The organism is Streptomyces sp. RLA123 (genome assembly GCF_056270165.1).
In genome coordinates, this window is the sequence record NZ_JBWDOR010000003.1 from 802,521 (window position 1) to 915,156 (window position 112,636).

Consider the following 112,636-nt stretch of genomic DNA (forward strand, 5'->3'; position numbering starts at 1 on the left):
GGCCCGGCACACGCAACCGCTCGCCTGCCGTGGAGCGGTTCGGGGCCGCCGACGGGGAGTTCGCCGCGGTGGCCCGGGCCGACGTGAGGGGAGCAGCGCGCCGACGCGGCTCGTCACCCGTGCGCGACGTGTCGATATGCTGCCGCCCATGGTCAGGCTGGAGCGGCTCACGGCAGGTCACGCGGGCGCGCTGCTCGCGTTCGAGCGGGCGAACCGGGAGTGGTTCGCGCGGTCCGTGCCCGACCGGGGGGACGCGTATTTCGCCGGATTCGCCGCGCAGCACCGGGCGTTGCTGGCGGAGCAGGACGCGGGGACGTGCCACTTCCACGTCGTGCTCGACGAGCGGGGCGAACTGGTGGGCCGGGTCAATCTGGTGGACGTGGCGGACGGCGCCGCCGAACTCGGTTACCGGGTCGGGGAGAGCGCGGCGGGCCGCGGGGTGGCGACGGCGGCGGTCGCGGCGGTGTGCCGGCCGGCGGCCACCACGTACGGGTTGCGGACCCTGATCGCGGTGGCCGCGCTGGACAACCCCGCCTCGCGGGCGGTGCTGACGCGCAGCGGTTTCATCGCGGTGGCGGACGTGACCGTGAACGGCCGTCCCGCCACCCGCTACCGGCTGCCCCTCGCCGCTGTTTGACGGTACGTCAGTGCGCGATGCTGTCGATCAGTTCGCGCGCTCCCTGCCGCAGCAGCGCCACCGCGACCGAGGTGCCGAGCGTGGCGGGGTCCAGAGGGCCGGCCCATTCGTGTGCGTCCAGGACCGTCTTGCCGTCGGGTGAGAAGACCCGGGCGCGCAGGGAGAGGCGGCCGTCGCGTTCGGCGCGGGCATAGCCGGCGATGGGGCTGTTGCAGTGGCCTTGGAGGACGTGGAGGAACATCCGTTCCGCGGTGGTCTCGCGGTGGGTGGCGGGGTCGCCGAGGTCGCTGACGGCGTCGATGGTGGCGGAGTCGTCCTCGCGGCACTGAAGGGCCAGGACGCCGGCGCCGATGGGCGGGATCATCGTCTCGACCGGCAGGACCTCACTGATGACGTCGGTCCGGCCGATGCGTTCGAGCCCGGCGACGGCGAGCAGGAGGGCGTCGGCCGCGCCCTGCTCGAGCTTCTCCAGGCGGCGGTTGGCGTTGCCGCGCAGCGGTACGCAGGTCAACTGCGGGTGCGAGGCCGCGAGCTGCGCGACGCGCCGGACGGAGGAGGTGCCGATGCGGGTCCCGTCGGGGAGCGCGTCCAGGGCGAGGCCGCCGGGGTGCACGAGGGCGTCGCGGATGTCGTCGCGCTTGAGGAACGCGGCGAAGACGGTGCCGGCCGGCAGCGGGCGGTCGGCGGGGATGTCCTTGACACAGTGCACGGCGAGGTCGGCCCGGCCCTCCAGGAGGGCGGCGTCCACCTCCTTGGTGAACGCGCCCTTGCCGCCGAGCCGGGCGAGGTCGCCCATCCAGCGGTCGCCCGAGGTGGTGACGGGCACGACCTCGAAGGCGATGCCCGGATGGAGCGCGGTCAGTTCGGTGCGGACCCGCTCGACCTGGGCGAGGGCCATGGGCGAGGACCGGGAGACGATGCGGATGAGGTCGGGGACGGCCATGTGCCCACGGTACGGCGACGGACGCCGGCACGGGCAACCGGGGCGAAGCCGCCACCCACGGTGACGAATCCGGCTAAGGTGCGCGGGCTCCCAACGGCCCGGCCCGGACTGCCCGTCAGGGCGTGGCGCGCTCGCACAGGAGCCCTGCGAGGGCCGCGTGCAGCATGGTGCCGAGCGATTCGGCGAAGTTGACGCGGGCCTCGGCGAGGCAGGGGTCCCCGGTGGCCTCGACGACCGCGGGCGAGGGGTTGGCGAACGGCCACAGCCCCGCGGTCAGCACGACCGAGATCCGGGTCAGCTCCACGGCCGCGGGCTCCCCCAGGCCCGGCAGGCGGTCGCCCGCCATGCGGGCCAGCCGGGCCCGGTGCTCCGCCTCCCGCAGCTTGAACGCACGGACGGACCCGACCGAGACGTTGCGCTCCAGGACCGCGGCCAGGATGCTCCACAGCTCGCACAGCAGCGGCCGGCGGGCCAGCGAGCGGGCCCAGGCCCCGGCGAGCGCGCGGGACGCGACGGGCGGGCCTTCCGGTCCCGGCACGGGCGGCAGCTCGTCCTCCAGGGCGTCGAGCCACTCCTCGATCGAGCGGTCGAGGAGTTCGAGGAAGACCGCCTCGCGGGTCTCGAAGTAGCGCACGACATTGGACTTGGAGAGCCCGACGCGGCGGCTGAGCTCGCGCAGGCTGACCTCGGCAGCGGGCATCTCGCGGAGCAGCGTCGCGGCGGCGTCGAGGATCTCCTCGCGGCGCTGCTCGCGCTGTTCGGGGCGGCGGGCGCGCTGGAAGGCGGCGGTGTCCTGCTCCTGGCTCACGGTTCCGGTCCCCCATGCCTCGAGTGTGTCCGCCGTTACATCATAACGGACCACCGGATCCTTATTAACGGTCCAGTGGTCTGTTAACTTGGAGAGCATAAGAGCCCAGCGTCCCCTTATTTCGGGGACGGCTGGCACGGCCTGTCCCTCAGGAGAGAATTCCCATGACCGCCACCCCCTCCGTCGCCCCTGGTGTCACCTCCTTCGACCGGCTGTTCATCGGGGGCCGCTGGGTCGCCCCCGCCGGCGCGAGCACCATCGAGGTCCGCTCGCCGCACGACCGGCACCTGGTCGGCGTCGTCCCGGAGGCCGTTCCCGCCGACGTCGACCGGGCCGTGACCGCCGCCCGTGAGGCCTTCGACCACGGACCCTGGCCGCTGACGACACCCGCCGAGCGCCGCGCGGTGATCAGCCGCTTCAACGCGCTGCACACCGCCCGCGGCGAGGAGCTGGCCGCACTCGTCACCGCCGAGAACGGCTCGCCCCTGTGGTTCACCCACTGGCTGCACAACGGCGGGATCGCGGAGCAGACGGCCGCGTACCTGCGCGCCTCCGAGGGGTTCGGCTGGGAGGAGGAGCTGCCCTCCGCGGGCGCCGGCCGCACCCTTGTGCGGCGCGAGGCGGTCGGCGTCGTCGCCGCGGTCATCCCGTGGAACGCACCGCACCAGTCGGCGCTTGCGAAGGTCGTCCCGGCCCTGCTCGCGGGCTGCACGGTGATCCTCAAGGCCGCGCCCGAGACCGCGGTGGACGCCCTGGTGCTCGGCGAGCTGTTCACGGAGGCCGGGCTGCCCGAGGGCGTCCTGAGCATCCTGCCCGCGGGGCGCGAGACCAGCGCGTACCTGGTCGCGCACCCCGGTGTCGACAAGATCGCGTTCACCGGCTCCACCGCCGCCGGCCGCACGATCGCCTCCGTCGCGGGCGAGCAGCTCAAGCGCGTCAGCCTGGAGCTGGGCGGCAAGTCCGCGGCCGTCGTCCTGGAGGACGCCGATCCGGTCGCGGTGGCCGAGGGCCTGAAGTCCGCGGCGCTGGGCAACAACGGCGAGGCCTGCGTCGCCCACACCCGCATCCTCGCGCCGCGCTCGCGGTACGAGGAGGTCGTCGCGGCGGTGGCGTCGATGATGCAGGGCATCACCGTCGGCGACCCCTCCGACCCGGCCACCTACCTCGGCCCGATGGTCCGTGCCGACCAGCAGGCCCGCGTACGGTCCTACATCGACGTCGGGATCGCGGAGGGCGCCCGCCTGGTGACCGGCGGCCCGGACGTGCCGGAGGGCCTGGAGGGCGGCTACTACGTGCGGCCCACGCTCTTCGCGGACGTCGACAACTCCATGCGCATCGCCCAGGAGGAGATCTTCGGCCCCGTGCTGGTCGTCATCCCCTTCGAGGACGAGGACGACGCGGTGCGCATCGCCAACGACTCCCCGTACGGCCTGAGCGGCGGTGTGTGGACGGCGGACACCGAGCGCGGGCTCGCGGTGGCGCGGCGCATCCGCACCGGGACGTTCTCCGTCAACGGGGGCTTCGGCGGCTTCGACGGCCCCTTCGGCGGCTACAAGACCAGCGGCATCGGCCGCGAGTTCGGTGCCGCGGGCCTCGGCCAGTACGTCGAGCAGAAGACCATCAGCGCGGCGTGATCCCGGGCCCGAGGAACACCAGGGCGGCCGCCGTCAGGGCGGTGATGCCCGCAGGGACGGCCAGCCGCGGGTCGGTACGGAAGTCCGGGGCGTGGTTCGGGGGCAGTGCCGCCATCTTCTCGGCGGCGCTGCCCCCGGGGGTCCCGGCCCACTGGCGGGGGCCGGTGCAGCCGAACATCCAGTAGGCGGTCCGGATGCCGGGGGCGCCGTGCAGATGCGCCCCGGCGGGGCCGAACAGCGGGAAGTCCTCGGTGGCCGTCGACGCGGGCCAGAGCGCGACGCGCCCTTCGCCGAGGGCCTGTTCGTGGGCGCGGCGCACCGACTCCGCGGCCCCGGCGTCCGGGACGGTGGGCGGTGACTGCGCGAGCACCCGGACCGACGGTTCGCGCGGGCACCGCGAGGCCGCGCACTCGGCGGCGGCGATGCGCCGCACGGCGGCCTCCACGCGGTCGAGGGCGGCGTCGGTGAAGGCCCGCACCGAGACCTCCAGCGTGGCGCGGCCGGGGACGATGTTGCCCCGGACACCGGCGTGCAGGGAGCCGACGGTGAGCACGACCTGCTCGGCCGGGGCGGTCTCCCGCGACACCACGGTCTGCAGCCGCAGCACGATCGCCGCGGCGGCGACGACCGGGTCCACCGCCAGATGCGGGGCGGCCGCGTGCCCGCCCGAGCCGTGGACGACCACCTCCAGCAGGCGGCTGCCCGCCAGCACCGGCCCGTGCGCAGGGGCGTGGGCGACCATTCCGGCCGGCAGGGGCGCGGCATGCTGGGCGAGCACGGTGCCGGGAGTGGCGAACCGCTCGTACAGGCCGTCCTCCAGCAGGGCGCGGGCGCCGCTCAGGGTCTCCTCGGCGGGCTGGGCGACGACCATGAGCGTGCCCGACCAGTGATCGGCCGCTCCCGCCAGCAGGTGCGCCGTGCCCGTCAGACAGGCGAGGTGCAGGTCGTGACCGCAGGCGTGCATGACGCCGGCCCGCTCGCTGGCCCACGACAGGCCGGTGGTCTCCTGCACGGGCAGCGCGTCGAGTTCGGCGCGGAGCATGACCACGGGCCCGGGGCCGTTGCGCAGCAGGCCGGCCACACCGTGTCCGCCCAGGCCGCGGGCGGTCTCGTAGCCGGCGGCGGTCAGCCGGGCGGCGACGCGGGCCGCCGTGCGCTCCTCGGCGCCGGAGAGCTCGGGATGGCGGTGGAGGTCGAGATGGTCCTCGACGGCCGGGCGCAGGACGCCGGGCAGGCCGTCGAGGACCGCGGCGGGGGTGGGGGCGGTGGGATGCACGCCGGGCTCCTTGCGTACGGGGGAAGGGCGGGGGCGAAGAGGACCTGACAGCGAGGTGACAGCGGGACGTGGGCCGATCTGCCAGTGGGGTTGGTTAGAAATGACTCCGGTACAGCGCACGGGTGTTCGCTCGATCCGCCCGGGCCTGGGCCGCCGCTCCCGCCACGTTCACGTTGAGGAGGACCACCATGTCGCCGCAGCCGAAGTCCCTCGCGTCGCTTGCCGACGAGATCCTGGAGCTCGAGTCCGAGACCTTCGAGATCACCGACTACTCCGACGCCAGCGAGGTCATGCTGGGCTCGTCCACCAGCTGCAGCAGCACCAGCACTTGCAGCAGCACCACCAGCACCACCAGCTGCACGGCCTGACCCGGCCCTCGGCCCCCTGCCCGGCGGTTCGCGCCGCCGGACAGGGGGCTTCGCCGTGCCCGCCCCCGGCGATCAGGGGAACGGGTGCGGCACCCGGCGCAGTTCGGCGTCGGAGAGGTCGGTCTCCCGCAGCCCGGCGCGCCGGAAGGCCGAACGCAACCGGGGCATGTCCATCGCGCGTTGCCGGGACCAGCCGAAGTCGATCGGCAGCAGGCCGGGGACCAGCGTGCACACCGTCCGAAGGCCCATGCGCTCCTGTTCCGGTGTGGTCTGGTCGACGGCGATGACGTCGAAGCCCGCCCCGGCGAGCAGGTCCCGGCACAGCGCGAGGTCGTCGCGGAGGTCGCCGGTGCGCGGGCGCAGCCGTTCCCAGCCCGCGTGCAGTTCCCGCAACGGCCGTACGGCGGCCGGTTCGAGGTAGCTCGCCGCGTGCCCGGCCATCCCGGGCAGCCCGAACAGCGCAGCGTGGTCGGGCAGCCGCCGCACCAGGCCGAAGTCAGCGGCCATGGCGGCCAGTTCGTCCGGGCGTTCGCGGACCTGGCCGGGCAGGTGCGGGATGTAGGTGAGGATCTCGGCGACGGCGGACTCGACAGCCGTCTCGGGGTCGAAGGCGGCGCCCGCGGCGAACGCGAGGGTGCCGGGACCGCCGTCGCGGCGGACCGCGAGTCCGGTGGCGACCGGCACCGGCAGGTCGACGCGGTTGTCGAAGACGTGGACGTCGTAGCCCTGGAGAGCGGCCCGGTCGACCATGGCGCGGGTGGTGCCGCGGTCGAGCGAGCCGAGGTCGATCTCGGTCAGGGGCGCGTTGCCGTACCAGCCGAGCAGGAAGGCGTCGCGCTCGATGAGTTCGAGCAGGCCGAAGAGGACCGCCTCCTCCAGGCAGCTGCCGATGGCGCAGCCGTTGGAGCACTCGAAGACGAAGTTGTCGGCGGCCAGGCCCGCGCTGTAGTGCACCAGGCGGGCGGGGACGAGGACGGGGCGTTCGTCGCGCAGCGACCAGCCCTCCACCCAGGGGATCGGCCGGCCGGGGGCGAAGGGGCTGAGCAGGGGGTCGTCGCGGTAGGTCTGCGGCCCGTACACGCCGCAGTCGCGCGGGTCGAGGGCGCGGTCCCCGAGGCTGTCCCAGGCCGCGGTCAGCAGCGGCGCGCGGCGCCGGCGGTGGGTGCCCGCGTAGCGTTCCAGACCCTCCAGGAAGGCCAGGTCGCGGCTGGCCCGGAAGGAGTTGGCCTGGCCGCTCCAGGTGACGTCGGTCAGGCCCGCGTAGCCGCGCATGAAGACGCTGCCCGCGACCGGCGCGGTGGTCGGGGACTTCACGTCGGTCCAGGTGGCGGCGCCGAGCACGCCGCAGACCGGATTGGCGAGGGCCTGGGTGGGCAGCTCGTACGAGCGCGGGGAGCGGAGCCGGTAGGCGTCCGGCGCGGGCTTGGGGCGTGGGACGGTCCCCGTCCCCATCGGCGGGACCGCCGCCTCGTCGGACGGGGCGCAGTGCGGGCACAGCGGCTCGCGCAGCAGCGGCACGCCGGCGACCTGGAGCGTGGCCAGGTCGAGCCGGACGACGCGGGGCAGCGGTCCGTCGGCGCGGCGGGCGAGCGCGGCGGCGTACACGGACGCCACGGCGTCGACGACGTACTCCGGCAGCACCGGCCACCGCCCGGCCGCGCTCGCGGAGGTGCCGGTCTCCCAGGCCTCGCGCTCGGAGCGCGTGCGCAGGCGCTGCCAGCGCATCGCCAGGCACTGGCCGCAGGCGTCCTCGTCGGGGTCGGTGCCCCCGAACGGGCCGATGAGGACGGCGTCGTGGGCGAGCTGGACACGGGCGCCGGGGCGGCGGTCCGCGTGGGGGTCGCGGCCGGTGTTGAGGGTGTCGACGGCGCCGAGCGGCACCACGTCAGGGGCCGCGGGCAGGCGCGCGGCGAGGGCGTCCCGCAGGGCGCGGGCCGCGCTGTCGGTGGCTGTCGCGTGCACTTCGGGCGGCACGGCCGCGGGCGCGGCGGATTCGGCGGTCATCCCCGGTTGCTCCAGTGGAAGGTCCGGGCCGCGACGAGCGCGAACAGGGCCGCGAAGCCGACGAGTCCGGCGCAGGCGACGGCGAGGTCGGAGGCGCTTCCGTGGTGCGTCTGCGAGAGCACCCCCAGGATGCCGTCGTTGAAGTAGCGCAGCGGCAGGGCGAGCGCGACGTCCCGCAGCCAGCCGGGCATCAGGTCGCTGGGATAGAACGACCCGGACAGGAACGCCATCGGCACCATGATGCAGTTGGCGATCGCGGCGACGGCCTCCGGCGTGTTGGCCAGGCTGCCGACGACGAGCCCCAGCGCCATGAACGTGGTGATGCCGAGGACCAGTACCGGGATCACCAGCGGCCAGCCGGAGGCGAGCTTCAGCCCGAACAGCGGCAGCAGGGCGACGCCGATGAACAGGGCGGCCTGCACCAGCCCTACGCCGATGGCGATGGCGTAGCGGGAGGCCAGCACGGACGGCAGCGAGGTGGGCGTGCGCCAGATCAGCCGGAGGATGTCGTCGCGGCGCCAGTGCATCATCGTGAACGCCACGCCGAACATGGCGGCGTTGCCGACGCCCCAGGACAGCACGCCGGGCGCGATGTAGTTGATGTACGGGGGGCCGCCGTCCTCGACGGTCTGGCCCTTGAAGATCAGCCCGAACACGACGAGGAAGAGCAGCGGGAAGGCGAAGGTGAAGAAGACGGTGGTCTGGTCCCTGACGTAGGCGCGGTAGTTGGCCCTGGTCAGTGCTGTGTACGCGCTCACGGTCAGTGCTCCGATCCGGTCAGGGCGAGGTAGGCGTCCTCCAGGGTCGCGGTACGGGTCTGCACCGCGTCCGGGCCCGCGATCTCGTTCACGGCGACGATGACCGCTCCGGCCACGCGGGTCTCCATGACGACCTCGCCGCCCTCGACCTGGGCGCTGTCCACGCCCTCGATGGCGCGGGCGCGTTCGAGAGTGATGCGGTCGGCGGGGACCAGGACCCGTGTGGGGGCCTTGAGGGAGCGGACCAGGTTGGCGGGCGTGTCGAGCGCGATGACCTTGCCCGCCGACATGATCGCGACGCGGTCGCAGAGGGCCTCGGCCTCGTCCAGGTGGTGGGTGGTGTGGACGATGGTGCGTCCCTGGCGCCTCAGATCGCGCAGCACCTTCCACAGTGAGCGCCGTGCCTCGGGGTCGAGGGCGGCGGTGGGCTCGTCCAGCAGGATGAGTTCGGGGTCGTGGACGAGTGCGGTGGCGATGGCCAGCCGCTGGCGCTGGCCCCCGGAGAGGTTGTCGACGCGGGTGCGGGGCTGCGCCGACAGGCCCACCAGGTCCAGGGCGCGGACGGCGGCCTCGGGGCCGAGGCCGTAGAGGACGGCGACGGTCTCCAGGTGCTCCAGGGCGGTCAGCCGGGTGAAGAACGCCGAGGCCTGGGTCTGGACGCCGAGGCGGCGCAGGAGCGCGGTGTTGCGCGGCCACGGGGAGGAGCCGAGGACGGAGACGCTGCCGCTGTCGGCCCGGCGCAGTCCCTCGACCATCTCGATGAGGGTGGTCTTGCCCGCGCCGTTGGGCCCGAGGATGCCGAAGAACTCGCCGCGGCGCACGGTGAACGACACCCCGTCCACGGCCTGGACCGGGCCGTAGCGTTTGCGCACGTCGTCGATCACCACGGCCTCGGGGGCCGTGTCCACTGCCGTCATCTGCCGTTCCCTTGCTGTGTGGGGGTCGTCGCCGGACCGGTCGCGCGAGGCGCGCGGCGGGCCGGAGGGGGTGGTGCCGGGAGACGGCACGGCGTCCGGTGCCGTCCGCTCCCCGTCCTGGGGGGTGTGCTCGGTGCGCCTGGCACGGGCGGCCAGGCCGAGCCGCCGGAGCACGGCGGCGGCCACGAGGACAAGCACGGGGGCCGCGCCGGCGAGGGCACCGTACCGGTCGGCCAGCCACCAGCCGGCGGCGGCCAGGACGGCAGCGGCCGTCCCCGTGGTGAGGGCGCCGGCCAGCAGTCCGTACAGCGCGTAGGCCACCCGGGCCCGGCGCGGGTACGCGCGCGTGCCCGGACCGCGGCCGAACCGCCCGGCCACGGCCTGGCCGAGGAAGGTGCGGCTGCCGGCGGCCAGTTGGCCGATGCCGACGGCGTAGCCGAGCAGCTTGTAGCCGTCCAGCGGGGGCAGCGGGACGAGGTTGGCCAGTGCCACCGCGACGCCGAGCAGCAGCGTCCCGCCGAGGGCGTAGTGGACCGGGCCGTCGTCCGGCGCCCAGGCCCACAGCGGCCAGAACGGCAGCAGGAAGACGAGGTTCGCCGCGGGTCCGGCCGCCGCGGTGGCGATCTGGTGGCGGCGCCGGGCGAAGAACGCCACGTCCTGCACGAGGCAGTAGAGGTAGGTGACGGGCAGCCGCCAGCGCAGCCCGATCTCCGCGACGGTGCCGCCGTAGGCCCGGCCGACCAGTCCGTGCGCGAGCTCGTGCAGGGCCAGGCTCACCCACAGCACGACGCCGACGGCCATCAGCAGCACAGGGCGCTGGGCCAGTTGGGACACGTCGTGGACCAGGGTGCCCAGGCGCGCGGCCAGGTGGGCGAGCATGCCGAGGACCAGTACCAGCAGCGCGCCCAGGAAGACCGGGGTGCGGGCGAAGGCGGTACGCCGGTGCAGGGTCTCGATGAGCGCCCCGGCGTCGGAGGACATCCGCACATGGCCGTTGAGCAGGGTGGATCTGCCGTCCTGCACGCGCGGCGCGGGGGCCGGTGCGGCAGGCCCGGGGAGCGGGCCGCCGTCGAGCAGCCGGCGCGTCCCGAAGAGGCCGAGGAGTTGCTGCCAGCGGGCGTCGTCGAGGCGGGCGCCGAACTCGCGGGCGTAGGCGTCGCCGATGGCGCCGAGGGTCTGTTCGCCGTCGAGCCGGGACAGGACGAAGAACTCCTTGGGCCGCAGCTCGAACCGGCGGCCGCAGACCGGGTCCTTGAGGGGGTGGACGGGTGTCGTGCCGCGCAGCACGGACGGCCCGATCAGCAGGTCGGGCCGGCGGCGCGGCCGCAGCCCGAGCAGGCCGGGCGGTGCGGTCACCGCTCCCCCTCGGGCGCGCCGGTGCCCTCGCGCAGGGCGCGGGCCAGGACGTAGGCGAGGAACGCCTCGTCCCGGATGGTCACCGAGAGCCGGTTGTTGGTCATGTGCATGTACGGGGACATGAGCATCGCCAGGGCCCGGCCGGGCTCGGTGACCTCGAACTCCTCGTCGCCGCTCCAGGACCGGAAGACCAGCTCCTCGGCGACGGCCAGTTCCCGTACCCGGCCCGCCAGTTCGCGACAGTGTTGCGCCCAGCCGCGCAGGAAGCCGGGGAGTTCGTCGTCGGCCCCGGCGGCGACGGCGGCCCGGATCCCGGTGAACCGGCGGCCGAGTTCGGCGCCCATGTCGCCGAAGGCGCGGTCGTAGCCCTTGCGGGCGGTGAATTCGGTCCGGGAGAAGGCGCCGTCCCAGAAGGCGTGGTAGCGCTCCAGGAAGTGCGCCAGCTGCTCGTCGTCGTCCAGGAAGGAGGCCGACATGACCATCATCAGCTGCGCGGCGGTGCCCAGCAGGACGGTGCGCACGTGCAGGTTCATCGTGCGCAGGGCCTCGACGACCAGGTCACTGGAGCGCTGGAAGTGCCATTCGGCGAGCGCGACGCCGGCCGGGCCGCCGTACTTGCCGTACTCCGGCTCGTAGGGCTCGATGCTGACGGAGTTGTTGTCCCGCAGCAGCATGCGCCCGTCCGGGCCGACCAGCCGGTCGCGCTGCTCCTGCGGGTACTCCAGCTCGAACAGCTGGTTGTACAGGTCCGCGAGGAAGCCCGCCTTGACCTCGTACAGGGCCGGGCGGGTGGCGAGGAAGCCCCGCACGGCCCGCAGCGCGCGCTCGCCGACCTCGTCGGCGACGTCCGCCGAGGAGGGCTTCAGGCGCAGGCGGACGTGCGGCCCCTGGAGCCAGTAGTTGATGAAGAAGTGGCCTGACAGCAGCCCCTCGGAGTGGAGTTCGGCGACCAGCGGCCGGACGCAGTCCAGGAGCAGCGGCCGCGGGCTGGCCGCGTAGAAGACGTGCAGCGCCTTCCACTCGCCGGGAGCGGCGCCGGTGGGGGCGGTGCCTGCCTGCGCGGGTGAGGTCATGACCGCTCACCGTGTCCTTCCTCGTCGGGTGCGGGGTGTGCCGGTGCGGCGGGGAGGATCTCGACCGCGAGTTCGGCGACGTGCCGGCCGCGGCCGGTACGGACGTGGAGGTCGTCCTCGGCCGGCAGCATCTCCTCCAGGACGACCCGCCCGGCGCGCTCCTTGAGCAGTCCCTCCAGGGCGACCAGGCACAAGGGGCTGTCGAAGTCGACGTAGTGCGGTTTGGAGCCGCCGCCCGCCCAGCCGCCCGCGGCGCCTCGCGGGGCGTGCACGGTGGCGAAGGCCCGGACTGGGACGCCGTGTTCGCGCCGCCAGCGCTGCCAGGCCAGGAACCAGCCGGCGTCGTCCTGTCCGGCGGGCCGCACGGGCAGGGCGGCGGCGTCGGCGGTCCAGCTGCGCCGGCTCAGCACCACGGACCCGTGCCGTACGCGGGGCCGGGCGGTGACCCCGCCGGTGGCGGGAGCCTCGGGCACACCGGTCCACACGTCCAGAGCGGTCTTGGAGGTCGGGGAGAGCAGGAGCAGGGTGCGGGGGATCTCGGGGAGCACCATGGGCACCAGGTAGCCCAGGTAGAGCGGGATGACCTCCTTGCCCAGTCGCCGGGAGCGCACGACCAGGCGGTCCTGGGCGGCGTCGTGCTCCACGTACAGGTCGTCCAGGTGGAGGCGCTGCTCGGGCGGGGCGGAGCCGGTCTCACCGGGACACAGAATCTGATAGTCCGTCATGCGTCCGTGGAGGTTGAGGTTCGTGGTCGCCGAGCCCGCGGTGATCTCCGCGAAGACCGCGCCCTCCGGCTGCGCCGCGCGCAGGTCGGCGAGGAGCGCCGCCGACAGTCCCGGGTCGTCGCCCGCGGTGTCGAAGCAGTGGGTGAAGCGGGTGAAGGGGAAGCACAGGCCACCGTAGGAGCCGTTGAGGACGACGAGGGGGTCCTCCTCGCGGGCGGCCAGCTGGAGGAAGTGGCTCTGCGCGGCGAATCCCTCCGCGAGCGGTACCAGTTCACCGGCGACCTCCGCCACGAACCCCTCGTCCAGCCGCAGTTCCTCCGTATCCCGCGGCCGGTCCCGCCACAGTTCGCGCATACGTCGCACGAACGCGGCACGGGCCCGGTCGAGGGCGGTGATCTGCGGCAGCCCGAGCCAGTTCTCCTCCGGGGCGTGTCCCTCGGCGGGGTCGTGGGGGCCGCGCTGCGAGGTGAACAGCAGATACTGCTCGAAGAGGTCCTCGTGGAAGTCGTGGACGAGCCGCAGCAGGTCGTCGCAGCGGCCGCCGCTGCCGTAGCGGGCCAGGAAGAAGCCCTTGAACGTGAGCCGCTGCGCCAGGGACACGTCGAAGGCGGGGAGGATCCGCGCCAGCGACCGCAGGGGGCCGGCGGCCAGCTCCGTCCAGGTGTGCGCATCCGCGGCGACGGGTTCCGCGGCGGCCCGCGCGTCCTCGTAGAGCAGGGTCCGCGGCAGGGTCGTGCCGGAGGCGCCGAGGGACTCGACCAGCGCGGGCAGGTCGCGCCCCAGACCGGTCAGCAGCTCGCGGCGGCGGGCGAGCGGCGCCGTGGCGTAGGCGTCCACGGCGGCGGCCACGTCGTCCAGGCGCGCGGCGACCTCCAGCGCCCAGGGCCGGCCGACCTCGCGCAGCGCGGCCTGGAACGCCCGGACCGGGTCCGGGCTGTGCACATCGGGGTACAGGCCGTCGAGCTGCACCATGCCCAGTTGCAGCAGCGCCGACAGGTAGCGTTCCGCATCCTCCTGACTGGCGTCGCGCTCGGTGGTCAGCCAGGACGTGAGATCCCGGTGGCGCAGCCGGGGCCGCTCGCGCAGCAGGGTCAGCAGCCCTTCGAGCGCGCCGCTGCGGCGCAGGAAGAACAGCCGGTCGCGGGCGGCGTCGAAGCTGACCGGGGCGCTGTCGTCGCCCGCGGTCACCGAACGGCGGACGAAGCGCACCCGTTCGTCGTCCAGTTCCCAGCCCGAGGCCGGGCCGACGAGCAGGTCGCCGCGCCGTTCGGGGTCCGCGGCGACGGCCTCGGCGATGCGGCGCAGCACGACGACGTTGAGGCGGGCGTGCCCGGACCAGCTCTCGGCGACCTCGACGGCGCCCGCCGGGGCGGTGTCCGGCCGGAACGCGCCGAGCGCGACCCCGGTGAAGGTGCTGAAGGGGCTGGTCTTGCAGGCCGTGCGGTACAGGTACGCGAGCAGCGACCGCTCGATCTTGCGGCCGCGCTTGCCGGACGCGGACGCGTCGCCCCGGATGTACGCGTCGAGCTGCCCGTCGAGCGTGGGGGAGGCCAGCAGCAGGCCCAGGCGCAGCTGGTCCGTCCCGGCGAGGCCGCGCAGCGCGGCACGGCCGCGGCCGAACTCGTCGGCCAGCAACCCGGGTCCCCGGCCGTGCAGTTCGGCCAGCTTGTGGCGCTCGTGCAGCCAGGTGGCGAGATCGGGGCCGGCCGGGCCTTCGAGGCGGGCGGCGAGTTCGAGCGCGGCAGGCACGTCCTGCGGGAGCCGGTTGTTGAACACGGCGCGGCGCAGGCGCAGCACGTCCCTGCGCATGCCCTCGTCATCGTTGCCGTCGACGACCGCGGCGAGCGGGTCGCTGAGGCGTGCGCCGAGCTCACGCAGGCGGGCCTCCTCGGCGATGACCTCGTCGGCCCAGCCGCGGGCGGCGGGGCTGCGCAGCGCCTCGGCCGCCTCCACGGGCAGGCCGGCCAGACGCATCATGAAGCGCGGGGAGAGCGCCGTGGCGGGGCCGGCGGCGGGTGCGAGTCCCGGCGGGGTGAGGGAGGTGGTCACCGGTCCTCGTCCTCCTGGGTCGCCCGCGCGGGCGCGTACGCGAGGTCGTAGTGGAAGTCGGCCGGCCGGGGCCGCTCGTTGCCGACCAGCATGAGCAGCAGGGGCAGTTCACCCGTCCCGTCCAGTCCCAGTTCCTCGGCGAAGGCCACGCTGTCGAAGCCCAGCGCCACGCCGCACGCGGTGTCCGAGGCGGCCGCGGCGGTGTAGACGGCCTGCGCGGCCGCGCCGATGGCGGCGCTGACGAGCCGGTAGCCGCGCTCGCCGACGGCGTCGAGTACCTGGTGCGTGCGGATCGCGGGGACGATGACGGCGGCGGCCTGCTCCAGGTTGTAGTTGTTGAGGAAGTAGTGCGCCTGGAGGAAGGGCCCGGGAGCGCCCTGCTTGATCAGGCGCAGTTCGTCCGTGGCGGGGTCGAAGGCGTACGTGCCCTGGGGCACGCCCTCGACGTGGTTGACGAAGACGTACAGCGAGGCGAGCCGGGGTCCGCCGGGCGGGGTGGCGTCGGTGGTGAGTTCCGTCCCGGCGGCGGCGGCCCGCAGGGCGGCGGTGAGGTGGGCGGCCGACAGGGGCCGCAGGCCCGTGAACCGCCCGAAACTGCTGCGGCGGGAGCGCAGGGCCCGGCGGACGCTCAGGTCCATGGGCGCGGCGGGCGGCAGGGGCACGCGTTCGCCGCCGGAGGGCACCGCGGCGGCTGCTGCGCTCTCCAGCGCGCCGGGCGCGGGGCGCTGCGCCGCGTTCCGGGTGGTGGCGCGGTGCACCGTGCGCACGGTGTCGAAGGCGATGACACGGCGGGACCGTTCCTGCTCGGTGCGCTGGACACCGGAGGTGCGGGCGGCGGACGGGGCGGTGTCCCCGGCCGGGACGGCGCCCTCCCAGCGCAGCGGCACGACCGCGAAGACGCCCTCGTCGTCCGGGTCCGCGCCGAGCAGCCGGCCGAGGCGCGGCTCGTCGAACCACAGGACGGGGTCGATCCGCAGGCCCCTGGCCCGCGCCCACATGCTCCAGGTCTGGAGCAGCGCACCGAGGTCCATCGTCACCACGTGGTAGCCAAAGCTGTTGTACTTGAACGTGTTCTGCCAGAACTTGACGCCGAGGACGAGGAACTGGTCGGCGTCCCGGTGCAGTCGGGCGTCGCCGACCGCCGCCATGACCTCGCCGGTGACGTCCCCGGTGAGCAGCCGCTGCACGGCGTGGTGCTGCGGCGAGTAGTGGTGGACGCCCGGCGTCAGCGGGCCCGAGGCACCGGACACCCAGTGGACGCCCACGGGGTAGAGGCCGCCGCCCGAGGCCGTGCCGCGCGACCAGTTGGCCTGCGTGTACATCGGCAGCGTGCCCAGGTCGGTGTTGGCCTGCACGGCGAGGCGGCGGCCGACCAGCCCGTAGGAGTCACGGAGCATGCCGCCGAGCAGCGGCAGCGTGAAGGGGGCGTCGCCGTGCGGCCCGGTCAGGCCGCGGCCGACGCCGGCGTCCTCGGGGAAGTCCCCGTCGGGCAGCGGGAAGCGCTCGGCCCCGGGGTAGAACTTCTCCTTCCGGGGACGGTCCGCCCAGTCGGGGACGAAGTCGGCGGGCTCCATCGCGACCCGGCCGCGCCGCATCACCGCGGTCGCGTACTCATGGGTGTCCCCCATGTCCGTTCCTCTCTGTCTGCCGCGGCGTCCGCTGCGGTGGGTGGGCGGCTGGTTCACGGGAAGGGGTGCGGGGCGAGGTTGAGTTCCCCGTCCCGCAGGTCGTGGCCGGTGAGGCCGGCGGCGCGCGGGGCGGTGCGCAGCCGGGGCATGTGCAGCGCGCGCTGGCGGTGCCAGCCGAAGTCGATGGGGATCAGGCCGGGCACCAGGACGGCGGCCGTGTGCAGCCCGGCGTAGCGCTGCTCGGGCATCGTCTGATCCACCACGACGACGTCGAAGCCGTGCGCGGTGACGGCCTCCACGGCGGCGTCGAGGTCCTCGCGCAGATCGGCGGCGGGCGGGCGGCCCGTGCCGAGTCCGGCGACGGGGCGGAGCGGCTCCGCGGGCCCGTCCTCCCGGTCCAGCAGGAAGTCCGCGTACCGGGCCATGCCGGGCAGCCCGTACAGCAGTGGATGGTCGTGCAGGACGTGGACGGCACCGAAGTCGGCGGCCATCCCCTCCAGTCGCGCCTGCTCCCGCTTGGTGCGCCGTTGGAGCTTGACGGCGTCGGTGGCGATCTCCGCGAGTCCGGCGGCCAGCGCCGCCTCGGGGTCCCAGGAGGCTCCCGCGCCGAAGCACAAGGTGCCCGTGCCGCCGTCGACGCGCTGGGCGACGGCGGTGACGACCGGGACCGGGAAGGTGACGCGGGTGTCGAAGAACCGGGCCCGGTAGCCGTACATCGCCAGCCGGTCGACCATGTGCCGGGTCGCGGGCCGGGTGCTGGTGGCGGGGTCGATCTCGGGCAGCGGGAGGCCGGCGTACCAGGCGATGAGGAAGGCGTCGCGTTCGACGGCCTCCATGAGCCCGAAGAGGACGGCCTCCTCCAGCCTTCCGCCCGAGGCGCAGCCGTTGGAGCTCTCCTGGACGAATCGGTTCTCCAGTCCCCCGGGCGCGTGGTAGTACGCAAGGACCTCGGGGACGAGCAGCGGCCGCCGGTCGCGCAGCGAGTAGCCCCAGACCCAGGGGTGGGGCCGGTCCGGGTCGAAGGGCCGGACCTGGTCCTGGTGACGGTAGAAGGCGTCGGAGTACACGCCGCAGGTGCGGGGGTCCAGGGCGTCGTCGCCGAGTTCGGTCAGCGAGGCGACGACGGCGGTGCGCTTGCCGCGGGCGCGCATGCCGGCGAAGCGTTCCATGCCCTCCAGCAGTCCGACGCGGACACTGCGTCCGTAACTGCCCGTGTGGCCGCCCCAGTAGGACTCGCGCAGATAGCTTCCCGACCGCAGGGTGAAGGAGCCCACGGTGGAGGCGGTCGACGCCGAGGTGAGGTCCGGGGCGACGGAGGGGCCGAGCATGCCGGTGACCGGATTGACGAAGGCGGCCAGCGGAAGGTCGTAGTCGTCGATGTGCCGGCCGCGGAAGCCCGCCGGGTCCGCCTTGGGGACGCTGCCCACGGTGACGGTGGCCGCGTCGGCCGTGTCGGGGACCCGGCGGTCGCAGTGCGGGCACTCCGCGTCGGGGACGAGGACGGCCCGGTTGACCTGGAGGCTCTCCAGGTCCAGGAGATGGACGGCACCGAACGGCCCCCGCTCGGGGGCGCGTTCGCGGGCGGCCGCGGCGAGGGCGGCGACGGCGTCGACGGCGAAGGCGGTGGTGAAGGGCCACTTCCCCGCCGCCCTGGTGCCGGAGCCCAGTTCAAGGGCGTCGCGCAGGGTGCCGGGCCGTACGGCCTGCCAGCGGCGGGCCAGGCAACGCGGGCACGGCGAGTGCGCCGCCCGCCGGTCCGCAAGAGCGGGGCCTACAAGGGCGTGGTGCCCGTAGAGGTGGACGGGGACGGCCCCCTCGGTGGGTGCCGCGTCTGCGGGACCGGTGGCCGCGGCCTGCTCGTCGCGCAGACCGAGCACCGCGACGCGCACCTGCGCGCCGCCGCCGAGGTGGCGGCGCAGGCTGCGGGTGAGCAGCGCCTCCACCGTCGGGGCGGCGAAGTCGGCGCCCGGCGGCGCGCTGTCCGCACCCGGCACGGTCCGCGGACCGGCCACAGCCCCACCCGGAACGCTCCGCCCGCCCGGCACCACAGGCAACCCAGGCGCCACCTCCACGCCCGGCACGGACTGCCGCCGGGACCCAGCCCCACCCGGAACCGGCCCGGAACCGGGCACGCCCTCCGAACTCGACCCCACCGCCACGCCCAGCACGGACTGCGGCCCGGACCCAGCCCCCGCACCCGGAACGCTCAGCCCGCCCGGCACGGCATCCGCCCCGGACGCCACCTCCACGCCCGGCACGGACTGCCGCCCGGACCCAGCCCCAGCCCCAGCCCCCGCACCCGCACCCGCACCCGCACCCGCACCCGCACCCGCACCCGCACCCGCACCCGCACCCGGAACGCTCAGCCCGCCCGGCACCACAGGCAACCCAGGCGCCACCCCCTCGCCCCGCACCGCCGGCGAGGCGGCCCGCGGAGTCTCCGTGTCGTCACGCATCCACGGCCCCGTGCGCGAGCAGGACACGGGCGACGTGGACGCCGCCGGCCCGCAGGTCGGCCGAACCGGTGGGCACCACCAGGGCGTCAAGGCCGTGGGCGGCGAGCCGGGCGAGGATGCCGGTGTCCGGGTCCTGCTCGGTGACGGGCCCGGCCTCCCCTGTGACGGCCAGGGTCATCGGGTCGAGGTCGCCGAGCAGCGGGTCCCCGATGTCGGGGAGCGTGGCGAGCGCGGTCTCACGGCCCAGCTGGATCTGCCCGAGGAGGTCGCGCAGTGCGGTGACGGCGGCCCGGCGGCGGGCGGCTCCGGCGCCGGTCGCCCAGAACGTCCGTCCGGTGTGCGGGTCCTCCGCTCGGGCGAGCAGCACCGGGGCGGCCCCGTCGGGACCGCCGAGGTCCAGGAGTTCGGCGGCCAGGCCCAGGTTCACGGCCGACCGTCGGAGGAAGACCAGTTCGCGGTCCTCGCCCTCCCAGCCCGCCGGGAGCAGGGTGACCGCCGTCCGGCCGCGCACCGCGAGCGTCAGGGTGTGCAGCGCCAGCGCCGAGTACAGGCCGCTCACGGCGGCCGCGGACGGGGACGCGGCGGCGGCCGAACCGGCGGAGGTGGGCAGGAACATCCGGTCGTGGTTGTCGGCGCCGAAAGTGCGCACCGCGCCGGCCGGGACCAGGGCGGTGCGTCCCGAGGCCAGCGAGGTGGCGGGCAGCCAGACGCGGACCTGCCCGGCGCCGGCGCCCGTGCCGGAGGCCACGTCCAGGGTGTCCGGGTCGAGCAGCGGCCACTTCTCCCGCACGGTCTCCAGGGCGGCGCCGCGCACGACGCCGGCTGGCGGAACCACGTGTTCGGCGTAGGTCTCGGCGGCCCGGTACAGGGCCCGAAGCCGGGCCCCCGCGACGTGGTGCACGTCGAAGGCGGTGATCTCGCGCGGCCCGCGGTGGCCTATGCCGAGCCGCACCGTGCCGACCTTGAGTGGCGTCTGCTCCCACGCGTCGTCGGTGAAGGCGGCGAGCACGCCGGCCCTGGGGTGGGTGAGCACCGACCGGGCGTCCAGAGCGGCCATGGCCGCGTCGGCGTCCGCCTCGGGAGCGACCTCGCCGGGCGCCTCGTCCCGGGGTTCCGTCATATCGACGGCCGTGGAGGTGAGTTCCGCCCGGCTCTCCTCCAGGACCTCGGCACCCTGGCCGTCTCTGTCGTCCCCGTCGTCCCGGCAGAAGGGGCAGCGCGGGTGCGGCAGCAGCGGCTCGGAGACGACGTCGAGGGAGTCGAGGTCCTGGAGGACGACGCGGCCCTCGGTCTCCGGCGCGAGGACCCCGGTGATCTGCCGGAACACCTCGTACGCGAGGAGGTTGCCGAGCATGGCCGCGGGCGGCCCGGACACACCGGCCGTGGCGGACCGTCCGCTCTCGCCCAGGCTCGCGCCGCTCCAGAGGTCGGCCGCGGCGCCGGGCTCGCCGTTGGCGCCCAGGCGCAGCGCCGCGCACGCCCAGCAGCCCGCCGTGGCCGAGGTCATGACGGGGCCGGCCACCGCCTGGCCGCCGAACGTCCAGGCGGGCAGCAGCCGTACGCCCTCGGGGACGCCCGCCTCCAGCAGGCCGAGGACGGTCCGCGGACCGCCGGTGGTGACGACCACGTCGTACCCGGCGAGGTCCGCCCACCCCGCGTCGGTGCCGGTGCCGAAGTCCGGGCGGGCGACCTCGGCCGGGCATCCGTCGCCTGCCAGGGCGCCCGCCTCGTCGAGGACATCGGCGAACGGGTCGTCACCCGTGGCCGTGGGGACGGCGATCGCGGCGCAGCCGTTGCGGACGAGGCTCAATGCGCACCACTGGGCCACGGAATCGTCGCCGAGCACGGCGACCCGGGTCTCGCGGAAGCGGCGGAAGCGGCCGCCCGCCTCGCCCACGTAGTGGTCGATGTAGTCGATCTGGGGCGCGAAGCGCCGCGCGACCTCGGGTGTCAGCTGGTCCAAGCCGTCGCTGCCGGGCGTCACGTCACGGGCGAAGCCCCGTCCGTACAGGGCGCCCACCAGCTCGCCGACCATGGCCCGCTGCTGGTCGCCCAGACCGGCGCACATCTCCTCGACGCGGTGCGTCCCGTCGAGGTGCGGCACGATCAGCGAGGCGAACCGGTATGCCGATCTGCCCTGGAGATTGAATCCTCCGTGGGCATTGTGGAATACCACTCCGGCGGGCGTCTCGGTGAATAGCACATCACGACGGATACGGGGATACGAGTGCGCGACTTCCTCGTACGCAGCGGTCATGCCGTATTACTCCCTTACAGGGGCGCGGTCGGAGGACACACGGATTCCCGGGCCGGTCGTGCGAACCGCCGGGAAACCGTTCAGGTCGTACCGGGGGACATATCGGGGCCGCCGGGGTCGGAACGCATTTCCAGCGCACCCCTGGCGAGGATGCGCAGCGAGTCGTGCATTCGGTACTGGCCTTCGGGACCCTCTTCCAGCAGCCCCGCGCCGACGAGCGTTTCGAGGACCTGCGCAGCACCCCCGGCCAGAAAGGATTTTCCCTCGTGCCCGGCCTTGGCGCCGGATTCGGGACGAGCCGGGAAATGGTCTCGACCATTGGCACGGGACATCGGGAGGGCGCGGCCGGAGGGCGCGCCGGCCTCGAGATCGTCGCCGCGCAGGACCGCGAGCTCCAGCCGTTGCAGCGCGGGACCGGGGTCGACCCCGAGCTCGGTGCGCAGGTAGCGCTTCACCACCCCGTACTCGCTCAGCGCGTCGGCGCGCCGGCCGGTACGGTGCAGAGCTGTCACGAGCTGCACCCAGAAGGGCTCATGAGCGGGGTGGGAGCGGGCGGCGGGCCACAGCTCGGCGAGCACCTGGCGGCTGCGCCCGAGGGCCACCTCGAGGTCGAAGACCCGTTCCATGGCGCGCAGTCGCTCCTCCGTGAGCCGTGGCACGACCTCGCGCCGGAGGATCTCCGAGTGGATGTTGGCCAGCAGCGGCCCCTGCCACAGGGCGAGCGCGGCCCTCAGGGTGCGCAGCTCCTGCTCCGGGTCGTCCGCGGCATCGGCGCTGCGCAGCAGCTCGCGGAAGGCGATGAGGTCGAGCGTCGTGGCGTCCGCGGTGATGCGGTAGCCGCCGGGGACGGCCTCGATGAGCCGGCTCGCGACGCCGTAACGGGCGAACAACTGCCGCAGTCGCTGTACGCATGTGTGGAGCGCGGATTTCGCGGTGACCGACCGCTCCTCGCCCCAGACCACCCGCTGCAAAAATTCCACGGAGACCGTGGAATTGGGATGTAAAAGGAGGGCGGCGAGGAGGTTGGCGGGTTTGGACGGCTGAAGTGCGATGACGTCGCCGCCGTCCGCTATCCGCACCGGCCCCAGCATGAGGAACCTCGGACTGAATCCATCCGAATCGAATGACGCACCCGGTCCGGGTCCGTCAGACTTTTCTTGAACATGGTCGACAGATTGCCTTTTATGCATTTCCGCCCACACTCCCCGCTGACGTCGGCGAACGTACCACCGCCCACAGACCCCTCACAAGAGGACCGCAACGGGTCAACAAACTTTCCGGGAAGCCGTATGCACCATTTCGCCTCATTCATCTACGCGTGTCGACCCGGATGTCCGAACTATTAACAAAAAGGCGAGCCCTCGACCGCGCTCCAGGAAAGGCCTTGCCAATACCGGGGTGACACGCAACCGCCGCGGCGCGGTCGCGCCGGACATCTCGGAGCACCCCGGACATGGGGAACGACCGCGGACACCGGTGTCGCGCCGGCCGCCGGGCGGAACCGGCCCCGGATACCACCTCCCGTGCCGCATCGCGGCCGGTCACGGGGCTGACGCCCTCGCGAAACCTCATCAGCGAACAGAAGTAACCGCAGTAACGATCAACCGCGGTCAGGAACTCGCATATAGTGACCCGGAGTTCACGCGCCCCCGGCCTCCGCCGGACGGGACGCGTGTTCTTTTGCGACGTCACCTCCTCTCGCGCCCCTTACGCACCCGTCCGCACCGTCCGTCCGCACGGCCCCGAGGTCACCGATCCATGACAGCGCACACCGCGCCCACCCGCCTGTGGTCCGGGCGTTCGCGAGCCGCAGCAGTGCCAGAACCGCCGCGTCCGCCGCTCCCGTACCTGGCCCGGACCGTCGCCGCCCCGGTGGCCGTCACCGGATCGGCGGGAGTCTGGCTGGTGTCGGCCGCCGACGGTGCGCGCGTGCCCGCCGCGGTCGGCGCCACAGCCGGGGTCGTACTCCTCGCCGCGGCCGCCGTCGTGGCGGCGACGGCCTCGTGGCGCGCCCGCCGTCTGGGGGAACACCTCGCCCAAGAGGAAGCGGACACCGCCCGGTTCGCCGACGAGGTGCTGCCCGCCCTGATCGACCGGCTGACGCACGGCGACTCCGCCGCCTCCGCCCTCGCCGCGGTGGACGTCACCCTCGACGACACCCGGCGCCGGGTACTGGCCCTGGTCGCCGAGGAGCTGGCCGCCAGCGAGGCCCGCCGCGCCGCGGCCATGTCGGCGGGCTCCAACGCCGCCGGGCGCATGCAGGCACTCACCACCAGCATGCTGGCCGACCTGCGGGAGATGGAGCACCGGCACAGCGACCCGGCGGTCCTCGGCGACCTCCTCCATCTCGACCACCGCACGGCGCAGTCCGGCCGGCTCGCCGACAGCATCGCCGTGCTCGCAGGGGCGCGTTCGGGACGCCGCTGGGCCAAGCCGATCCGCATGGAGTCGATCCTGCGTGGCGCGATGGGCCGCATCAGCGGCTACCAGCGTGTGCGGCTGCACTCCACCAGCGAAGTGGCGATCGTCGGGCACGCGGCCGAGGGCGTGATGCACGCCCTGGCCGAACTCATGGACAACGCGGCCAACTTCTCGCCGCCGACCGCCGAGGTCCACGTGTACGTCGAGGAGGTGCCCGCGGGCGCGGTCATCACCATCGAGGACAGCGGACTGGTCATGGGCGAGGCGGCACTGCGCCGCGCCGAGAGCGCGGTCGCGGCCAACGGCTGGGACCTCATGGGCCTGTCCGGCACCCGCCTCGGGCTCGTGGTGGTCGGCCGGCTCGCCCGCAAGCACGGACTGAAGGTGTCGTTCCGGCCCTCGGCGCGCGGCGGCACCGGCGTGGTGGTGATGGTCCCCCAGGAACTGATCACCCGTCCGCGCCCCGGCGGAACCGCGGACGCCGAGTCCGCCGAGATCCTGCTCCCCGACCCGCTGCCCGTCGCGCCCCGCCCGGACCCGGCGGCCGTGCCGTCGCGCCCGGCGGCGGGCGAGGCTTCGCCGAGGCCCGCGGTGGACGGCGAGACGGCGGCCGGGTCCACCGAGTTCGGGGAGAGCGGCCTGCCCAAGCGCCGTCGCGGCCGCACCCTGGCCGCCGCACGCCACGCCGAGCCGGGCGCCGGTACCAGGCGGTCGGCCACCCACGACGACACGCCGGCGGCACGCGCCGCCCGCTTCAGCACCTTCCGGGGAGCCCTCAAGCGCAAGCCCTCCCCGGCACCAGACCCCTCCGCGGCCCCCCACCAGCAGACCGCGACGGACCCAGAAAGCGACTCCTGATGACCGCACCCGCAGCCGGCAGCATCCACGGCAGCAGCACCAGCACCGACGAGAGACTCAACTGGCTGCTGGAGAACCTGCTCGAGCGGACGCCCGGCGCCCGCCACGCCCTGGTCCTGTCCCGTGACGGCCTCAAGCTGTGCCGTACCCCCGAACTCTCCGTGGACCAGGCGGACCAGCTCGCCGCGATCTCCGCCGGCATCCAGAGCCTGTCGCAGGGCGCGTCCGTCGAGTTCGGCGACGGCAGCGGCGGCGTCCGGCAGGCCATGGCCGAGTTCTACGGCGGCATCCTGTTCATCGTGGAGGCCGGCGACGGCGCCCACCTGGCCGTCGTCGCCCGCGAGGACTCCGACGTGGGCGTGATCGGCCACAACATGAGCGAGCTGGTCGAGCAGCTCGGGGAGCACCTGAGCGCGCCGCCCCGCGAGGCCGGCGGCGCGGACGGCGACAGCGGATGACACCTCGCCCGGGCCGGGACGACCATCCGGACCGGCTCTACACCCTCACCGGAGGACGCAGCCGGCCCGAGTCGGACGTGTTCGACCTGGTGACCCTGGTGGTCGCCGAGTGCGATCCCGCGCCCGGGATGCAGTCGGAGCACCAGCTGATCCTGCGCGTCTGCCGGCAGCCGACGGCGGTGGTGGAACTCGCCGCCGACCTCGCGCTGCCGGTCGGCATCACCAAGGTCCTGCTCGGCGACCTTCTGGAGACCGGCAGGATCAGCGCCCGCCACCCCCGAACCGCCCGTACCGGGGCCCGACTGCCGGACCCCGAGATCCTGGAGCAGGTGCTCGTTGGACTACGCAATCTCTGACCCCAGTCCGCCGTTCCGGCGGCCGCTCAGCGCCACCGCCGACAACGGGCTGAAGATCGTGATCACGGGCGGGTTCGGCGTGGGCAAGACGACCATGGTCCGCTCGGTCAGCGAGATCCGCCCGCTGAACACCGAGGAGACGATGACGCAGGCGGGCGAGAGCGTGGACGACCTCGCCGGTGTCCAGGCGAAGACCTCGACGACCGTGGCCTTCGACTTCGGGCGGATCAGCCTGGACCGCCGCAACGTCCTGTACCTGTTCGGCGCGCCCGGGCAGCAGCGCTTCTGGTTCCTGTGGGACCGGCTGTTCAGCGGCACCCTCGGCGCCGTCGTGCTCGTCGACACCCGCAGGCTGGACGACTCCTGGTACGCCATCGACCGCCTGGAGCACCACGGGACGCCCTTCGTGGTGGCCCGCAACGACTTCGGCGGTCCCCGGCACACCGAGGAGCAGGTGCGGGACGCGCTGTCACTCGCGGACGGCATCCCGCTGATCGAGTGCGACGCGCGCTCGCGCCAGTCCTCCAAGGACGTGCTGATCACGCTCGTCCGGCATCTGCACACCCTGTCCGCCGCCAGTCCGCGTGCCCGGGAGACGACCGCACCGTGACCACCGAGCCATCGACCACCGAGGACGCGTTCGCGGGCGCCGTACCCTTCAGCGGCCCGCGCTTCCACGTCGAACCCGCCGGGCTCTACCGGGAGATGCGGCGCGACCACGGCGCGATCGCCCCCGTCCTGCTCGACGGCGACGTGCCCGCCTGGCTGGTGCTGGGCTACCGGGAGATGCTGCACGTCACCAACGACCCGGTGCTGTTCAGCCGGGACTCCGACCTGTGGAACCAGTGGGACCGCATCCCGGGCGACTGGCCGCTGCTGCCGATGATCGGCCGCAAGCAGCCGTCGATCCTCTACACGGTCGGCGAACGCCACCGGCAGCGGGCCGCGATGATGAGCCACGCCATGGAGGCGGTCGACCCGTTCGAGCTGCGGCGCACCGCCGAGCGCTACGCCGACCGGCTCATCGACTCCTTCTGCGGACGCGGCAGGGCCGATCTGCTGGCCGAGTTCGCCACGCTGCTGCCGGTGCGCGTGCTGGCCCGCATCTACGGCTTCACCGACGAGCAGGGCCCGGCGCTGGTCAAGGCGATCAACGACCTGGTCGACAGCACCGAGGACGCCATCGCCGGGCAGACCCATGTCTTCACCGCGATGACCGGGCTGCTGGAGCTGAAGAAGGAGCGGCCCGGCCCCGACGTCGTCTCCCGCATGCTCGCCGACCGGTACGACTTCTCCGACGAGGAGATCGTGCAGGACATGATGGTGATGACCGTCGCGGGCCACCAGCCGACCGCGGACTGGATCGGCAACTCACTGCGGCTGATGCTGACCGACGACCGCTTCGCCGCGTCGTTCTCCGGCGGCCGGCACAGCGTGGGCCAGGCGATGAACGAGGTGCTGTGGGAGGACACGCCCACGCAGAACATCGCCGGACGGTGGGCCTCGCGCGACACCCGGGTGGGCGGCCGCCAGATCCGCACCGGCGACCTGCTGATCCTCGGGTTCGCCGCGGCCAACGCCGACCCCCAGGTGCATCTGGAGGGAGGCGGCCCCACCCATGGGAACAACGCCTTCTTCTCCTTCGGGCACGGCGAGCACCGCTGCCCTTTCCCGGCCCAGGAGATCGCCGAGGTGATCGCCCGTACCGGGATCGAGGTGCTGCTCGACCGGCTGCCCGACATCGATCTCGCCGTCGCGCCGGAGACCCTGGTGCGGCGTGCGTCCCCCTGGCTGCGGGGAATGACCGAACTCCCCGTGCGCTTCACTCCCACTCCGGCTCTTGGAGAACGTCGATGAAATGCCCCGTCACCGGAGCGAGCGCCCTCGACGGCGCGCGCATCGTGCTCGACCCCCTGGTCCAGGACCTCGCCGCGGAGAGCGCGTCGCTGCGCGACGCGGGCCCGCTCGCGGCGGTCGAACTGCCCGGCGGCGTACCCGTGTGGGCCGTCACGCACCACGCCGAGGCCCGTGCGCTGCTCACCGACCCGCGACTGGTGAAGGACATCGCCCACTGGGACGCGTTCACCCGCGGTGAGATACCGGCCGACTGGGCGCTGATCGGCCTGGCCAACCCGGGCCGTTCGATGCTCACGGTGGACGGCGCGGACCACCGCCGGCTGCGCGCGCTGGTCGCCCAGGCACTCACGCCCCGCCGGGTGGAGCGGATGCGCGAGCGCATCGAGGAGCTGACCGCGGGCCTGCTGGACCGGGTGGCCAAGGCCGCGCAGGACGCCGAAGTGATCGACCTGAAGGCCGAGTTCGCGTACCCGCTGCCGATGTACGTGGTGCAGGAGCTGATGGGTATCGACGAGGCCCATCTGCCGCGGCTGAAGGTGCTGTTCGAGAAGTTCTTCTCGACCCAGACCCCGCCCGAGGAGGTGCTCGCCACCCTCGGCGAGCTCGCGGAGATGATGGGCGGCACCGTCGCGGCCCGCCGCGCCGAGCCGGGCGACGACCTGACGAGTGCCCTGATCGCGGCCTCCGAGGACGGCGACCACCTCACCGACGCGGAGATCCAGAGCACCCTGCAGCTGATGATCGCCGCCGGTCACGAGACCACGATCTCGCTGATCGTCAACGCGGTGGTCAACCTGCTGACCCACCCGGACCAGCTCGCCCTGGTGCTGGAGGGCAAGGTGGCGTGGGAGGCCGTGGTGGAGGAGACGCTGCGCCACTCGACGCCGACCTCGCACGTGCTGATCCGCTTCGCCACCGAGGACGTCCCGGTCGGTGACAAGGTCATCGCCAAGGGCGAGGCGCTGATCGTCTCCTACGCGGCCATCGGCGACGACGAGACGCAGCACGGGCCGACCGCGGGCGAGTTCGACATCACGCGCGAGCCGATCCGGCACATCGCCTTCGGCCACGGCCCGCACGTGTGCCCCGGCGCCGCCCTGTCGCGCCTGGAAGCGGGCGTGGCGCTCCCGGCCCTGTTCGCGCGCTTCCCCGGCCTGGCCCTGGCGGTCCCGGCCTCGGCACTGCGCAACAAGCCCGTCGTGACCCAGAACGACCTGTACGAACTCCCCGTCCGGATCGCCGGCTGACAACCCGGTACGGGCGCCGCGCGCGGGAACACTTTCCGCGCGCGGCGCCCGCCGGTCAGGCCTGCGGGGCCGGCCGGCCGAATTCGTACGGGGCGAGGATGTCGGCCACGGTCCTGTTGCGGGGCGTGGGCACGCCCAGTTCCCGTCCGAGGGAGACGACTCCGCCGCTGAGCCACGGCACTTCGAGCCGGTTTCCGCGCTCCAGGTCGTGGGCCATGGACGAGGTCTGGGCGGCCGGGAGGGAGTCGACGGCGGCCATCTGCTCATCGGCGAAAGCCTCGTCGAGATGCACACCCGAGGCACGCCCGACGGCGACCGCCTCGGCCATGATCTCGCGCAGCAGCTCCCGCGCCGCGGGGTTGCCGCGGATGACGCCGATCGGCTGCCGCACCGCGGTCGTCGTCGCGGACAATCCCGTGAGGAACACGTACTTCTCCCAGACCGTCCGCGCGATGTCCGCGCTGACCTCCGCGTCGATACCGGCCTTCACGCACGCCTCGTGGAACTCGGCGACGCCGTCCACCGGCCGCTCCTCGTAGGCGCCGAGGACGAGCCGCTGCAACTGCGAGCGGTGCACGACGACGCCGGGCTCCTCGATGACTGCCGCGATGTAGCAGACCCCGCCCCACACGGCGTCGTCCGGCAGATGGCGGCGCAGCACGGTGTCCTTCTGCACACCGTTCTGGAGGGAGATCACCCGGGCGCCGCGGTCGGTGAGATGCCGCAGGCCGGCCGCGACGTCCTCGGTGTCCCACAGCTTCACCGCGATCAGGACGACATCGGCCTCGCGCACGTCGGCCGCGGATTCGACGAAGTGCCCGGCGCCGACCCGGACGTCCCCCAGCGGGCTGCGCACCAGCAGCGCCCCCCGTTCCCTGATGGCCGCCAAGTGCCGCCCGCGCGCCACGAAGGTGACCTCGTGACCCGCTTCCGCCAGCCGGGCGCCGAAGTAGCCTCCGACGCCGCCCGCTCCCACAACCACGATGCGCATGACGTGCCTTCCTTCCGGTTCAGCCGGTATGACGGGGGTGTCCGGACGATGCCCGGTGCAGCAGGGCGGTCGCCGGTACGAGGAGCGCCGCCGTGGCGGCGGCGCAGACGAACAGGGGCACGGGCGGCAGGACGCCGCGCAGCGCGGTCACGACGAGCGGGGTGACGAATCCGAGGTAGGCAAGGCAGTAGAAGACCGCCGCGGCGCCCGCGAGCTCGCGGGGTGCCGCCCACGCCTCCAGCTGGCTGAGCCCGGCCACCAGGAGCAGCCCGTAGCAGGCCCCGAGGGCCACCGCCGCGGGGATCAGGAGGGCAGGTTCCGCCAGCCGGACGGCCGCCGCGGCGAGCAGGAATCCGGCGACCGCGGCGGCGAGTCCCCAGTGCCGGGTGACATGGCTGCCGCGCCGGGACAGCCGCCGGGCCGGCGGCTGGACGAGCAGGCCGGTGAGGAGGGTGAGTCCGGCGATGCCACCGCCGGCCGCGATGTCCGGGCCGTGCAGCGGCACCAGCGCGGGCAGCACGGCGAAACTCGTGGTGGGCGCGCCGAAGACGAGCGGCGCGGAGGGGGCCACCTCCCAGCGGAACTCCCGCTGCAGCAGGGCGGCCCGCAGCCGGGGGCGCGCCCGCGAGGGGCCGCCGGGAGCGGGTCCGACGGGTTCTGGTGCGGTGGGATCCGGCGCGTTCCACACCAGGGGTGTCACGGCCGCCGTCAGGCACAGGTGCACGAGATACGGCAGCGCCTCGGGCGCCGCCAGCCACTGGGCCAATACGCCCGCCACCAGCGGGCCGCCGCCGAATCCGGCCGACAGGGCGACGGCGGCGCGCCGCGCGCCCGCGCCGGGGCCCGCGTCCACCGACAGGTCCTTGATCCATGCCGTGCCCGGCCCGAAGGCCGCGCCGGACGCGACACCGGCGACCAGCCGCCCGAGCATCAGCGCCCAGAACCGGTCGCCGCCCGCCAGGAGGACGGCCGAGGCGACGGCCGACAGGAGCAGTGCGGCACACATCACCTGCCGTCGCCCGTAGCGCTGCGCGAAGCGCGCCGCCAGCAGCAGCGCCGGGATCAGCCCCACGGCATAGGCCGCGAACGCGGTGGTGACCACGCTCCCGGGCACCCCGCTGTCGGCGCGGTAGACCAGGAGCAGCGGCGAGAACTGGTTCGCGCCCCAGCCGACGACGAACATCGCCGAGGCCGCGCGCATCCAGGGTCGCATCATCCTGTCCTTGGTAACCGTTTTTCTGGTTACTATCGTCTCATGAGCGAGGAAGCCCCGCCCACCCCGCGGACCCGGATCACGGCCAAGGCCCGGTCCCTGCGGTTCGACGCCGGCTCGCTCTCGCTCAATCTCGTCGCCACCCTCGGCCGCAGGCCCAGCACTCCCATCGAACGCCTCGACGGGCCCGGGCGCCTGCGCGAGTGGTGCGCGGGCGTGGGCCTCGCCCCGCGGGACGAGGAGGACCCGGCCGCGCTCCTGGCCGCGCTGCGCGAACTGCGCGACGCCGCCTACGACGTCGTCGCGGCCCACCTGGGCGACCGGGCTCCGCGACCGGGCTCCGTGGACCTGCTCAACGCGCTGGCCCTGACCGCACCGCCCGCACCCCGGCTGCGGACCGACGCGCAGGGGCGGCTCGCGCACCGATCCGTCCCGCCGCTGACGTCCGCCGAAGTGCTGTCCACGGTGGCCCGGGACCTGATCGCCGTGATGACCGATCCGGGCACCCGCGCCCTGCTGCGCACCTGCGACGCGGAAGTCTGCCGCATGGTCTACCTCGACACCGGCCCCGGCACCGGCAGGCCGCGCAAGTGGTGCTCCATGGAGCGGTGCGGCAACAGCGCCAAGGCGGCCCGCCACCGTCGTCGTGCGGCGGACCCCGGCCCGGTCCGCCCCTGACGCCCCCGCCGCCGCGGTCGCCGGTCCGCGCCACCCGCTGCTGCGACGACTCGGCCGTCCCGAGGAGGCGGCGGATGCGGTGCTCTTCCTCGCGTGCGACCGCGGCTCCTTCACCACCGGCGGCGAGATCTACGTGGACGGCGGGATCAACCAGTTCCAGACATGACGGACGCGACGGACGCGACGGACGCGACGCGACAGCGAGCCGGGCTACTCATCGGCCTCGTAGGTCGCGACCACCCGGCTGTCCAGCAGCGGGGCGATCCTCCTGAGGACCAGGTCCTTGAAGTGGAGCGACTCGCGGTGCGCCGCGAAGGCCCGCGGGGAGGCGTAGCGCTCCAGGAGCACGACGTCCCGCGCGTCGCCGAGCGCGTGGAAGACCTCGAAGGAGAGGTTGCCCGGTTCCGCGCGGCTCGCCTCGGCCAGTCTGGGGAGCAGGGCGAACACCTCGTCCTCGTTGCCCTCGGAGACGGTGTAGCGGGCGATCACCTGCAACTCGGGCATCGGGGCACCTTTCCGGGGACGGGCCATGAGCGCGGGGCCGCGGCCTGAACTGCGGGATCAGGTGAGCGACAGGAGCACCCGCTCCCCCATCATCGCCGGGGACGGGTAACGGGGCAGTTCCGCGGAAATGTGGTTGTTACACCCATATTCCCCGTCCCCTCACCGCCCCGATGCCCCTCACCTACCGATCCGGCAAGCCCGAGCCACCCGACGGACCCCAGCGACCCGGCCGCCCCTGCCACCGCGGCCCAAGCGACCAAGCCACCCAGGCCCCGCCCGGGCGGCTGGTGCTCCTGCTGGCCGTCGCCTGCGGGCTGACGGTAGCCAATCTCTACTACGCCCAGCCGCTGCTGGCCGTGCTGCGGCAGTCCCTCCACATCAGCGAGCCGACGGCCGGCACGCTGATCACCGTCGGCCAGGCCGGCTACGCGGCCGGCATGATCTTCCTGGTTCCGCTCGGTGACCGCGTCGAGAACCGGCGGCTGACCACGATCCTGCTGGCCGTCGCCACGGCGGCGTGCCTGGCCGCCGGGACGGCACCAGGTTTCGGGGTACTGGCCGCGGCACTGCTGGTCGCCGGCGCCGTGTCCGTCGTCGCACAGATCCAGGTGCCCTTCGCCGCCGGACTCGCCCCGGACCATCTGCGCGGACGCGTCGAGGGCCGGGTGATGAGCGGGCTGCTCACCGGCATCCTGGTCTCCCGGACGCTGAGCAGCCTGATCACGGAGGCCGCCGGATGGCGTGTGGTGTACCTGGCCTCGGCGGGGCTCATGGCCGTCCTCGCGGTGGCGCTGCACAGGGCCCTCCCCGACCGCCCGCCGCCGGCCGCCCTGCGGTACGGGCGGCTGCTGCGCTCCACCGCGGGGCTGCTGCGCCGGCACGGGGTCCTGCGCCGGCGAGCGGCGTACCAGTCGCTGATGTTCGGCGGGTTCAGCGCCTTCTGGACGACCATCTCCTATGTGCTCACCGGGCCGCCCTTCCACTACTCGCAGATCGGCGTGGCCCTGTTCGCCCTGGCCGGGGCGGGGGGCGCGGCGGTGGCGCCGCTGGCCGGCCACTGGGCAGACCGCGGCCTGACCCGGCCGATGACGGCCGCCGCCTTCGGCACCGGCGCGCTCGCGTTCGTGCTGGCCGGTCTCGGACGGCACCAGATCCTGCTGCTCGCACTGGCCGCCGTGCTGATCGACATGGCCGTCCAGACCTCCCTCGTACTGGGCCAGCACACGGTCTACCAGCTCGCCCCCACCGCCCGCGCCCGGCTGAACAGCGCGTACATCGCGGTCTTCTTCGTGGGCGGTGCGCTGGGCTCCCAACTCGGCTCCGTCGCCTACCACCTGGGCGGCTGGGGCACGCTGACCGGCTTCGGCGCCGGGCTGCTCGCGTGCGGGCTGCTGCTGCAGGCGCGGGCCCTGCTGCCGCACCGCGAGGACGACGCCGACGCCGACGTCAGGCCTTCCCCTCCACGCAGGGGCGCAGGGCGACCATGAGGTCGATGTTCCCTTCCTGGGCGACCTCGTCGCGCTGGTCGAGCAGTTCGAACCTGCGGATCAGGATGCCCGCGTCGCCCCGGCCGGTCAGGCGGGTGGACAGGATCACGACGCGGCAGCGCACGGTGTCGCCGACCAGCAGGGGCCTGCGGAAGCGCCAGTCGTCGATGCCGAGGAGGGCGATGGAGCTGCCCTCGAAGACGCCGAGGCGCGAGGCGAGCCCCATGGCCACGGAGACCCCGAGCAGCCCGTGGGCGATGCGCTCGCCGAAACGCGTGCCCGCGGCGAAGGAGGCGTCGGTGTGGACGGGGTTGGTGTCCCAGCTCCACGCGGCGAAGGAGGCCACGTCGGACTCGGTGAGGGTGCGGCCCTGGGTCGTGAACTCCTGGCCCGCGTGGAAGTCCTCGAAGTACAGCGGCATGTCGGCTCCCGGTGCTCGCGGCGGTCCAGTCCAGTGGCGGTGCGGGAATCAGCGTAGGGGCGGGGACGGGGCCGCTAGGCGTCGCGGCCCCGGGTTCCGATCCCGGTCATCAGGTTGGCCACCAGGGCGACCGCGAACTCCTCGGTGAGGGGCTCGTCGGGGATCAGCAGGCGGTGGTAGCAGGCGCCCCACAACTGGTCGACGAGCACCTGGGGGTCGACCTCGGGGCGGATCTGGCCGCGCCGCTGCGCCCGGCCGATCGCCTCGGCGGCGAGGGCGCGCCGGGGGCCCGAGTAGTGCTCCCGGAAGGCCGCGGACAGGTCCGGGTCGGTCTGGGCCTGCCCGACCAGTTCCACGACGACGTGCCCGGCGCGGGTGCGCGTCATCAGACGCGCGAAGGCGCGCAGCTGGCTGGTGAGGTCCGCTGCGATGTCGCCGGTGTCGGGGAAGGCGAGCGTGTCGCGGACCGCGGCGAAGTAGCCGTCCAGCGCGAGCGCGCCCTTGGAGGGCCACCACTTGTAGATGGTCATCTTGCTGGCGCCCGCCGCGTTGGCGACGCGCTCGATGGTGAAGGCGGCCATGCCGTCCGCGAGCAGCAACTCGCCCGCGGCCTTCAGGATGTCGGCGCGCACCTCGTCGGCCGGCCTGCGGCCGCGGCCGCGGCGAACGGGTTCCGGTGCTGCTGTCATGACGGTCCTCTTCCTCGGTCGGAGGTCTCGGGAACATTTTATATGGACGCGGCGTCTACATCCATGCTTATATGGACTCAGCGTCCATTAAGTGCTTCCGCGGCCACCCCGCCACGGAAGTCCGACATCGGAAGGACCCCTCGCCATGAGCACCCCCGACACCTCCGCGGCCGTCACCTCCACCACCGGCCGGGTCGCGATCGTCACCGGCGGCTCCGGCGGCATCGGCCGGGCGGCGGCCGAGCGCCTCGCCGCCGACGGCATGAAGATCGTCATCGGTTACGCGGGCGGCCCCGGACGTGCCAAGGAGGCCGTCGACGCCGTGGTCGCCGCCGGCGGCACCGCGATGGCCGTCCGGGCCGACGTGGCGGACGAGGACGAGGTCGCCGCCCTGTTCGACCAGGCCGAGCAGGCCTACGGCGGCGTCGACGTGGTGGTGAACACCGCCGGGGTCATGCTGCTGAGCCCGCTGCTGGAGCTGGACTTCGCCGACTTCGACCGGATGCACCGCACCAATGTGCGCGGCACCTTCGTCGTCAGCCAGCAGGCCGCACGGCGGGTGCGCGCGGGCGGCGCCATCATCAACTTCTCGACCAGCGTCACCAAGCTCGCCCTGCCGGGCTACACCGCCTACGCCGCCACCAAGGGCGCGGTGGACGCCATGACGCTGATCCTCGCCCGTGAGTTGCGCGGTCGCGACATCACCGCCAACGCCGTCGCTCCCGGCCCGACCTCCAGCCCGCTGTTCCTGGAGGGCAAGGACCAGGCCACCATCGACCGCCTCTCCTCGATCTCCACCTTCGGGCGCCTGGGGACTCCCGAGGACGCCGCCGAGGTGGTCTCGTTCCTCGCCGGACCCGCCCGCTGGGTCAACGGCCAGGTCATCTACACCAACGGCGGGGCCATCTGACGGCACGCGCCGCCGCACCCGCCTCCGCCGATCCGCCCCCCCTTGCCCACCGGCCCCGGCCCGGCGCCACGCCGCCGGGCCGGGCCCCACCCGCACCGAGAGGTCGTTCCACCATGCCCTCCACCGTCCTCATCACCGGCGCCGGTTCCGGATTCGGCGCCCTGGCCGCCCACGCCCTGGCCGCCGCCGGCCACACCGTCTACGCGAGCATGCGCGACATCGACGGCCGCAACGCAGCCCGCGCGGCCGAAGCCCGCGACCGCGCCACCCGCGAGGGCATCGACCTGCGCGTGGTCGAGCTCGATGTGCTCGACCAGGACAGCGCCGACCGTGCCGTGGCCCGCGTCCTGGCGGAGGCGGGCCGGCTCGACGTGCTGGTCCACAACGCCGGCCACATGGTGCTGGGCCCCGCCGAGGCCTTCACCCCGGAGCAGTTGGCCAACGTCTACGACACCAATGTGCTGGGCACCCAGCGCGTCAACCGCGCCGCCCTGCCCCATCTACGCGAGCAGGGCCACGGACTGCTGCTGTGGATCGGCTCCTCCAGCACCCGCGGCGGCACCCCGCCGTACCTCGCCCCCTACTTCGCGGCGAAGGCCGCCATGGACGCGCTCGCCGTGAGCTACGCCGCCGAACTCGCCCGTTTCGGGATCGAGTCGACGATCGTCGTCCCCGGCGTCTTCACCAGCGGCACCGACCACTTCGCCCACGCGGGGCACGCCGCCGACCGTGCCGTCGCGGAGGCGTACGAGGCGCGGTACGCGGGGATGACGGACCAGGTCGGCAGGGCGCTGGCGGCCATGTCCCCCGAGGACGCCGATGTCGCCGACGTGGCGCGGGAGATTGTCCGCGTGGTCGGCCTGCCCGCGGGCAGCCGCCCCTTCCGTACCCACATCGACCCCGTCGACGACGGGTCGGAGGTCGTCTCGGTCGTCGCCGACCACGTCCGCGAGCGCTTCTACCAGCGCCTCGGGCTGCCGGACCTGCTGGCCCCGGCCGTCGCCCCGGCCACCGGGGTGCGCGCGCCGTCGGCCTGAGGCACCGTACGGCGAACGCCCCTGGTCCGGGTTCCCGCGCGAGCGGAGCACGAACCAGGGGCGCTTAGTGCGTTGATATGTCTTTTTCTCGGGTCTGATGGGTGTCGCCCCGGCACGCGTGTCCCACCCTTTCGTGTGTACGGTGCAGCCCTATGCTGACGAAAGCCGCAAAACGATCAATTCGGCGTGGATGGGAGCCAACGTGATCCGAGGTATCGACCGGCGCCGCTTTCTCGCCACAGGTGCGGCGGCGGTCATCGGGGCGGGGGTGGCAGCCCGGGCCACGGCCCTGTCCCCCGCCGACGTGCCACCGGGCGGCGTCATGCGGAGCAAGGCCCCGCTTCCCCGCCCCTACCAGCTGCCGCTGCCGATCCCCCCGGTGCCGCGCCCGCTCCAGACCGCCGGCGGCACCGACACCTTCCGGATCGTGCAGCGCGAGGCGAAGCTGGAGATCCTGCCGGGTCTGCGCACCAGCTGCTGGACGTACAACGGCACCTTCCCCGGGCCCACGATCATCTCCCGTGCCGGGCGGCGCACCATCGTGCGGCACCGCAACGAACTGCCGCAGCCGACCGTCGTCCATCTGCACGGCGGGCACACCCCGTCGGAGAGCGACGGGTACCCGATCGACCTGACGATGCCCGTCAACAGCCGCCTGTCCGTCGAGGACGCGATGGCCGGCATGGACGACATGGGCGAGACGCACGGCAACATCGCCTACGGCGAGCGCACGCACACGTATCCCATGCAGCAGCGCGCGTCCACCATGTGGTACCACGACCACCGCATGGGCTACACCGGCACGGCCGTCTGGCACGGCATGGCGGGCTTCCACCTGCTCACCGACGACGAGGACGGCGCCCTCGCCCTCCCCCGCGGCGAGCGGGACATCCCCCTCATGATCGCCGACCGGTCCTTCGAGGCGGACGGTTCGCTGATGTACCCGGGCGACCCGAACATGCACGCCCCGGGCGTCTCGCGCAACCACACCGCCGGCGTCCAGGGCGACGTCATCCTGGTCAACGGTGCCCCCTGGCCCGTGCACCGGGTCCAACGGGGGCGCTACCGGCTCCGGTTGCTCAACGCCTCCAACGTCCGCTACTACAAGCTCGTCCTGGACCCACCGCCCCCCGGCGGCAAGGGCCTGGTGCAGATCGGCAGCGACGGCGGCCTCCTGGAGCGCCCCCTGGCCCACGACAGCCTGCGGCTGGCACCCGGTGAACGCTTCGACGTCGTCGTGGACTTCTCCCGCTACCGGCCCGGCACCAAGGTCCGCGTGGCGAACCTCTTCGGCAGCCGGACCACCGCGGACGTCATGCGCTTCGACGTCTCGCCGTCCACCCGGGCCGTCCACGACGACGCCCGTATCCCCGACCGGCTGGCGCGGCGTGCCGAGACCGTCCTCGACCCCGCGAAGGCCGTCGCCACCCGCACCTTCGAGTTCCGGCACTCGGGCCGCAGCGGCTGGACGATCAACGGCAAGCCCTACCTGCCGGGCCGCTCACTGGCCCGCGCGAAGCTGGGGACCACCGAGATCTGGCGCTTCAAGTCGGTCTTCTTCCACTCGATCCACGTGCACCTGGACCCCTTCCGTGTGGTGTCCCGCAACGGCAAGGCACCGGGGCCGTTCGACCACGGCTGGAAGGACACGATCGCCATGGGGCCAGGCGAGACGGTCGACGTGGCCGTCCGCTTCACCGACTACACCGGCCACTTCATGCTCCACTGCCACAACCTGGAGCACGAGGACATGGCGATGATGGCCGACTTCTCGACCTACGCCTAACCGGTCGCGTCGCCCCGCAGAGCACCACCGAGTACGAGTGCCGCCGAGTCCAGCCGAACGAGAGGCGGGTGCCGCCGTGGCCCCTCGCATCAGTCCCGAGCGCCGGGCATGCGCGGTCTGCGTCGTCGGCGGCCCCACCGTCGTCCTCGACATCGGGGGGCTGCGCCTGGTGACCGACCCCACCTTCGACGAGGCCGGGGAGCACGGGTACCTCACCAAGACCGCGGCCCCGGCCGCCCACGAGGACGAACTCGGCCCCGTGGACGCCGTCCTGGTCAGTCACGACCTCCACCCCGACAATCTCGACGTACGCGGGCGGGCCCTCGCCCTGGCGTCCTCGCTGGTGCTCACCGGGCCCGCGTCCGCACGCCGGCTCGGGCTGCCCGCCCGCGGACTCGCGGCATGGGAGAGCGTGGAGTTGCCCCGCCCGGGCGGGGACACCGTCGCCGTCCACGCCGTACCCGCGCAGCACGGTCCCGACGACGGCGAGCGGGACGAACAGGGCCACGTGAACTGCGAGGTCACCGGCTTCGTGCTGAGCGGCACGGGACTGCCCACGGTGTACATCAGCGGCGACAACGCCTCCGTCGGCGTCGTCGCCGGGATCGCCCGGCGCATGCCGCCCATCGACATCGCCGTGCTGTTCATGGGCGGCGCGCGGGTGCCCGTACGGAGCCGCAACCGCCCGCTGACCCTGACCGCGGAGCGGGCGAGCGCGGCCGCCTCCGTCCTGGGCTCGCCGCTCGTGGTCCCCGCGCACTGCGACAGCTGGGCCCACTTCACCGAGGACCGCGCCGACATCGCCCGGGCCTTCGACGACGCGGGACTCTCCGCGCGGCTGCGCACCGCGGAGAACGGATTCTGGGCCGACCTGGAGGACTGGGACGTGCCGGGGCCATCCGGGGCGGATCAGCCCGCCACGCGGTAGTGACAGGCGGACACTTCGCCGAACCCGGCCCGCGCATAGAGCCGCACGGCCGCGATGTTGTCCCGTTCCACCTGGAGATACCTACGGCCGGCAACACCTCTGCCACGGGCAGGGTGCCCATGCCGAACACCCCCGCCCGGCCCGTGTCGGCGACCGCGCGGCCGACGGCGACGACCTCGTCCCCGATCAGCACAACCCCCCTCCGGGCCGCGAGGACCTCATGGTGCAACGTCAACTGGCGTGCGGGCGGGCGACGGTGACGGATCGGGGCGTAGGCGCTCCGCACCGACGGGACGGTCCGCTCTCAGTCCTCGGGTTCGGGCACCGCAAGGAACCGGACGCCGTTCGCGGGGACCACCGCGCCGGCGTCGTCGACGAACGCCACACGCACCACGCGGCCCTCGTCCGCGGAGCGCCGCAGGACGCTCGGCCCCACGGAGGGCGGACGGTTGTCGTCGCCCCATTGCTGGAGCGCGGCCAGGACCAGGAGGAGCTGCTCACCGCTCGGCGTCAGGTGGTAGCTGAAGCGGGTGCGCGTGCCGGGCTCGCGATAGGGCCGCTTCTCCATGATGCCCTCGTCGACCAGCGTGCCGAGGCGCAGCGCGAGCACGTCGGCGGCGATGCCGAGGCGGTCGCGGAAGTCCGCGAATCGCGTCGCGCCCATCAGGGACGCGTCGCGGAGGATCAGCAGCGTCCACCGGTCCCCCACGACCGCCAGGGCGCGGGCGATCGAGCACGTCTCTTCGGGGTCGCGGTGCTTCCGCATGGCCTTGGCGGGAGTCATGACCCCAGCATACCCTGAGTTGCATAACCCCACCCAGAGCATCTAGGTTGGCCATACCAACTCAGCATCCCCCCGAGATGAGACATTCATGGACATCAGGAACGCAGTGGCCGTCGTGACCGGCGCGAACCGCGGCCTCGGCCGGCACTTCGCCGCCCAGCTGCTCGAGCGCGGCGCCGCGAAGGTCTACGCGGGAGCGCGCACGCCGTCGTCGGTCGATCTGCCCGGGGTCGTGCCGCTCGAACTGGACATCACCGACCCCGGCTCCGTGGCGCGGGCGGCCGCGGCCGCCTCGGACGCGACGCTGCTGATCAACAACGCGGGCGTCAGCCTGCACGTCGGTCTCGTCGGCGGCGACATGGCCGACATCCGCCTGGAGATGGAGACCCACTACTTCGGCGCCCTCAACATGACCCGGGCCTTCGCCCCCGTGCTGACCGCCAACGGCGGCGGGGCCGTGCTCAACGTGCTGTCCGTGCTCAGCTGGGTGCACTACCCGGACTACGGCGGCTACAGCGCCGCCAAGGCGGCCGAGCTGGCCATGACCAACGTCACCCGGCAGGAGCTGGCGCCGTCCGGCATCGACGTCACCGCGCTCCACGTCGGCTACATGAACACCGACATGGCCGACTACGTGCCCGAGTCCGACAAGACCGACCCCGCCAAGGTGGCCGCGCTCGCCCTGGACGGCATCGAGGCACGCGCCCTCGAAGTGGTGGCCGACGACAGGAGCCGCGCCGCGCGCGCCGCGCTCTCCGGCGACCTCTCGAACTTCTACCCCGGAGTTCCCGCGAGTCGCTGATCGCGCGGGAGGCCGGACGCCGGGGTCGCGGGCGGCCGGGGCCGGGGGAACTCCGTCGCGACCCCGCCTCCGGCCGCACATGGTGTGACACGCACCACCCCCGGGAGCACATTTCACGCCCAAGGGCGGAACAAACGGACACTCCGGACGGTTGGCACCCCTATTGGTCGCGCAACCGGTGACCACCCACCACCCGGAGGGGCGCTGTCACGACAGCGACGTCGGAAAAGGAGAGGTGCCCCGCATGAACAGCTCGACTGCGGAGACGTTCAAACGAGCGATGCTCTACTTCAACGGCCAGCACTACAGGGCGGCCGCGAGGGTCCTGAGCGGCATCGTGGACGTGGCACCCCGCAACCTGGCGGTTCGCATGCTCCTGGCGCGCTCCTACTACTACTCCGCCCAGTTCACGAAGGCGGAGAAGGAACTCCGGCACATCCTGGGCACCGAGCCGAACGACCCTCACGCGCACCTGCTGCTGGGCCGCTCCCTGGAACGCCTGGGACGCACCACGGAAGCCGCGCCCCACCTGCGGCAGGCGGACGCGATGACGGCCTGGGACCTCATCGTCGTCTGAACCCGACGGGCCTTCCGGCCAACCGCCGATCCGGCCGTCTCCGGCGGGTCACGCGCAGTAGCGGATGAGCCAGTCCGTGTCCGGGTTCCGGCCGAAACCGGGATCGTTCGGGGCGGCGGCGGGCCGGCTCTCGACGGTCTTCTCCAGCGGGACACGCTCGGGCAGCCTGCCGAAACGGGCTTCCCGCAGAGCGGCGTCCACGGCGGCCTCGGCCTCTTCGTCGCGCGAGGACCGCGGGACCTGGGAGTGGGGGTCGGCGCTCATCGTTCCCTCCCTGATCACAAAGTCCGGAGCCTGACGGCCCGGACCCTCAGCGTACTGCGGCGCCGACACGTCCGGGCCGCGGAGGTCGTGACCATTCCCAAGGCACCGCCTCTGGTGCGTCAGCCGGCGGACGGGCTGTGGATCTCGCCGATCCGCCTGATCTCCTCCAGCGGGTACGGGGTCTGCCTGCTCCCGCGCCGGAGCCTGCCGGTGAAGTCCGACATCACCGCGGCGATCGGCGCATACCGGGTGAGGATCTCCGCGGCCTTCTCCGGGATTCCTGTGGGGCGCTCGCCCTCCGTGAAGGCGCGCACCTGGGCGAGGCGGCCGTCCCGGTCCCCTATCTGATAACCGTACAGCGCGGTGACCAGCCAGTTCACCAGATTTGTGGCGGTGTAACAGCGGTCGTAGCTCTGATGCCGGTCGAAGAAGTCGGCCTCATCCTCCGACAGCTCGAACCGGGAGGAGATGGCGAGGCCGTAGTCCGCGTAGTAGAGGCGCTGTCCGTCGGTCAGGATGTTCTCGAAGTGCGCGTCGAAGTGCAGGAGTCCGCGGCTGTTCATGAACGAGGTGCCGGCCGCCAGCTCCCTCTCCACCATGGCGCAGGCCCGGTTGGCGATCTCGTCCCCCCTTCCGATCCCGACCTGAGTGCCCAGCCACTGGTGCAGGTTCTGCGGGATGTACTCCAGGAACAGCGCGACACTCGCCGAGGACCGCTCGAGAGCCTGGATCCGGCCGCGCACCTGAGGTACACCACCCCAGCAGGCAACAGCCCTTTCGATGTCGGCCAGTTCCTCGGGCAGGGGCGTCGAGTCCGGCAGCACCCGCCAGTGGTACATCAGGGGGAAGCCCTCGTATTCCCCCGCGCGCACCCAGTTCGTCGTCGTCGTGTGCACGGCGAGCTCTCTCCAGGCCCCGAAGCCCGGACTACCGATGCCGTACTGGCCGATGCCGTACTGGCAGAAGACGGGCATATCGAAGAGGTTCGCCGTGGAGCGGACATGCTCAGGTCGCCTCTCCAGGTCGGTGAGTGGCACCCGCTTCACGAAGACCGGAGTGCCGGCGACCTCCAGCAGGGCCGACTTCCCGCCGATGCCGGATCCGATCGGCGCGGCCGTCTCCACCAGCTCCTGCAGGGCGCGATCACCGTACGTGGCGAGGGATGTCGAGACATCGCTGTGGGCCGCAAGACGTGCGTTGCGCGACATGTCGGGGACGTTCACCTGTTTTCTCCCAGGAGGCCGGGGCCTTCAGGCCGGGGAGGAATGGGTCCTTGGGTCGGAGCCGCGAAGCGGCGGAGTTGGCTGCGCATCTGTTCTGACCTGCACTCTCATTCATTGTCAGTGGGGGCTGTGAGGTTCCCGAGCATGACGACGACTGCGATGGCGGAGGAGGGTACCGGGCATGCCCGGTACCTCTTCCGGCTGCGTGTGTCGTCGACGGCTCGTGCCGGTCTGGAGGCGGAGTGGGCGCGTTGCCGGTGGGTGTGGAACGAGTGCGTGGCCGTGTCGCGCAAGGTCCACGCCCTGAACAGGGCCGCCGAGCAGAAGACCACGTGCGGTCCGGCGCAACTGGACAGGATGCTGACCCAGGCCAGGCGGTCGATGGCATGGCTGCGGGAAGGAAGCTCGGTTGCGCAGCAGCAGACCGTCCGGGACTTCGCGAAGTCCCGCGCCAAGGCCCTGAAGGACATCACGGCGCGGCTGCCGGTGCGGCAGCGCGCGGGGATGCCCCGGATCAAGCGCAAGCGCGAGGCGGCTCCGTCGCTGAACTACACCACCCGGGGTTTCAGGCTCAAGGACGGGCGCCTGCACCTGGCGGGCGGCATCGTGCTGACGGTGGTGTGGTCCCGTGACCTGCCCGCCGACCCGACGTCGGTACGCGTGTACCGGGACAGCGTCGGCCACTGGTACGCCTCGTTCGTCGTGGCCGTCCAGATGCAGCCGCTCCCCGCCACCGGCGCAGTGATCGGCATCGACTGGGGCGTACGCGAGACCGCCACGACGTCCTGCGACCTCCACGACCTGCCCCACGCCCAGCACGGCAGGACCGCCGCGGCGAAGCTGGCCCGGTACCAGAAGATGATGGCCCGCCGCCGCACCCCGAGGAACGCGCCGGACACCGCCGGTTACCGCAAGGCCCGCCGGGCCGCGTCGAAGGTGTCGAAGAAGATCGCCCGGCAGCGGCAGGACCCGGGCCGCACGTGGGCCAAGCGCGTCGTCCGTGACCACGACGCGATCGCGGTCGAGGACCTCCGGCCCAAGTTCCTTGCGAAGTCCACGATGGCCCGCAAGGCGGCGGACGCGGCGATCGGCGCCACGAAGACGGCCCTGATCGAGATGGGCCGCAAGCACGGGCGGGACGTCCTCCTGGTGCATCCCGCGCACACCACGATGGACTGCGCGGCGTGCGGAGCGAGAACCAAGCACGCACTTCCCCTTTCGGAACGTACCGACACCTGCACCGTGTGCGGAGTCGTGTCCCCCAGGGACAAGAACTCCGCCCGCGTGATGCTCGTCCGGGCTGGTCTCAACCCGGCTGGTGCCGATCGTGCAAGCGCTGGCGGACCGCCGGTCCCCAGCCCACGTGAGCCAGGAATCCCCGTCCCCTCAGGGCAGGGAGGATGTCAATGTTGCCTCCACCTGGGCGCCCACATCGATCCTGGTCGGACCGGACTGTTCTCGTGTGCCGAGCATGTCAGTTGGCGAGTCGAGAGGGGCATGGGCCCGTCCGGCCGGGCCTCGACACGACGCTGCTCGACGCTGACCCAAGGGGTCCCGCTGCTGCTTCAATGACCCGCGGAGGTGAGGACATTGGTGTCCACCGATCGGCTGCTCGCGTTTGCGGCCGTGTCCCTGATCGTCATCGTGATCCCCGGGCCCAGCGTGCTCTTCGTGATCGGCAGGGCGCTCGCGCACGGCCGCCGCACCGCGATGGCCTCGGTCCTGGGGAACTTCCTGGGGTCGTACCTGCTCGTGGTGGCCGTCGCACTCGGCCTGGGCTCGCTGTTCGAGCGCTCCCTGCCGCTCTTCCTCGCCGTCAAACTGGCGGGCGCCGCCTACCTGGTGCACCTCGGCGTGCGCGCCTTCCGGCACCGCGGGGAGATGGCGGTCGGCGCGACGGACACCGCGGCCGATGCCCCGGCCCCGCGCGGGGACCTGCGGACGGTGGCCGACGGCTTCACCGTCGGCGCCACCAACCCCAAGGGCATCGTCTTCTTCGCCGCCGTCCTTCCCCAGTTCGTCGATCCCGCGGCCGGCCACCTGCCCGGCCAGATGCTCCTCCTCGGCGTCATCCCCATCGGCATCGGACTGGTCACCGACACCTGCTGGGGCCTCACCGCCTCCGCCGCCCGCGCCTGGCTCGGCCGCTCGGACCGCCGCCTGTCGCTGCTCGGCGGCGCGGGCGGCCTCGCCATGATCGGCCTCGGCGTCACGGTCGCGGCCACCGGCCGGACGGACTGACGCCCGCGGCCGGACACGGGCCGGCGATCTCCCCGTTGCGGGAGCGCGGCATGGTCAACGAGACTCGGCGCATGACTTCCGCGATTCGCCATGTGACGATCGACTGCGCCGACGCCCACCGGCTGGCGACCTTCTGGTCCCTGGTTCTGGACCGTCCGCTGCACGAGGAGGACGAGCCCGGGGACCCGATGGCGCTGGTGGAGACCGAGGGGGCCGGGCTGCTCTTCGTCACCGTGCCGGAGCCGAAGAGCGTCAAGAACCGGATCCACCTGGACGTGCAGCCGCAGGACCGCACCCGGGACGAGGAGGTCGAGCGACTGCTCGCCCTCGGCGCCGCACTGGTCGACGACCGCAGGAACCCGGACGGCACCGGCTGGGTGGTCCTCGCCGACCCGGAGGGCAATGAATTCTGCGTCGAGCGCAGCGCGGCGGAGCGCAAGGACTGACACGCCGCCAGCAACGGTCTCAGTAACGGACGTCGCTCTGGAGCAGCGGCGGATACACCGTGGACGACTCGCCGTCGACCGTGGTGCCGCCGAACTGCAGCATCGCCCGCTGGGCGCCGTGCAGTGGCGCCGGGTAGTCCAGGACCGGAGCCGACACCTCGTCCAGCCGCCGCAGGTGGCCGGGGGTGAGGGCGACCTCCAGCCCGGCGAGATTGCCCTCCAGGTGCTCCAGGCGGCGGGCACCGACGATGGGCACAACGGTCCCCTCGCGGGCGCGCAGCCAGGCGAGGGAGACGGCCGCGGCGGTGGTCCCGAGGTCGTCGGCGATCTCGGCGACCGCGTCGATGACCACGAAATCCTCGTCGGTGGGCTCTCCGACGAAGGATGTACGGGCCGAGTCGGCGGTGCGCGTGCCGCGCCGGTACTTGCCCGAGAGGAAGCCGTTCTTCAGCGGGCTCCACGGCACCAGCGCCATGCCCTGGTCGCGGGCGAGCGGCGCGAGTTCGCCCTCGACGGTACGGGCCAGCAGTGAGTACTCCACCTGCAGCGCGATCAGCGGGGTCCAGCCCTTGAGCAGTGCGGTCGTCTGGGCCTGAGCGGTGACCCAGGCGGGGGTGTTGGAGAAGCCGATGTAGCGGATCTTGCCGGCCCGGACCAGGTCGTCGAGCGTGCGCATCGTCTCCTCGATCGGCGTGTTCCGGTCCCAATTGTGCAACCAGTACAGGTCGATCCAGTCGGTCCGCAGCCGGCGCAGGGTCCCGTCGAGCTGCGCGATCACCGACCTGCGGCCCGCCCCGCCGCCGTTGGGGTCGCCGGGGTGGAGGTTGGTGAAGAACTTCGACGCCAGCACCACGTGTTCGCGCCGCCCCGGCCGTGCGGCGAAGAAGTCGCCGAGAATGCTCTCCGCATGGCCGTTGGTGTAGAAGTTGGCGGTGTCGATGAAGTTCCCGCCCAGTTCGAGGTAGGTCGCGAGGATCTTCTCGGACTCCTCGACGCTGCACCCGGCGCCGCCGGGATCCTCCCCGAAGGTCATCGCGCCGAGGGCGAACGGGCTGACCCGCAGCCCCGAGCGGCCGAGGGTGACGTAGTGGTCGAGGCGGCATGGACATGCTCCCGTGGGTGTCGAGACGGTCTGCGATTTCGTCCTGACCATCGAAGCGCGGGGCGGGTCCGGGCCGGTAGGCCGATCAGCGCGGCCTCTTGCACGATCCTGCCGACTTCCCGCGCATCGGGCCGTACGGCCGGCATCCGGCGTGCGCCACCCGCCGTGGACACCTATCTTGCCAGAGCTATCGTTTATCGATAGCTTTCCATCGTTGCCCGATGGCTGGAGGGGTCAATGGGAAAGCTGACGGTGTTCGCGCTGCGCGCTGTGCTCTTGGTGCTGCTCGCGGGCTCGGTGTTCGTGCAGGCCGTGATGCTGCCGCTGGTGGCGGTCGACATGAGACAGCTCGACGCGGACCACGCCTATCTGCGCGTGCCGTTCCTCGCGATCACGGTGCTTGGCGTCGTGGCGGCCCAGGTCGTCCTGGTCTGCGTGTGGCGGCTGGTGACGATGGTCCGGCACGGAACCGTGTTCTCCCTCGCCGCCTTCCGGTATGTGCACGTCGTCATCGGCGCGTTCGTCGCGGCCGCCCTCCTGGTCTTCACGCTCGCCGTGCTCCTGGCGCCGGGCGAGGCGGTCCCCCCGGGCATCGTCCTTCTGATCTGCGGGTGTGCCGTGGCGGTCATGGGTGTCGCGCTCGTCGTGCTCGTCCTGCGCATCCTGCTCGCCCAGGCCGTCGCGCGCGACGTCGAGGCGGCATGGCTGCGGGGCGAGCTGGCAGAGGTGATCTGATGCCGATCGTCGTGGGCATCGACGTGATGGCGGCCCGGCGGAAGATGTCCATGGGCCACCTCGCGGAGCGGGTGGGGACCCCGCCGGCCCACCTGGCCGTGCTCGACAAGCCGTGATCACTTTGCCTTCGTGACAAGATCCGGGCGTGACCATGTTGTTCCTGACGGTCGGCCTGCCAGGGGCCGGAAAGACCACGAAAGCACGGCAACTGGCCGAGGAGCACAACGCGCTGCGGCTGACGCCGGATGAGTGGATGATCCCGCTGTTCGGCGATCCGCAACCGGAAGGGAAGCGCGATGTGGTGGAAGGACGGCTGCTCTGGCTCGCTCTGGAGGCGCTGAAGCTCGGAACGAACGTAATCCTGGATTTCGGGTGCTGGTCTCGTGACGAGAGGTCCGCGATCCGCTGGTTGGTGATGGCCGTGGGCGCGTCCTGTCACCTTGTGTACGTGCCGGTGGACCATGAGACCCAACGTGCTCGGATTGCCCATCGCCAGTCGACCACCCCTGATCAGACCTTCGCGATGAGCGAGAGGGACCTCGTGCACTGGAGGACGCTGTTCGAGGAGCCCGACGCCACGGAACTCGATGGACTTGAGGTTGGAGGTCCACCTCCTGGGTGGTCAGGATGGCTGGAGTGGGCCGCCGATCGGTGGCCATCGCTCGCGTGACTGTCCGGCCGACCTTGGTGCGGCCCGGTAACGCAGCCGTGCCAGAGGCGCTGGCCGTCCCAGGTCAGCGGCGGCCGGGCGGGCCCTGCGGCGGTGCCTTGACCGCCGGCGTTCCTCGCCGGCCGGGTCGGTGTGCCAGTCTTGTTCTTCGCCTCGGCCCCTCTTTCGGCCGCCTCTTTCCCCAGTACCTCCAGGACTTCCGCGTCGACGGGCGGTCCGGACGCATCGTGATGCGGGCGGGCCGTGGCCGAGTCCACGCCGGCCGGCGGCACATCCGTCTCGCCCTGCCGCGCGGCCTCGGCGATCACACCCTCGAGGAGGGTCGTGAACACGCCGGCCTTCCGCCAGTACCGGAACCGGTCACCACCGTCTGCCACGATTTCGAACCGGCCCGTCTCCCGCCACTGGGCACCCGACCGGACTCCCGCACACACCTCGAGCTGGGCCCGAGGATTCTCCGGATACGGACCGAACTCCCCGATCGGCAGGAACGGAGCAATGAACTCCTCATCGGCATCCGTCTGTTGCGCACGCGTCATCTCCACAGTTCCACCGGGCCCCGAACCCGCGCGGGTCCGCGACCCGATGGATGCGGGGTCTCGCCGCTCGTGACCTGCCGATCTTGCGTGACCTGTGCGTTCTTGGCTGTCTCACGACCTTGTCACCCATGATCAGTCTCAATCCGTGGCATTTCTCCGCGAGGGCCAGGGCGAGGTCGAGATCAGGCGGCTTGCCCTTGCCGGCCGGGCACACCACGCTGAGCCCCGAGCACGAGGACTACCGGCGAGCCCCGATCGCGCACCGATGAGTTTCCCGCGCCGCGCTGGTCTGTACGCCGGACACCCACGGACGAAAGGTTGGGCCATGCGGAAACTGATCTACGGCATGAATCTGACCCTGGACGGCTACATCGCCGCGGTCGGCGACGACATCGGCTGGAGCGGACCGCCGAGCCACGAGCTGTTCCAGTGGTGGCTCGACCACGAGCAGGCGAGCAGCCTGTCGTTGTACGGGCGCAAGCTGTGGGAGTCGATGAGCTCCTACTGGCCGACCGGCGACCAGCAGCCCAACGCCACCGCGGCGGAGATCGAGTTCGCGCGGAACTGGCGGGACACGCCGAAGGTCGTGTTCTCCTCGACGGTCGACAAGGTCGACTGGAACACCCGCCTGGTCACCGGCGACGCGATCGCCGAGATCAGCCGGCTCAAGGCCGAGGACGGCGGCCCCATGAACATCGGCGGCGCGACGCTCGCCGGGGCGGCCATGCGCGCCGGGCTGATCGACGAGTACGTGATCGCCGCCCATCCGGTCCTGGTGGGCGGCGGCACGCCGTTCTTCACCGCGCTGGACGGCTGGGTGAACCTGAACCTGGTGGAGACGCGGACGATTCCCGGCGGCGTGGTCCTGACCAGGTACGAGACGAGGCGCTGAGCAGCAGCGATGTTCTGTACGACATCACCGTGAGCCCACAGCGTGTTGGGTTGCCCAGGCGTGCCGGTCGTGGTCGTCCAGGACCTCGCGGATCACGCGCTGGTCGACGGCGGCGCGCGCCGGATCGTCGTCGATGACGCCGGTGAGCACCAGCAGCGCCTTCCACAGCGCCCACCCGCGCGCCCGCGCCCAGGTAGCGTCGTCCATGGCGACGGCACGGCGGAACGCCTCACGGCCCGCGCCGGAGAAGAAGGTCCAGGCGATGACCAGGTCGCAGGCGGGGTCCCCGACACCGGAGGTGCCGAAGTCGATGACGGCCGCGAGGTCGCCGTCGGCCACCAGGAGGTTCCCGGAGGCGATGTCCCCGTGGAACCAGACGGGTTCGCCCCGCCATTCCGCGGCGAGGGCGGCGTCCCAGACGGCGGCGGCGCGGGCGGTGTCCACGCGCCCGTCGAGGACGGCGAGGCAGCGGCGGGTCTCGTCGTCGTAGTGGGCGGGCGACGCTCCCCGGTACCAGCTGTGCTCGCCGGCGAGAGGTCCGCCGGATGCGTCGCAGCGCTGAAGGGCGTGGAGGAATCCGGCCACGGAGGCGGCGAACCGGGGCTGGTCGTCGATCCGTGCGCGGTCGGCGGTCTCCCCGGACAGCCAGCCGCGCACGGACCACGGGAAGGGGTAGCCCTCGCCGGGAGCGCCCATCGCCAGGACCGGCGGAACGGGGACGGGCAGGCCGGGCGCGAGCCGGGGGAGCCACCGGTCCTCCTTGGCCACGGCGGGAACGTAGCCGGCGGCGGTCGGCAGCCGGACCGTCATGGCGTCGCCGAGACGGTAGGTGCGGTTGTCCCAGCCGTCCTTCTCGACGGGGGTCACGGACAGGTCCCGCCACTGGGGGAACTGGGCGCTCACGAGCCGCCTCACAAGGGAGGCGTCGATCCCGGCGCGGCCGTCGGGTTCAGAGGTCATCGGCACCTGGGGATGGTGGACTCCTGCGCGCTCCCGCCGCAACGGGATTTCGGCGGGGACGAGCGGACCGTCCCGCGGGCCGGGGCAGGGAGTGCTCCGGCCCGCCGGCGGTCGGGGCCGGACCGGCCGGCGGTCCACCGCAGACGGAGGTCATGTCGCCGTGGCGGCGGCCGCCGCGCGGCCCGCCCGGCGGCCGGAGAAGAGGCAGCCGCCGCCGAGGAACGTGCCCTCCAGGGAGCGGTGGCCGTGGACACCTCAGCCGCCGAAGCCGCAGACCTCCCGGAGCCCGTTCAGCCCGTCGTCGTAGGGGTGGCGCGGCGCCTCCATCGGGCCCGCAGCATCCGGGTGGCGTAATCGCCGACGAGGATGCCCAGCAGGCCCACGAGGGAGATCCACGGCGGGGCGGGCGACCGGACGCCCATCAGCCAGTAGAGGGCGCCCGCGAGAAGTCCCGCCCCGAAGGACACGGCGGAGCGGCCGGCCAGGTTCCTCATGCGAACGACTCCAGCAGTCCGTAGCCGATCAGCATCCCTGCCAGGCCCACCAGGCAGACCAACGGCGGCGCGGGCGTCCTGACCCGCAGGAGCCCGTACATGGCTCCCACCGCCAGGCCCGCGCCGAGAGAGAGCGCGTACTCCACGCAGGGCCTCGCTCCCGTACGTACGGCGTGGGCATTTTGTCCCTTTGTAGCAGCACGTGCGACGGCTTCCGCACTCCGACGCGGGGGACGGGAGAAGCGCGGCGGCGGGAGAAGCGCGGCGGCAGCTGTGGAGCTGAGGCGCTCGATGACCTCGGTCAGGCCGGCGACCACCTCGGCGTCGTCGATGGGGTGGGTGTCGGCGAAACGGACGACCGAGCCGGGGATGGAGAGCTTGACGTCCTCCAGGACCGCGGCGCCGGCGATGCGGGCCGCCTTGCGGGCCTCGTCCTGCGCCCACACGCCGCCGTACTGGCCGTAGGAGGTGCCCACGACGGCGACCGACTTGCCGGTCAGCGCGCCCTGGCCGTACGGACGGGACAGCCAGTCGATCGCGTTCTTCAGCACCGCCGGGATGGTGCCGTTGTACTCGGGCGAGATGAGGAGGAGGGCGTCGACCCCGTGGACGGCGGCGCGCAGGCGGGCGGCGGCCTCCGGCAGCGTGCCCTCGACGTCGAGGTCCTCGTTGTAGAACGGGATCTCGGCCAGGCCCTCGTAGAGCTCGATCTCGACGCCTGCCGGGGCGTGCTTGAGGGCGACCTCGGCGAGCTGGCGGTTGTGGGAGCCGGCGCGGAGGCTGCCGACGAGCGCGAGGATGCGGACGGACATGTGAGGAACTCCCGGATAGCAGTGGGGTAAGCGGACCGTGGTCCGCTTCTCCTTTGTAGCACCCAAGCGGACTGCGGTCCACTTTCATTCCCGCCGCTACGCTATGGCCATGACCGAGCCACCCCCGGCCGTCCGAACCGCCCTCGACACCGGCACGGAGATCACGCTGACCGCGACGGGCGAGCAGCCCCCGCTGCGGGCCGACGCCGCGCGCAACCGGCAGCGCCTGCTCGACGTGGCCGCGGAGCTCTCCGCCGAGCACGGGGCCGCCAACGTGACCATGGAGGCGCTGGCCATCGCCGCGGGCGTCGGCAAAGGGACGGTCTTCCGGAGGTTCGGCGACCGCGCGGGGCTGATGGTGGCGCTCCTGGACCACCACGAGCAGCAGATCCAGGGGGCCTTCCTGACGGGCCCCCCGCCGCTGGGGCCGGGCGCCCCGCCCCTCGACCGCCTGCGCGCGTTCGGACCGGCGGTGATCCGCCACGAGCACACGTTCCGCGACCTCTACGTGGCGGTGGCGGCACACCCGCGCCGCCGCTTCAACCCGTCGTACCACCTCAAACACACCCACATCGCCCTGCTGCTGCGGGAGTCGGGGGCGCCGGGCGACATCGAACTGGTCGCGCACACGCTGCTCGGCTACCTCAACACCACGCTCGACGACTACCTGATCAGCAGCCGCGCGATGTCCGTGGAGCGGTTGACCGCCGCCTGGCACGACCTCGTCACGCGCCTGGCCGACGGGGAGTAGGCCGGTGCCGCAACAGGCGCCACGAGCACAGCCCACGGCGGCGGGACAGGTCCGGGCGGTCGCGCGGGGCGTGGCGCGGATCCTGGCCAATCTCGCCCTCGGGGTGCCGGCCGCCGTGCCGCTGTACTGCGCCTGGTGGCTGCTGACCGCGTACCTGCCGATGGACTGCCACGACGTCTCCGACGTCTCCGCGCCCGGCTTCTCCGGTACGTGCGACTACCACGTGCTCGACCACGCCGGTCCCGTGACGGTCGCGCTCGTGCTCTCCGGACTCTTCGTCCTGGCCCTGGTCCTCCTGGTCGACGTCGCGCTCCCCCGCTCCCAGGGGCGCCCCGTCCGCCCCTGGGCCGTCGCGGGGCTGCTGATCCCGGTCCCGTTCCTGGTGCTCCTGCTCGCCGCACACGCCTGACGGGATCCGGACAGCCGTCATGAAGTCGCCGCCGGTCCATCCGGGATTTCCCGCCGATTGAATCGTTCAAGTAGCTAGCATGCGGCGGACATTGGACGGATCTAGCGTGAAGGACCCATGTGAGACCGCTCTTCCGGAGCCGATCAGGCCTGCAGGTCATCGCGGGCGCCGCGGGCGTCGCGGCCGTGCTGATGGCGATCCCGCCGGCATCGGCCAGTGACCACCCGACCGCTTCGACGCCCCTCCCCACGCTCCGCACCGCGACCGCCGGGTCGGCCCCAGGCGGCTCGCCCTCACGGACCGTCACCCTGCTCACCGGCGACCGGGTGACCCTCACTCCCGGCGGCTCCGGCCCCGCCGCCCTCACCGTGGAGGGACCGGACGGGGGGCGCGCCGACGCCCGCATCACCACGCGGGACGGCGACACCTACGTCTACCCGGCCGCGGCCGAGCGCTACGTGGCCGCAGGCCTCCTCGACACCGACCTGTTCAACGTCACCCGGCTGATAGCCGACGGCTACGACGACGCCCGCTCCCAGGGTCTGCCCGTCATCCTCACCTACGCCACCGACGCCCGCCGCCGGCTCGCGGCCCCGGCACTCCCCGAGGGCGCCACCGGCGCGCGGGCGCTGACCAGCATCGGCGGCACGGCCCTCACCGAGAACCACGACCGGGCCGCGGACTTCTGGGCGGACCTCACCCGGCAGCCGTCCGCGCGGTCCACCGCAAAGGGCACCGCGAAACTCGCCGAGGCCGCCGACGCCGCGGCGGACCGCCCGGCGCTGACCGGCGACGTCCGCAAGGTGTGGCTGGACGGCAAGGTCGAGGCCGACCTCGCGGACAGCGTCGCCCAGATCGGCGCCCCCGAGGTGTGGGCCGGCGGCGACACCGGGCAGGGCGTGGACGTGGCCGTCCTCGACACCGGTTACGACACCGGCCACCCCGACCTCGACGGCGTGGTCGCCGACTCCCGCAGCTTCGTCCCCGGCGAGGACGTCACCGACCACCACGGGCACGGCACCCACGTGGCCTCGACCATCGCGGGCAACGGCGCGGCCTCCGGCGGCAAGGAGAAGGGCGTCGCCCCCGGCGTGCGGCTGCACGTGGGCAAGGTCCTCAACAACGCCGGCAGCGGCTCCGACTCGTGGATCATCAGCGGCATGGAGTGGGCCGCCCGCGACGCCAAGGCGCGCGTGGTCAGCCTGAGCCTCGGCAGCGACCGGCCGTCCGACGGCACGGACCCGATGAGCCAGGCCGTGAACCAACTCAGTGCCGCGACCGGCGCGTTGTTCACCATCGCGGCAGGCAACGCCGGCCCGGGCGAGGCCACCGTCGCCGCTCCCGGCGCGGCGGACGCGGCCCTCACGGTCGGCGCCGTCGACGCCTCCGACACCGTCGCCGACTTCTCCAGCCGCGGCCCCCGCTTCCGGGACGACGCGCTCAAGCCGGAGGTCACCGCCCCCGGCGTGGACATCCTGGCCGCCCGCTCGCAGTACGCGACCTTCGGATCCGGCCCGTACGCCACGCTGAGCGGCACCTCGATGGCCACCCCGCACGTGGCGGGCGTCGCGGCCCTCGTCGCCGCCCGGCACCCGGACTGGTCCGGCGCCACGATCAAGAACGCCCTGGTCAGCACCGCCGAGCCGACGCCCGCCAATCCCGCCGACGCGGGCGGCAACGGCCGGGTCGACGCGGTCGCCGCCACCGGGAGCGCCCTGGTGGCCACCGGAGTCGCCGACGCCGGCATCCACTCCCTCGGCGGCGCGCCCGGCGAGACCGTGACCCGCGCGGTCCAGTGGACCAACCCCGGGGACACTCCGCTCACCCTCACCGCACGCGTCGACGCACCGGACGCCCCGGAGGGACTCTTCGCCCTGACGGACCGTCAACTCACCGTACCCGCGCACGGCACGGCCGCCACCACCGTGACCACCGCGCTGGACCGCGCACCGGCCGGGGGCCGCTGGACCGGCCACGTCGAGGCGGCCGTGGACGGCAAGGTCGTCACACGCACCCTGCTCGCCGTCAGCACCCGCGAGGAGATGCACCACCTGCGGGTCCACGTCACCGACCGCGCCGGCGACCCCGTCTCGGACCTCGTGATGTACCAGCGCAAGGGCGACGAGTACGCCCAGGCCGCCTACAGCGACCTCGACGGCACCCTCGACGCGGTCGTGCCCTCGGGTACGTACACGGTGTGGAGCTGGATCGCCGTCCGCGGCGTCCACGGCGAGTCGTCGTTCGGCAGGGCCCTGCTGGCCAGGACCGGCGTCGAGATGCGCGGCGCCGACACCGACGCCGTTCTCGACGGCACGAAGCTGCGCAGGACCGAGGTCGTCACCCCGCGGACGTCCACGGCCAGCGACATCCGCATGGACCTCAGCCAGTCCTTCAAGGACGGCACGCCCGCCATCACCGACACGGTGACCGTCGGCGACGGCTTCGACAGCGTGTGGGCACTGCCCACCGCCAAGCCGTCCTCCGGCGACCTGGCGTACACCGTCCGCTGGCGCATGCAGCAGCCCCTGCTGGCCCTCTCCTCCGGTCCGCAGGAGTTCGACGACCTGTGGCTGCAGCCCGGCTCCGGCCGGCCCGCGGACGGCACCCGCACCCTGCCCGCCGTGTTCGCGGGCAACGGCACCCCGGCGGAGTACGCGGCCGCGGGCGCCAAGGGCAAGGTCGCCGTCGTCCGGTACGTGCAACCCGCCGACGACGACGACCGGTCCACGGCCACCGCCGCGACCGACGACCAGTACACCGCCGCGCAGAAGGCGGGCGTCGCCCTGCTGGTGGTGGTGAACGACCTGGGCGGCCGGCTGCGCGAACCGGTGCGCCGCACGGGCCTCGTCATCGCCGGCGTCTCGCACACCGAGGGCGAGACCCTGATCGGCCGCATCCAGGGCAGCCGCACCGGCTCCGTGCCGATGCGGGTCGCCGGGCACGCCGAGACGGACTACCTGTACGACCTGGTGCACACCTGGCGCGGCGGCATCCCGGCGACCCAGCGCTACGCACCCGCCGAGAACCGGCTGGCCAGGGTCGATGTCGGCTTCCGGAACGAACCCGGCACGGAGGTCGACGAGTTCCGCTACGACATCCAGCCGTACCTGGGCGTGAAGGTGGGCGGCCAGCGGCTGTCGACCGCCGGTGCGGAGCGCACGGACTGGGTCACCCCGGCCGGCGAGGCCACCTGGATGGAGGAGGCCTCCAACGGCATCCGGTCCATCCAGTTCTCCGGGCGGGTCGGCTATCCGGCAGGCCGCACCACGGACGTCCAGTGGTTCGGTCCCGTCGAGCACCCGCGGATCAACGAGAGCCAGCAGCTGCCGCAGCGCAGCGGCGACTGGCTGGAGGTGACCGTGCCGGGCTGGGGCGACGGCGGCCGCGACCACACGGGCGTCGCGGGGCCGGGCACCACGTCCGAGGCCAACGCGCTCTACCGGGACGGCAGCCTGGTCACCAGCACCGACGGCACCTGGCTGGGCACCGACCTGCCGGGCGCCGCGGCCCGCTACCGCCTGGTGACCACCACCGGGCGGACCGAGGGCTACTCGTACTCGACGGCCACCCGCACCGAGTGGGCCTTCACCTCGGCCACGCCGCACGGGGAGGGCGCGCGGACGCTCCCGCTGCTGCAGCTCGACTACGGGATCGCGACACGGGCGGACGGCACGGCGCGCCGTGACGCCGAACTCGTGGTGACGCCCTCGCAGTTGCCGGGCGTGTCCCGCGCACCGCTGCGCACGGACTCCGTCGAGGTGTCCTACGACGACGGGCGCACCTGGCGCAAGGCCTCGCTCCGGGCCGCCGGCTCCGGTGCCGCCCGCGTCCGGCTCGACGCCCCGCGCGGCGCCGCGTTCCTGTCCCTGCGGGTCCGGGCCTCGGACACACGCGGGAACACCGTGACGCAGACGGTCGTCCGGGCCACCGGGCTCGGCTGACCGCCCGCCGTTCCGTCCCGAGGTGCCGGTCCCCGCAGCGGGGACCGGCACCTTCGGCGTTCCGGGGTGCCCGCCCGCGCGTCAGGTGCCGGGCAACCGCTCGCCGAGTACGGGGAGCAGTTGCCTTCTCGTAGCTCTCCGACCCGGGTGATGCGGTGCAGACCAGGAGCGACTGGGTCTGGTCGGCGGCGTACAGCACCTGGCACTGCAGTTCGAGCACCCCCAGCTCCGGATGGACGATGCGTTTGACCTCGCCGCAGCGCACACCGATCTCGTGTGCCTGCCACAGGCCGTGGAACTCCGGGCTCTGCGCGATCAGTGAGTCGACGAGGGCGCCGGCCTGCGAGTCCGTGCCGTGCCGGGAGTAGACCGCGCGCAGGTCGGCGACGAAGCGGCGGCTCAGCCAGGGGCGGTCGTCCTCGTGGTAGGCCAGCTTGCCGGCGGGCCCGGACGGACCCCGGAACCGCTCACCACCAGGTTCGTTGCCGGCGTCGCGCCGATGAAGGCATCACCGACTCGGGGAGCACCGGTCCCCCCTTGGGGCCGCTGCCCACCCCGACGGGGTATACATCGCATGTATACCCGGCATGTATAGTCGCGGCCGTGACCGTACCCCTTGCCCTTCGTTCGCGCCCCGCCGTCACCGGGCCACTGGCGTGCGTCCTTTTCGGGCTGGTGCTCGGTGCCGCGACGTACCTGCTCCACGGGGTGTCGCCGGTGTTCGAGCGGGCGACGAACTCCTCGTCGTCCTGGATCGTGTGGACGGCACTGGCCGGCGCGCTCGTCCCGCGCGTCCGGACGGCGGCCGCGTGCGGGGCGCTGATGATGATCGCGACGTGCCTGGGGTACTACGCGACATCGTCCATGAACGGGACGTTCGGGAGCGGGGGCATTCCCACGGCGCTGGTGTGGGCGGCCGCGGGGGTCGTCGGGGGGCCACTGCTGGGCGCGGCAGGATGGGCCGTCCGACGGGAGACAGGGCCCCGGCGGCATCTGGGGGCCGCACTGACCGGCGCGGTGGTGGCGGGCGAAGGGCTCTATCTGGGGCTGGAGTTGAGCTACTGGGGCGAGGCGGCTGCGTTCCTCGGACTCGGGGCCGTGCTGACGGTGGTGCTCACCTGGTACCGGGCGCGGGAGACCGGGCCGCGTCCGTGGCTGCCCCTGGTGCTGATGCCGGCCTGCGCGGTGGCGTACTACGGCCTGGAAGCCGGCGTCCTGAACACGCTGCTGGGCTGAGGGCCGGCCCGTGGGCGGACCGGTGGCGCGGGCGTGCGGTCCGCCTCAGCCGTTCGATCACGGGATGGGTGGACGCCGTCTCGTGGGTCACCGCGGCCGGGAAACCCACGCCCTTGCGGAGCGGCGACCGCGCCGGGGCGACGGCGGCGCGGGACCACGAGGAGCAGGCCGCTCCGAGTCCTGCGGCAATCGCGAGGGTCCGCGTGCGGTCGTCGCCGGGCAGCGCGACAACACCCTCGTCGCCGGCGCCACCGTCGAATGGCCCTTCGACCCCGACACGGTCGTCCGCGAGGTACTGGCCATGGGACCCGATCACATCGGCGAGCGTCTCGCCGACGTGTTCCTGGAGACCTGGGAGCAGGACGGCCGGCCCCGTACCGCTCTCACCCTGCTGCACGCGGCGTGCGAGCGTCCGGAAGCGGCCTCGCTGATGCGGGAGTTGTTCACCACGTGCGTGGTGGATCCGATCGTGGCGGCCCTCGCCCCCGAGCGGGCCGAGCTCCGCGCCTCCCTGGTCGCCGGCCATCTCCTGGGCCTGCACGTGGGTCGCTACCTGCTGGCCTTCGACGCGATCGCCGGGGCGGATCCCGACGTACTGAAGCGTGCGCTGGCGTCCACCATCCAGCACATGTGCACCGGCCCTCTCTGGTAGCCGAACCGGCTCGCCGGGAGCACGGCTGCTTCCGGGCCCGGCCGGTCCGGAGCCACGCCGGATCCGGGCAGAAGGCGGCGGGCGGTTCCGGCAGGGAGCCCGCGGAGTCAGCGGCACGGACTCCCGCGGCTGTGCGGGGCGGGAGCGCGGGCTCCAGGGACAGCCACCTCGCCGGACTCCCCCGGCGCGGCACCGTCACACGGCCCCGCCGCCCCCAGCCCGCATCACGACCGCGACCGCGACCGGGACCGCGCCTGCGCCTGCGCCTGCGCCTGCGCCTGCGCCTGCGAACCGTCCTCAGCCCGCGGCCTCGACGGGGGCACCCTCGTAGGCGGAGCGGGCCGTGCTCAGCAGGTCGCGCCAGGAGGTGACGGCCGGACGGCGACGCAGGAGGGAGCGGCGCTCGCGCTCGGTCATACCGCCCCAGATGCCGAATTCGATCTTGTTGTCCAGCGCGTCGGCGAGGCATTCGGTACGGACCGGGCACCCGGCGCACAGGGCCTTGACCCTGTTCTGCGCGGAACCCTGTACGAACAGCTCGTCCGGGTCGGACACGCGGCAAACGGCCTGGGCGCCCCAGTTCTCCACCCACGCCTGCGCTGCCACATCAAGCTTCATCCGTGCCTCTCTTCCGCTCAATCCCCGCGGTTGACGTCGCCGTCTGATACGGGTTCCCGGGCGGAAGTATTCAACTCCGGTCATGCGAGGCCAATTTATTTCAGCAATTGTCGCGGCCACAGTGTGACATGACGGTACATCGCGCGGCAGAACGCACGCGCGACGCGCGGGGCCCCGGCCGCGGCGGCGGCCGGGGCCCGGGAACGCGCGATGCCGGCGACCCGGCAAAGGGGGCGAAGTCCGTGGACAGGGCCACCTCGCGCCAGACGCCGATGTCGCGCGCCACCTCGGCGAGCTTGTTCTCGACGTCGGCGACGCCGGCCTTGCCCAGCGGCACGCGGGCCGGCATCCGCTCCGCACCGGCGATGGCGATGATGGCCGCGGCCGCCTTCACCGGGTCGCCGTCCTGGGCGTGGTTGCTGTCGTCGGCCCAGGCACGCATGCCGCCGGAGCTCTCCTCGTAGTCACCGATGACTTGCTCGGCGCGGTGCAGCGAGGAGGAGTCGAGGAAGTCGGTGCGGAACGGCCCCGGCTCGATGGCGGTCGCCTGGATGCCCAGCGGAGCGAGTTCCAGCCGCAGGGCCTCGGTGACGGCCTCGACGGAGAACTTGGTCGCGCAGTACAGCCCCCAGCCCGGTCCCGCTCGTCGGGCCGCAGCCGCAGTGCCCGCGCCAGCGACTCCAGCACCGCGGTCGACACATGGGCCGTACGGCCCTGCTCCAGACGCACCACGTAGTCGACGCTGACGTTCGCCAGCTGCGCCAGCTCCTCGCGCCGCAGCCCCGGCACCCTGCGGTGACGCCCGTCGTCGGGCAGGCCCGCTTCGACGGGATGCACCCGCGCACGGCAGGGCCGAAGGAAGTCGCCCAGGGTGGGGTTCGAAGCACTGCGCTGACTCATACCTCGATTATCCCGCTCGGCCGCGGTGCCGGAACGGCCGCCGGAGACCGCTTCGGGCCGCCGGGCATCCGCGCCGCGACGGGCCCGGGCCGGCCGAGGGGCGGCGCCCCCGGCCGGCACGGCTCCGTCAGGAACGCGCCTCCTTCCAGGGGGCGCTGTTCTCGAAGTACGTGTCGTAGAGCTTCTGGACGTCCAGCAGGGACTCCGGCGGCTGCTTGCCGTAGGCGATGCGCTCCAAGTGGCGGAAGTACTCGAAGCGTTCCACACCCGGGGTGATGACGATGAGGATGTCGGCGTCGTGGCCGGGGGCGGCGGCGAAGGCGTGGGCGAGGCCGGGCGGGACGATCACGAGGTCACCGCGTTCCGCGGTCACGACCTGCTCGCCGGACAGCAGTTGGGCGGTGCCGTCGAGGAGGTAGAACAGCTCGGCGGAGTTGGCGTGGTGATGCGGATTGGCCCCGTTGGCGCCGTCGGTGAGTGTGACGCGCTGGGTGGACAGCGCGCCGCCGGTGGCGCTGCTGTCGGCCAGCAGCCTGATGGTCGTGGGGGCGTGGCCGATGACCTCGGCGTCGGCGGTGCGGACGACCACGGACTCGGTGAAACCGGGAACGATCAGGGACACGGCCGGATCCTTTCGGCGGGAGTCGGTGCGGAACGGCGGAGAACGGCGGAGCGCGGCGGCGGTCAGACGGCGAAGAGCAGGGCGGCGCTGATCAGTACGACCACGGCGGTCGCGAAGTGGATCCCGAACGCGACGGCCTTGGTACCGCCGTTGCGGAGCACTATCAAGGTGTCGCCGAGCGGCAGCAGAGCGACGACCAGCATGTACCACGCCTCGGCCTGCACGCCCGCGAAGGCCAGAAGTGCCAGGCCGAGCAGGCCGTACGCACCGTCGCGCAGGCCCTTGACGGTCAGGTAGGCGCCGTCGCCGTTCTCCTTGGCCGGGACCCCGTAGCCGGCGGCCGCAGCGCGGGGCGCGAAGAGGAAGCGGCCCCCGATGAAGAGGACGAAGAGGTTGAGTACGACGGCGAGCGTGCAGGCAATGGTGCTGAGCATGTCTTCCCCCTGGCTAGCGTTGCTAGGAACAAGAACGAAGCTAGCAGAGCGCCGACATGAATTCTAGCGCTGCTAGAATCTGGCTATGACGATCCAGACGCGCCGAGAGCGCGAACGTGCCGAGCGGGAAGCGCTGATCATCACCGCGGCCCGCGAACTCGCCGAGGACGAGGGCTGGGACGCGGTGACGACCCGTCGGCTCGCCGAGCGCGTCGAGTACAGCCAGCCGGTCCTGTACAGCCACTTCAAGGGCAAGGACGCCATCATGGCCGCCGTGGCGGTGGAGGGATTCGCCGACCTGGCCGAGGAGTTGCGCACGGCCCGCGCGGCGGCGTCCGGGGCACGCCACGTGCTCGCCGGCGTGAGCGCGGCCTACGCCGGCTTCGCCGAGCGCCGACCGGCGCTGTACGACGCGATGTTCGGCCGGGCCGTCGACCTGCCGTTCGCCACACCTCAGGCCCCGGCCGCCCTCCGCGACTCCTTCGGTGAACTCGCCGAGGCCGTCCGTCCGCACGCCAGCGAGGAGGACGATCTCGGCACGCTGACGGAGACGTTCTGGGCCGCGCTGCACGGCCTGGTGACCCTCACCCGCGGCGGACGCCTCCCCCGCGAGCGCCACGCCGACCGGCTCGCGCTCCTGCTGGCCCGGTTCACGAACTGACCGCCCCCCGCCCGCAACCGACCGCTTCCCCGAGTGCGTCCTTCCCGGTGAGGAGCCGTGTGGGGGGCCGCATGCAGTTCATCGAGGTGACCGAGCTGGCGGGGGTGCGTTCCGCGGTCGTCCGCTTCCGCAGGCGCGGCAGCGGACTGTCCTTCGTGATCTTCCCCATGGTGCACCTGGGGGAACGGTCCTTCTACGACCAGGTCACCGCCCGTCTGCGCACCCTGTGCGACCTGGTGATCGCCGAGGGGATCAGAGGCGAGGCACCGACCGCGGCGGCGCTCACGCAGTCGTACCGCCGGCTGGACGGCAACGAGCGGCTCGGCCTGGTCGTGCAGGACATCGACTACGGCGCACTGGGCGTGCCGGTGGTGTGCCCGGACATGACCGGCGAGGAGTTCGAGAGCAGATGGCGGCGCGTGCCGCTCAGGGAGCGGGCCGCGGTGGCCGCCCTCGTGCCCGTCTACTCGACGGGGATGCGACTGCTCGGCACACGGCGGTTCATGGCCCGGCACCTGCGCACCGAGGACCTGCTCACCGACGCGGAGGAGGCCGCAGCCGATGTCATGACGGGGATGGAGGACGTGATCCTGCACCGGCGGGACCGCCTCCTGCTGGACGCGGTGAAGGAGTTCCACCGCGCCCGTGGCGACCGCAAGGAGCCGTTCACGATCGGCATCGTCTACGGCGCCGAGCACATGCGCGCCGTGGCCCCGGCACTGGCCGACCTCGGCTACCGCACGGCCGAGTCCGAGTGGCTGACGGTGTTCGCGCTCGACCCGCCGCACACCCGGCCGTGACCGGCCGCTCCGCGTCAGCGGACGGCGGCCTCGATCAGCTCCTGGAGGCGCAATCCGCGCGCGGCGTCCAGTTCGCCGGAGCGGCCGGTGCGCACGGCCTCGGCGAACTCCGCGCGCAGGACGGGCCAGCACTCCTCGTGGTCGATGCCGGCGGTGTCGTAGGTCAGCTCGGCGCCCGGCCCCAGGAGTTCGATCCGGGTACGGGCCTTGGGCAGGCTCACGCTCCCGGAGAGCGAGGCCTGGCTGACCGCCCCGTTCTCGTGCTCGCAGGTCAGCTCGACCCAGCGGCGGGGATCGCCGGTGGCGCGGATCGCGGTGATCGGGCCGATCGCGGCGTCGAGCAGGTCGATCAGGTGCGGTCCGAGGTCGAGCAGGGCGCCCTGCTCCAGCCGCCAGCCGGTGGCGAACTCCCCGCCGAGGAAGGCCCCGTGGAGGTAGCAGGAGCGCGCGCCGACGACCTCGGTGCCGCGGGCCCGGCGCAGGAAGTCCCGGGTCACCGGGTGGTAGCGCTTGGTCAGCACCATCTGCGAGACGACACCGGCCTCGGCGACCGCGTCGGCGACCGCCCGTGCCGCGGCCAGGTCCGGCCCGAGCGGCTTCTCCAGGAGTACGGCCTTGCCCGCCTTGGCGGCGCGCACGGCGAGTTCGGCCTGCACGGCCGGGGGCACGGCGAAGGCGACCGCCTCACAGTGGTCGAAGAGCTCCTCCGGGCTGCCGGCGGCGACCGCGCCGTGGGCGCCGGCGATCTCCTGGGCCGCCTCGGGCCGGCGGGCCCACACCGCGGTGAGCCGGGTCTCGGGACCGGCGGCGAGCATCCGGGCGTGCATGGCACGGGCCCACGGCCCGGCGCCGATGAGGCCGACCCGTACGGGGGCGGAGGGGGGGTTGTTCATTGGATTTGCTCCAAGAGGCGGTTCGGGTCCGCGGCCGTCAGGCGGGCGTTGGCCTGGTCCGGCGCGTACAGGTGCTCCACGACCATGGCGGTGGCACCGGCGAGCGCGGAGCGGTCGCCGAGGCGTGAGGTGACGACCTCGAGATGGCGCGTGGCGCGGGGAAGGGCGCGCTGGTAGAGCAGTTCGCGGACGCCCGTGACGAAATGGGTCTCCGCGAGGTCCCCGGCGATCATCAGTACGCCGGGGTTGAGCAGGGTGACGACGGTGACCAGGACCTCGCCGCAGCGCCGGCCGGCCTCGCGGGCCAGCCGCACCGCGTCGGGATGGCCCGCGTCCAGGTGGGCACGAAAGTCCGCGGCGGACGCGGCGGCGACGCCGAGATCAGTGAGTTGTCCCGCCAGCGCCCGGCCGCTGGCGACGGCGGCGAGGCAGCCGTAGGAACCGCACATGCAGCGGGCGTCCGGCGCGTCGTGCAGGCGGATGTGCCCGAGGTCGCCCGCGCCGCCGTCGATGCCGCGGAAGGGCCGGCCGTCGATGACGACACCGGCGCCGATGCCGGTCGAGACCTTCACCAGGACGAAGGCCGAGCAGTCCCGGTGCGCGTCGCGCTGCTCGCCCAGGGCCATGAGGTTGGCGTCGTTGTCGACGAGCACCGGTACCTCGGCGGGCAGATCCGCGTAGCGGGCGAGGGCCTCCTGCATGCGGGCCGGGACGGGGTAGCCGTCCCAGCCGGGCATGATCGGCGGGCGGACGACCACGCCCGTCGACTGGTCGACGGGCCCGGGGACCGACAGGCCGACGCCGCACACCGCGGCCGGGGCGATCCCGGCCGCGGTGAGCAGTCCCGCGAACCGGCGGGCGAGTTCGTCCAGGACCTGCTCGGGCCCGTCGTCGAGGAGGAGTTCCCCGGTGTGCTCGGCGAGCACCCGGCCGGACAGGTCCAGTACGGCGGCGTGGGCGTGGGCGGTGTCCAGGTCCGCGGCGAGCACGGCGGCGTGCGCCGGGTCGAACCGCAGATGGAGGGAGGGCCGGCCACCGGTGGACTGACCACCCGGCACCGCATCCACCCAGCCCGCGGCGAACAGCTGGTCCAGGCGCTGCCCGACGGTCGAACGGGACAGACCGGTGACACGCTGGAGTTCGCCGCGGGTGGAGGCCTGCCCGGTGCGGATCAGTTCCAGCAGATGTCCTGCCGTGCTCCAGGGCGTTGCCATGCGTGCTCGTTCCCCCTCGTGTCGGGCCACTGCGCTCAGCTCTTGTCCGCGCCGCTGGTCAGGCCCTCGGTGAGGAGCCGTTCGGCCGCGTAGAAAAGGATTACCACGGGAATCGTGAGCACCACCGAGCCGGCCATGAGTACGGTCTTGGGAACCTCGATGCCGTTGGCCAGTTGCTGAAGGCCCAGCGAGACCGTCCACTTGTCCGGCTTGGCCGCGAGGAACAGCAGGGCGAACAGGAACTCGTTCCAGGCGATCATGAAGACATACAGGCCGGTGGCCATCAACGACGGCGCGGCGAGCGGGAGGACGACCCGCCGCACGGTCTGCAGCCGAGAGCAGCCGTCGAGCGCCGCGGCCTCCTCGATGCTCTCCGGGATGGTGATGAAGTAGTTCTTCAGCATGTAGATCGAGACCGGGACGGTCTGCGCGATGTAGACGATCGCGAGACCGAACAGGCTGCCCTGGAGGCCGATCCGGGCGAAGACCACGAACAGCGGCACGGCCAGCAGCGTGGCCGGGAAGAGGTACACCGCGAGGAACAGGGCGCTGACATGGCGGCCGCCGAAGAACTTCAGCCGGCTCACCGCGTAGGCGCCCGGGACGGACACCAGCAGGGTCAGCACCACCGTGCCGAGCGCCACGAGGGCGGAGTTGCCGAGCATCCGCAGGAAGCCCTGGCCTCCGTCGTCGACGGACTGCAGGACGGTCCGGTAGGTGTCGAAGGTGATCTCGGAGGTGCTGACCCAGAGCTTGCCGGGGTCGAGCAGGAGCTCGTCGATCGGCTTCAGCGACAGCAGCACCATGTAGTAGAAGGGGAAGATCGTGGCGACGGCGAGGCCGGCGATCACGACCCAGCGCAGGACCGCGAAGGTCCGGTCCTCGATCTGCGCGCGACTGGCCATCACGCCTCCTCCTGAACCTTCTTGGCGAAGAACTTGAAGTAGATGCCGAGCAGCACGGCGAGGATCGCCGCGAGGACCAGGGCCTGCGCCGCGGCGGCGCCCACGTCGTAGCGGGCGGTGAGGAAGTCGTAGACGCGCACGGCGACCACGTCGGTGCCGGAGCCGCCGCCGGTCAGCAGGTAGACGTCGTCGAACTTGTTGAACGTCATGATGAATCGGAGGACCGACAGCAGGGCGATGACCGGCATCAGCTGGGGCAGCAGGATGTGCCGGAAGCGCTGAGTGATGGTCGCGCCGTCCACGACCGCGGCCTCCTCGAGCCCGTCCGGTACCGCCTGGAGGCGGGCGAGGAGGAAGAGGAAGGCGAAGGGGAAGTAGCGCCAGATCTCGAAGGCGATCACGGTGAGCAGGGCCAGCGGCACGTGGACGTGCCAGCCGAGCAGGGAGATCTCCTGCGACCTCGTCGACAGGAAGGCGATGGGCTTGTCCCAGCCCAGCAGGTTGGTGCCGACCTCGTTGACGATGCCGAACTGCGGGCTGAGGGCGATCTCCCAGACGAAGGTCACGGCCACCACGGGCGCCACGTAGGGCAGCAGCATGGTGCCGCGGAGAAGTGCGCGGCCCCGGAAGGGGCGGCGCAGCGCGAGCGCCGCGACGAGTCCGAGGAGGATGGAACCGACGGTGGCGCCGACCGTGTAGGCGAGCGTGGTCCACAGCGAGGTCCAAAAGCCCGGCGAGGTGAAGACCGCGGTGAAGTTCTTCCAGGTCCAGTTGGACAGGAAGTCCATGCCCTGGATGTCGACCAGCCGGGCGTGCTGGAAGGCCAGCAGCACGGTCCAGGCGATCGGGAGGATCACGACGACCAGGACGACGAGCAGGGTGGGCGACACAAAGGCCAGGCCCGTCCGGTTCTCGCGCTGGGCCAGGGTCAGGGGCCGGCGGGGGCCCTGCGGGGTGCCTGCGGCCGGGGTACTGCGCTGCTGCGTGGTCTGTGCGGTGCTCATCACTGCTTCCTTGAAGGACGAGGCCGGTGGCGGGTCACTGGAGGGACTTCTGCAGTGCCGCGACTTCCTCGTCGGCCTGCCTCATGGCCTCGCGCGGAGGCGTCTGGCCTGTGGTCATCTCCCCGACGGCCTTGGGGATGGGCAGCTCGCCGATGGTGGCGCCCACCAGGGCGCCCTGGCCCTGGGTGATGCCCCAGCGCTTCATGTTGCTGACGCCGGCGGTGAGCTCGTCCAGCAGTTGCGGTGAGAAGACCGACTGCAGGGGCTTCTTGGTGTCCACGCCGATGTCGCTGGCGCGCCAGGCCTTGAGGTACGTGTCGGGTTCCTCCGCGGTGCCGTCGCGGACCGGGATCTTGCCCTCGGGGGCCATGCCGAACCAGCCGGGGTAGCCGTCACTCATCATGTAGCGGATGAACTTCTCCGAGGCCGCGGTCTCGGCGGTCTTGGTGACCACCCACGAGGAGATCTCACCGAACTGGGCGGGGGCCGGGGCGTCGGGGCCGCGCAGCGCCGTGACGATCCCGCTGTTGTCGGAGAGGTACTGGTGGTCCTTCTTGCACTCGGGGCAGCTGGGCAGGGCGTCGTTGCGCAGGCCCGCCAGCTCGTCCAGGAGGAAGGTGGACCAGACGATCATCGAGGACTGCCCGGCGAAGTAGGTCGCCCGGGTGGTGTCGACGGTCTGGGTGCCGGGGGCGCCGAAGTCGCCGCCGAGGCGGTCGTACAGGGAGAAGGCGCGCTCGCACTGCGGGCTGTCGAGGGTGACCTTGCCGTCGCTGCCGGCGAGTTCGCAGCCGTTGGCGAGGGCGATGTCCTCGAAGCTCTGCTGGGTGAAGACGTCCCCGGGGTCGGTGGACAGCGACATCCCGTCGACGCCGCCGGTGTTGAGCTTCTGCGCCGCCTTGAGCATGGCGTCGTAGGTGTCGGGGGCGGCGAGGCCGGCCTTGGCGAAGAGGTCCTTGCGGTACACCAGGATCTGCATCCAGGCGTCGCTGGGGACGCCGAGCCGCTTGCCTCCGTCCGCGGTGAGCTTGAGGGCGTTGGCGTTGAAGGTGCCGGCGCCGAGGTCGTCGACGACCTTCGCGGTGGCGTCGGTGTTGAGCAGGCCGTTGGTGTACATCTGCCAGACCGGGGCCAGGGGTATGCCGCCGATGACGTCGGGCAGGGTGCCGGCCGCCGCAGCCGACATGATCAGCTGCGGGAGCTGGCCCTCGTCGACGCCGACCAGGTCCACCTTGACCCCGGACTGCTTCTCGAAGGCCGCGACGTTCTTCTTCGTCGCCGCCATGCGGTCGGTGAGGTTCTCCAGACTCCAGACGGTGATCTTGTTGTCGGGTTTACCGGTGTCCTGAGCGGCGCATCCGGCCATCACCCCGATCCCCAATGCGGCGGCCAAGCCGCTCGCCAGCGCTCTCGACCGTCGGGACCACATCCCCATCAACCGTCCTCACGTCAGCCCTGCGTTACGTATGCGTTGCATCAGAACATCACTTTTGCTTGTTGACAAGACTTAAGTCTCGGATATCTTCGACGTAAGTCAGCTCGTGAGGGCTGAACGGTCTGCATAACCGAACTCTCCGGAGCCTCTTGTGGAACGCGTCGTCCAGTTCACCGGCCCCCGTCAGGTGGAGGTCGCCCCCAGCGAGTCAGCCGCCCTGCCCCCCGGCCACCTGCGCGTGCGCACCCGCTACTCCGGCATCTCCGCGGGCACCGAGCTCACCGCCTACCGCGGCACCAACCCGTACCTGACCCGCACCTGGGACGCCGAGGCCCGGCTGTTCAGGGACGGTGCGGCCGGCATCGAGTACCCCGTCGCGGGCTGGGGCTACTCCGAGGTCGGCGAAGTGACCGAGGTCTCACCCGAACTCGTCGAGGTACCGGGCATGCCCGCCGTCGGCGACCTCGTCTGGGGCATCTGGGGCCACCGCAGCGAGGGCATCGTGCCCGCCGAGCGCATGGTCGGACACCGGCTCCCGGCCGGCCTGGAGCCGCTGGCGGGCGCCTTCGCCCGGGTCGGCGCGATCGCCTACAACGCCGTCCTCGGCAGCGACCTCCACCTCGGCGAGGACGTCGCCGTCTTCGGCCAGGGTGTCATCGGACTGCTCACCACCCGGCTCGCCCAGCTCAGCGGCGCCCGGGTGACCGCCGTCGACGCCCTGGACAGCCGTCTGGCCAAGGCCGCGGAGTACGGCGCGAGCAGCACCCTCAACGCCCGCACCGACGCCGTCGCCGAGCGGATCCGCGAGGCCACCGACGGCCGCGGCGCCGATGTCGCCATCGAGATCAGCGGCGCCTACCCCGCGCTGCACGAGGCGCTGCGCTCGGTCGTCGTCGGCGGCCGGGTCGTCGCCTCCGGCTTCTACCAGGGCGACGGCACGGGCCTGCGGCTCGGCGACGAGTTCCACCACAACCGCGTGCAGCTCATCTGCTCGCAGATCGGCGGAGTTCCGCCGCAGCTCGCAGGGCGCTGGACCGTGGAACGCCTCCAGCAGACGTTCCTGCGGCTGGTCGCCGAGGGCCAGGTCGATGTGGAGTCCCTGGTCAGCCATGTCGTTCCGGTCGCCGACGCGGCCGATGCCTATGTCCTGCTGGACGAGCGTCCCGCCGACGCGCTCCAGGTCGTCCTGGAGTTCTGAGAGTCCGAGAGTTCCGAGAGTCCGAGAGTTCTGAGAGGCCACCCGATCATGTTCAAGACCGCCTGCCAGGAACAGCTGCTGCCCGGCGACACCCTCCAGCAGAAGTGGGAGTTCGCCCGGAGCGCGGGCTACGACGCCATCGAACTGCGCGGCAAGGGCGACTTCCACTTCCGCGACCGCCTGCCCGAGCTCCGCAAGGCCCAGGCCGACGGCGTCGTCATGCCGACCGTGTGCGTCGACATGCTGCACTTCTTCGGCGCCTTCGACGCCGGGCTGCGCCGTGACGCCCTGGAGCAGATGAAGTCGCAGCTGTCCGTCATCGGCGAACTCGGCGGCCTGGGCGCCCAGACCCCCGCCTCGTACGGCATGTTCTCCCGCCGGCTGCCGCCCTTCGAGCCCCCGCGCGGCGAGGAGGAGGACCGCGAGGTCCTGCTGGAAGGCCTGGCCGAACTCGGCGAGCACGCCCGCTCCGAGGGGGTCACGCTCTTCCTGGAGCCCCTCAACCGATACGAGGACCACATGGTCAACCGGCTGGAGCAGGCCGCCGACCTGATCCGCGCCGTCGGCCTGGACTCGGTGCGCATCGGCATCGACAGCTACCACATGAACATCGAGGAGGCCGACCCCGCAGCCGCCATCCTCGCCGTCGCGCCGCTCATCGGCCACGCCCAGGTCAGCGACTCCAACCGCTTCCAGGCAGGCGCGGGCCACCTGGACTGGCCCGCCTGGCTCGGGGCGCTGGACGCGGCCGGGTACGACGGCTACCTGGCCGCCGAGTGCCGGCTGACCGGCGACCCGGTCGAGGCCGTGCGCTCCGTCCCGGCCTTCCTCCACCGGGCCGCGGGATGACCTCCGTCCTCGAACCGGCCGTCCGTTCCTCCGCCGCCGACCCGGACGCGGTGTACGCAGCGCTGCGCCGCGACGCCGCGCACGTCCTGTTCTCCAACTGGACGGGCGCGGCCACCGTGCCCTCGCGGACCCTGTACCCGCACCAGTGGAGCTGGGACTCGGCGTTCATCGCGATCGGGCTGCGGCACCTGTCGCCGCGCCGGGCCCAGCGCGAGCTGGAGACGCTGCTCGGCGCGCAGTGGCGCGACGGCCGTATCCCGCACATCGTGTTCAACCGCGCGGTGCCGCTGGACGCCTACTTCCCCAGCCCCGACTTCTGGCGCTCGTCCTCCGCGGGCGCCGCCTCCGGCGCCCCGGCGGACATCGAGACGTCCGGCATCGTGCAGCCTCCCGTGCACGCGCTGGCCGCCTGGCAGGTCCATCTCGCCGACCCGGACGAGTCGCGCCGCCGCGGCTTCCTGCGGCGGATGTACCCCCGGCTCGCCGCGTGGCACCGCTGGCTCGCCGCCTCCCGTGACCTCGGTGGCGGCGGGCTGGCCGCGATCGTGCACCCCTGGGAGCCGGGGCTCGACAACAGTCCCGTGTGGGACGCGGCGCTGGCCCGCGTCGAGCCGGCGCCGCCGGAGTCGTTCCGGCGTGCCGACCTCGACCACAGCGCGGCCGCCGACCGGCCCACCGACCTCGACTACGGGCGCTACGTCCGGCTGGCCGCGACGTACCGCGACCACGGGTACGACGACGCGGTCACCCCGCACAAATTCGCGCTGGAGGACCCCGGGTTCAACGCCCTGCTCATCGCCTCCGAGCACGCCTTGGCCGGCATCGCCGAGGAGGCCGGCGCCGATCCGGCGCCGCACCGCACCCGGGCCGCGGCGGCGACCGCCGCGCTCGTCGGGCGGTTGTGGAGCCCCGAGGCGGGCGTCTTCCTCGCCCGGGACCTCGTCACGGGCGAGGCGGTGCGCGAGTACAGCGTCTCGGGCCTGATCGCGCTGATCGTGCCCGGACTGCCCGACGAGGTCGTGCGGGCGCTGGTCGGCACGGCGCACGGTGAGCACTTCGGGCTGGGCCGGGCGCACATGGTGCCCAGCTACGACCTGACCGGCCCCGTCTTCGACGCCAACCGGTACTGGCGAGGGCCCAGTTGGTTCAACACCGCATGGCTGGTCCACCACGGCCTGGCACTGCACGGAGAGACCGAGGCCGCCGCCCGGCTGCGCGCCCAGGTCCTCGACGACGCCGGCGCCACCGGCTTCGCCGAGTACGTCGAACCCTGGAGCGGCCAGGGCCGCGGCATCCGCCGCTTCAGCTGGACGGCTGCGCTCGCGCTGGACCTGCTGCGGCAGCCCGGCGGCCCTGGTCGTACGGCACGTCGCCACGAAGAAGGAGAGCCCCGCCGATGACCGTCGATCGTCTGCTGGTCCACCGCGGCACCTTCGCGGCCACCAGCCCGTCCGGTGACATCACCGGGCGCCGCGGCGACAGCCCCGACGGGCTGTTCCTGCGCGACGCCCGGCACCTCAGCCGCTGGCGGCTCACCGCGAACGGCGCCGAGCCCACGGTGCTGACCTCGTCCGACGAGGGCGTGGTGCTCACTCCCGCGGGCGGCCGCGACGAACCGCCCGGGTACTCCCTCTTCCGCCTCCAGGCGGTCGTGGCGGGCGCGCTCACCGAGCGCATCCGGGTGGTCGGCAACCGGGCGGAACCCACCGTCGTGGAGATCGGACTGGAGGCGGACGCCGACTTCGCCGACCTGTTCGAGCTGCGGTCCGACCACCGCAGGTACGACAAGTCCGGCGCCGTGAGGACCGCGGAGGAGGGGCCGGCCGGCGTCGTCTTCCACTACCGCCGCGGCGACGACTGGGCCTCGCGCACCACGGTCGCCGCATCCCCCGCGCCGCTGGGGATTCACCCACTCGACGCGCGCGACGGCGGCACGGCGCGCAGGCTCACCTGGCGGTTCGAGCTGCCCGCCCACGGCACCGCCGAACTCGCCCTCACGGTGACCGCGGAGCCCCAGGGCGCCGAGGCGCAGACCGCTCCCCCGTCGCCCGCCGCGGTGCGCAACCAGCACGCGGCCGAAGTGGACGCCTTCGTGCAGGCACGGCCCCGCCCGCGTGCGCTGACCTCGTGGGACGAACTCGCCCGCGCCTGCGCCGTGGGGCTGGCCGACCTGGCCCGGCTGCGGGTGCCGGCCACCGGACCGTCCGGGGAGGCGCTGCTCGTGCCCGCCGCCGGCATTCCCTGGTTCCTGACGCTCTTCGGCCGCGACTCGCTGCTCACCTCCCTGTTCGCGCTGCCCTACCGGCCAGAACTCGCCGCCGGCACCCTGCTCGCGCTGGCCGCGACCCAGGGCACGCGCGACGACGACAGCAGGCTCGAGCAGCCGGGCAGGATCGTGCACGAGGTCCGCCACGGCGAACTCGCGCACTTCCGGCAGGTGCCCTACGGCCGCTACTACGGCAGCGTCGACGCCACCCCGCTCTTCCTCGTCCTCCTGGAGGCATACACCGCGGCCACCGGCGACCACACGCTCGCCCGCCGGCTGCGCCCCCAGGCCAGGGCGGCCGTCGACTGGATGTTCGGCCCCGGCGGGCTCGGCGCGGGCGACTACCTGCGCTACACCTCCGACGCCGATCGCGGCGGACTCGCCCACCAGAACTGGAAGGACTCCGAGGGCGCGATCTGCCACGCCGACGGCCGGCGTCCCGAGGGCGCCCTCGCCGTCTCGGAAGTGCAGGGCTACGCCTACGACGCGCTGGTCCGCACGGCCCGGCTGGCCCGCACCGTGTGGGAGGACGCCGAGGAGGCCGACCGACTGGAGAAGGCCGCGGCCGATCTTCGGGACCGCTTCCGCCGGGACTTCTGGATGGCGGACGCCGGCTTCCCCGCGCTCGCTCTGGACGGCCGGGGCCGCCAGGTCGACGCCCTGGCCTCCGACGCCGGGCACCTGCTGTGGTCCGGCATCCTCGATCCGCAGGACGCCCGCACCGTCGGCCGCCGCCTGCTGCAGCCGGACTTCTTCTCCGGATGGGGCATCCGGACGCTCGCCGCGGGCCAGACGCCGTACCACCCGCTGTCGTACCACCGCGGGAGCATCTGGCCGCACGACAACGCCGTCATCGTGCTCGGACTCGCCCTCAGCGGTCTCCCGGAGGAGGCCTCACGGGTCGCCCACGGCCTCGTGCGGGCCGCGTCCCTGCACGACTGGCGCCTCCCGGAGGTCATGGCGGGCTACGGCAGCGCCGACCACCCGGTCCCCGTCCCCTACCCCCACTCCTGCTCTCCCCAGGCCTGGGCCGCCGCCACCCCGCTGGCCCTCCTCACGGCCCTCAACAGCGCGCCTGACCCGCGCGGTTGAGATCCGGGTCCGGTCGCGGGACGCCTTCGTCCGTCCCGCGACCGGGCCCGCGCCGTCACGCGCGGGCGGAGAGTGACGCCGACACGGCGGCCGCCGTGGCCCGGCACCATGTGGGATCGCTCCACCGGACCGTGTTCATCGGCCTCGGGCACACCGGCGCCGCACCGGCAGGGTCCTGAACGCCGGGCGTCAGCGTCAGCCCGTCGCGCCGTGCACGTAGCACCATCGCCACGCCTCGCCCGGCTGGAACGAGCGGATCACCGGGTGCCCGGTCGCCGCGTAGTGCGCGGTGGCGTGCTTGCCGGGCGAGCTGTCGCAGCAGCCGATGCGTCCGCAGGTCAGGCAGAGCCGCAGGTGCACCCAGTCGTTCCTGCCGTGCGCCAGGCACTCGGCGCAGCCGTCCGTGGGCGGCAGGGGCGTCGTCTCCGCCGGCGCCGCGTCGAGTTCGGCACAGTCCATGCTCGCCACCCACGTCTCACAAGGTCGACGGCCCGCCCCGGGCCCGGGGCACCGGTGACTTCCCAGGCTACGCGCACCCACCGGGGCCCGCGGGGCGGCCGCGCCGCACGCGATCCCGACCACCACCCTGCCCGGGACGCCTCCGGCCGCCAGGGCGCGTTGCGCGTCGGCCGCGCGCTCCAGCGGCCCTGGCCGCCAGGGCGGTGAAGTCCGCGTGGTCCAGCCGGCAGAAGTAGGCGGGCACGCCGGGCACGCCGGGCAGCCCGGCCCTCCGCCTCGGACACCACCCGCGCGCCGGGCCGGGCGGCACCGGCCGTCGCCACGAGGGTCCCGCGGTCGGCGGCGTCCATCACCACGTCCGCTCCCCCGGGCGCCAACGCCCGTACGCGGTCGGCCAGTCCGCCAGCCACACGCCCGCACGCTAACCTGTCAATTCGAGTGAAGGGGTTATGCGGCTCGACCTCCGACCCCAACGCACCCGGTCGGCCCGCTTCGGCGCCTCGGACCAGCCGGTGGGTCCAACCTGGACGACGCATTAAGCTGGTGAGAGTTCCCGCGCAGTGCGGGGGGCGGAAGGGAGACCGGGATGGCCGACAGCGAGTTCCTGCTCGCCCTCCTCAACAGCCGGCCGCTCGTGCACGGCGAGCAGCAGGACGCCCTGGCCGGGGACGACCCCGGTGCGGCCTGGTTGCGCGCCCGGGGCGGCACCGGGACCGCGGCGGAACTCGCCGGGGTCCGACGGGCCAGACAGCTGCTCGACGAGGTCGTGCGCGGGGAGAGCACCGCCCAGGTCCTCGCCGAGGTGCTGCGCGGGGTCCACCAGGTGCCCGCGTTCGGCCCCGACGCTCTCGACTGGGACCTCGTCGTCCCCGACGACGCCCGCCTCGCGGTGCACAGCGTCCTCGCCTGGGACGAACTGCGGCGCACGGCCCCCGGGCGCCTGCGGGCGTGCGCCAACCCCGACTGCCGGCTGTTCCTCGTCGACCGCAGCCGCGCGAACCAGGCCCGCTGGTGCTCCATGGCCACCTGCGGCAACCGCATGAAGGCCCGCCGCCACTACGCCCGCGGCCGCGCCGCGTAGGACGTACCGGTCCCAGGCACGCACCCATCATCAACACCTCGTTCCCTGCGACCGGTTGTCTCCTTCGTCGCGTGCCGCCCTCGGGCCTCTCGCCGCCCGGACCGATGCGGCGCGCCGTCGAGGCGGAGCTGATCCGGTTCCGGCCCGTATGGGCGGCGCGGACATCGCACCCCACTGGGGGCCGACGCAGAACGGCGTGTACGCCGGGTTCGACGTCGAATCCGCCGACCACCGCGAGGCGTTGGCGGCGTGGCAGCGGGAGTGCGCGCACTCCGCTCCGTCGTGGCCGCCGCGTCGTCGCTGGACACGACCGTGCGATGGCGCGACGAGACGTTCAGCCTGCGCTGCCTCCTCACGCACTTGACCGAGGAGTGCGCACGCCGCAACGGCCACGCGGAGCTGCTGCGGGAAAGGCTCGACGGGACAACGGGCGGCTGAGGCGCGGGCGGTCACGGAGGGGACGGCGCAGGCGCCGGGTCAGCGGGTGAGCGGGCCGTCCCACAGTTCGTAGGTCGAGGAGTGCGACCACCACGGCTGCCGGTTGAGATAGCTGATCGTCAGCGTCGTGTAGCGCCGCAGATGCGGATCGCCGGGCCAGGCCACGTTGCCGGAGAGCCGCACCGTGACCGCGAACGTGTGGAAGGTTCCGGCCGCGCAGTACGGATCGCAGTCGTTGACCTCCTCGTACCCCGAGCCGACGGCCGAGTCGCGGTCCCAGCTCGTCCAGTAGAGCCCTCCGAGGCGGTCGTTGCCGTCGCCGCAGGCGAGCAGGACGTCGCCCGGGATGACGCGCGGCTGTCCGAAGCAGTTGACGAGGACGGTGGCGTACGTCGCCGCGCCGGGGGTGTTCCGCGGAACGGCGGCGGAGGCCTGCGTGGGGGCGAGTGCCATCGCGGTGGTGAGGCCGGTGGCGGCGGCCGTGAACGCGAGGGTGCGGAGGAGTGGCATGGCGGTCTGCCTTCCTGGCCGCTGCCTGGTGCGGTAGCAGTCGGGTGCGAAGGTCGGCGGCGGGTCCCGCCGCCGGTGGTGCGTTCGCGAGGGGGCGTGACGGGTGTGACGGCCTCCTCGGGCGGCAGTCGTACCACTGCGAACTCACGGTCCTACAGGGGGCGGCGGCTCGCAACCCGGCCCCCTCACACCCGCGTCGGCACCCCGATGACCTGCCGTTTCACGGGCTTTGGCCCTCCCTCAGATCCCGTCGCCGCCGATGACCGTGCGTACCCGCCCGATCGCCCGGTGCGACCGGCGTGCGGCCGCACCGCGCACCTCGTGGTCGGCGAGCGGACCGACCGTCAGACCCGCGGCACGGCACTCGGCGACGAGGCCCGGCAGAGCGGCGAGTGCCGCACGCCAGCTGCCGGGGGCGGAGGCGCGGTCGGAGTCGTGGAGGAGCACGGTGCCTCCGGGGCCGAGGTCGGCACGCAGCGTCCGCAGCACGGTGTCCGCGGTGGCCTCGGCCGTCCAGTCGCGGCCCCACGCCGTCCACAGCACCGGGGTCAGGCCCGCCCGCGCGGCGGCGGCCAGGCGGCCCCCGGTGAGGATGCCGTACGGGGGCCGGTACCAGCGCGGTGCGCTGCCGGTGGTGTCATGGACCGCCGCCGCGGCCCGCAGCAGTGCGGCGCGGTCCCGCCCCGGGGCGGGCAGCCAGGGACGGGTGTGCGTCCAGCCGTGGACGGCGAGTTCGTGGCCGCGGCGCACCGTCTCGCGGGCGACCGCGGGATGGCGCAGCACGCTCGCGCCGAGCACGAAGAAGGTGGCGCGGACCGACAGTTCGTCCAGTGCGTCGAGGAAGCGCGGCGTGGAGCGCGGGTCGGGGCCGTCGTCGAAGGTGAGCGCGACATGGTCGGCGCGCCCGAGCCCGGCCAGGGCCGGGAAGGCACGGCGGCGCAGCCCGGGCAGCCAGGTGGCGGCCGGGACGATATGGGTGGCCGTGAGCAGCAGCGTGGCCGCGCCGACCCGGCCGGCTGCCGGGCTAGTCACGGCGCGCCGTCCGCACCGGGGGCGGCGTCCGCTCGTGCTCGGACGTGTCCCAGCCCCCGCTGAGCGCGGGCGAGCGGGACAGCCCGACCACCCCGGCCGCCATGAGGGCGGCACCCGCGAGTTCCGGGCCCAGGTGGGAGCCGAGCGCGATCCGCTCGCCGAAGAGCACCCACCCCAGGGCGACGCTCAGCAGCGCGTCCCCGAGGGTCAGGGCGGGCTGCGAGGCGGCCAGGGTGCCCGCCCGCAGGGTGGCCTGGAGCATGACCAGGCTGAGCAGGCCGACCGCGGCGGCGGCGTACAGCTGCCAGGCGCTGACGAGCGCGCCGAGGCCGTCGGGAATGCGTCCGGTGACGTCCTTGATCAGCGCCGCGGTGCAGGCGAAACCGGTCGCCGTGGCGCAGCCGAGCACCCCCGCCCGTGTCGACGCCCCGCGCAGCGCGCGCCCGGCGAGCCACAAGGCGGCCACCAGCGCGGCGAGCGGCGGTCCGGCGCGCAGCCAGCCGTCCGCGACAGCGGTGGGCTGCCCCTCGGAGGGTGCCGCGGCGATCAGGAAGACGGCGAGTCCGGCGGCCAGGGCGAGGAACCACAGCCAGGTACGGCCGTCCGGGCGGTGGGAGAAGACGACGCTGCCCGCCATCAGGGTGAACAGCAGCTCGGTCGCCATCAGCGGCTGGACGACCGACAGCCGGCCCACCGCGAGCGCGGTCGCCTGGAGCGCGCCGGAGAGCGCGAGCGCGGCCATCCCGGCCACCCACAGGGGCCGTCCCACCAGCCGCAGCGCGGACCGTACGATCCCGGCCGGTCCCCGGCCGCCGCGACCGCGCCTGCCGTCCCGCCCCTGTGCGTCCTGCTGCAGGTTGGCCTTGCGCTGGAGCACCGAGGCCGCGCCGTTCGCGCAGGCCGCCAGCAGGGCCAGCACGATCGTCAGGACGTGCGCGTCCACCGTCTCATCCGTACTTGCCGGCCATCCGGCGGTAGACCCCGGGCAGCAGGCCGCGCACCATCACCGGCACGCGCAGCCAGCCGGGCACGTACACCTCGGCCCGGCCCCGACGCAGCGCGTCGCTGACCGCGGCCGCGACGCGCTCGGCGGGCACCGGCCGCGGCCGGGACCGCTTGTAGGCCACGCCCCGGTGGGCGAAGAACGGCGTGTCCACCACGCCCGGGATCACGTGGGTGACCCGCACGCCGCTGCCCGCGAGTTCGTACCGCAGTGACTCGGCGAACGTGCCGAGGGCCGACTTGGCCGCCGAGTAGACCGCCTCCTCGCGCACGCCGACGGTGCCGGCGAAGGAGCCGATGATCACGATGTGCCCGCTGCGCCGCGCCAGCATGCCGGGCAGCGCGCGCCGTACGAGTTCCATGGCGGCCAGCACGTCCACGTGGAAGACCCGCTCGACCGCCGTCCGCGGCATCGACACGAACGGTCCGGCCCAGCCGATACCGGCGCCGATCACGAGGAGGTCGACATGGCCGGTGGCGAGCAGGGCGTCGCGCACCAGCCGCTCGGGGCTGCCGGGGTCCTCCAGGTCGGCCCGCAGGGCGGTGGCCGCGGTGCGCTCCGCGACGGCACCGAGCCGCTCCCGGTCGCGGCCGCTGACCAGCAGGCGCCATCCGTCGGCCGCGAGGCGGTCGGCCACGGCGGCACCGATGCCCGACGACGCCCCGGTCACCAGCGCGACGGGGGCCGGCGCGCCGGGCGGTACCGGCCTGCCGGACAGAGCGCGCCCGGCGCTGATCGCTTTGGACGGATGAGTTGTCATGGGCGTCGCTTTCTGTCGCTGCCGCGGACGCGGGGGCAGGCGTCGCTTCACTTCCCCGGAATATTTCCCTCCGGTTTCAGTAAAACGCCCGAACGCCGCCCCGGCTCTGCGACGGTTCGCCGGCGGGGCGGTGTTTGCCGCGGCGGCACATCGGATACTCCGATACATCGAAGAAATCCGCAGTTCCGCGGAGGTGAACCGGTGACCGACGCCGACGTGACGCACCGAGCCCACGAGGACCCGGCGCGCCCTCGGATCCTCGTCCTCAGCGCGTCCATGGGCGCGGGCCACGATGCGGTCGCCCGCGAACTCGGCGCCCGCCTCGCGGACCGCGGCGCGCACACGGTACGTACCGACGTCCTCGACCTGCTGCCGGCGCCCGCGGGCCCGGCACTGCGCTCCTTCTACCGCGCCTCGATCCTGCATCTGCCGCTGCTCTACGCGGGGATCTACACGGCGTTCCTGCGTTCCGGCGCGGGGCAGCTGCCGGGCCCGGGCGGGCTGGCGGCGCTCGCCGAGGGGCGCCTGGCGGAGGTGGTCGAGCGCGAGCGGCCGGACCTCGTCGTCCCCGTCTTCCACCTCGCGGCGCAGCTCACCGGGGCGATGCGGGCGAAAGGCACGCTGCGCGTGCCCAGCGCGGTGGTCGTCACCGACTTCGACGTCCACCGGCAGTGGCTGCACCCCGGCAACGACCTCTACTGCTGCCTCACCGAGGACGCCGCACGCCGCGTGCGAGAGGCCACCGGACGGCCCGCCGCCGCGACCGGCGCCCTGGTGGCCTCCCGTTTCCTGGCCCCGGCGCCCGGTGCGGAGCGGTGGCGGCGCTCCTTCGCCTCCAGGGCGCCCGGCCGGCCGGTCGTGCTGCTGTCGGCGGGCGCCTGGGGGGTGGGCACGCAACTGGCCGGCACCGCACGGCTGCTGGCGGGGGCCGGCTACCTGCCGGTGGCGATGTGCGGGGGCAACGCGCGGCTGCGGGACCGGCTGGCGAGGATCGCGGGCGCGGTCGCCCTCGGCTGGGAGGACGACGTTCCCGGCCTGATGGCCGCGGCCGACGCGCTGGTGGACAACGCGGCCGGGCAGACGGCGCTGGAGGCCCTGGCCACGGGGCTGCCGGTGATCGGCCACCGCCCCATCCCGGGTCACGGCAAGGCGGGCGTGCGGAAGATGGCCGCGCTCGGGCTGACCCGCTGGGCCCCCGATCCCTGGTCCCTCGTCGACGCCCTGGACCGGGCCACCGATCCGGGCCGCCCCCGCGGCCGGGGAGCCGCGGCGGCCGAGCTGTTCGCCCGCGACACCACCGATCGGCTGCTGGCCGCCTGCTCGCGCGTCCCGGCGACACTCGGTGGGCCCGAGTAGCTGCGCCTGGGCCCTCACCGTCCGTAGCATCGACGCATGGCGACCCTCTGGGAGCTCATGAGCGACTGCATTCCCGACGACCACGCCCGGCAGGTCACCTCGCGGTACTACCTCGACGAGGCCATGACCGCCAGGGGCGCGCCGGACCGGGTGGTGGACCTCGGCTGCGGGCGCGGCGCCTCGGCCGGCCTGTTCCGGCGGCACGCCCCGAAGGTGCGGTGGGTGGGCGTCGACATCCGCGACTCGCCCGAGGCGCTGCAGCGCGCCGCGGGACGGGACCCGATCGTCTACTACGACGGCGTCCGGCTCCCGTTCCGCTCGGGCACGATCCCGCTGGTCTACTCGCACCAGGTCTTCGAGCACGTCTCGCACCCCCGGGAACTGCTCACCGAGATCAGCCGGGTGCTGCGGCCGGGCGCGGTGTTCATCGGCAGCACCTCGCAGTTCGAGCCGTACCACTCGTTCAGCCTGTGGAACTACACGCCGTACGGCTTCCGCGTGCTGGTCGAGGAGGCCGGGCTCGCCCTCGAGGAGATCCGGCCCTCGCTGGACGGGGTCGCGCTGATCATGCGGACGTACCACGGCCGTCCGCCGGAGTACGCGCGGTACTGGGACGAGTCGTCGCCGCTCAACAGTGAGATCGACACCTGGGCCAAGAAGACCAAGCGCCGCACGGCCCTGGTGAACCTGCGCAAGCTCACGTTCTGCGGGCAGTTCGCCTTCCGCGTGCGCAAGCCGGAGGTCACGGCCGCCGGATGATCCGGCCCAGCCGCGACCAACGCCGCGAACGGGCCCCGCGCGCCGGAACGCGGAGCCCGAGCCCGGCGGCGCACGTGACGAGGCTGTCCTCGGGACCGTTGACGAAGCGCCGGACGACAGGCCGGACCGGCCGGACGACCGAGCCGTCCGGCAGCCGGGGCCCGACGTTCGACTCGCCCTGGGGATCGTCGCCGTCGGCCGTCCACACGCCCCCGGCGGCGCGGCGGACGGACTCGCCGACGCAGCCGCCCAGGGCGAAGAGCATCGCCCCGGGACGCTCCGCGAGGCGGCCGCCCGCGGCGGTGGTGCCCCGGTCGCTGTGCTCGGCCATGAACCGCTCGGCCTCGATCAGACCCGCGGGATTGAATCCTCCCCCAGCTAAAGCACAAGGCCGTGAAGTTACGTCTTTGAGAGCGCTGACAAGTGTGCCCTGATCTGTGGTTACTCGGGATGTGAGAAGCGGAGCCCCGGTAGAACTGGCAGTCGACCAAGACAGCCGTTCACAGGACCGGAGGCTCCGCTGTCCGATCAGTGTGTCATCACGCGTGAAATCACGGTAGCCAAGGGCCTGTTCGCGCCCGGACACCTCGGAGAACTCACCCAGATCGTCCCGTTCGAGATGGTCGACGAGGCCTTGGAGGAGACCGGCGCCGTCCAGCAACGACTGCGGAAGATCCCCGCCCGGGTGGTGGTCTATCTGTTGCTGGCCGCAGCCCTGTTCGAGGACTGCGGGTATCTGGCTGTTTGGCGCAAGCTCACCGCCGCGCTGGAGGCGATACCGGTCGCGAAGGTCACAGGCACGGCGCTCTGGGACGCCAGGACCCGTCTGGGGGTCCGTCCGATGCGGGCCCTGTTCGACCTCCTGCGGGGGCCGGCCACGGCGATTCGCACCGACGGTGCCCGCTTCAAGGGCCTGCTGACCGTCGCGATCGACGGAACCTACCTCGACGTCCCCGACAGCCCGTTGCACCGGGCCCGCCTGGACAAGACCACGAATCAGTACGCGACCTCCGGCTACCCGCAGATCTGCCTGGCCACGCTCGTGGCGTGTGGAACCCGCGCGGTCCTGGACGCCGCCTTCGGCCCCCGCTCCAGCGGCGAGACCGTCCACGGCAAACGGCTGATGCGCTCCCTCCACGCCGGAATGATCGTCCTGCTCGACCGAGGCTTCTCGGGAAACACGTTCCTGGCCGCCGTTGCCGCCACAGAGGCCGCTTTCCTCGCCCGCGTCACGGCAGCCCGCAAGCCGCCGGTCCTCGACCACTTCGACGACGGCTCCTACCTCTCCCGCTTCGGCAGCACCGAGGTCCGCATCATCGAGTGCGAGATCACCATCACCACCAGCCAGGGTCGCCAAACCGGTCTCTACCGACTGGCCACCAACCTCCTCGACCACCACCGCTACCCAGCATCCAGCCTGGTCAGCCTCTACCACGAGCGGTGGGAGATCGAGTCCGCCTATTTCGCAATCAAGAAATCGATGCTCAGCCGCAGGGTCCTGCGCTCCAGGACCTGGGCCGGCATCGCCCAGGAGGTCTACGCCCTGCTCAGCGCCTACCAGATCCTGCGAATCGCGATCGCCGACGCCACCGAGGCCACGCCCGGCGTCGATCCGGACCGGGCCAGCTTCAGCATCGCTCTTCAAACGGCCCGCGACCAGGTCATCCAGGCCGCGGGCATCATCGCAGACACCACGATCGACCTCGTCGGGGCGATCGGCCGGGCTGTCCTGGACCACCTCATGCCCGCCCGCCGCCTCCGCATCAGCCCCCGCGCCGTGAAACGCCCCCTGTCCCGATACGCATACAAAAGCCTCCGCGTCGACCGACGCACCTACAAAGCAACCCTCAGCATCAACATCTTGACGCCAACGATCAGCCCCTAACTTCACGGCCTTGAGCTAAAGCAGGGGGATTTCTGGCTCACGTGGGCTGGAGACCTGCGGTCCGTCAGCTCTTACACGATCAGCACCAGCCGGGTTGAGACCAGCCCGGTTTGATGAAACAAATCCAGGAGGTGCATGCGCTGTCTTGGCTCTCGATCAGCACGGTGTACGCGCTGCTTGGTTCTCGCAACGCACGGCGATCACTTCACCCGACCGTGTGGGCGGTCTTTCGCCCTGACGGCGAAACCCCGTTCCCTGCCCTGCGCCGCAGGGGTCCGATTCCTCCCCGGCCTGAAGGCCGGGGCATCCTCGGAAGTTCCCGGTGAAGTCGGCCCGGTAGGCGTCGCCCCGCACCGCCCTGGCCACCCATGCGGCCCGCGCCGGCAGGTCGCCCTGGCCGCACCGCCCAGGGCCCGGACACGGTCCGCCGCCACCGACAGCGCGGCCCGGCCGCCCCCGATGTCACACCACGGTGCGGCTGTTCCGTCCTACCGGACAAGACCTCCGCGGCCGGATGCCGCGGACCCCCACAAGGGGAAAAACGCGGGAAGGGCGAGGACATGCGCATCGCGGTGGCAGGCGGGACCGGCTGGGTCGGCCGGATGGTCGTGGAGGCCGTACGGGCAGCGGGGGACGTGCCCGTGGTGCTGGCGCGCTCGGTGGGCGTGGACCTGACCACCGGGACCGGGCTGGACGAGGCGCTGCACGGCTGCGCGACGGTGATCGACGTCAGCAACGTGGCGACGACCGGCAAGCGGAAGTCGGTGGCCTTCTTCGACGCCGCCACGACCCGCTTGCTGACCGCGGGCGCCCGCGCCGGCGTCCGCCACCACATCGCGCTGTCGATCGTCGGCTGCGACCGGGTGGGGCTCGGCTACTACATGGGCAAGCGGCGGCAGGAGGAACTGGTCCTGTCGGGTTCCGTGCCGAACACGGTCCTGAGGGCCACGCAGTTCCACGAGTTCGCCGCGCAGATGCTGGCGCGCCGTGGCCCGGTGATGGCGCCGCGGATGCGCAGTCAGCCGGTCGCCGCACGCGAGGTCGCCGGCGCGCTGGTACGGCTGGCGGGCGCCGCCCCCGCGGGACTGGCCCCCGACCTGGCGGGACCGGAAGTGCTGGAGATGGACGACATGGTGCGCCGGCTGGCCCGCGCCCGCGGGGAGCGACGGCTCCTCGTCCCCGTCCGACTGCCGGGGGCCACGGGCCGGGCGCTCACCGAAGGGGCGCTGCTGCCCACCGCGGACGGTCCCCGGGGCCGGCAGACCTTCGCCGAATGGCTCACCACGCCGGACGCCGGGGCCCGGGGCCGATGAACGGGCGGACGGCGGAGCTGTCCGTCGCGTACAGCGCGGCCCGGCCGCGGCTGGTGCGGGTGGCGTACGCGGTGCTCGGCAGCCGGGCAGAGGCCGAGGACGCTGTCTCCGACTGCTGGCTGCGGCTGGTCGCCGCCGACGCCCGCACCCGCGTGGAGGACGTGGAGGCCTGGTCGACCGTGGCCGTGGCGCGGGTCGCGCTGGACACCCTGCGCTCCGCGCGGGTCCGCCGCGAGCTGTACCTCGGGCCGTGGCTGCCCGAACCCCTCGTCGAGGCCGGGCCGTTCGCGGGGGACCCGGCCGACCGGCTGTCCAGAATGGCCGGCCCCGGAGGCCCCGAACCCGACCCCCCGGACAACCTGCGCTGGGGCGACCAGACCTCCTGGGGCACACGGGCGGGCGGGGAAAAACCCGGCACAGCGAAGCGCAGCGCATCGCCGGGACCCCCGCTTGCCCCCCGGATACCGGCCCCACGTAAGGTAAGGCTCGCCTAACGATTCACAGGCGCACCACAGCTACAGGAGCTTCCCCATGTCTCTTCGGCACCGCGGCACCGCCGCAGTCGCCCTGGCCGTCGCCGCCGCGCTCTCCCTCGCGGCGTGCGGCAGCGATTCCTCCTCGAACGGGAAGGAGGGCAGCGCCGCCGCGTCCGCGACGGCCGGTTCGGGGTCGAAGGACTCGAAGTCCGTCGCGCAGGGCGGTCAGGACTTCGCGGACGCCGCCGAGAAGACCGCCGCGCTCGGCACCGACGCCAAGCCCGGCCAGTGGCCGCGCACGATCAAGCACGCGATGGGCAGCACCGAGCTCGCCGCGCAGCCCAAGCGGGTGGTCGTGCTCGACGTGGGCGAGCTCGATAACGTTGTCTCCCTCGGGATCAAGCCGGTCGGTCTCGCTCCCACCGAGGGGTCGCCGGAACTGCCGTCGTACCTGAAGAAGGACGCGGGCACGCCGAAGAACATCGGCACCATCAACAGCCTCAACCTGGAGGCGATCGCCGCGCTGAAGCCGGACCTGATCCTGGGCAGCCAACTGCGCGCCGCCGCCTCGTACGACGAGCTGTCGAAGATCGCGCCGACCGTCTTCTCGATCCGTCCGGGCTTCACCTGGAAGCAGAACTACCTTCTCAACGCGGCCGCGCTCGACAAGACCGCGCAGGCCGAGGCGAACCTCGCCGCCTACGAGAAGCGCGCCAAGGACCTCGGCGCGAAGCTCGGCGCGGACAAGCCGACCGTCTCGATGGTCCGTTACATGCCCGAGGGCACGATCCGGCTGTACGCGAACGACTCCTTCATCGGCACGATCCTGGGGGACGTCGGCATCCCGCGCCCGAAGAACCAGGACATCGAGGACCTGGCGGCCGAGATCAGCGCCGAGAACATCGACCAGGCGGACGCCGACTGGATCTTCAGCGGTGTCTACGGCGACCCGAAGGCCACCGACAAGACCAAGGCCCAGGGCAACCCGCTGTGGAAGAACCTCAAGGCGGTCAAGGACGGCCACGCCTTCGACGTGCCGGACGAGACCTGGTACCTGGGGCTCGGCGTCACCGCCGCCAACGCGGTGCTGGACGACCTCCAGAAGTACCTGACGGCCTGACGGTCGACGGTCCGACGAAGAGAGAGTGAGCGCGGCGCATGTCGCCACCCACCCGCCGCCGTGTCGCCTGGCTGCTGGCCGGCGCGCTGATGCTGCTGACCGCCGTCCTGCTGAGCCTCGCCGTCGGCAGCCGCCAGATCGCGCCCGGCGAGGTGATCCAGGCCCTGGTGCACGGCGGCACGAGCAACGACGCCCAAGTGGTGCGGTCGTTGCGGCTGCCCCGCACGGTCATCGGCGTTCTGGCGGGCGCCGCGCTCGCACTCGCCGGGGCGGTGATGCAGGGCATCACCCGCAACCCGATCGCCGAGCCGGGCATCCTGGGCGTCAGTCAGGGCGCCTCGGTGGGTGTGGTGTGCGCGATCGCGTTCTGCGGCGTGCACACGCTGGGCGGCTACGTGTGGTTCGCGTTCGCGGGCGCGGCACTGGCGGCGGTGGGCGTGTACGCCGTCGCCAGCGGGGGGCGCGGCGGCGCCTCGCCGCTCAAACTCGCCCTCGCCGGCGCCGCGATGAACGCCTTCCTCGCCTCGCTCGTCTCCGGGATCACCACGACCGACGCCCGGGCCCTGGACGAGTTCCGCTTCTGGCAGGTCGGCTCCATCAGCGGTCGCGGCAGCGAGATCATCGGCCAGATCTGGCCCTTCCTGCTGGCCGGTCTGGTGCTGGTGGCGGCCATGGCGCGCGGTCTCGACGCCCTCGCGCTCGGCGACGACGCCGCCAAGGGCCTCGGCCACAACGTCGGCCTGCTGCGCGTACTCGGCGCTTTGGGGGCGACGGTGCTGACGGGTGCGGCGGTGGCCGCCGTCGGCCCGATCGCGTTCACCGGCCTCGCCGTTCCGCACATCGCCCGCGCCCTGGTCGGCACCGCGCACCGCTGGGTGCTGCCGCTGGCCGCGCTGCTCGGGCCGGTGATGATCCTCGGCTCCGACGTGATCGGCCGCATCGTCTTCCCGCCCTCGGAGGTGCCGGTGGCCGTCATGACCGCTCTGATCGGCGTGCCGTTCCTGATCGCGCTCGTGCGGCGCAGGGCTGTGGTGGCCGCATGACCCTCAAGACCACCCCGGCGGCCCGTCCTTCCGTCCGCCCGGCCGGGCACGCCGTCCTGCGCGGTGGACGCGCCAGTCTTCTCGTGCACCGCCGGGCGGTCGCCGTCGCGTCGGTGCTCGCGGTGCTGCTGGCGTGCGCGGTGGTGGCGTATCTGTGCGTGGGCGAGTCGTTCGTCTCCCCCGCACAGGTCGTCCGCGTACTGCTCGGCCGGCCCAGCCCCGACGAGCTGGTGGTGGGCACGTTGCGCCTGCCGCGGCTGGTCGTCGGTCTCCTGGCCGGGGCCGCGTTCGGCGTGGCGGGCGCGCTGGTGCAGACCGTCGCGCGCAATCCGCTGGCCAGCCCCGACGTCATCGGCGTGACACACGGCGCGGGCGCGGCCACTGTCGCCGCCATGAGCTTCAACGCCGTCGCGTACGACGCGCTGCCGTACGTCTCCGTCGCGGGCGGCCTGTCGGCGGCGCTGATCGTCTATGTCTTCGCGTGGCGGCGCGGCATGCACTCCTCGCGCTTCGTGCTGGTGGGCATCGGGGTGTCGGTGGCACTCGGCTCGCTGACGCAACTGTTCCTCACCAAGGGCGACTACCTGGTGGCCCAGCAGGCCAAGGTCTGGCTGACCGGCTCCCTCAACGGCCGTGGCTACGAGGAGGCCCGGCCACTCGCGCTCGTCCTGCTGATCGGCGTCCCGGCGGCGCTGTGGGCGGCGCGTGCCCAGCGCGGCGCGTCCTTCGACGACGACACCGCGACCGCGCTCGGCGTGCGCCTGGACCGGGTCCGCCTCGGTCTGACCGCGCTCGGCGTCGTCCTGGCGTCGGTGGCGACCGGGGCGGCAGGACCGGTCGACTTCGTCGCGCTGCTCGCCCCGCAGATCGCCCGCCGGCTCACCCGCACGGCCCAGGTCCCGCTGCTGTCCTCGGCGCTGACCGGCGCCCTGGTGGTCGTGGTCGCGGACCTGCTGGCCCGCCGTCTGTTCTCCCCGATCGAGCTGCCGGTCGGCGTGCTCACCGCCGCGGTGGGCGCTCCGTACCTGATGTGGCTCATCGTCCGCACCCGCAGCCGCACCGGAGGCACCACCTCATGAGACGTACGCCCACCAGCCGCCTCTCGGCGCAGGACCTCACGCTGGCGTACGAGGACCGCACCGTCGTCGAGGGCCTGGACCTGGAGATCCCGGACGGCCGGGTCACGGTCGTCGTCGGGCCCAACGCCTGCGGCAAGTCCACCCTCCTACGGGCCCTGGGCCGGCTCCTCAAACCGCGCCGCGGCGTGGTGCTGCTGGACGGCACCGAACTCGCCCGCGTCCCCGGCCGGCAGATCGCGCGGACCATCGGCGTCCTGCCGCAGTCCCCCACCCCGCCGGACGGCATCACGGTCGCCGACCTCGTGGCCCGCGGCCGCCAGCCGCACCAGAGGTGGTGGCAGCAGTGGTCGGAGGCCGACGAACAGGCCGTCACCGACGCCCTGGAGCGCACCGACACCGCCGACCTCGCCGACCGCCCGGTGGACGAGCTCTCCGGCGGCCAGCGGCAGCGGGTGTGGATCGCCATGGCCCTGGCCCAGGACACCGACCTGCTGCTCCTCGACGAACCCACGACCTACCTGGACATCGCCCACCAGGTCGAGGTGCTCGACCTGCTCCGCCGCCTCAACCACGAACGCGGCCGGACCGTCGTCGCGGTGCTCCACGACCTCAACCAGGCCGCCCGCTACGCCGACCACCTCGTCGCCATGAAGGCCGGCCGCATCGTCGCCCAGGGCCCGCCGCAGGACATCGTCACCGCCGAACTGGTCCAGGACGTCTTCGGCCTCGCCTCCGTCGTCGTCCCCGACCCCGTCACCGGCGGACCGCTGGTCGTGCCCACCCGCGCCTGGCAGCCCGCGCCCCCGCAGCAGGCGCAGCCCCGCTGATCGCGGCGGTCCGCACCGAGGGCCGTGTCGGCCGGCGGTCATTCCGCCATACGTTCGCATAGCACCAAGATCCCTCGGACCCATCCTGGGCGGGCCGCCCGGCCCTCGCCGCGGCCGCGCGGCCAGGGGCGGGGGCCATCAGGACGCCCGTGCCAGCGGATGGGGGAGGCGAACGGGGGCGCTCGGGCCCTCGGGCGCGGCGGGGCTGTCGAGATAGGCCCACCCCAGCGGGTTCCAGCGCAGCCGGTGCACCTCGACGCCGTCGATCGCGGCGTTCGCGCGCGCCGCGCACTCGCACGCCGCCGTGGCCCGGCTCGACGCGATCTGCACGGCGTCCTGGGCGTCGCCCGCCTCACCGACGACGTAGTAGTGGCAGCCTGCGGCACCGTGCGGCGTGCTGAAGCGGAAGCCCACGAGCCACCGGTCGCCGTGCGCGGCCGTCCCGGCCCGGTCCTTCGATGCGAGGGTGGCAAGCATGGGCACTGGGCTCCTTGGTCTCGTGTCCGCGGGGGGGCCGCTCCGGGCCGCTCGATGTCCAGTTCAACAGCACGAGGGCCGCGGACCATCGCCTTCGCGCCGGCCTCGCTGTGCCTGGGAACGGCAGTACCACCCTCCGCGGGCGGGGCCGGAGCCCCGCCCGCGCACGGCGGTCAGCCGCCCGAGGCGGCCCGCACCGTGGTCCGCGGCACGTTGTAGCCGTCCACCCGCAGGGCGGCCCGGCCCGAGGGCAGGGCGTGCTCCGGCCAGGACAGGGTGAGGGTGCGCGACTCACCGGGCAGCAGCCACAGGTAGTTGTCGCCGTACAGGGTCGGCAGCACGCGCTCGCCGCTGCCGGAGTCCAGGAGCGACAGCCGCACCATGGCGGCCACCGACGCGCCCCGGTTGGTGACCGTGGCGGTCAGCTCTCGGCGCTCGCCGGACCGGGTGACCTTGCCGGCGGTGGCGGTGACCCTGGTGGTGTGCGCCGAGTTGAGCGCCCGCATGGCGGACGGCTCGCGGTAGCGCCAGTAGGTGTTCTCCGACAGCACGGTGCCCCCGCGCTCCATCCGCAGGCGCAGGAGGTGGAAGTCCGGCAGTCCGTCCTCCCAGCCCGCCGTGAACGCCTCGGTCGTGCCCGACGAGGCGACGTCGAGGGTCGTGCGCACGGTCTTCCCCAGCTGGCGGCCCTCGAGGTCGAGCAGACGGGCCGTGACCGTGACGCCCTTCAGCGCGCGCGGCGTGTGGTTGACCGCGATGACCTGCCAGGAGCCCGGCACGGCCTGGACGTGGACCGCCTCGCACGCCGAACGGGCGCCGTAGTAGGTGCCGTTGACGTCGAAGTCGTAGTCGTAGGTCTGCCACACGGTGCTGTGCCACGCGGGGTGCGACATCCACAGCAACAGGCCGCTGGCGTCGTCCCAGAGGTTGGCGTTCCACGCCTCGAACATCGCGCGGGTGTTCTCGTAGTTGACGAACTGCGCCTTGCGTGTGAAGTCGTCGAGGTCGCGTGCCGTGTCGAGGCGGGCCTCGATGGCGGCCTGGTAGTTCTGCGGGGCCTGGTTCCCCCGGGTGCTCCAGTCGTGGTAGTACCAGGCGCCGCCGACCGGCCACTCGGGCTCGGAGCCGACGAGGTTGCGCATGCTCTCGGCGGTGGACACCACGGGCATGCCGATCTCGGTGTGGAAGCCGAAGTTGCCGCTGCCGTAGGTGGACGCCGAGAAGTAGCGGTCCGGGTCGACCCAGCCGTAGGGGCCGCCGCCGGTGACGATGCCGCCCGCGGAGTTGTTCTGGTAGAGGATGCCGGGCGCCTCGTCGTGGACGGCGTCGCGCATGCCGTCGTCGATCGGCCCGGGCGGGTTGCCCTCGTTGGCACCGCACCAGACGACGACACTGGGGTGGATGCGGTAGCGCAGCACCGTGTCACGGGCGAGGGAGTTGAACGCCTCGTGGTTCGGCGGGTCCATCGCCCAGGCGTTGGGGAAGTCGTTCCAGACCAGCAGGCCGTGCTCGTCGCAACCGGCGTAGAACTCCTCGCGGTTGCTGCTGGCGACCCAGTTGCGGATCATGGTGAAGTTCATGTCGCGGTGCATGCGCAGCGCCGCGTCCATGCGCTCGGCGGGCATGCGGCGCAGCAGTTCGTCCCAGCCCCAGTTGCCGCCGCGGCAGAAGATCCGGACGCCGTTCACACTGATCTTCAGCGGGACCGGGGTGTTGTCCACGGACTTCACGTCGGTCCAGGTGTCGCCGTCGTCGGAGACCTGGACGGTGTAGGTCTTCGGGTAGGCCGTCTCCCATACGGCGGTGACCCGGTCGAAGGAGACCGAGGAGCCCAGGTCCACCCGGATCCACTGATTGTCCTCGTAGGCCGAGGCCCAGCGGGTGCCGGGGTCGCCGTCGGTGGCGTTGGAGGCCGGGTTCGAGGACTCCTCGGTGGAGGCGGTGGTCGTCTTGCGGTAAGCCAGGTCGGTGCCCGGCGCCGAGCTGTCGACCACGGACAGCGTCCACAGCGAGTTGCCCCAGCTGGTCGCGCGCGCACCGCACTTGAGGCGCACATAGCGTGCGGTGAGGGCGTCGAAGTCGACGTTCTGCAGGCTGGCGGCGCCGCTCTGGAACGGGAGCGGGACCGCGCCGTTGTCGACGGACTTCGCGTCGGTCCAGGTGTCGCCGTCGTCGGAGAGCTGGACCACGAAGGACTTGGCGTAGGCCCGCTCCCACGTCAGGTCGACCCGGTCGAAGGAGACCGAGGAGCCCAGGTCCACCTGGATCCACTGGTCGTCCTCGAAGGACGAGGACCACCGGGTGCCGGCGTCGCCGTCGGTGACGTTCGAGGCCGCGTTGGCGGTGTTGTCCACGGAGGAGGCGGAGGCGTCCTTGTGCAGCGCGAGGTCGGCGTCGGGGACGGAGCTGTCGACGACGGACAGGGCCCACAGCGACGAGCCCCAGCCGGTCGCGCGGGTCAGGCACCGAACCCGCACGTGGCGGGCCTTGCGGCGGCCGAGGTCGACGGGCTGCGTGTAGGAGTCGCTGCCGGAGGTGAAGCGCAGCGGGATGTCGTAGTCGTAGCCGAACTGGCGTATGCCGAAGCGGGTGCTGCGGCGGTCGCTCTCCGCGCCGCCGACCGTCGCGACCAGGGTCAGGTCGTGCAGTGCGGGGCTGCCGTAGCCGTTGGGCCACCACAGCTCCGGGTCGCGCAGGCGCAGCCGGGCGTCGGTGGCGGGGGTGAACACGACATCGGTGCTCCCGCCGGCGGGCACCGTGACGGTCCTGGACACCCGCACGCCGCAGAGCGAGGCGCTGACGGTGACGCTCCGGTCGGCGGTGTCGGCGTTGCGCACCGGAACGGTGATCGTCAGCTCGGCGGTCCGGGTGTCGGGCAGGCCGGGGAGGACGGTGTCGACCCGGGGGTCGCCGAGGACGGCGTGTCCCGTCGAGCGCAGGCGTACGTGGTTCCAGATGCCGGCGGCCCGGTCGCGGACGGCGGGCATCCAGTCCCAGCCCGAGGAGGCCAGGTACGTGGGCGAGTTGCGATTCATCATGGTGGCGCCGGCGTCCACGAAGGCCAGGCCCGCCTGGCCCTTGTCACCGGGGCTGCCGGGGAAGGGCATCGGCGTGATGCGCACGGCGAGCGCCTGCTCGCCGCCGGCCGCCAGGTGGGCGGTGATGTCGGTGGCGGACCGGGCGAAGGGGAACTCCATGCTCGCCACCGAGGCGCCGTTGAGCCAGATGTCGGCCTTGTGGTTGATGCCGTCGAACTCCAGCCAGATGTGCCGGCCGGCACCTGTGCGCAGCGACCGCGGCAGGCGGAACTCACGCCGGTACCACCAGCCGTGCCGGGACAGCGCCTCAGGGACGTGCAGGTTGTTGAACCCGGTGACCGGGTCGGGCAGCTTGCCCTGCTCGACCAGCGAACCCAGGACCGTGCCGGGCACGGTGGCGGGCAGCCAGCGGCTGGTGTCGACGTCGGCGCGGGACAGGTCGGCGCCCTCGGCGCCGGCCCAGTCGTCCATGGTGAGCGTCCAGCCGGACTCCAGCGGCACGGTCCCGTCGGCGGCGGCCTCCAGCGCGGGCGCCTTGTGGTCGTGGACGCCCCAGTCGGACCAGCCGGTGGCTTCCGGGCGGTGGCCGCGGGCCCGGCCGTGCACCTCGAAGCCGTTGAGGCCGAGGGGGTTGGCGTTGGAGCGCTTGTGCACGGTCAGGCGGACCCAGCGGGCGGTGACCGGCCCGGCGAGGGCGATGTCGACGACGCCGCCGGTGCCGGAGTCCGTCCGGTGGACGGCCGTCCACGTGCGGTGGTCGCGGGAGGTCTCGACGACGAAGTCCACGGCACAACTGGACAGGACTTCCTGGCCGGTGGTGCTGTCGCGCGGGTTGCCGCTGCTGGACGGGACGAAGGGCGGGTCGCCGGCCGTGGCCTCGAAGGTCAGCCGGATGGCGGTGACCTCGCAGTCGCCCTCCAGGTCGACCGAGATCCACTGGGGGTCGCCGTCCGCCGCGCGCCAGCCGCTGCCTCGTACGCCGACCGCGTTCAGGCGGTCCACCGCGAACTCGCCCGGCGTCGGGGCGTAGTCGGTTGACGACACCGCGACCGGGCGGTGGGCCGCCAGATCGCCGGTGGCGGTGCCGCCGCCCGTCGGGGCCTGCGCTGCGGCACGGGCGGTGCCGGGGAGCGCGACGCCGATGCCCAGGCTCGCGAGGAGTGTGGTGCCGGTGGCGACGACCGACCGGCGGGTGGGGTGGGACGCGTGAGTCGACATACGCAAATGGTCCAATCCGGGCACCCGTTGACGGGTGGGTAGACGACCCGGTCCGCTCGGGCCGCCTGACAACGTTGCCATCTGACAACGTTGCCATAGGCTGTAATCCCCCGGGGCCGCTGTCAAGGGGTAGGGCGCGAAGGGCTCGTCGGCGAGGGACCGCGCGGACGTCCGGCCGGAGGGCGCCGCGCCGTTGGGTTGCGTCACCGCTGTAGCCGTTGTGGCCGAAAATCGATGCTCGTCGGGCACGGGGCGCCCCGGGCCCGCCGGCATCCCGGACAGCGCCGTCCACTCCGCCGCCGAACACCCCGAAGGCGCCGGCCGACTCGCGGTCCTGGCGGTGCGTTCCCCCCTTCCACCTGCGGTTCGCCTCCGACGGGCGGCCGCAGGCGACGACTTCGCCCATCCCGGACCCGACTCCTGCGCCGCAGCGGGTCGTTCGACGTGCGACACGTCGACGGCCCGCTCACCGCACCGTCGTTTCTCGGCCACACACGTTCCGGGGCCGGACCCGCGCGGGTCGCGACCCGGCCGGGCCCGGCCGGGCCGCGCGACACGGCGGTGGCACGAGGGGACGGCGGCCCGGACGGCGCACGACGGCAGCCCGGTTCGGCGGCGGACCGCTCACCACCGAGGCCGCGCGACTCGCGCACGGGATCTCGTCAGCCCGACGAGCGTGAGGCTCCCGCCGAGGTCGCGTCCGGAAGCTCCTCGACCGCCATCGCCCGGTCAGCCTCGGCCCTGGCCCCGGCCCCGGTGGACGGGACGCGGCGGACCACGGCACGCAGCGCGCTGACGGCGGGCTCGGTCCAGCGGGCGGCCAGCGGACCGGCGATGACCAGGATCAGGACGTACGCGGTGGCCAGCGGGCCGATCCGCGGCTGACTGGCGACGGCGAGGCCCGCGATGACGATCGAGAACTCGCCGCGGGCCACGAGAGTGCCGCCGGCCCGCAGGCGGCCGCGTGTGTGGACACCGGCCCGGCGTGCCGCGTACCAGCCCGTCATGATCTTGGTGACCGTGGTCACGGCGGCCAGTGCGAGTGCCGGCAGCAGCACGGGCGGGATCGCGGACGGGTCGGTGGACAGGCCGAAGAACACGAAGAAGACGGCGGCGAACAGGTCCCGCAGCGGCATGAGCAGCCGGCTCGCGCCTTCGGCCGCCTCACCGGACAGCGCGATACCCACGAGGAACGCGCCGACGGCCGCGGAGACCTGGAGTTTCTGCGCGAACCCCGCGACGACCAGGGCCAGGCCGAAGACGACGAGCAGCAGCATCTCCGGGTTCTCCGAGGAGACCGCCTTGCTCAGCAGGCGTCCGTGGCGTAGCGCCAGGAAGAGCACCGCGCCCACGGTGCCCATCGCGATGGCGAGGGCCAGTCCGCCGGCCGCCAGGCCGATGCCCGCGAGGAGGGTGGTGAGCAGCGGGAGGTAGATCGCCATGGCCAGGTCCTCGATGACCAGGACGCCGAGGATCACCGGGGTCTCGCGGTTGCCGAGCCGTCCCAGGTCGGTCAGCACCTTGGCGATGACGCCCGAGGAGGAGATCCAGGTGACGCCGGCGAGCGCGACGGCGGCCACCGGGCCCCAGCCCAGCAGCAACGCCGCGGCGGCACCGGGCACGGCGTTGAGGGCGAAGTCCACCAGGCCCGAGGGGTACTGCGTGCGCAGGCTGGTGACCAGCTCGGAGGCGCTGTACTCCAGTCCGAGCAGCAACAGGAGCAGGATCACCCCGATCTCCGCGCCCACGGCGGTGAAGTCCTCGCTGGCGTCCAGCGGCAGCAGGCCGCCGTGCCCGAAGGCGAGCCCCGCCAGCAGGTAGAGGGGTATGGGCGACAGCCCGAGGCGGCCGGCGAAGCGCCCGATCAGCCCCAGTCCGAGGATGACGGCGCCGAGTTCGATGAGCAGTTCGGTCGTGTCGTGCATCCTCACTCCCCCGCCACGATCGCGGCGAGCGCGTCCACGCCCTCACGGGTGCCGACGACGACCAGCGTGTCGCCGATCGCCAGCCGGAACTCCGGCCCCGGGGAGGGGTGGGCGCTCGTCCTGCGCATGACGGCGACGATGGAGGCGCCGGTGCGGGTCCGCGCGCGGGTGTCACCGAGCAGCCGCCCGGCGTACGGGGAGCGGGAGTTGACGGGGATCTGCTCCGTGACCAGACCGATCCCCTCGGTGTGCACCGCCTCCAGCGGGGTGGGGTCCAGGAGACGGGCCAGCACGGCGGCCTCGTCGCCCTCCAGCGGTATCGACAACTGGCAGGAATCGGGGTCTTCGGCGCCGTAGAAGCCCAGGAAACGCCGGCCGTCCTGGTGCACCACCACCGAGAGGTGCCGGCCTGCGCGGGTGGTGACGTCGTACTGCGTTCCGACGCCGGGAAGTGACGTCCGCCGAGTGCCCACTCTTGCCTCCCAGGGGGTGGGTCCACGCCAGGGGTGCGTGGATTCGTGGTCGGGCGGGTGGCACAGCACTCGACCGTTCGGACCCCACGGCACGGGCACCACTGCGGCAGGCCGGTCCACCAGCGCGTTTTACCCTATCATTACGTTTCGGCGGGGTGGATCCCTTCCCGCAGGTGGCCCACGTCACGCGACGGCGCGGGGCACCTGCGGGTCTTCCGGGTCAGGCCACCGGCCGGACCGGGGCGTCGACGCGGGAGGCGTCCCCGCCGCGTACGGTGTCGCGGACGCCGAGGACCGCCTCGTGCGGCACGCCGAGCGGGACGGCGCTGACGTCCGTCAGACGGGCGTACTGCTCCGGGGTCAGTCCGACCTCCAGCGCGCCCAGGTAGTCCTCGAGCTGGGCGGTGTTGCGCGGGCCGATGATGGGCAGGAACGACGTCGCCGCCCGCGCCGCGCGCTCTCGGACCCAGGCCACGGACACCTGCGCGGGCGTCGCACCGGTCTCCCGCGCGATGTCGAGCACCGTGTCGACGACGGCGGTTTTCTGGCCGGAACTCTCGGTGTGTATCAGGGTCTTGAGGTCGGTCAGCCGGCCCTGTGCGCCACCGCGGTACTTGCCCGTCAGCAACCCGCCGCCCAGCGGCGACCACAGCGCGGCGGCCAGGCCCAGGCCCTCGGCCATCGGCAGCAGCTCACGGTCGGCGCTGCGCTCGACGAGGCTGTACTCGAGCTGGACGCCGGCGACCGGAGCCCAGTTGGCCGCGTCCGCGAGGGTCGCGGCGCGGGCGACCCGCCACGCCGGGAAGTTGGAGAGCCCCGCGTACAGGATCTTGCCCGACCGCACCAGGTCGTCGATGCCGCGCAGGATCTCCTCGATCGGCGTCAGGTCGTCCGGGAAGTGGACCCAGTACAGGTCGATGTAGTCGGTGCCGAGGCGCTTGAGGCTGGCCTCCACCGAATGGATCATGTTCTTGCGGCTGTTGCCGGTCTTGGAGATGTCCTTCGCCGGCGCGTACCCGTTGCTGAACTTGCTGGCCAGGACGAAGTGGTCGCGGTCCGCGGCGAGGAAGCTCCCCAGCAGTTGCTCGGACTCGCCGAACTGGTAGGTGTCGGCGGTGTCGATGAAGGTGCCGCCGGCCTCGGCGAACCTGTCGAACATACGACGGGACTCCTCGAAGTCCGCTCCGGCACCCCAGCCGGTGCCGAAGTTGCCGGTGCCGAGGGCGTACTCGGAGACGCGCAGTCCGGTGCGGTGCCCGAAGGTCGTGTAACGCATGAAGAGCTCCTTGGGTATGGGTGGAGGATCCGGTGATGTCCGGGAAGGTCCGGGGACGTTCGCGATGCTCAGCCGGCCGCGACGCCGGGCGCCGCGGAGCCTGCCCGGCGTCGCGGTGTGATGCCGAGCGCGGCGAGCGCACTGAGGGCGACGACCGCGGCGGATGTCCACCAGATGTGGGAGAAGGTGTGCGCGGCCTGGCCGGGGGCTCCGGCCGAGAGGAGGATCACGAGGACGCTGACGCCGATCACGTTCCCGACCTGGCCCGCCATGGTGACGACGGCGCTGCCGGTGGCGGCCTTGTCCTTGGGGAGTTCGGCGGTGGCCGAGGAGATCAGGGTCGGAAGGGCGAGGCCCACGCCGACGCCCACGACGATCCAGCCGGGCAGGATGTCGGTGGCGTAGTGGAGCTGCCCGTCCGCCGCAAGCGCGAGCCACGCGGTGCCCACGGCGACGAGCACCGAGCCCAGCGCCGCCACCACGCCGACCGGCAGGCGCCGGGCGAGGCGCCGTCCGGCGGCGGAGGCGACGAACACCATGGCGGGGCCGGGGGCGACGCCCAGGCCGGTCTTGATGGCCGACCAGTGCCATTCCTGCTGCAACCACAGGGTGACGCCGAGCAGTTCGACGGCGAAGGCGGCGTAGAACAGCAGCGTCGCGACGCCGGCCCAGGCGAACACCGGGTTCCGCAGCAGTCGCAGGTCGACGGCGGGGACGGGGTGCCGCGCGGAGCGCAGCAGGCACAGCACGAGTGCCACGGCGGCCACCGCGAAACTGGCGGCCGTCGGCGCCGCGCCCCAGCCCCACACCGGTGCCTGCACCAGTCCCAGCGCCAGCGCCCCGATCGCGACGGCCAGCAGGGCGCCGCCCGGCAGGTCGGGCATTCGGGCGCCGCCGGTCTGCCGGCCGCGGGGCAGCATCCGGGCGGCGAGGAGCAGCGCCGCGATGCCGATCGGCAGGTTGAGCAGGAAGATCCACTGCCAGGCGACCTGTACGAGCAGTCCGCCGACCATGGGGCCGGCGGCGGCGGCCAGCGAGCCGCTGGCCGCCCAGGTCTGGATGTACCGGGTGAGCTTGGCGGGCGGGGCCGTGGTCAGGACCAGTCCCAGGCTGGCCGGGGTGAGCACGGCGGCGCCGGCCGCCTGCAGGAAGCGGAAGGCCACCAGGACCCACAGGTCGCCACTGGCCGCGGCGCCCAGGCTGGCCGCGGTGAACACGCTCAGGCCGAGCAGGAATCCGGTCCTGCCGCCGAAGCGGTCCGTCAGCCGGCCGGCGGGGACCAGGAGGGCGGCGTACACGATCGCGTAGCCGTTGAGTATCCAGCTCAGCTTCGACAGCGAGGTCTCGCCCACGCCCTGGCCGATGGGCGCGAGCGCCACGTTGACGACGAAGGCGTCCAGCCCGGACAGGAACACCGAGGTGGCCAGGACGGCGAGGATGACGCCCGGGTGCACCGGACGTGAGGGGGGCCGGGCGCCGGGAAGGGACGCCTGTGCCGGGGCGGCGCGGCCGGAGGGCGTCACATTCGGGGGTGAGGGGCTCATGGACGAGGTCTCCAACAGAGTGCGGGGGACGTCCCGATCGGGCGCGGTGCCGCAGGCCGGGTCCCGCCATGACCTGGGGTCGTACCGGGGGGGGTTCGGCCGGCGACCCACTGAAGGAAACCGATCGGTGTACTTAAGTACGACCGTAGCAATGGTTTCTGCTTAAGTAAAACGATCGGTACCATAGGGGCATGAGCATCACCGACGCTTCGCCCGTACGCCGTCGCCGCGGCCGCGGCGCCCGGGAGCGGATCCTCAAGGCGGCGACCGACCTGTTCACCGCCCAGGGCATCAACGCCACCGGGATGGAACAGCTCACGACGGCCGCCGAAGTGTCCAAGCGCACGCTTTACCAGCACTTCAGCGGCAAGGACGAGCTCGTCCACGCCTGCCTGCGGGAGATGGAGGACGGGCTGCTGCCCCCGCAGGTCCCGCCGGAGATGACCGCGCAGGACGCCCGGGAGCTGCTGCTCGCCGTCCTCTCCTGGCCCCCTCAGGAGCCCTCGGCGCCGCTGCGCGGCTGCCCGTTCCTCAACGCCGCGGTCGAGGTCCCCGACCCCGAGCACCCGGTCCACCGCCTCGCCGCGTCCTTCAAGACCGAGTTCACCCGGCGGCTGGCCGGCCTCGCACGGCGCGCGGGCGCCCGTGATCCGGACCTGCTCGGCGAGCAGTTCGCCCTGCTGTACGACGGCGCCGTCGCCCGCAGTACGGCGCTCAACGCTCCCGGCAGCGGCGCCGTCGCCCGTTCGATCGCCACGTCCCTGCTCGACGCCGCGCTCGGCCCGGACGCGCGGCGGGCGCCGTGACCGGTCAGGCCGTGCGGCGGTGGTCCGCCAGCAGTTCCCGCGCGGCCCGTGCGCCCGAGGCCAGTGCTCCCTGAAGGGAACCGGTGGCGCGGTGGTCGCCGCACACGTAGCGGCCCGGAGTGACGCGGCTGGTGCGGCTCAGCGGGTGCGGCGGTGGCATCGCGGGGAGGGCGCCGGGCACCGTGCAGGTGCGCAGCGGCTCCCAGGCGCCCGTGTCGGTCCCGTACACCTCGGCCAGCGCCTCCCGCACCGCGGCCTCCTCGTCCGTTCCGGGGACGCCGAGGACGGAGGTCGACACCAGCGCGCGGCCGTCCGAGGACAGCCCGGGCTGGACCTCGGTGAGGACCACGGTGTTGAGGAACCGCCGCCGCGCGTCGACCAGGAGCGTGGGCTCCGAGAGCGGCGAGCGGTCGGCCGCGTGGTAGAGCGTCGTCACGGTGCGTGTGTCCGGCACGGTGAGCCCCGGGAGCAGGCGCGCGGCGGCCGCCGGGCCGGTGGCCACGACCACGGACGGCGCCGCCGTCTCCGTTCCGTCGTCCAGCAGGACGCCGTACGCGGTCAGTTCGCGCACTGGCGCGTCGGTGCGGACGACACCCTCGGGCAGCAGCCCGGCGAGCCGGGCGGGCACGGCGCCGATCCCCTCGGCCGGGAGGCAGAGGGTGCCGCGCAGCATGCTGCGCCACACCAGGTGGAAGAAGCGGCTGGAGGTCTCCAGCTCGTCCTCCAGGAAGACGCCGGACAGGAACGGCCGGAAGAAGGACTCGACGATGTCCCCGGACAGCCCGGCCGCGGCGAGCGCGGTGAGCGTCGTGGTGTCCTGGCCGCGGCGCAGGACGCGGGCGGGCAGCAGCATGTCGCGGGCGCTCAGGACGCCGAGCGCGGCCAGGTCGCGCGCCGAGGCCAGGCGGCCCGGCAGCAGGTCGGCGGCCTCCCGCGGGCGGCGGGTCGGGTCGGTGAACAGCAGCCGCCCCCGGTCGGTGTGCACCGCCACGCCGGGCGTGAACGCCCGCAGCCGCAGGTCGCGCAGCCGCAGCCGGCGCCGCACCTGCGGGTAGGAGGTGTTGAAGACCTGGAAGCCGTGGTCCAGCAGGAAGCCGAGGTGACGGTCGGTCCGCATCCGGCCGCCGACGCGGTCGGAGGCCTCCAGGACCCGCACCGCGAGGCCCGCCGCGCTCAAGTCGGCCGCGCACGCCAGTCCGGCGGCCCCGGCACCGACCACGATCACGTCACACCGGCCACCGTGCTCGCGAGCCATCGATCGCCGCCCTCTCCACGACCGCCGCCGCAGGACGGACCCCGCGTCGCACGGTGCCGATCACCCTACGTGCGCCCTCGGTGGCGTACGGACACGGCGCGCCGCGCCCGTCACAGCCGCAGGGTGACCAGGGCGACGTCGTCGTCGGTGTCCGTGCCGTCCTCGGCCCGCAGGTCGTGCAGCAGGGCGTCGGCGAGGTCCTCCGGGCCGAGCCGGCGGTGCCGGGCGATGCTGTCGGTGAGCCGCCGCAGCCCGACGTCGATGTCCTCGCCCCGGCGCTCGACCAGGCCGTCGGTGTACAGGACGAGGATGGCCCCGGGTGAGTAGCCGACGGTCGCCTGCGACCGGTTCGCCTCGTAGGTCCAGGCGCCGAGCGGGGGGTCGGCGATCTCGTCCAGGAAGACCGCGTGGTCGCTGCCGGCGTCGAGCAGGGCGGGCGGCGGATGACCGGCCCTGCTGTAGGTGATGGTGCCGCGGGCGCGGTCGATGACGGTCTGGACGGCGGTGGTGGCCAGCGCTCCCTCGACGGTGATGGCGTACCGGGCCAGGGTCTTCAGGGCGGGCCCGGGCTGGCCGAAGGCGCGGACGGCGGCGCTGAGCGCGCTGCGCAGCTGACCCATGACGCCCGCGGCCTCCAGCCCGTGCCCGACGACGTCGCCGACGGCGACCGCGAGCCGGTCGCGTTCCAGCCGCGTCAGGTCGTACCAGTCGCCGCACACGTTCAGGGAACCGGTGGCCGGCCGGTAGCGGACGGCCGCGAAATCGTACTGGTCGTGGACGACGGTGGGCAGCATCGCGCGTTGCAGCGTGACCGCGATGGCACGCTCGCGCGCGTGCGCCTCCCGCAGCCGCTCGTTGAGCTCCTCCAGTTCCTGCGCCCGCACCAGCAGCCCGGCGGTCGCGAGCACGTCGCTGCTCAGCCGGGCGCCTTCCGCTTCCACACCGCGGCCGGCGCGGACCAGGGCGGTGACGTCGTCCAGGCGTGCGATGACCATGCTGACCTCGCCGTCGGGCCCGACGACGGGGATGTGGACGGGGCTCCAGTAGCGCACGCCGTCGTCGCCGGGGTCGCGCCGCGCGGCGTCGTACCGGACCGGGCCGATGACGTCCTGCTCACGGGTGTCCACGGCTCGCTGCGCCGAGGCGCTCATGCGGTCCACGTCGTTGTCCGGTTCGACGGGGAACGCCTCGACCGCCCGCATGCCGCGCAGGCCCGCCCGGTCGAGCCCGAAGGTCCGCAGGAACATGTCGTTGGCGTCCGCGATGACGAGGTCCGGGGTGAGCAGCAGCACGGGAACGGGAAAGGCCAGGAACACCGACTCGTAGTCGATCTTCCCGCCCGGTCCCCCGCCGGATCCGGACCTGCCGCTCACCCTTTGATGTCTACCTCGCGCGGACGGCCTCCGCCCGTTGGAGGAGTCCGGGCCCGTCCGTCCGGCCGCCGTGCGGATCGCCCGTGCGGGGCGCGGGGCCCGGCGAAACGCCGGGCCCCGCGGGGGTCACACGCCCTTCGGGACGTCGATCCGGTCGATGTCGGGGGCGTACCCGGAGCCGCTGTCGAAGGTGATGGTGTTGGCGCCGGCCTTGAGGCTGAGGGGGATGCTCACGGTCTCGGCCGTCCCCCAGTCGCCGGTGGACGCGAACGCGTATGTGGTGGCACCGCCGTCGTTGACGGAGACCTCCGCCGGGCGGGGGTCGCCGCTGACGTAGGCGACCTTCACCGAGTAGATGCCGGCCCTGGGGACGACCACGTCGTTGAAGCGCAGTGAGCCGCCGAGGTAGAGGTTGCCGACCTTGTGGGAGCCGGAGCAGACGCCGCAGTCGGCGACCGAGGCGCTGCCGCCCAGGGTGTTGCCCGCGGCCTCGGCCTCGTACCCGGTCGTCGCCTGCGCCGGGCCGTGCGGGGTGACGGTGAACAGGCGCGAGCCGTGCGCGGGCAGGGTCTCGGTGATCTTGTCCTTGCGGCTGCCGAGGTCCTGGTGGTTCCACAGGTCGCGCACCGAACCGCGGCCGGAGAAGCCGAGGGCGGCCCAGTCGGCGGTGACGGCGGCGGGGGTGTCACCGAGGTTGAACAGGGCGACGGTCCGGCTGCCGTCGGGGTTCTCGGCGGCCCACACCTGCCGGTCGCCGGCCGCGGTGACCGGGCGGGCCGGCGGGGTGCTCGACCGGTCGACCGCGATGACCTCGCGGTTGGTCAGCAGCGAGGTGCCGTAGGCGTCGAGCCGGGTGAGGTCGTCACCGGTGAACAGCGGGGACTTGGCGATGGCCCACAGCGTCATGTAGGTCTGCCGCTCGGCCTTGGTGAGACCGTCCATGTCGCCGTTGCCGACGTCGAGCGAGTCCAGGTCGTTCCAGCCGCCGGGGCCGCCGTGCCGGCTCCAGGCCGCGGCGTCGGTGAACCGGTCGTCGACCGAGTTCTCCCAGCTGACCAGGGTGTCGCAGTAGCACTCGACATCGGTGTCGATCCGCCAGCCGTTGGAGTACTTCTTCCAGTCCGCGATGTGGCCGATGTCGAGCGACCACGACAGTTCCAGATGGATGGGGCGGCCGGTGGCGGCGATGGCCTTCTGCCAGGCGGCGATGTCGGCGACGTTGTCGTAGTTGTCGCCGTTCTTGAAGGAGCCCGGGCCCACGCCGTCGATCTTGAGGAAGTCGTAGCCCCAGCCGGCGATCAGCCGCGCCTGCGAGTCGATGTACTTCTGTGCGCAGGGCCGGGAGAAGTCGATCTTGTAGGAGCTGTCCCAGCCGTTGGTGGTGCGCAGGTCGCCGTAGACGATGTCCCCGGTGGTGCAGCCCGGGGCGTTCCAGACCGGGACCTTGCCGTCGCCGTAGCCCTCCTTCTCCAGCCCGACGGGCAGGTAGATGCCGGCCTTCAGGCCCTTGGCGTGGATGTGGTCGGCGACCGGCTTCATGCCGCGGGGGAAGCGCACCGGGTCCGCGGTCTGCCGGCCGTTGGCGTCGAACTCCGGCTTCCAGTCCTTGTCGCGCCACCAGCCGGCGTCGATGTTGACGTAGCTGTAGCCGTACTTCTTGAGCTTGGCGGCCATCGCGTCGGTCTGCTGGAGCACCTTCTGCTCGGTGAGCCAGCTGTAGTCGCCGTCCGGGTTGAGCCCGGGGTACTTGGAGGACTGCATGCTCCAGCTCGACCAGCCCATGTACGGCGTGGCCGCGACCGGTGCCGCGGTGGCGGCCGGCGCCTCCGGCGCGACGGCCCGGGCCGCGGGCACGGCGGTGGACACGCCTGCGGTGAGGGCCAGGACGAGCAGGGTCCGGGCAGCGCTCGCGGGCAGGACGGAATACGAGGGTGACCGCATGGGTCGGCCTCCTGGGGTTGGGGGGACTGCGGGGGCGGATGCTGTGGGGGCGTCAGCCCTTGCCGGAGCCGATGGTCAGACCGCTGATGAACTGCCGCTGGAGGGCGAAGTAGACCAGCAGCGTGGGAACCGCCGTCATCAGGGCGCCGGCGGCGATCAGGTTGGGATTGGTGAAGTACTGGCCCTGCAGATTGGCCAGGGCCGAGGTGATGGGGCGTTTGTCGCCCGTCTCGATCAGCGCGAGCGGCCAGAAGAAGTCGTTGTAGATCCAGATCGACTCCAGCGTGGCCAGTGCGGCGAAGGCCGGCCTGCACAGCGGCAGGATGATCTGGAAGAACTGCCGCCACACCTGGGCGCCGTCGACGAGCGCCGCCTCGGAGATCTCCTGCGGGATCGTCTTCATGTAGTTGCTGAGCACGAAGGTGCAGAACCCGCACTGGTACGCGATGTGGATGGCGATGATGCCCCACACGGAGTTGTAGAGCAGCAGCGAGTCGCTCATCCAGGCGGGCAGCGGGATCAGCAGGTAGAGCCGGTAGAGCGGCGTGATGAGCACCTGGGCGGGGAGCAGGTTGCCCGCGGTGAAGAGCATGAGCAGGACGATGTTCCACCGGAAGTCGAAGCGCGAGACGAAGAACGCGACCGCCGCGGAGAACAGCAGGGTCCCCAGCACCGAGGGCACGGTGATGAGCACCGAGTTCCAGAAGAAGTGCGGCATGCCCGACTGGGTCCAGGCGTCGGTGTAGTTGCTCAGGCTGATCCCGTGCGGCCACGACAGATAGCCGTGCTTGCTGGTGTCCGCGTACGGACGCAGCGACGTGTACACCGCCCACAGCAGCGGCACCAGCCACAGCAGGGCGATGCCGCCGAGCATCAGATGACGGCCCGTCTGGCGCCGCGGGCGCGAGACGCCGGCGTACGGCCCCGGCCCGCGCTCGGCGCGCTCCCGGGAGGGGGCCTGCTCGGTGGCGGTGCTGGTCACTGGGCCTCCTTGCGGAAGTTCTGTACGAGGAAGGTCCCGATGGCGGCCAGGGAGACGATGAGCAGCACGACGGCCAGGGCGGAGCCGTAGCCGATGTGGCTGGACTCGCCGATGATGTTGTCGGTGATCAGGAGGGACAGCAGCTCCATCCCGGGTTTGCTGCCGACGCCGCCGCCGAGCACGTACACCACGTCGAAGGCGCGCAGCGACTCCATGACGGTGACGACCAGGATGATGACGTTGACCGGCCGCAGCGCCGGGAAGACCACCTTGAGGAAGGTCTGCCGGCCGTTGGCGCCGTCGAGGGCCGCGGCCTCCTTCAGGGCAGGGTCGAAGCCCTTCAGGCCGGCCAGGTAGAGGATCATGATGTAGCCGGTGTGCCGCCAGGCCGAGGCGACCAGCACGGACCAGAGGTTGAGGTCCGGGTCGCCCAGCCAGTCGATGTGGTGGCCGGGGGCGGCGGCGTTGATGATCCCGTCCAGCAGCCCGCTGTCGGGGTTGTAGATGATCTCCCAGATCAGGCCGACCACGGCCAGGGAGAGCACCATGGGCAGGAAGATCGCGGTCTGGTAGACCCGGGTGAAGCGCAGTTTCCGGTCCAGCTGGTAGGCGAGGAAGATGCCGAACGGGGTCGGCAGCAGCGCCGTGAACAGCAGCCAGGTCACGTTGTGCCGCACCGCGGGCCAGAACGGCGGGTAGTTGGTGAAGATCTGCCGGTAGTTCTCCAGCCCGGTCCAGTGGATGTCGGACAGCGCGATGCCGTCCCAACTGGTGAACGACAGGCCCATGGAGGCCAGCGCGGGCAGCCAGACGAGGACCAGCAGCGCGAGCAGCGGGATGCCCAGGACGACGGTCAGGAAGAGGCGGTCGCCGGGCCCCAGCCGGCGCGGACGGGACCGGTGGCGTGCGGGGGGACGCGAGCGGGGCGGCGCTGAGGGGGGAGCGGACGGCACGGTGTTCCTTCCCGGTCCGGGTCAGGCGGTGAAGAAGCGGGACCGCTGCGACTCGATCTGCTTCAGCAGGGACGAGCCGTCGTCGGGGTGGCCCAGCCACTGCGTGAGCCCGGGCAGCACGACCGTGGAGACAAAACCGGGGTCGCTGTCGCGGTCCGCGAACTGCGTGATGTGCTTGGCGGAGGCGATGAGTTCGGCCGACTTCTTCTGGAGCGGGTTGTAGGAGCCGGTGTCCGCCTTCGCGTGGACGGCCACATTGCTCGGGTCCACACCCATGTAGAGGTTCTCCGCGCCGGCGCTGCCGAGGAACTCCAGGAGCTTCTTCGCGCCGGCCTCGTTCTTGGGCCGGCGGCTGAGCATGAAGCCGTCGGTGGGCGCCTCGACGGCGTCCTGGCCCTGCGCCGGGTCGATCTCGGGGAACGGGAAGAAGTCGATGTCGTCGCGGAGCTTCTCGTCGGAGATCTGCTGCCCGACGAAGAGACCGATGATCGCCATGCCGGACTTCTTGTCCAGCAGCGACTGCGCCGCGTCCTGCCAGGAGCGGCCCGCGGCCCCCTGCTGGTAGTACGGGGCGATCTCGCGCCACAGGTCGAGGACGGCGACGGTACGGCGGTCGGTCCAGGAGACCTCGCCGCGCATCAGCTGCATGTGGAAGTCGTAGCCGTTGGCCCGCAGATCGAGGTAGTCGAAGGCGCCCAGGATGCTCCACGCGTCGCCGCCGCCGTAGCCGGAGGCGATGGGCGACAGGCCGTCCTTCTTCATGCGCTTGGCCAGCGCGGTGAACTCCGACCAGGTGCGGGGGGCGGTGTAACCGCGCTCCTGGAACAGGCTCTTGCGGTAGAAGACGGCCCACGGGTAGTTGTACAGCGGCACGAAGTAGTACTTGCCGTCCTCGCCGCGCGACAGCTGCTTGGTCGCGTCGCTGAAGCCGTCGCCTATCTTCTCCCACACGTCGTCCAGCGGCGTGCACAGGCCCTTCTTGGCGAAGTACTGCATGCGGTATCCGGCGAACCAGGTGAAGACGTCGTCCGGGGTGCCCTGCAGGTAGGTGGAGATGCTCTTCTGGAAGCTGTCGTGGTCCACGGTGTTCGTCTTCACCGCCAGACCGCTGTCCTTGGTGAAGGCCTTGGTCACCGCCGCGTAGGCGGACTTGGGCGTGGCGTCGGCGCCGTTGGACCCGAAGGTCACCGTCTTGGGGTCGGCGCCCGCTCCCCCGCCGCAGGCGGTGAGCAGCGGCGCGGCCAGGGCGGCCGCCCCGAGGCCGAGCATGCCGCCGACCACGCGGCGGCGGTCCGGCTGGGAGGCGGTCGGGGAAGTGCGGCTCTGCAGTGTCATCGCTACTCCTTTGGCGTGTCTGATCGGATGAAGGACTGGATCGCGGTGGCCGCGGCCCCGCGCGCCCACTCGTCGAAGGGCAGCGGCCGGGTCTGCAGGTCGCACTGCGCGGCCGTACCGAAGGCGGAGGCGGTGAACCCGTCGCGGATCTGGTCGGCGAACAGGTCGTAGGCCGCCAGCCCCTCGCCGGAGATGATCACGCGTTCCGGGCCCAGCAGGTTGGCCACGGCGCCGATGGCCCGGCCGATCGCCTCGCCTGCCCGCGCGTACACCGCGCGGGCCCCGGGGTCGCCCCGGTGGGCGAGTTCCAGGGCTTCGGCGGCGTCGGCCACCGCGACGCCGGTCGCCGCCCGTACGTCCCGGACGATGGCGGGGTCGGCGGCGATGGCCTCCACGCAGCCGCGGTTGCCGCAGTGGCAGAGCGGGCCGGCGGGGTCGATGGCCAGGTGCCCGATCTCGCCTGCCACACCGTAGGCCCCGGAGACCACATTGCCGTGGACGACCAGGCCGCAGCCGATGCCGGCGCCCACGGTGACGACGGCGAAGCCGCCCAGCCCGACGCCGGCCCCGAACCACTGCTCGGCGACGGTGAGGGCCCGTACGTCGTTCTCGACGGTGACCGGCAGGCCGGTCGTCATCGCCACGATCTCGGCCAGGGCGACGTCGCGCCACTCCAGGAACGGCGACCAGCGCACGACCCCGGCGGCCCGGTCGACGTCGCCCGAGACGGCCAGGCCCAGTCCGCGGACCGGGACGCCGAAGCCGTCGGCCTCGGCACGCAGTTCCTGGACCAGGTCGCCGAGTTCGGCGAGCACCGGGCCCGGCTCACGGCTCGTCAGCGGCACGTGCCGGGCGACCCGGATCCGGCAGCACAGGTCGGTGAGGACGCCGATGATCTCGTCCCCGGTCACCTTGAGGCCGATGAACAGCGCCCGCCCGGCGTCCACACGGACATGGTTGGCGGGCCGTCCGAGTGCGGGACGGGCCGCCCCGTCCGCCTCGTCCACCAGGTAGCCGGCCTCGATGAGGGGCCGGACCGCCTTGGTGACCGCGGCGGCGGACAGCCCGGCGCGCCGGGCGATGTCGGCCCGGGTCAGGGGCCCGTGCGACAGCACGATGGTGAAGATCTGCGAGGCGGCCGGGGTGTGAGCCGGCATCGCCTCGCCGGGTGGGGTCGAGCGCATGGCCGGGAACCTAGGTCTGTTCTTTTCTGCTGTCAATGAAAGAAACAAGGTTGGGCGGAAGCTGCGGTTTTGAACCAGCCATGGTTTGTAAAGTGTTGCCGCAGGCGAAGGTTGACATCTGATCAAAGGTCACGCTTGGCTTTCGCCTACTGCCTCGTGGCGTCGACCGATCGTGAGGACCCATGGCCCTGATCTCCTTCGCCCCGCACACCGGGGTCTGGCTGCTGTCCACCGCGCGCACGTCGTACGCGCTGCGGACCGACGAGACCGGGGCCCCCTGTCACGTCGCCTGGGGGCCGCGGCTGACTCTCGCGGAGGCGGCGGAGCTGGCCGTCCCCCTGGCTCCGCCGGCCAGCAGCTTCGAAGGGCGCCCGGCGGTGGGCGAGGAGCTCCCCGTCGACGGCGGGGCGCGCTACGGAGTGCCGTCGCTCCAGGTCCGCTTCGCGGACGGCTCGCGTGCCTTCGAGTGGGAGCCCGCCGGCCACCGGGTCGACGAGGCGAGCCCCGGTTCCGCCGAGTTGGCGCTCGCCTACCGCGACCGCGGGTACCCGCTGGAGGTGACGCTCCACTACCGGGTCCACGCGGACACCGATGCCGTCGAGCGCTGGACCGTCCTGCGCAACGCCGGCGACCAGGAGCTGTCGCTGCCGCGCGCCGACTCCGCCGCCTGGACGCTGCCCGCGCTGTCCGGCTACCGGCTCAGCCACGTCACCGGGCAGTGGTCCGCGGAGAACAGGCTGCACCGCGAGCGGCTCCCGGCCGGCGAGATTGTCCTCACCAGCCGGCGCGGCGTCACCAGCCACCACGCGAACCCGTGGGTCATGCTCGACGCGGGCGACGCCACGGAGGAGCAGGGCCGGGTGTGGAGCGCCGCCCTCGCGTGGAGCGGCAGTTGGCGCATCACCGCGCAGCGCACCCCCGACGGCCGGGCGGGCCTCACCGGCGGCGCGGGCCATGACGGCGTGAGCCTGCGGCTCGCCCCCGGCGAGGAGTTCACCACGCCCGTCATGGCCGGGCTCTTCAGCGACGGCGGTTTCGGCGCGGCAAGCCGCGCCTGGCACGCGTACACCCTGGCGCACGTCCTGCCCCGGCCGCGCGAGACGGCGTCCGTGCTCTACAACTCCTGGGAGGCGACGGGCTTCGACGTCGAGCCGGCCGCCCAGGCCGCGCTCGCGGCGCGCGCCGCGGCCCTCGGCGTCGAGCTGTACGTGGTCGACGACGGCTGGTTCGGCGGCCGCCGCCACGACCGCGCCGGACTGGGCGACTGGACGCCCTCACCGGACCGCTTCCCGGACGGGCTCGGTCCGCTCGTCCGCGAAGTCCACCGGCTCGGCATGAAGTTCGGCCTCTGGGTGGAACCCGAGATGGTCAACGCCGACAGCGACCTGTACCGCGAGCACCCCGACTGGGTCCTGCACGTCCCCGGCCGCACCCGCACCGAGCTGCGCCATCAGCTGGTGCTGAACTTCGCCCGCCGCGACGTCGCCGACTGGGCGTACGGCTGGCTGACGCGCCTGGTCGCCGACCACGGCATCGACTTCCTCAAGTGGGACATGAACCGCGCCTTCAGCGAGGCGGGATGGCCCGAACGCACCGGCGGCGCCGACCGGCTGTGGACCGGGTACGTGCACCACCTCTACGGCGTCCTCGACCGGCTCCGGGCCGACCACCCGGACCTGCGCATCGAGGCGTGCAGCGGCGGCGGCGGCCGCGTCGACCTCGGTATCCTGGCCCGCACCGACCAGGCCTGGACCTCGGACAACACCGACGCGGCCGACCGCACCGGCATCCAGCACGGCCACACCCAGATCTACCCCGCCCGCACCATGGCCGCCTGGGTCACCGACGTCCCGAACCAGCTCACCGGCCGCACGGTGCCGCTGCGCTTCCGCTTCCACGTGGCGATGGCCGGGCTGCTCGGGATCGGCGGCGACCTGAGCCGCTGGCCGGAGGAGGAACTGGCCGAGGCGGCGGAGCTGGTCGCGGAGTACAAGACGGTCCGTCATCTCGTCCAGCACGGCGTCCTGCACCGCCTGGCAGGCCCGGACGACGACGGCGCCACCGTCGTCCAGTACGTCTCCCCGGACGGCGTGGAGACGCTGCTGCTGGCCTGGCGCCCCCCGCTCCCCCACGGCACCCCCCAGCGCCCCGTCCGCCTCGCCGGTCTCACCCCCGGCGCCCGCTACCGCGACGCCCGCACCGGCGCCGTCCACCACACCACGGTGCTGACCGGCTACGGGATCCCACTCGGCCTCCCCGCGCGGGACTGGGCGAGCACCGCGGTGCACCTCGTACGCGTGCCGGAGGGCGAGGGCCCCTGACCGGGGGCGCCCCACGAACGCCCGGAGGCCGCGAGCGCCCTGACACCTCGCGGTCTCCGGGCCGTCACGCGGCCCGGCAACCCGGCGTAGCGGCCGCCCGGTTCGGCGGGGAGGACGGCACCTCGTCGCGCCGGTCCCGCGCCCGTGACGCCCGGCGGTCAGTTCTTGACGGCCAGCACCCATTCGTCGACGGAGATGACGGCCGCCTGCCGGGGGAAGACCTTCTCCGTCAGCACGCGGTGCACCTCCGGGTCCGCGTCGAGGCAGCCGTCGGCCAGCACCGTGAGGCCGAAGTCCAGGTCGGCGGCCTGGCGGAGGGTGGACAGCACGACCCCGCTGGTGGCGATGCCGGTCAGGACGAGGCTGTCGATGCCGCGGGCGCGCAGGATCATGTCGAGGTCGCTGCCGGCGAAGGCGCTGACGCGCTTCTTGGTGACGACCAGGTCGCCGGGCTCGGGGGCGATGTCGGGGTGGATCTGCGCACCGGGGTCGCTCTCGGCGAAGGCTCCGCTGCCGGCGAGGGCGCTGAAGGTCTTGTTGCGGGTGCTGACTTCGGGGTGCCCGTCACGGAAGCCGATGACGACGTAGAGGACGGGGATGCCGGAGGCGTGGGCCGCGTTGACGGCCCCGCGCAGGCGCGGCAGGTAGTCGGTGTCGGGGGCGAAGCGGTCGACGATCCCCCGCTGGACGTCCATCACGAGGAGTGCGCTGTGCGCCATGCTTCTGTTTCCTGTCCTTCGTTCGTGCCGGCCGGTGTGCCCGGTCCGGCCTTGTGGTGCCGGCCGCGGAACACCGAGGCGACCGCGGCGATCAGGGACATCGCCGTGGCGGCGGTGAAGACCGTGACGAGCCCGTGGTGGAAGGGTCCGGAGACCAGCGCGGGGAAGAACCCGTTTCCGGTCAGGACGTCGACGTTGTGCTGGGGGAGGGAGTGCAGGACACCGCTGGGCCCGAGCAGGTGGCTGATGGGGTTGTTGCCGAGGAAGGTGGCGAACAGCGTGCTGACCGGGGGCAGTCCTGCCACCTGGCCCGCCGTGCCCGCGGGCACGCCCTGGCCCCGCAGCCCGCTTTCCAGCGCGCCGGGGAGCGAGCCGGCCAGACCGGAGATCATGAGCGAGAAGGACAGCCCGATGGACAGGGCGGTGCCCGAGTTCTGGAACGTCGAGCGCATGCCGGAGGCCACACCCCGCTGGTCCGGCGCGACACTGCCCATGATCGCGGAGGTGTTGGGCGCCGAGAACATGCCCTGCCCGATGCCGCTGAGCAGCAGCAGCCCCGCGAAGGCGGGATAGGGGAAGTTCACGGGCAGCATGAGCAGCCCGACGAAGCCGGCGGCCACCAGCACCAGTCCGGTCGTGGAGAACAGCCGCGCGCCGAAGCGGTCCGAGAGGTAGCCGGAGGCGGGGCCCGCGATGAGGAAACCTACGGTGAGCGGCAGCATGAAGATGCCCGCCCACAGCGGGGTGTCCTCGAAGGCGTAGCCGTGCAGCGGCAGCCAGATGCCCTGCAACCAGATGATCAGCATGAACTGCAGGCCGCCGCGGGCGACGGAGATGAGCAGCGCGGCCAGGTTGCCGGCGGCGAAGGCGCGGATACGGAAGAGGCCGAGGCGGAACATCGGTTCGGCGATGCGGGTCTCGACGACGCAGAACACCAGCAGCAGCGCGACGCCGGCCGCCAGGCCGCCGAACACCCAGGGGTTGGTCCAGCCGGTGGGGTGACCGCCGTAGGGCTGGATCCCGTAGGTGATCGCGGCGAGCAGTCCGCCCGCCCCGGCGGTGAAGGTGATGTTGCCGATCCAGTCGATCCGGCCCGGTTTGCGTACGCCGGTCTCACGGAGGCTGCGGTAGGACCAGATGGTGCCGACGATGCCGATCGGGACACTGATCCAGAACACCGCGCGCCAGTCGATCGTGGCCAGCAGGCCGCCGGCGAGCAACCCGAGGAACTGTCCCGCCAGGGCGGTGATCTGGTTGATGCCGAGCGCCATCCCGCGCTGTCCGGACGGGAACGCGTCGGTGAGGATGGCCGCGGAGTTGGCCGTGAGCATCGCACCGCCCACGGCCTGCACGACGCGGAAGCCGATCAGCCAGAGTGCGCCCGAGCCGCCCTTGAACGGGTCCAGCGACAGCGCGAGCGAGGCGGCGGCGAAGATCGCGAAGCCCATGTTGTACATGCGGACACGGCCGAACATGTCCCCGAGCCGGCCGAGCGCGACCACGAGGACCGCGGAGACCAGCAGG

102 protein-coding genes and 5 pseudogenes (1 of these 107 running past the window's edge) are annotated in these 112,636 nt (G+C 72.9%); 49 read left to right on the top strand and 58 right to left on the bottom strand.

Annotation, left to right across the window (positions count from 1 at the left end; all coding sequences use genetic code 11):
• Window positions 1–148 precede the first annotated feature (148 nt).
• Window positions 149–637, top strand: coding sequence for a GNAT family N-acetyltransferase (locus RV983_RS03630; protein ID WP_475984302.1), 489 nt, complete (start codon window positions 149–151; stop codon window positions 635–637).
• Window positions 638–644: 7 nt separating this feature from the next.
• Here the strand turns inward: RV983_RS03630 and hemC are convergent, their stop codons facing one another.
• Complete coding sequence (gene hemC, locus RV983_RS03635) at window positions 645–1,580, bottom strand: hydroxymethylbilane synthase (RefSeq protein ID WP_475984303.1); 936 nt, start codon at window positions 1,578–1,580, stop codon at window positions 645–647.
• Window positions 1,581–1,695: 115 nt separating this feature from the next.
• Window positions 1,696–2,388: a TetR/AcrR family transcriptional regulator gene (locus RV983_RS03640; RefSeq protein WP_475984304.1), complete on the bottom strand. Its 693-nt coding sequence runs from the start codon at window positions 2,386–2,388 to the stop codon at window positions 1,696–1,698.
• A gap of 164 nt (window positions 2,389–2,552) precedes the next feature.
• Here RV983_RS03640 and RV983_RS03645 point away from each other — a divergent pair, with 164 nt between their 5' ends.
• Window positions 2,553–4,022, top strand: a complete 1,470-nt coding sequence (locus RV983_RS03645; RefSeq protein ID WP_475984305.1) for an aldehyde dehydrogenase — start codon at window positions 2,553–2,555, stop codon at window positions 4,020–4,022.
• Here RV983_RS03645 and RV983_RS03650 read toward each other — a convergent pair.
• Window positions 4,009–5,298 carry an amidohydrolase gene (locus RV983_RS03650; RefSeq protein WP_475984306.1) on the bottom strand — a complete coding sequence of 430 codons (1,290 nt, stop codon included), beginning with the start codon at window positions 5,296–5,298 and terminating at the stop codon, window positions 4,009–4,011. The two genes, RV983_RS03645 and RV983_RS03650, sit on opposite strands and share 14 nt — an antisense overlap.
• Before the next feature lie 188 nt (window positions 5,299–5,486).
• On the opposite strand from RV983_RS03650, the gene RV983_RS03655 reads away from it, so the two are divergent.
• Window positions 5,487–5,666, top strand: a complete 180-nt coding sequence (locus RV983_RS03655) for a thiazolylpeptide-type bacteriocin (protein ID WP_319659509.1) — start codon at window positions 5,487–5,489, stop codon at window positions 5,664–5,666.
• Between the two features lie 72 nt (window positions 5,667–5,738).
• On the opposite strand, the gene RV983_RS03660 is transcribed toward RV983_RS03655, so the two are convergent.
• From RV983_RS03660 to RV983_RS03700, 9 genes are all read right to left on the bottom strand, one after another.
• Window positions 5,739–7,670, bottom strand: coding sequence for a TOMM precursor leader peptide-binding protein (locus RV983_RS03660; RefSeq protein WP_475984307.1), 1,932 nt, complete (start codon window positions 7,668–7,670; stop codon window positions 5,739–5,741).
• Window positions 7,667–8,428, bottom strand: a complete 762-nt coding sequence (locus RV983_RS03665; protein ID WP_475984308.1) for an ABC transporter permease — start codon at window positions 8,426–8,428, stop codon at window positions 7,667–7,669. Before RV983_RS03665 ends, RV983_RS03660 begins: the two co-directional genes overlap by 4 nt.
• A 2-nt stretch (window positions 8,429–8,430) precedes the next feature.
• Window positions 8,431–9,345, bottom strand: a complete 915-nt coding sequence (locus tag RV983_RS03670; protein WP_475990210.1) for an ABC transporter ATP-binding protein — start codon at window positions 9,343–9,345, stop codon at window positions 8,431–8,433.
• Window positions 9,346–10,697: 1,352 nt separating this feature from the next.
• Complete coding sequence (locus RV983_RS03675; RefSeq protein WP_475984309.1) at window positions 10,698–11,774, bottom strand: lantibiotic dehydratase C-terminal domain-containing protein; 1,077 nt, start codon at window positions 11,772–11,774, stop codon at window positions 10,698–10,700.
• Window positions 11,771–14,476 carry a lantibiotic dehydratase gene (locus tag RV983_RS03680; protein WP_475990211.1) on the bottom strand — a complete coding sequence of 902 codons (2,706 nt, stop codon included), beginning with the start codon at window positions 14,474–14,476 and terminating at the stop codon, window positions 11,771–11,773. The genes RV983_RS03675 and RV983_RS03680 overlap by 4 nt, the downstream gene beginning before the upstream one ends.
• Window positions 14,477–14,544: 68 nt before the next feature.
• Entirely contained in the window at window positions 14,545–16,176 is a 1,632-nt protein-coding gene (locus RV983_RS03685; protein WP_475984310.1) for a nitroreductase family protein, read from the bottom strand.
• Window positions 16,177–16,229: 53 nt separating this feature from the next.
• Window positions 16,230–18,188 carry a TOMM precursor leader peptide-binding protein gene (locus tag RV983_RS03690; RefSeq protein WP_475984311.1) on the bottom strand — a complete coding sequence of 653 codons (1,959 nt, stop codon included), beginning with the start codon at window positions 18,186–18,188 and terminating at the stop codon, window positions 16,230–16,232.
• 436 nt (window positions 18,189–18,624) lie between these two features.
• Window positions 18,625–20,889, bottom strand: a complete 2,265-nt coding sequence (locus tag RV983_RS03695; protein WP_475984312.1) for a TOMM precursor leader peptide-binding protein — start codon at window positions 20,887–20,889, stop codon at window positions 18,625–18,627.
• Window positions 20,890–20,969: 80 nt separating this feature from the next.
• Complete coding sequence (locus RV983_RS03700; RefSeq protein ID WP_475984313.1) at window positions 20,970–21,968, bottom strand: AfsR/SARP family transcriptional regulator; 999 nt, start codon at window positions 21,966–21,968, stop codon at window positions 20,970–20,972.
• 679 nt (window positions 21,969–22,647) lie between these two features.
• Here RV983_RS03700 and RV983_RS03705 point away from each other — a divergent pair.
• From RV983_RS03705 to RV983_RS03730, 6 genes are read left to right on the top strand one after another with little or no spacing between them, the layout of a single operon-like run.
• The gene (locus tag RV983_RS03705) at window positions 22,648–24,168 is read left to right on the top strand and encodes a sensor histidine kinase (protein WP_475984314.1); all 1,521 of its coding nucleotides are present in this window, start codon (window positions 22,648–22,650) and stop codon (window positions 24,166–24,168) included.
• Window positions 24,168–24,626, top strand: a complete 459-nt coding sequence (locus RV983_RS03710) for a roadblock/LC7 domain-containing protein (RefSeq protein WP_475984315.1) — start codon at window positions 24,168–24,170, stop codon at window positions 24,624–24,626. The genes RV983_RS03705 and RV983_RS03710 overlap by 1 nt, the downstream gene beginning before the upstream one ends.
• Complete coding sequence (locus RV983_RS03715) at window positions 24,623–24,982, top strand: DUF742 domain-containing protein (protein WP_475984316.1); 360 nt, start codon at window positions 24,623–24,625, stop codon at window positions 24,980–24,982. The genes RV983_RS03710 and RV983_RS03715 overlap by 4 nt, the downstream gene beginning before the upstream one ends.
• The gene (locus tag RV983_RS03720; protein WP_475984317.1) at window positions 24,963–25,592 is read left to right on the top strand and encodes a GTP-binding protein; all 630 of its coding nucleotides are present in this window, start codon (window positions 24,963–24,965) and stop codon (window positions 25,590–25,592) included. Before RV983_RS03715 ends, RV983_RS03720 begins: the two co-directional genes overlap by 20 nt.
• Entirely contained in the window at window positions 25,589–26,839 is a 1,251-nt protein-coding gene (locus tag RV983_RS03725; protein WP_475984318.1) for a cytochrome P450, read from the top strand. The genes RV983_RS03720 and RV983_RS03725 overlap by 4 nt, the downstream gene beginning before the upstream one ends.
• Complete coding sequence (locus RV983_RS03730; RefSeq protein WP_475984319.1) at window positions 26,836–28,086, top strand: cytochrome P450 family protein; 1,251 nt, start codon at window positions 26,836–26,838, stop codon at window positions 28,084–28,086. The genes RV983_RS03725 and RV983_RS03730 overlap by 4 nt, the downstream gene beginning before the upstream one ends.
• Before the next feature lie 55 nt (window positions 28,087–28,141).
• Here RV983_RS03730 and RV983_RS03735 read toward each other — a convergent pair whose 3' ends face one another.
• The gene (locus RV983_RS03735) at window positions 28,142–29,077 is read right to left on the bottom strand and encodes a ketopantoate reductase family protein (RefSeq protein WP_475984320.1); all 936 of its coding nucleotides are present in this window, start codon (window positions 29,075–29,077) and stop codon (window positions 28,142–28,144) included.
• A gap of 19 nt (window positions 29,078–29,096) precedes the next feature.
• Window positions 29,097–30,293, bottom strand: a complete 1,197-nt coding sequence (locus RV983_RS03740) for an MFS transporter (protein ID WP_475984321.1) — start codon at window positions 30,291–30,293, stop codon at window positions 29,097–29,099.
• 39 nt (window positions 30,294–30,332) lie between these two features.
• Between RV983_RS03740 and RV983_RS03745 the strand changes: the two genes are divergently transcribed.
• Both RV983_RS03745 and RV983_RS03750 read left to right on the top strand, forming a co-directional pair.
• On the top strand, window positions 30,333–30,968 hold the full coding sequence (locus RV983_RS03745; RefSeq protein WP_475984322.1) for a CGNR zinc finger domain-containing protein: 636 nt from the start codon (window positions 30,333–30,335) through the stop codon (window positions 30,966–30,968).
• A complete protein-coding gene (locus tag RV983_RS03750; protein WP_475984323.1) occupies window positions 30,937–31,134 on the top strand; it encodes an SDR family oxidoreductase in 198 nt (65 codons plus the stop codon). Before RV983_RS03745 ends, RV983_RS03750 begins: the two co-directional genes overlap by 32 nt.
• Window positions 31,135–31,178: 44 nt before the next feature.
• Here the strand turns inward: RV983_RS03750 and RV983_RS03755 are convergent, their stop codons facing one another.
• Window positions 31,179–31,472, bottom strand: a complete 294-nt coding sequence (locus RV983_RS03755; RefSeq protein ID WP_475984324.1) for a putative quinol monooxygenase — start codon at window positions 31,470–31,472, stop codon at window positions 31,179–31,181.
• Window positions 31,473–31,642: 170 nt separating this feature from the next.
• On the opposite strand from RV983_RS03755, the gene RV983_RS03760 reads away from it, so the two are divergent.
• Window positions 31,643–32,959 carry an MFS transporter gene (locus RV983_RS03760; RefSeq protein WP_475984325.1) on the top strand — a complete coding sequence of 439 codons (1,317 nt, stop codon included), beginning with the start codon at window positions 31,643–31,645 and terminating at the stop codon, window positions 32,957–32,959.
• Here RV983_RS03760 and RV983_RS03765 read toward each other — a convergent pair.
• Window positions 32,919–33,380: a MaoC/PaaZ C-terminal domain-containing protein gene (locus RV983_RS03765; protein WP_475984326.1), complete on the bottom strand. Its 462-nt coding sequence runs from the start codon at window positions 33,378–33,380 to the stop codon at window positions 32,919–32,921. The genes RV983_RS03760 and RV983_RS03765 overlap by 41 nt on opposite strands.
• Window positions 33,381–33,454: 74 nt before the next feature.
• Window positions 33,455–34,069 carry a TetR/AcrR family transcriptional regulator gene (locus RV983_RS03770; protein ID WP_475984327.1) on the bottom strand — a complete coding sequence of 205 codons (615 nt, stop codon included), beginning with the start codon at window positions 34,067–34,069 and terminating at the stop codon, window positions 33,455–33,457.
• A gap of 145 nt (window positions 34,070–34,214) precedes the next feature.
• On the opposite strand from RV983_RS03770, the gene RV983_RS03775 reads away from it, so the two are divergent.
• The 4 genes from RV983_RS03775 to RV983_RS03790 all read left to right on the top strand — a co-directional run bounded on the left by RV983_RS03775 (window position 34,215) and on the right by RV983_RS03790 (window position 38,730).
• Complete coding sequence (locus tag RV983_RS03775) at window positions 34,215–34,979, top strand: SDR family oxidoreductase (protein WP_475984328.1); 765 nt, start codon at window positions 34,215–34,217, stop codon at window positions 34,977–34,979.
• 113 nt (window positions 34,980–35,092) lie between these two features.
• Window positions 35,093–36,016 carry an SDR family NAD(P)-dependent oxidoreductase gene (locus tag RV983_RS03780; RefSeq protein WP_475984329.1) on the top strand — a complete coding sequence of 308 codons (924 nt, stop codon included), beginning with the start codon at window positions 35,093–35,095 and terminating at the stop codon, window positions 36,014–36,016.
• A 202-nt stretch (window positions 36,017–36,218) separates the two neighbouring features.
• Window positions 36,219–37,802 (top strand): multicopper oxidase family protein, encoded by a 1,584-nt coding sequence (locus tag RV983_RS03785; protein ID WP_475984330.1) that lies wholly within the window; start codon window positions 36,219–36,221, stop codon window positions 37,800–37,802.
• A gap of 76 nt (window positions 37,803–37,878) precedes the next feature.
• Window positions 37,879–38,730: an MBL fold metallo-hydrolase gene (locus RV983_RS03790; RefSeq protein ID WP_475984331.1), complete on the top strand. Its 852-nt coding sequence runs from the start codon at window positions 37,879–37,881 to the stop codon at window positions 38,728–38,730.
• 304 nt (window positions 38,731–39,034) lie between these two features.
• Here RV983_RS03790 and RV983_RS03795 read toward each other — a convergent pair whose 3' ends face one another.
• The gene (locus tag RV983_RS03795) at window positions 39,035–39,514 is read right to left on the bottom strand and encodes a winged helix-turn-helix transcriptional regulator (RefSeq protein ID WP_475984332.1); all 480 of its coding nucleotides are present in this window, start codon (window positions 39,512–39,514) and stop codon (window positions 39,035–39,037) included.
• 88 nt (window positions 39,515–39,602) lie between these two features.
• Between RV983_RS03795 and RV983_RS03800 the strand changes: the two genes are divergently transcribed.
• Window positions 39,603–40,316 carry an SDR family oxidoreductase gene (locus tag RV983_RS03800; protein ID WP_475984333.1) on the top strand — a complete coding sequence of 238 codons (714 nt, stop codon included), beginning with the start codon at window positions 39,603–39,605 and terminating at the stop codon, window positions 40,314–40,316.
• A gap of 244 nt (window positions 40,317–40,560) precedes the next feature.
• Window positions 40,561–40,893, top strand: a complete 333-nt coding sequence (locus RV983_RS03805) for a tetratricopeptide repeat protein (RefSeq protein ID WP_475984334.1) — start codon at window positions 40,561–40,563, stop codon at window positions 40,891–40,893.
• A gap of 48 nt (window positions 40,894–40,941) precedes the next feature.
• Here RV983_RS03805 and RV983_RS03810 read toward each other — a convergent pair whose 3' ends face one another.
• Together RV983_RS03810 and RV983_RS03815 are read right to left on the bottom strand one after the other, a co-directional pair.
• On the bottom strand, window positions 40,942–41,157 hold the full coding sequence (locus RV983_RS03810) for a hypothetical protein (protein WP_475984335.1): 216 nt from the start codon (window positions 41,155–41,157) through the stop codon (window positions 40,942–40,944).
• A 119-nt stretch (window positions 41,158–41,276) separates the two neighbouring features.
• Window positions 41,277–42,365: a protein kinase family protein gene (locus RV983_RS03815; RefSeq protein WP_475984336.1), complete on the bottom strand. Its 1,089-nt coding sequence runs from the start codon at window positions 42,363–42,365 to the stop codon at window positions 41,277–41,279.
• 159 nt (window positions 42,366–42,524) lie between these two features.
• Here RV983_RS03815 and RV983_RS03820 point away from each other — a divergent pair.
• The 3 genes and pseudogenes from RV983_RS03820 to RV983_RS03830 all read left to right on the top strand — a co-directional run.
• Window positions 42,525–43,754: pseudogene (locus RV983_RS03820) on the top strand (RNA-guided endonuclease InsQ/TnpB family protein); the annotation flags it as partial.
• Window positions 43,755–43,970: 216 nt separating this feature from the next.
• Window positions 43,971–44,621 carry a LysE family translocator gene (locus tag RV983_RS03825; protein ID WP_475984337.1) on the top strand — a complete coding sequence of 217 codons (651 nt, stop codon included), beginning with the start codon at window positions 43,971–43,973 and terminating at the stop codon, window positions 44,619–44,621.
• Between the two features lie 71 nt (window positions 44,622–44,692).
• The gene (locus tag RV983_RS03830; RefSeq protein ID WP_475984338.1) at window positions 44,693–45,067 is read left to right on the top strand and encodes a VOC family protein; all 375 of its coding nucleotides are present in this window, start codon (window positions 44,693–44,695) and stop codon (window positions 45,065–45,067) included.
• 19 nt (window positions 45,068–45,086) lie between these two features.
• Here the strand turns inward: RV983_RS03830 and RV983_RS03835 are convergent, their stop codons facing one another.
• Complete coding sequence (locus RV983_RS03835) at window positions 45,087–46,220, bottom strand: aldo/keto reductase (protein WP_475984339.1); 1,134 nt, start codon at window positions 46,218–46,220, stop codon at window positions 45,087–45,089.
• A 186-nt stretch (window positions 46,221–46,406) separates the two neighbouring features.
• On the opposite strand from RV983_RS03835, the gene RV983_RS03840 reads away from it, so the two are divergent.
• The 4 genes from RV983_RS03840 to RV983_RS03855 all read left to right on the top strand — a co-directional run bounded on the left by RV983_RS03840 (window position 46,407) and on the right by RV983_RS03855 (window position 49,005).
• The gene (locus tag RV983_RS03840; RefSeq protein ID WP_475984340.1) at window positions 46,407–46,904 is read left to right on the top strand and encodes a DUF2975 domain-containing protein; all 498 of its coding nucleotides are present in this window, start codon (window positions 46,407–46,409) and stop codon (window positions 46,902–46,904) included.
• Complete coding sequence (locus RV983_RS03845; RefSeq protein ID WP_475984341.1) at window positions 46,904–47,020, top strand: helix-turn-helix domain-containing protein; 117 nt, start codon at window positions 46,904–46,906, stop codon at window positions 47,018–47,020. The genes RV983_RS03840 and RV983_RS03845 overlap by 1 nt, the downstream gene beginning before the upstream one ends.
• A 29-nt stretch (window positions 47,021–47,049) precedes the next feature.
• A complete protein-coding gene (locus RV983_RS03850) occupies window positions 47,050–47,574 on the top strand; it encodes a P-loop nucleotide/nucleoside kinase family protein (protein ID WP_475984342.1) in 525 nt (174 codons plus the stop codon).
• A gap of 864 nt (window positions 47,575–48,438) precedes the next feature.
• Window positions 48,439–49,005, top strand: a complete 567-nt coding sequence (locus RV983_RS03855; RefSeq protein ID WP_475984343.1) for a dihydrofolate reductase family protein — start codon at window positions 48,439–48,441, stop codon at window positions 49,003–49,005.
• Between the two features lie 24 nt (window positions 49,006–49,029).
• Here the strand turns inward: RV983_RS03855 and RV983_RS03860 are convergent, their stop codons facing one another.
• From RV983_RS03860 to RV983_RS03875, 4 genes and pseudogenes are all read right to left on the bottom strand, one after another.
• Entirely contained in the window at window positions 49,030–49,965 is a 936-nt protein-coding gene (locus tag RV983_RS03860) for an aminoglycoside phosphotransferase family protein (RefSeq protein ID WP_475984344.1), read from the bottom strand.
• Between the two features lie 290 nt (window positions 49,966–50,255).
• Window positions 50,256–50,459, bottom strand: a complete 204-nt coding sequence (locus tag RV983_RS03865) for a DUF1427 family protein (RefSeq protein WP_475984345.1) — start codon at window positions 50,457–50,459, stop codon at window positions 50,256–50,258.
• Window positions 50,456–50,605, bottom strand: a complete 150-nt coding sequence (locus tag RV983_RS03870) for a DUF1427 family protein (protein ID WP_475990212.1) — start codon at window positions 50,603–50,605, stop codon at window positions 50,456–50,458. The genes RV983_RS03865 and RV983_RS03870 overlap by 4 nt, the downstream gene beginning before the upstream one ends.
• 114 nt (window positions 50,606–50,719) lie before the next feature.
• Window positions 50,720–51,271 (bottom strand): annotated as a pseudogene (locus RV983_RS03875) (NAD(P)H-dependent oxidoreductase); the annotation flags it as partial.
• Between the two features lie 103 nt (window positions 51,272–51,374).
• Here RV983_RS03875 and RV983_RS03880 point away from each other — a divergent pair.
• The 3 genes from RV983_RS03880 (at window position 51,375) to RV983_RS03890 (ending at window position 56,372) form a co-directional block, all read left to right on the top strand.
• Entirely contained in the window at window positions 51,375–52,022 is a 648-nt protein-coding gene (locus tag RV983_RS03880) for a TetR/AcrR family transcriptional regulator (protein ID WP_475984346.1), read from the top strand.
• 4 nt (window positions 52,023–52,026) lie between these two features.
• Window positions 52,027–52,431, top strand: a complete 405-nt coding sequence (locus tag RV983_RS03885) for a hypothetical protein (protein WP_475984347.1) — start codon at window positions 52,027–52,029, stop codon at window positions 52,429–52,431.
• 119 nt (window positions 52,432–52,550) lie between these two features.
• A complete protein-coding gene (locus RV983_RS03890; RefSeq protein ID WP_475984348.1) occupies window positions 52,551–56,372 on the top strand; it encodes a S8 family serine peptidase in 3,822 nt (1,273 codons plus the stop codon).
• Window positions 56,373–56,505: 133 nt separating this feature from the next.
• On the opposite strand, the pseudogene RV983_RS03895 reads toward RV983_RS03890, so the two are convergent.
• Window positions 56,506–56,805: pseudogene (locus RV983_RS03895) on the bottom strand (MmyB family transcriptional regulator); the annotation flags it as partial.
• 170 nt (window positions 56,806–56,975) lie between these two features.
• Here RV983_RS03895 and RV983_RS03900 point away from each other — a divergent pair.
• Complete coding sequence (locus RV983_RS03900; RefSeq protein ID WP_475984349.1) at window positions 56,976–57,608, top strand: DUF6518 family protein; 633 nt, start codon at window positions 56,976–56,978, stop codon at window positions 57,606–57,608.
• Between the two features lie 64 nt (window positions 57,609–57,672).
• The gene (locus RV983_RS03905; RefSeq protein WP_475984350.1) at window positions 57,673–58,260 is read left to right on the top strand and encodes a TetR/AcrR family transcriptional regulator; all 588 of its coding nucleotides are present in this window, start codon (window positions 57,673–57,675) and stop codon (window positions 58,258–58,260) included.
• 297 nt (window positions 58,261–58,557) lie between these two features.
• Here RV983_RS03905 and RV983_RS03910 read toward each other — a convergent pair whose 3' ends face one another.
• The 6 genes and pseudogenes from RV983_RS03910 to RV983_RS03935 form a co-directional block, all read right to left on the bottom strand.
• On the bottom strand, window positions 58,558–58,878 hold the full coding sequence (locus tag RV983_RS03910; protein ID WP_475984351.1) for a WhiB family transcriptional regulator: 321 nt from the start codon (window positions 58,876–58,878) through the stop codon (window positions 58,558–58,560).
• A 100-nt stretch (window positions 58,879–58,978) separates the two neighbouring features.
• The gene (locus RV983_RS03915; protein ID WP_475984352.1) at window positions 58,979–59,320 is read right to left on the bottom strand and encodes a hypothetical protein; all 342 of its coding nucleotides are present in this window, start codon (window positions 59,318–59,320) and stop codon (window positions 58,979–58,981) included.
• A 114-nt stretch (window positions 59,321–59,434) separates the two neighbouring features.
• Window positions 59,435–59,503, bottom strand: a pseudogene (locus tag RV983_RS03920) (hypothetical protein); the annotation flags it as partial.
• 29 nt (window positions 59,504–59,532) lie between these two features.
• Window positions 59,533–59,778: pseudogene (locus tag RV983_RS03925) on the bottom strand (helix-turn-helix domain-containing protein); the annotation flags it as partial.
• A gap of 127 nt (window positions 59,779–59,905) precedes the next feature.
• Window positions 59,906–60,400, bottom strand: coding sequence for a cupin domain-containing protein (locus RV983_RS03930; protein ID WP_475984353.1), 495 nt, complete (start codon window positions 60,398–60,400; stop codon window positions 59,906–59,908).
• 62 nt (window positions 60,401–60,462) lie between these two features.
• On the bottom strand, window positions 60,463–60,834 hold the full coding sequence (locus RV983_RS03935; protein ID WP_475984354.1) for a DUF4267 domain-containing protein: 372 nt from the start codon (window positions 60,832–60,834) through the stop codon (window positions 60,463–60,465).
• 85 nt (window positions 60,835–60,919) lie between these two features.
• Here RV983_RS03935 and RV983_RS03940 point away from each other — a divergent pair, with 85 nt between their 5' ends.
• On the top strand, window positions 60,920–61,495 hold the full coding sequence (locus RV983_RS03940; RefSeq protein WP_475984355.1) for a TetR/AcrR family transcriptional regulator: 576 nt from the start codon (window positions 60,920–60,922) through the stop codon (window positions 61,493–61,495).
• A 71-nt stretch (window positions 61,496–61,566) separates the two neighbouring features.
• On the top strand, window positions 61,567–62,295 hold the full coding sequence (locus tag RV983_RS03945) for a hypothetical protein (protein WP_475984356.1): 729 nt from the start codon (window positions 61,567–61,569) through the stop codon (window positions 62,293–62,295).
• A gap of 14 nt (window positions 62,296–62,309) precedes the next feature.
• On the opposite strand, the gene RV983_RS03950 is transcribed toward RV983_RS03945, so the two are convergent.
• Genes RV983_RS03950 through RV983_RS03970 form a run of 5 tightly spaced genes read right to left on the bottom strand, consistent with a single transcriptional unit; the run spans window position 62,310 to window position 67,746 of the window.
• Complete coding sequence (locus RV983_RS03950) at window positions 62,310–63,188, bottom strand: Gfo/Idh/MocA family protein (protein WP_475984357.1); 879 nt, start codon at window positions 63,186–63,188, stop codon at window positions 62,310–62,312.
• Window positions 63,185–64,402, bottom strand: a complete 1,218-nt coding sequence (locus RV983_RS03955; protein WP_475984358.1) for an ROK family transcriptional regulator — start codon at window positions 64,400–64,402, stop codon at window positions 63,185–63,187. The genes RV983_RS03950 and RV983_RS03955 overlap by 4 nt, the downstream gene beginning before the upstream one ends.
• A 35-nt stretch (window positions 64,403–64,437) precedes the next feature.
• On the bottom strand, window positions 64,438–65,307 hold the full coding sequence (locus tag RV983_RS03960) for a carbohydrate ABC transporter permease (RefSeq protein WP_475984359.1): 870 nt from the start codon (window positions 65,305–65,307) through the stop codon (window positions 64,438–64,440).
• A complete protein-coding gene (locus RV983_RS03965; protein ID WP_475984360.1) occupies window positions 65,307–66,311 on the bottom strand; it encodes a carbohydrate ABC transporter permease in 1,005 nt (334 codons plus the stop codon). The genes RV983_RS03960 and RV983_RS03965 overlap by 1 nt, the downstream gene beginning before the upstream one ends.
• A 34-nt stretch (window positions 66,312–66,345) precedes the next feature.
• Window positions 66,346–67,746: an ABC transporter substrate-binding protein gene (locus tag RV983_RS03970; protein ID WP_475984361.1), complete on the bottom strand. Its 1,401-nt coding sequence runs from the start codon at window positions 67,744–67,746 to the stop codon at window positions 66,346–66,348.
• Window positions 67,747–67,897: 151 nt separating this feature from the next.
• Between RV983_RS03970 and RV983_RS03975 the strand changes: the two genes are divergently transcribed.
• From RV983_RS03975 to RV983_RS03990, 4 genes are read left to right on the top strand one after another with little or no spacing between them, the layout of a single operon-like run.
• On the top strand, window positions 67,898–68,944 hold the full coding sequence (locus RV983_RS03975; protein ID WP_475984362.1) for a zinc-dependent alcohol dehydrogenase: 1,047 nt from the start codon (window positions 67,898–67,900) through the stop codon (window positions 68,942–68,944).
• 48 nt (window positions 68,945–68,992) lie between these two features.
• Window positions 68,993–69,793 carry a sugar phosphate isomerase/epimerase family protein gene (locus RV983_RS03980; RefSeq protein WP_475984363.1) on the top strand — a complete coding sequence of 267 codons (801 nt, stop codon included), beginning with the start codon at window positions 68,993–68,995 and terminating at the stop codon, window positions 69,791–69,793.
• Entirely contained in the window at window positions 69,790–71,193 is a 1,404-nt protein-coding gene (locus RV983_RS03985; RefSeq protein ID WP_475984364.1) for an MGH1-like glycoside hydrolase domain-containing protein, read from the top strand. The genes RV983_RS03980 and RV983_RS03985 overlap by 4 nt, the downstream gene beginning before the upstream one ends.
• Window positions 71,190–73,151: an amylo-alpha-1,6-glucosidase gene (locus tag RV983_RS03990; protein WP_475984365.1), complete on the top strand. Its 1,962-nt coding sequence runs from the start codon at window positions 71,190–71,192 to the stop codon at window positions 73,149–73,151. Before RV983_RS03985 ends, RV983_RS03990 begins: the two co-directional genes overlap by 4 nt.
• Before the next feature lie 195 nt (window positions 73,152–73,346).
• Here the strand turns inward: RV983_RS03990 and RV983_RS03995 are convergent, their stop codons facing one another.
• Window positions 73,347–73,610, bottom strand: a complete 264-nt coding sequence (locus tag RV983_RS03995) for a UBP-type zinc finger domain-containing protein (RefSeq protein WP_475984366.1) — start codon at window positions 73,608–73,610, stop codon at window positions 73,347–73,349.
• 586 nt (window positions 73,611–74,196) lie between these two features.
• On the opposite strand from RV983_RS03995, the gene RV983_RS04000 reads away from it, so the two are divergent.
• Window positions 74,197–74,691, top strand: a complete 495-nt coding sequence (locus tag RV983_RS04000) for a CGNR zinc finger domain-containing protein (RefSeq protein ID WP_475984367.1) — start codon at window positions 74,197–74,199, stop codon at window positions 74,689–74,691.
• A 249-nt stretch (window positions 74,692–74,940) separates the two neighbouring features.
• A complete protein-coding gene (locus RV983_RS04005) occupies window positions 74,941–75,129 on the top strand; it encodes a mycothiol transferase (RefSeq protein ID WP_475984368.1) in 189 nt (62 codons plus the stop codon).
• A 39-nt stretch (window positions 75,130–75,168) separates the two neighbouring features.
• On the opposite strand, the gene RV983_RS04010 is transcribed toward RV983_RS04005, so the two are convergent.
• The 4 genes from RV983_RS04010 to RV983_RS04025 form a co-directional block, all read right to left on the bottom strand.
• Window positions 75,169–75,639, bottom strand: a complete 471-nt coding sequence (locus RV983_RS04010; protein ID WP_475984369.1) for a hypothetical protein — start codon at window positions 75,637–75,639, stop codon at window positions 75,169–75,171.
• Window positions 75,640–75,879: 240 nt separating this feature from the next.
• Entirely contained in the window at window positions 75,880–76,671 is a 792-nt protein-coding gene (locus tag RV983_RS04015; protein ID WP_475984370.1) for a polysaccharide deacetylase family protein, read from the bottom strand.
• Window positions 76,664–77,614 carry a DMT family transporter gene (locus RV983_RS04020; protein WP_475984371.1) on the bottom strand — a complete coding sequence of 317 codons (951 nt, stop codon included), beginning with the start codon at window positions 77,612–77,614 and terminating at the stop codon, window positions 76,664–76,666. Before RV983_RS04020 ends, RV983_RS04015 begins: the two co-directional genes overlap by 8 nt.
• Before the next feature lie 4 nt (window positions 77,615–77,618).
• A complete protein-coding gene (locus RV983_RS04025) occupies window positions 77,619–78,434 on the bottom strand; it encodes an SDR family NAD(P)-dependent oxidoreductase (protein WP_475984372.1) in 816 nt (271 codons plus the stop codon).
• Between the two features lie 276 nt (window positions 78,435–78,710).
• Between RV983_RS04025 and RV983_RS04030 the strand changes: the two genes are divergently transcribed.
• Both RV983_RS04030 and RV983_RS04035 read left to right on the top strand, forming a co-directional pair.
• On the top strand, window positions 78,711–79,790 hold the full coding sequence (locus RV983_RS04030) for an MGDG synthase family glycosyltransferase (protein ID WP_475990213.1): 1,080 nt from the start codon (window positions 78,711–78,713) through the stop codon (window positions 79,788–79,790).
• A gap of 36 nt (window positions 79,791–79,826) precedes the next feature.
• The gene (locus tag RV983_RS04035) at window positions 79,827–80,549 is read left to right on the top strand and encodes a class I SAM-dependent methyltransferase (RefSeq protein ID WP_475984373.1); all 723 of its coding nucleotides are present in this window, start codon (window positions 79,827–79,829) and stop codon (window positions 80,547–80,549) included.
• On the opposite strand, the gene RV983_RS04040 is transcribed toward RV983_RS04035, so the two are convergent.
• The gene (locus RV983_RS04040) at window positions 80,533–80,880 is read right to left on the bottom strand and encodes a hypothetical protein (protein ID WP_475984374.1); all 348 of its coding nucleotides are present in this window, start codon (window positions 80,878–80,880) and stop codon (window positions 80,533–80,535) included. The genes RV983_RS04035 and RV983_RS04040 overlap by 17 nt on opposite strands.
• A gap of 237 nt (window positions 80,881–81,117) precedes the next feature.
• Between RV983_RS04040 and RV983_RS04045 the strand changes: the two genes are divergently transcribed.
• From RV983_RS04045 to RV983_RS04075, 7 genes are all read left to right on the top strand, one after another.
• Window positions 81,118–82,434 carry an IS4 family transposase gene (locus RV983_RS04045; protein WP_475990214.1) on the top strand — a complete coding sequence of 439 codons (1,317 nt, stop codon included), beginning with the start codon at window positions 81,118–81,120 and terminating at the stop codon, window positions 82,432–82,434.
• Window positions 82,435–82,994: 560 nt separating this feature from the next.
• Window positions 82,995–83,747, top strand: a complete 753-nt coding sequence (locus RV983_RS04050; RefSeq protein WP_475984375.1) for an SDR family oxidoreductase — start codon at window positions 82,995–82,997, stop codon at window positions 83,745–83,747.
• Window positions 83,744–84,241: a sigma factor gene (locus RV983_RS04055; protein WP_475984376.1), complete on the top strand. Its 498-nt coding sequence runs from the start codon at window positions 83,744–83,746 to the stop codon at window positions 84,239–84,241. The genes RV983_RS04050 and RV983_RS04055 overlap by 4 nt, the downstream gene beginning before the upstream one ends.
• A 37-nt stretch (window positions 84,242–84,278) precedes the next feature.
• Window positions 84,279–85,343, top strand: a complete 1,065-nt coding sequence (locus RV983_RS04060; protein ID WP_475984377.1) for an ABC transporter substrate-binding protein — start codon at window positions 84,279–84,281, stop codon at window positions 85,341–85,343.
• A 38-nt stretch (window positions 85,344–85,381) separates the two neighbouring features.
• Window positions 85,382–86,386 carry a FecCD family ABC transporter permease gene (locus tag RV983_RS04065; RefSeq protein ID WP_475984378.1) on the top strand — a complete coding sequence of 335 codons (1,005 nt, stop codon included), beginning with the start codon at window positions 85,382–85,384 and terminating at the stop codon, window positions 86,384–86,386.
• Window positions 86,383–87,465: a FecCD family ABC transporter permease gene (locus RV983_RS04070; RefSeq protein WP_475984379.1), complete on the top strand. Its 1,083-nt coding sequence runs from the start codon at window positions 86,383–86,385 to the stop codon at window positions 87,463–87,465. Before RV983_RS04065 ends, RV983_RS04070 begins: the two co-directional genes overlap by 4 nt.
• Complete coding sequence (locus RV983_RS04075; RefSeq protein WP_475984380.1) at window positions 87,462–88,292, top strand: ABC transporter ATP-binding protein; 831 nt, start codon at window positions 87,462–87,464, stop codon at window positions 88,290–88,292. The genes RV983_RS04070 and RV983_RS04075 overlap by 4 nt, the downstream gene beginning before the upstream one ends.
• Before the next feature lie 138 nt (window positions 88,293–88,430).
• On the opposite strand, the gene RV983_RS04080 is transcribed toward RV983_RS04075, so the two are convergent.
• From RV983_RS04080 to RV983_RS04105, 6 genes are all read right to left on the bottom strand, one after another.
• Complete coding sequence (locus tag RV983_RS04080; protein WP_475984381.1) at window positions 88,431–88,769, bottom strand: hypothetical protein; 339 nt, start codon at window positions 88,767–88,769, stop codon at window positions 88,431–88,433.
• Between the two features lie 173 nt (window positions 88,770–88,942).
• On the bottom strand, window positions 88,943–93,025 hold the full coding sequence (locus RV983_RS04085; protein WP_475984382.1) for a discoidin domain-containing protein: 4,083 nt from the start codon (window positions 93,023–93,025) through the stop codon (window positions 88,943–88,945).
• Window positions 93,026–93,687: 662 nt separating this feature from the next.
• Complete coding sequence (locus tag RV983_RS04090; RefSeq protein ID WP_475984383.1) at window positions 93,688–94,950, bottom strand: cation:proton antiporter; 1,263 nt, start codon at window positions 94,948–94,950, stop codon at window positions 93,688–93,690.
• A gap of 2 nt (window positions 94,951–94,952) precedes the next feature.
• Window positions 94,953–95,423: a cation:proton antiporter regulatory subunit gene (locus tag RV983_RS04095; RefSeq protein WP_475984384.1), complete on the bottom strand. Its 471-nt coding sequence runs from the start codon at window positions 95,421–95,423 to the stop codon at window positions 94,953–94,955.
• Between the two features lie 220 nt (window positions 95,424–95,643).
• Window positions 95,644–96,699 (bottom strand): aldo/keto reductase, encoded by a 1,056-nt coding sequence (locus RV983_RS04100; protein WP_475984385.1) that lies wholly within the window; start codon window positions 96,697–96,699, stop codon window positions 95,644–95,646.
• A gap of 68 nt (window positions 96,700–96,767) precedes the next feature.
• Window positions 96,768–98,243, bottom strand: a complete 1,476-nt coding sequence (locus RV983_RS04105) for an MFS transporter (protein WP_475984386.1) — start codon at window positions 98,241–98,243, stop codon at window positions 96,768–96,770.
• Between the two features lie 191 nt (window positions 98,244–98,434).
• Between RV983_RS04105 and RV983_RS04110 the strand changes: the two genes are divergently transcribed.
• Window positions 98,435–99,049 (top strand): TetR/AcrR family transcriptional regulator, encoded by a 615-nt coding sequence (locus tag RV983_RS04110; protein ID WP_475984387.1) that lies wholly within the window; start codon window positions 98,435–98,437, stop codon window positions 99,047–99,049.
• A 4-nt stretch (window positions 99,050–99,053) separates the two neighbouring features.
• Here RV983_RS04110 and RV983_RS04115 read toward each other — a convergent pair whose 3' ends face one another.
• The 7 genes from RV983_RS04115 to RV983_RS04145 all read right to left on the bottom strand — a co-directional run bounded on the left by RV983_RS04115 (window position 99,054) and on the right by RV983_RS04145 (window position 108,072).
• Entirely contained in the window at window positions 99,054–100,304 is a 1,251-nt protein-coding gene (locus tag RV983_RS04115; RefSeq protein ID WP_475984388.1) for an NAD(P)/FAD-dependent oxidoreductase, read from the bottom strand.
• 110 nt (window positions 100,305–100,414) lie between these two features.
• The gene (locus RV983_RS04120) at window positions 100,415–101,677 is read right to left on the bottom strand and encodes a PP2C family protein-serine/threonine phosphatase (RefSeq protein ID WP_475984389.1); all 1,263 of its coding nucleotides are present in this window, start codon (window positions 101,675–101,677) and stop codon (window positions 100,415–100,417) included.
• Between the two features lie 126 nt (window positions 101,678–101,803).
• A complete protein-coding gene (locus RV983_RS04125) occupies window positions 101,804–103,618 on the bottom strand; it encodes an alpha-galactosidase D (protein WP_475984390.1) in 1,815 nt (604 codons plus the stop codon).
• A 52-nt stretch (window positions 103,619–103,670) separates the two neighbouring features.
• On the bottom strand, window positions 103,671–104,600 hold the full coding sequence (locus tag RV983_RS04130) for a carbohydrate ABC transporter permease (protein WP_475984391.1): 930 nt from the start codon (window positions 104,598–104,600) through the stop codon (window positions 103,671–103,673).
• Window positions 104,597–105,553 (bottom strand): carbohydrate ABC transporter permease, encoded by a 957-nt coding sequence (locus RV983_RS04135; RefSeq protein WP_475984392.1) that lies wholly within the window; start codon window positions 105,551–105,553, stop codon window positions 104,597–104,599. The genes RV983_RS04130 and RV983_RS04135 overlap by 4 nt, the downstream gene beginning before the upstream one ends.
• 21 nt (window positions 105,554–105,574) lie before the next feature.
• Complete coding sequence (locus tag RV983_RS04140) at window positions 105,575–106,888, bottom strand: ABC transporter substrate-binding protein (protein ID WP_475984393.1); 1,314 nt, start codon at window positions 106,886–106,888, stop codon at window positions 105,575–105,577.
• Between the two features lie 2 nt (window positions 106,889–106,890).
• Window positions 106,891–108,072, bottom strand: coding sequence for an ROK family protein (locus RV983_RS04145; RefSeq protein ID WP_475984394.1), 1,182 nt, complete (start codon window positions 108,070–108,072; stop codon window positions 106,891–106,893).
• A gap of 182 nt (window positions 108,073–108,254) precedes the next feature.
• Between RV983_RS04145 and RV983_RS04150 the strand changes: the two genes are divergently transcribed.
• On the top strand, window positions 108,255–110,393 hold the full coding sequence (locus RV983_RS04150) for an alpha-galactosidase (protein ID WP_475984395.1): 2,139 nt from the start codon (window positions 108,255–108,257) through the stop codon (window positions 110,391–110,393).
• A 158-nt stretch (window positions 110,394–110,551) separates the two neighbouring features.
• Here RV983_RS04150 and RV983_RS04155 read toward each other — a convergent pair whose 3' ends face one another.
• Together RV983_RS04155 and RV983_RS04160 are read right to left on the bottom strand one after the other, a co-directional pair.
• A complete protein-coding gene (locus tag RV983_RS04155) occupies window positions 110,552–111,112 on the bottom strand; it encodes a cysteine hydrolase family protein (protein ID WP_475984396.1) in 561 nt (186 codons plus the stop codon).
• Window positions 111,088–112,636 carry the 3' portion of an MFS transporter gene (locus RV983_RS04160; protein ID WP_475984397.1) on the bottom strand. The gene runs 230 nt beyond the window's last position, so the window shows 1,549 of its 1,779 coding nt (coding positions 231–1,779); the start codon falls outside the window, past its right edge — the gene reads right to left on this strand; its stop codon occupies window positions 111,088–111,090. Before RV983_RS04160 ends, RV983_RS04155 begins: the two co-directional genes overlap by 25 nt.

Excerpts from the sequence above, each read along its gene's own strand:
- RV983_RS03630 (WP_475984302.1), top strand. The coding sequence starts at position 149 with ATGGTCAGGCTGGAGCGGCTCACGGCAGGTCACGCGGGCGCGCTGCTC.
- hemC (WP_475984303.1), bottom strand. The coding sequence starts at position 1,580 with ATGGCCGTCCCCGACCTCATCCGCATCGTCTCCCGGTCCTCGCCCATG.
- RV983_RS03645 (WP_475984305.1), top strand. The coding sequence starts at position 2,553 with ATGACCGCCACCCCCTCCGTCGCCCCTGGTGTCACCTCCTTCGACCGG.
- RV983_RS03655 (WP_319659509.1), top strand. The coding sequence starts at position 5,487 with ATGTCGCCGCAGCCGAAGTCCCTCGCGTCGCTTGCCGACGAGATCCTG.
- RV983_RS03660 (WP_475984307.1), bottom strand. The coding sequence starts at position 7,670 with ATGACCGCCGAATCCGCCGCGCCCGCGGCCGTGCCGCCCGAAGTGCAC.
- RV983_RS03670 (WP_475990210.1), bottom strand. The coding sequence starts at position 9,345 with ATGACGGCAGTGGACACGGCCCCCGAGGCCGTGGTGATCGACGACGTG.
- RV983_RS03675 (WP_475984309.1), bottom strand. The coding sequence starts at position 11,774 with ATGACCTCACCCGCGCAGGCAGGCACCGCCCCCACCGGCGCCGCTCCC.
- RV983_RS03680 (WP_475990211.1), bottom strand. The coding sequence starts at position 14,476 with ATGATGCGTCTGGCCGGCCTGCCCGTGGAGGCGGCCGAGGCGCTGCGC.
- RV983_RS03685 (WP_475984310.1), bottom strand. The coding sequence starts at position 16,176 with ATGGGGGACACCCATGAGTACGCGACCGCGGTGATGCGGCGCGGCCGG.
- RV983_RS03695 (WP_475984312.1), bottom strand. The coding sequence starts at position 20,889 with ATGACCGCTGCGTACGAGGAAGTCGCGCACTCGTATCCCCGTATCCGT.
- RV983_RS03705 (WP_475984314.1), top strand. The coding sequence starts at position 22,648 with ATGACAGCGCACACCGCGCCCACCCGCCTGTGGTCCGGGCGTTCGCGA.
- RV983_RS03710 (WP_475984315.1), top strand. The coding sequence starts at position 24,168 with ATGACCGCACCCGCAGCCGGCAGCATCCACGGCAGCAGCACCAGCACC.
- RV983_RS03715 (WP_475984316.1), top strand. The coding sequence starts at position 24,623 with ATGACACCTCGCCCGGGCCGGGACGACCATCCGGACCGGCTCTACACC.
- RV983_RS03730 (WP_475984319.1), top strand. The coding sequence starts at position 26,836 with ATGAAATGCCCCGTCACCGGAGCGAGCGCCCTCGACGGCGCGCGCATC.
- RV983_RS03735 (WP_475984320.1), bottom strand. The coding sequence starts at position 29,077 with ATGCGCATCGTGGTTGTGGGAGCGGGCGGCGTCGGAGGCTACTTCGGC.
- RV983_RS03740 (WP_475984321.1), bottom strand. The coding sequence starts at position 30,293 with ATGATGCGACCCTGGATGCGCGCGGCCTCGGCGATGTTCGTCGTCGGC.
- RV983_RS03745 (WP_475984322.1), top strand. The coding sequence starts at position 30,333 with ATGAGCGAGGAAGCCCCGCCCACCCCGCGGACCCGGATCACGGCCAAG.
- RV983_RS03755 (WP_475984324.1), bottom strand. The coding sequence starts at position 31,472 with ATGCCCGAGTTGCAGGTGATCGCCCGCTACACCGTCTCCGAGGGCAAC.
- RV983_RS03760 (WP_475984325.1), top strand. The coding sequence starts at position 31,643 with ATGCCCCTCACCTACCGATCCGGCAAGCCCGAGCCACCCGACGGACCC.
- RV983_RS03765 (WP_475984326.1), bottom strand. The coding sequence starts at position 33,380 with ATGCCGCTGTACTTCGAGGACTTCCACGCGGGCCAGGAGTTCACGACC.
- RV983_RS03770 (WP_475984327.1), bottom strand. The coding sequence starts at position 34,069 with ATGACAGCAGCACCGGAACCCGTTCGCCGCGGCCGCGGCCGCAGGCCG.
- RV983_RS03775 (WP_475984328.1), top strand. The coding sequence starts at position 34,215 with ATGAGCACCCCCGACACCTCCGCGGCCGTCACCTCCACCACCGGCCGG.
- RV983_RS03780 (WP_475984329.1), top strand. The coding sequence starts at position 35,093 with ATGCCCTCCACCGTCCTCATCACCGGCGCCGGTTCCGGATTCGGCGCC.
- RV983_RS03795 (WP_475984332.1), bottom strand. The coding sequence starts at position 39,514 with ATGACTCCCGCCAAGGCCATGCGGAAGCACCGCGACCCCGAAGAGACG.
- RV983_RS03800 (WP_475984333.1), top strand. The coding sequence starts at position 39,603 with ATGGACATCAGGAACGCAGTGGCCGTCGTGACCGGCGCGAACCGCGGC.
- RV983_RS03805 (WP_475984334.1), top strand. The coding sequence starts at position 40,561 with ATGAACAGCTCGACTGCGGAGACGTTCAAACGAGCGATGCTCTACTTC.
- RV983_RS03810 (WP_475984335.1), bottom strand. The coding sequence starts at position 41,157 with ATGAGCGCCGACCCCCACTCCCAGGTCCCGCGGTCCTCGCGCGACGAA.
- RV983_RS03815 (WP_475984336.1), bottom strand. The coding sequence starts at position 42,365 with ATGTCGCGCAACGCACGTCTTGCGGCCCACAGCGATGTCTCGACATCC.
- RV983_RS03830 (WP_475984338.1), top strand. The coding sequence starts at position 44,693 with ATGACTTCCGCGATTCGCCATGTGACGATCGACTGCGCCGACGCCCAC.
- RV983_RS03835 (WP_475984339.1), bottom strand. The coding sequence starts at position 46,220 with ATGGTCAGGACGAAATCGCAGACCGTCTCGACACCCACGGGAGCATGT.
- RV983_RS03840 (WP_475984340.1), top strand. The coding sequence starts at position 46,407 with ATGGGAAAGCTGACGGTGTTCGCGCTGCGCGCTGTGCTCTTGGTGCTG.
- RV983_RS03845 (WP_475984341.1), top strand. The coding sequence starts at position 46,904 with ATGCCGATCGTCGTGGGCATCGACGTGATGGCGGCCCGGCGGAAGATG.
- RV983_RS03855 (WP_475984343.1), top strand. The coding sequence starts at position 48,439 with ATGCGGAAACTGATCTACGGCATGAATCTGACCCTGGACGGCTACATC.
- RV983_RS03860 (WP_475984344.1), bottom strand. The coding sequence starts at position 49,965 with ATGACCTCTGAACCCGACGGCCGCGCCGGGATCGACGCCTCCCTTGTG.
- RV983_RS03865 (WP_475984345.1), bottom strand. The coding sequence starts at position 50,459 with ATGAGGAACCTGGCCGGCCGCTCCGCCGTGTCCTTCGGGGCGGGACTT.
- RV983_RS03880 (WP_475984346.1), top strand. The coding sequence starts at position 51,375 with ATGGCCATGACCGAGCCACCCCCGGCCGTCCGAACCGCCCTCGACACC.
- RV983_RS03905 (WP_475984350.1), top strand. The coding sequence starts at position 57,673 with ATGGGTGGACGCCGTCTCGTGGGTCACCGCGGCCGGGAAACCCACGCC.
- RV983_RS03910 (WP_475984351.1), bottom strand. The coding sequence starts at position 58,878 with ATGAAGCTTGATGTGGCAGCGCAGGCGTGGGTGGAGAACTGGGGCGCC.
- RV983_RS03915 (WP_475984352.1), bottom strand. The coding sequence starts at position 59,320 with ATGCGTGCCTGGGCCGACGACAGCAACCACGCCCAGGACGGCGACCCG.
- RV983_RS03935 (WP_475984354.1), bottom strand. The coding sequence starts at position 60,834 with ATGCTCAGCACCATTGCCTGCACGCTCGCCGTCGTACTCAACCTCTTC.
- RV983_RS03940 (WP_475984355.1), top strand. The coding sequence starts at position 60,920 with ATGACGATCCAGACGCGCCGAGAGCGCGAACGTGCCGAGCGGGAAGCG.
- RV983_RS03945 (WP_475984356.1), top strand. The coding sequence starts at position 61,567 with ATGCAGTTCATCGAGGTGACCGAGCTGGCGGGGGTGCGTTCCGCGGTC.
- RV983_RS03950 (WP_475984357.1), bottom strand. The coding sequence starts at position 63,188 with ATGAACAACCCCCCCTCCGCCCCCGTACGGGTCGGCCTCATCGGCGCC.
- RV983_RS03955 (WP_475984358.1), bottom strand. The coding sequence starts at position 64,402 with ATGGCAACGCCCTGGAGCACGGCAGGACATCTGCTGGAACTGATCCGC.
- RV983_RS03960 (WP_475984359.1), bottom strand. The coding sequence starts at position 65,307 with ATGGCCAGTCGCGCGCAGATCGAGGACCGGACCTTCGCGGTCCTGCGC.
- RV983_RS03965 (WP_475984360.1), bottom strand. The coding sequence starts at position 66,311 with ATGAGCACCGCACAGACCACGCAGCAGCGCAGTACCCCGGCCGCAGGC.
- RV983_RS03970 (WP_475984361.1), bottom strand. The coding sequence starts at position 67,746 with ATGGGGATGTGGTCCCGACGGTCGAGAGCGCTGGCGAGCGGCTTGGCC.
- RV983_RS03980 (WP_475984363.1), top strand. The coding sequence starts at position 68,993 with ATGTTCAAGACCGCCTGCCAGGAACAGCTGCTGCCCGGCGACACCCTC.
- RV983_RS03985 (WP_475984364.1), top strand. The coding sequence starts at position 69,790 with ATGACCTCCGTCCTCGAACCGGCCGTCCGTTCCTCCGCCGCCGACCCG.
- RV983_RS03990 (WP_475984365.1), top strand. The coding sequence starts at position 71,190 with ATGACCGTCGATCGTCTGCTGGTCCACCGCGGCACCTTCGCGGCCACC.
- RV983_RS03995 (WP_475984366.1), bottom strand. The coding sequence starts at position 73,610 with ATGGACTGTGCCGAACTCGACGCGGCGCCGGCGGAGACGACGCCCCTG.
- RV983_RS04000 (WP_475984367.1), top strand. The coding sequence starts at position 74,197 with ATGGCCGACAGCGAGTTCCTGCTCGCCCTCCTCAACAGCCGGCCGCTC.
- RV983_RS04010 (WP_475984369.1), bottom strand. The coding sequence starts at position 75,639 with ATGCCACTCCTCCGCACCCTCGCGTTCACGGCCGCCGCCACCGGCCTC.
- RV983_RS04025 (WP_475984372.1), bottom strand. The coding sequence starts at position 78,434 with ATGACAACTCATCCGTCCAAAGCGATCAGCGCCGGGCGCGCTCTGTCC.
- RV983_RS04030 (WP_475990213.1), top strand. The coding sequence starts at position 78,711 with ATGGGCGCGGGCCACGATGCGGTCGCCCGCGAACTCGGCGCCCGCCTC.
- RV983_RS04035 (WP_475984373.1), top strand. The coding sequence starts at position 79,827 with ATGGCGACCCTCTGGGAGCTCATGAGCGACTGCATTCCCGACGACCAC.
- RV983_RS04040 (WP_475984374.1), bottom strand. The coding sequence starts at position 80,880 with ATGGCCGAGCACAGCGACCGGGGCACCACCGCCGCGGGCGGCCGCCTC.
- RV983_RS04050 (WP_475984375.1), top strand. The coding sequence starts at position 82,995 with ATGCGCATCGCGGTGGCAGGCGGGACCGGCTGGGTCGGCCGGATGGTC.
- RV983_RS04055 (WP_475984376.1), top strand. The coding sequence starts at position 83,744 with ATGAACGGGCGGACGGCGGAGCTGTCCGTCGCGTACAGCGCGGCCCGG.
- RV983_RS04060 (WP_475984377.1), top strand. The coding sequence starts at position 84,279 with ATGTCTCTTCGGCACCGCGGCACCGCCGCAGTCGCCCTGGCCGTCGCC.
- RV983_RS04065 (WP_475984378.1), top strand. The coding sequence starts at position 85,382 with ATGTCGCCACCCACCCGCCGCCGTGTCGCCTGGCTGCTGGCCGGCGCG.
- RV983_RS04070 (WP_475984379.1), top strand. The coding sequence starts at position 86,383 with ATGACCCTCAAGACCACCCCGGCGGCCCGTCCTTCCGTCCGCCCGGCC.
- RV983_RS04075 (WP_475984380.1), top strand. The coding sequence starts at position 87,462 with ATGAGACGTACGCCCACCAGCCGCCTCTCGGCGCAGGACCTCACGCTG.
- RV983_RS04080 (WP_475984381.1), bottom strand. The coding sequence starts at position 88,769 with ATGCTTGCCACCCTCGCATCGAAGGACCGGGCCGGGACGGCCGCGCAC.
- RV983_RS04085 (WP_475984382.1), bottom strand. The coding sequence starts at position 93,025 with ATGTCGACTCACGCGTCCCACCCCACCCGCCGGTCGGTCGTCGCCACC.
- RV983_RS04090 (WP_475984383.1), bottom strand. The coding sequence starts at position 94,950 with ATGCACGACACGACCGAACTGCTCATCGAACTCGGCGCCGTCATCCTC.
- RV983_RS04100 (WP_475984385.1), bottom strand. The coding sequence starts at position 96,699 with ATGCGTTACACGACCTTCGGGCACCGCACCGGACTGCGCGTCTCCGAG.
- RV983_RS04105 (WP_475984386.1), bottom strand. The coding sequence starts at position 98,243 with ATGAGCCCCTCACCCCCGAATGTGACGCCCTCCGGCCGCGCCGCCCCG.
- RV983_RS04110 (WP_475984387.1), top strand. The coding sequence starts at position 98,435 with ATGAGCATCACCGACGCTTCGCCCGTACGCCGTCGCCGCGGCCGCGGC.
- RV983_RS04115 (WP_475984388.1), bottom strand. The coding sequence starts at position 100,304 with ATGGCTCGCGAGCACGGTGGCCGGTGTGACGTGATCGTGGTCGGTGCC.
- RV983_RS04125 (WP_475984390.1), bottom strand. The coding sequence starts at position 103,618 with ATGCGGTCACCCTCGTATTCCGTCCTGCCCGCGAGCGCTGCCCGGACC.
- RV983_RS04140 (WP_475984393.1), bottom strand. The coding sequence starts at position 106,888 with ATGACACTGCAGAGCCGCACTTCCCCGACCGCCTCCCAGCCGGACCGC.
- RV983_RS04145 (WP_475984394.1), bottom strand. The coding sequence starts at position 108,072 with ATGCGCTCGACCCCACCCGGCGAGGCGATGCCGGCTCACACCCCGGCC.
- RV983_RS04150 (WP_475984395.1), top strand. The coding sequence starts at position 108,255 with ATGGCCCTGATCTCCTTCGCCCCGCACACCGGGGTCTGGCTGCTGTCC.
- RV983_RS04155 (WP_475984396.1), bottom strand. The coding sequence starts at position 111,112 with ATGGCGCACAGCGCACTCCTCGTGATGGACGTCCAGCGGGGGATCGTC.